Consider the following 115,343-nt stretch of genomic DNA (forward strand, 5'->3'; position numbering starts at 1 on the left):
CGAAGGTCTTAAGAGTCTTAAGGATAGGTATTTTCTTTTACGTCAAACTTAGATGAACCGCCGTATACCGAACGGTACGTACGGTGGTGTGAGAGGTCGGGGGTTAGTCACCCCCTCCTACTCGATTTGTGAGAGAGGATGAGTGCACATGAAACCAAAAGTGATTATTTATAAAAAAGTGGAGTCGGCCATTCTGGAATATATTCGGGACGCTTGCGAGGTTGTATATTATGAAAATATCGACGATCATACATCCGCTTCGTTTTATGAGGAGCTAAAGACGGCTCAGGGACTCTTTGGCGCGGGGCTAAAAGTAGATGAGGAGCTTTTGGAAAAGGCTCCTCAATTAAAAATCGTCAGCAATATTTCGGTTGGCTACGACAATTTGGATATTGCCGCGTTGAACCGCCGAGGAATCATGGCGACAAACACGCCGGATGTACTGAATGAAACAGTTGCAGATACGATGATTGGCTTAATGCTGGCGGTAGCTCGAAGAATACCAGAGCTTGATCATTATGTGAAAGCAGGGGAGTGGAAGGCAAACCTTACCCCTACCCATTTCGGGGTAGATATGCATCACAAAATGCTCGGGATTATCGGGATGGGTCGAATCGGTGCGGCAATTGCCAAGCGAGCTCATTTTGGATTCGGCATGAACATTGTCTACCATAATCGATCCCGTAATGAGGAAGTAGAGCATATGTATCGGGCGAAGTATTGCTCATTAGAGGAGCTGTGTCAGGAAGCAGATTTCATCTGTTTGATGGTTCCACTGACGCCAGAAACACAAAACCTGATTGGAGAGAAAGAATTTTCCCTCATGAAAAAGACGGCGATTTTTGTCAATGGTTCTCGGGGAGCGACCGTTGATGAAGAGGCTCTTGTGAGAGCTTTACAAAATGGCGAGATTTTGGCAGCAGGCACAGATGTGTTCGTTCAGGAACCGGTGCGACCGGATCATCCGCTGCTCTCCATGCCTAATGTAGTCACTCTGCCCCATATTGGTTCTGCGACGTCTGAGACGCGATTCGCGATGGCCCAGTTTGCTGCTGAAAATCTCGTTATGGGACTTCAGGGGAAACAACCGCCAGCCTTACTGACGTCGATCCCAACGAAGCGCTCCTAATGACGATTTCGTAACCGAAAAAGAAAAAAGCCCATTCCATTCGGATATAACCGTCAAAATGGAATGGGCTTTGCAATTTGTATATGCTGACATTTCCTTACAATCCAAACAGAATACCCATGAGAGAGTAGATAATGACCGTTGAAAAAAGAACAGTCATATGAATGAGCGAGAAAATAAACATCGATTTTGCCCATTTCTCTGAATCCATCTTTTTATAGCCAAGAATGCTAAGTGCGAGCCAAGCGATGCTCAGCAGCAGAGCAACCAGCATCAGACCGATACTGAGAGACTCAAAGAGAAAGCTGGCAGCAATTAAGACAACCAGATAAATATTCGTTTGGATATACGTGCGTTTTATTCCTTTGACAACAGGAAGCATCGGAACCTTGGCTGCCTTGTATTCGTCATGCTTGCGAATAGCGATCGTGTAGAAATGAGGCATTTGCCAAATCACCATAATGATAAAGAGACCGAGAACAGCAGGATGAGTGATATCCGGATAAACAGCTGCCCATCCGATAAGAGGAGGCATCGCTCCTGAAATACTTCCGATCTCTGTATTGTAAATCGTTCTTCGCTTGCTCCACATCGTATAGGGTACAACATAAAAAAACAATCCTAGAAACCCTAGGAAAGCTGCTAGAGTAGTCGTAAATGCGAGAGCGATTAAACCCAGAACGGTCATGATGATAGCCAGCCATAGTACCACATGAGCTTGAATTTCACCAGTCACGGTTGGTCTCTTTTTGGTTCTTTCCATGATTGCGTCAATATCGCGATCGTATAGATTGTTAAATGCACCGGCTGCACCCATAATAAGGGACGAACCCACTAAAGCAAGCAAGATTTCTGGTAGCTTCTCAAGCAGGCTATAGTGGTATGTATACATAGCCAATGTCAGACCTGCGAACATTGGAACCAAGTTCGATTTAATGATACCGGTTTTAACGGTTTGCGACAAAATAGATGGCAGACTTTGTTTCTGCGCTGCTGCGCTAGCTTCTCCCCGCATGCTGAGCCACCTCCCCTTACTAGAATATATAAAAGTCAGCTCATAATCTAGAGTGACATGATTGGTAGTTTCTTTTTCTGCGTTATCCAAGCTAGAAATTAATTACATACTTATACGAATTTATATACTATGTGGTATATTAATGCTACAGGGTACGAATGTCAAGAGAGGGAGGGGGACGAATGGTCAGACGCAGACGAACGCAAGGGGAACGAAAAATGGAAACACGGCAATTGCTTCTGGACTCCGCTGTTGAAACCTTTGCTAAATTCGGCTTTCACGGGGCTTCAGTCGATAAAATTGCCGAATATGCTGGTTTCAGTAAAGGGGCAGTTTATGCTCATTTTAATTCAAAGGAAGAGCTTTTTTTGGCTATTATGGAGCAGCAGATGCACGCTCATGTACAGAACATCCTAGCCGTCATCGACCGTCACCATTCCAACACCCATTTTATAGAAACGATGCAGGACTATGTTCATTCTATCAGGCAAAAAAACCGGGTTTGGAGCATGCTGAATATGGAGTTTTTGCTCTACGCTATGCGGGAAGAATCCGTGAGCCGCAAGTGGTCAGACATGATCCAGAATTCTATCCGGCATATTTCCGCTGCCATTGATCAGTTGCTGATAAAGCAGAAACATCAGTCTCCCTTAACTGCGGATGAAATGGCTTGGACCATCCTGTCACTAGAGAATGGCATGGCCATTTTTCATTATATCAGTAAAGAGGATGTGCCCGAGCATCTTTACGGAAAAGCATTGCAAAATATTCTTTTCCCACCGCTTCTAGAAAAGTAGCAGAACAACACCCATTGTGGGATATACATATAGAGATGCTGATCATTTCAACTATCCTATCGGAGAGGAAGCCTATGATCAACCATTTCTTTCAAGACCCATCGCCAAAAAAGAAAACGCTGCTGCAATTGTATCGGCTGATTTATAAACACGGTGCTGTTTCCAAAGCCACCCTTGTGAAGTGGTCAGGAATCAAACAGTCAACCTGTTCCAGGCTAATCGACGAGCTGCTTCAGTCAGGCTTAATAGTGGAGCATGGCTACGAAGAATCAAGCGGGGGAAGAAGGCCACTTACCTATCAAATTCAGCCAACGGTCAATTACGTTGCGGGCATCGAGATTTCGCGTACGCATTCACGAGTGATCGTCATGGATCTCAGTATGACAATTATTGAAGAAACAAAGTATCCAATGAGGCAAGATAGTACGCCTGAAAAAATAGTAGAGCTAATCCAAAATGATCTATTACGCATTCTTCAAAAGTACAATATCACGGCCTCAAAGCTCTTGGGGATTGGAGTCGGAGCGGTTGGTCCCCTGGATCGAGAAAAGGGGATCATTTTGCGTCCACAGCATTTTCCTGCAGCAGGTTGGGAACATATCGCCATTAAGGAAAAGCTAAGCCAGACGTTTCAAACAAAGGTCCTGCTTGATAATGGGGCGAATACAGCTGCACTTGGAGAATTTCGAAATGGGTTATGGAAAAAAGCAGATCATTTGGTTTATAACATAACCGGTATAGGGATTCGCTGTGGAGTATTGACCAACGGTAAGCTGGTCAGAGGACCTGTAGACATGGAGGGAGCTTTTGGACATATGGTGGTCGATGTGCAGGGCAGAACATGCATATGCGGCAATGTGGGCTGTCTGTCAGCATACGCTTCGATTTTATCCGTACAACAAGAAGTGAATCGCCGTCTGAAAAAAAGGCAAAGCTCATACCTGTCCCAAATGAAGCTAACGGAAGAAGAAGTAAGCTACACGCAAATTTGTGATGCTGTTTCCAAGAACGACCCCTTATGTACAGAGGTCGTGAAGGAAGCAGCGTATTACTATGGTGTTGGGTTAACCAATTTAATGTATCTCATCCACCCCGATCGGATCATCTTAGGTGGCGCTTTGGTAACGGACATGGACTTGTTCTATGAAATCGCAACCGAGACCGCGAGAAAACGCATGAAACACTATGCTGATTATCAGGTCGTCATTAGTCGTGGCCTGCTCGGGGAACGTGCCGTAGCTGTTGGTGCTGCTACGATGATTTTGGATTACTTCATGGAGGAAGGTGCGTAGGCGTTGCAGCTCAGCATACTTGATTTGTCACCCATCTATGAGGGAGTGTCACCTCTTGTGGCCTTGCAGCAGTCAGTGAAGCTGGCACAAACGGCGGAGTCATTAGGCTACTCACGCTTTTGGGTATCTGAACATCACGATATGCCTCAATTTGCTTCATCAAGTCCCGAAGTGCTGCTCGCTCATATTGGGGCTCAAACTACACGTATCAGACTAGGCTCAGGAGCAGTTCTTTTGCCAAACTACAAGCCGTATAAAGTCGCAGAAGCTTTTTCACTACTGGCAACACTGCATCCAGGGCGTATCGACTTAGGCATTGGGCGTGCCCCTGGAGGTTCTGCCCATGCTTCGATGGCGCTCTGTGATCGCTTCCTGGAACAGGTAAGCCGGATGCCTGAGCTGCTCAGGGATTTATCGGCACTCCTCGAAAATGAATTCACGATAGAAGGACAACCCGTTTTCGCACGTCCGATTCCACCTGCTCCTCCTGCGCTATGGCTGCTCGGGACGAATAAAAAAAGTGCGGAATTCGCAGCGATGTATGGGACGGGCTATGTGTTTGGACATTTTATGAGTGAGCACGACGGTGAAGAGGCGATTGCTTTGTACAGGCAAGCCTTTCAACCGGTGAGAATGAGACAAGAACCAGCTGTAATTGTTGCGGTCAGTGTCATCTGTGCGGATTCGATGGAAGAGGCGCAAGAACTCGCTGAAAGGGGGAGGGCACGATCCTTTCGGGAGCGGGTTATCGGAGATCCCGACCATGTATCGGCAGTATTGAAAAAAATGGCGAAGAAGTATCAAGCATGTGAGTTCATGATTCTTACCGATATTCCTGATTATCAGAAGAGAATTCGGTCTTACGAATTACTCGCGCAATCCATGATTGCCTCTGGCGCCAATGTGTTGGATCGGACATAAATTAGATAAAAGTATAGCAGTTAAACTCATGGACTTTTTTCAGTTTCTCATGTAGTATTGCTACGATATGTATAATGCAACGGGCGAAAGAAGGATAATCCATGATTCGGTCCTACATGTTATTGTTGTTTTGTGTGACGTTATGGGGCAGTAATTTTGTGTTTGGGAGTATGCTTGTCAAAGAGTTTCCACCGCTTTTTCTTGCAGATGTTCGGCTGTTATTTACCTCGATGTTTTTGCTGATTTACGCCTGGGTGACCAAAAAATTCGTGAAAATCAATTCAAAAGAGTTAGGCTTGTTGATCTTGCTCGGACTGATCGGGACGTTGGCGAATCAAACCGCTTATTTTAATGGTTTGCTGACAACAGACGCTACTACAGCTTCCTTGATTTTATCCATGGCACCAATCGTGACAGCAGTACTCGCTTCATTATTTTTGAAAGAACAATTCACTTTGCGCATGAAGATCGGTTCTGGTCTGGCACTCGTGGGCACTTTTTTTGTTGTGGGGATCGGGGCTGGATTATCTGTCTCCAAGGGCGTATTACTCATTGTGATCGCCATGGTGACATTCTCGTCTTCGATGATCATCATTCGGAAGCTGACGCAGACCTTGCACCCGTTTATTTCAACAGTCTATTCCACGACAATGGGCACGCTTTTTCTGACACCTGCGGCGCTGCTCACAATCGATCCAGCAGCGAAGATCAGCCATGAGGGATGGGCGTGGCTCCTGCTTATTTTAACCGCGATTCTGATGCAAGGGGTTTGCGGGATTGTTTGGAATTCTCAGCTGCAAATCGTAGGTACGGGAAAAGCAGCTATTTTTCTTAATCTACAGCCGTTTGTCGCTATGCTTGTTGGCTTTTTATTGCTTGGGTCGCATGTCACTGCCGTACAAGTGGGGGGCTCATTGTTGATTGTAGCAGGGGTCGTCGTAGCCTCGATACGATCAAAGAAAGCTCCGCAGGGTGCGAGCGGGAGAGTATTGGCAGAACAAACGAAATCGGTGTAATGTTGCCGAAATAGGAAAAAAGAAGAGGGCAGAGATAGCCCTCTTTTTTTGTTGTGAGCGAATGTGTGTGCATCCCTTGTTATTTCTTGTATAGTATAAATAAATATAAAATTCAGAAAAGGGTGAATGTATGGTAAAAAACGATGATTTACGATCGTTTCCTTTTCCTTTTGGAGACAGTCAAGTGTACAAGTACTCGAATAATGCCACCCCATTACATCCGCCAAATGCAATTGAACTGACCGATAAGTACGAAGATGAAATTAGACTGAAAAGAGAGCTGCTTACAAACCATCCAGAGCGATGCTATCAATCATCATCAAAAACCCTGGATGCTCAGTGGGAAATTGTTGATCTTATTTTACATAATCTCGTCGGTTGTTACCCTGAGCAATTCAAGCTGGAAAAGAAAGATGAACAGTGGATATTTACTAACGTCCAGATGAAAGAAAACATGACTTTTACGTTTGGGGATCGAACAACTCTTGAGCTAGAGCCTTTGGATTTTATTGGCCGTCATGTTCAAGAGGATTTACTTTTGATGATGCAGCGGGATGGCGACCTGTTTTTAGATGCTGGACAGCTATGTTTTCCAGCGAATTGGTCTTTGTATTTTAACGTAGGTATGACCTTCAAAGAAATTCATTCACCAATTCCGGGCTTTCAGTCAGAATCCTTAGACGATCGAATCCTGCAATTTCTCATGCGAATTGAGGCGGGTACGCCCTGGGAAAGAAAAAATTGGTCACTCATGGCTGGCAACAAGTTAGATACCTCCCTCGAAACGTTTGCAGAATGGGGTCAGGCCCGCAAACAAGTGACAAAGGAAAACGCAGGAAAACTGGTGCATCTGAGAGTAGAGGTGCAAAAGCTATTTCGGCTGCCAAAAAGCAACGGAATATTATTCACCATTCATTCACACATGCTGCCTTTGGAAAGGTTTATTCAGCATACTCCTTGGCTGGAGCAATTTTATGCCATTCTGCACGAGCTCCCGGCCTTTATTTCTGATTACAAAGGGATTTCTTTGTATCGACAACAAGTACTTGAATATCTAGTAGAGGAAATGAAAAAGAGATGAGGAGTCAAGTGAAAGAGGAGCTTTTTTTTAGCAAGGGGAAAAGGAAGTACTTATTTTGTGCGGATTCGGAAGGTGCAGAGGCTCTTTACCCTCTCGTTCGTCAGGCAATGGAAGACAAAGCCTCATTTGATTTCCACGAAATAAAGCAAGAATCTGATTCCTTCCTTGAACTTTGGTTCAGTCAGCAAAAAATGGGGACGTATTTATACTTATCCGGGAAGTGGGACTTTGTTCATCGATTAAAAAATCTAGCTTTTGAGGCAGGCTTTACGGAATATGAATTGCAAATAAAAGTCATGGGACTGATCAGAAGGAAGTTAATTTGCTGCAAATGTCATGGGGTTAATGATGTCGATGAAGAAATTCACATCACTTGTATGCATTGTGGAATATCACTGGAAGTTTCGAACCATTATTCACGTCGTCTGGAGGCATATCTAGGCTATTCATCTATCAAATAATCTTAATACTGGAGGAGCATTCGCTTGTATCGAAATTCAACCATTCAAGTACGTGTTAGTCATATTCAAGAAGAAACCTCCACAATCAAAAGATTCACCCTGCAAGCGATGGATGATTTTATACTGCCGTCCTTTAGTGGTGGTTCGCACATAACAACCTTTTTGCCGCATCCTTCGGGAACGTTGGAGAGGCATTATTCTATTTTTAACATAAGTGGGAAGACAGGGCTATTTGAAATAGCCGTCCGCTTAGCAGAAGACTCATCTGGTGGCTCTCGTTATTGGCACCAGAATGTTAAGGTCGGAGATGTTTTATCAGTTAGCTATCCAAAGAATTACTTTCCAGTAAGCTTTCAAGCGAAGCATCACGTATTTTATGCAGCAGGGATTGGGATTACACCATTTCTATCCATGATGGCAGAGCTGGATGAAAAGAATAAGTCCTTTGAGCTGCATTATGCAGCGAAGTCGAAAGAGCAGTGTGCTTTTTATGACTACTTACATAAGGTTTTTGTAAATCAATGTCACTTTTATTTTTCAAATGGAGACAGCACAGAACGTTTATCACCTACTCAACTTTTGAATCATCGAATAGGGTCACATGTTTATTTCTGTGGTCCCGAGAACATGATTCAAGATTTTACCAATGTAGCTAAAGCATATGGGTATCCTTCCTTTCATATCCATTTCGAGCGATTTGCTCCCAAGCCTATTAAGGAAAAGCAGGCGTTCCAAATAAAAATGAAAAAAAGTAATACAGAGCTTGAGGTTCCGGCGAATTCCTCTCTGTTAGAGGTACTGCTTCAAAATGGAATCAAGATTCCGTACTCCTGCCGAGTAGGTGGCTGCGGGACTTGCGAAGTAAAGGTGGCAGATGGGGAGGTTATTCACTTTGATTCGTTTCTATCAGAAGAGCAGCAACACTCCAATCAAACCATGCTTTGCTGCGTATCGCGGGGAAAAGGAAGATTGGTTTTAGATATATAACCAGTTTTCACCGATAATAAGCGGCAGACTAGAAAGTTTTCCTTTTTCTAGTTTGCCGCTGTTTTCTGATCGAATCATTTTGTTTATACCATGCTGCTATCCACAGGGGTGGGGAGTACGCGATAAATTTTGCGTGGCCTTCCCCGATTCGTGGGGGTTTCCTCGCCGATTTGCTCGATGATATTGTGTTCAGCCAAATCGCTCAGGATGCGTCTTGCATTTCTCGGGGTCATTCCCATCCACTCAGCCATGTCTGTAGCGCTAATGTAATTTTGCCCTAAAGCTTTTTGTACTGAAATGATTTTGTTTAAAGTGGTGATACTTACGCCTGCTTTTTTCAAGCTCTCGCTCATTTCTTTGTCTTCAGTCCAATAGCCATAGGTAATGCTCTTCGCCTGGCGCAGGGGCCCCTCAATAGAGCCATCCGTATCGACGAGAATCGCAGCATTTGTAAACTTTTTGGCATGGACGAGCGCCAGTTGTGCATTCCTCTCAGCAGCCAATGCAGTTACCCCAAAACCGATCCCCATGTTGGCAGTCGAATTTGTCAGCAGCATGAGCTGTTCCAGGATAATCGTAGGGTGAAAAGCAGGGTTATCGTCGAGAGACCCGCGGGTGGAAAAAATAATAAATTTATAGTTGCCCAGTGCGACGAAGCTACCTGAAATAGATTCCGTGTAATCGAGAATAATTTCCTGCAGCTTGAGATCGAGACGTCGCAAATCGTAAGCGTTTGCAGGTTCATTAATGAGTCTTTCCACATCAGAGACTTCGACCAGCTGGACAGCAATCTGCGACCGTTTAAAGTGGAGGGTTTCGCCTTCCTGCACGATTTGCTTGAAGATCTCTCGAAATGTCAGCCTCGTAAAACCCATCCTGTAAACCCTGATTCCTAGCTCCTTCAATTCCTCCGCTACGGACAGCATTCCCGTCACACAAGCGTCGACCTTTCCCGCTCTGAATAAAGACGTATGATAGTTCACCCATTGATTGGTGAGCCTGAATTCTTCATACGGATTCAAATACGGATGTTCACAAGAGAGCTCAAGCTCTTCAAGTGTTTCGCGGAAATGCATCTCTGATACGGTATCAAAGCTGACTCGCTCAAGTGAAATTCCATCACGATAAACCAATTCTAGCAAGACCTTTGAGAGTACACTTGCATTTATTTGTGGATAAAACGCTTTTTTCTTTTCAAGGTGTTCTCGTGCAATCGAGTAAGGACCGATACCCGAGAAAAACCAGATATCAACCTCTTGATTGTTTTCTGACACAAATGCGGCTGCTTCTTCTGCACGTTGATACGTATAGGGGATGAGCATGAGTTGATCTGTAAACTCTTGGCCAACACCTGACATCATTTCCACTGAATCCTTAGGACCAACTATGCCGACTCTTATGATCATTATTTCCTCCAGCCAACGATAAACTACCGAATATTCTATATCGTCATGAAAAATAGGTATCCTCTTTTCGGCATCATAGTACGTTTTTTGTTGATATGCAAATACGAAATACCTCCAATCAACTGAGACAACATGGTGAAAGAGTGAAAAAATAGCGTAAATTAAGGATTCATTAGGGAAAAATTCCGTTTGTAGCATACTAAATTAGACGTTATTTCCGAAATTCCTCTTAAAAATAGTTAGAAAAAACTAAAAATCAGAATTGACATGAAATACAGACAGCGCGTATATTGTTGAATTAAGGAATGATTTAGGCGAATTTCCGTTAAGGGGGTGCTTGTGAGGTCGTAATTCCTATTTCTTTGAAAACGTCTCGACGTTTCTCATGAGATGGATGTGATCGGTAGGCGGATATGACCGCTTTGTATGTCTGAATAGGGGGCTTGTGGATGTCGCGTTATTTACTAAAGAGAATTCTAATGATGGTACTCACCTTGTGGATTATTGTGACGCTGACGTTTTCACTCATGCATATGATTCCGGGTGACCCGTTTGCATCTGAGTCAGATCAGCTACCCGAGCAAATATTGCTGAACTTGCGTGCGAAATATCATTTGGATGAACCATTGCCGATGCAATATCTTTCTTATCTGAAAAGTTTGGCAATGCTTGACTTAGGGCCTTCGATCAAATCGGAGACACGTGGAGTCAACGACATGATCAAGGATGGATTTGGAGCTTCAGCACTTATCGGTCTACAAGCAATAGCAGTCGCCTTGTTTTTCGGACTTCTTTTCGGAACGATTGCCGCTCTAAACCGGAATACATGGATTGACTATGCTGCAATGGTCATGGCCGTACTCGGAATTGCCGTTCCCAGCTTTATCATGGCACCGATGCTGATCAACTACTTGGCAATCAAATGGCCGCTCTTTCCGGTTGCTACGCTTGCCAGCTGGAAGCACTCGGTTCTGCCATCGTTGGCACTGGCCTTCGGACCATTGGCCATCATTACACGCTACATGCGGACAAGCATGATTGACGTGATGAATCAGAATTACATAAAAACAGCGGAAGCAAAAGGAATTCCAATGTTTTTAATTGTGATCAGACACGGGATTCGCAATGCGATTTTGCCTGTAGTTACCTTTTTAGGGCCACTTGTAGCAGGCTTACTCACCGGAACCTTCGTTGTCGAAAAGATCTTCGCAGTTCCCGGTATCGGTAAATACTTCGTAGATGGCATTTTCAATCGAGATTATCCAGTTATTTTGGGAACGACTGTTTTTTACAGTGCGATCTTGGTACTCATCATTTTCTTGATTGATCTGGCTTATCTGTTTATCGATCCACGAATCAAATTGTCGAGTAGGGGGAGGTAGCCTATGGCGATGGATCAATCGGTAAATGAGTTGTTTCGACCAAAAGCACAAAAGACTGATGGACAGATCGTCCAAATGCGACCAAGCCTCACTCACTTTCAACAAGTTGCACGAAAGCTGGTAAAAAACAAATTGGCGATGCTTGGTCTCGTTCTCATTCTAGGCATGGTGCTCATGGCAGTAATTGGCCCGCATCTGGTTCCATATAGCTACTCCGATCAGAGTCTGCTTACGGCGAACCAGGAATTATCGAGCGAGCATTGGTTCGGAACGGATGAGCTGGGACGAGATATGTTTTCACGTACATGGTATGGGGCACGCATCTCGCTCATTATCGGAATTACGGCAGCATTGATCGACCTTGTGATCGGTGTAACGGTTGGCGGTATTGCCGGATACATGGCTGGAAGAGGAAAACGCGGAGACCGAATCGATACGATCATCATGCGCATCATTGAAGTTTTGTATGGTCTGCCGTATTTGCTCGTAGTCATCATGCTGATGGTCGTGATGGAGCCAGGTATTCTTACGATCATTATCGCTTTGTCCGCAACAGGCTGGACTGGTATGGCTCGCTTGGTTCGTGGACAAATCCTGCAGCTCAAAAATCAGGAGTTTATCCTGGCTGCACAAGTGCTTGGAGCCAAGTTCCCACGAATTTTATTGCGTCATCTTATCCCGAATACGATTGGAGTTATCATCGTAAACCTGACCTTTACGATTCCGTCCGCGATCTTTGCGGAATCCTTTCTAAGCTTCCTCGGCTTAGGTGTACAAGCTCCTGTAGCCAGCTGGGGCACGATGACAAACGATGCGTTAGGGGTCATTTTAACAGGGGATTGGTGGAGATTGTTCTTCCCAGCCTTGATGATCTCACTTACTATGTTCGCCTTTAACGTTTTCGGGGATGGCCTGCAGGATGCATTAGACCCACGGATTCGTGAATAATCTCACCGGGGGATAGGAGGAATCAGACATGACAGATCATTTGCTGCAAGTAGAGAACCTCCGGGTACATTTTAAAACCTACGGAGGAGAGGTTCAGGCGGTCCGAGGGGTGACCTTTCATGTGGATCGCGGCGAAACGGTTGCAGTAGTCGGCGAGAGTGGCTGTGGCAAAAGTGTTACCGCCCAAGCCATTATGGGATTGATCCCGAACCCGCCTGGGCGAATCGTCGACGGGAAGATCACTTTCGACGGAAAATCAATCACGGAGATGTCCAAAAGTGAACTTTTAGCCGTACGTGGTTCAGAGATCGGGATGGTTTTTCAGGACCCGATGACCGCTCTCAACCCAACCATGAAGGTCGGAAGGCAAATTGTGGAAGGGTTTGTGCGGACACATAACGTCAGCAAAGAGGAAGCGCGCAAAAAAGCGATCGAAATGCTGAGATTAGTCGGAATTCCTGATCCGGAGAAGCGGGTGGACCAGTATCCGCATGAATTTTCAGGCGGAATGAGGCAGCGTGTCGTAATTGCCATTGCGCTCGCGAATACACCTAAGCTCGTCATTGCCGATGAACCGACGACAGCCTTGGATGTGACCATTCAGGCACAGATTCTTGATCTGCTCAGAGAGCTGCAAGAGAAGCAGCAGCTTTCCATCGTCATCATCACACATGATCTCGGAGTCGTTGCGGAAATCGCCCATCGTGCGGTAGTCATGTATGCAGGAGTAGTAGTAGAAACAGGCACGGTTGAAGATATTTTCGCGAGTCCGAAGCACCCGTACACATGGGGCCTCATGCGCTCCTTGCCACGTATTGACGGTACAGAAAAAGAACGGCTGGTTCCGATTGTAGGATCTCCGCCTGACTTGTTTGATCCGCCAAAAGGTTGTCCGTTTGCAGCCCGTTGTCAATTTGCGATGGAAATTTGCGAACAGCAGATGCCATCGGTCACTGATTTTGAAAATGGTCATCAGGCTATATGCTGGCTGCACGATTCACGAGCACCCAAGATCGACGAACTGGTGGCAGCAGGGAGGCAGGCAGGATGAGCGAAGCGTTGGTTGAGGTAAAAAATTTAAAAAAGCATTTTGAGATTGGAAATGGGGTTACGTTGAAAGCAGTGGATGGCGTGACTTTTACCATTAACCGGGGCGAGACCTTGGGGCTGGTAGGGGAGAGCGGATGCGGTAAATCCACGCTGGGCAGGACGATGATTCGCCTCTATGAAAATACAGATGGCGAAGTCCTATTTAAAGGAAAGAATGCACACCAGATCAAAGGAAAAGACGCCGCTCAATTTCATCGAGACGTCCAAATGATCTTTCAGGACCCGCAAGCAAGTCTCAATCCGCGAATGACCGTCATGGATATTATTGCCGAGGGGCTGGATATTCACGGATTGTCCCGCGGAGCGAGAGCGGATCGGGTGAAGGAATTGCTGGAGCTTGTGGGGCTTTCCAAGGCCCATGCAAGCCGATTCCCGCATGAATTCAGTGGTGGTCAAAGACAGCGTATCGGGATTGCCCGCGCTCTCGCTGTGGAGCCGGAGTTTATCATCGCGGACGAGCCAATTTCTGCACTCGATGTGTCCATTCAAGCTCAGGTTGTCAACCTTTTGGAAGACTTGCAGCAAGATAGAGGCCTTACTTATTTGTTTATTGCTCATGATCTATCCATGGTTAAGCATATTTCGACGAGAATTGGTGTGATGTATTTAGGAAAAATGGTGGAAATGGCGAGCAGCTTTGAGCTGTATGCCGAGCCACTGCATCCCTACACACAGGCACTTTTATCGTCTATTCCGATACCAGATCCAACAGTTGCGCGGGAGCGAATTATTTTACAGGGGGATTTACCGAGCCCTGCCAATGCTCCTAGCGGCTGTGTATTTCGAACACGCTGCCCGAAGGCTACGCCGCAGTGCGCTGCGGAGGTTCCTGAGTGGAAAGAAGTAGGGTCTAACCACTGGGTAGCTTGTCATCTCTATCAGTAGTTCGATTTTATCTTAATTATACAGGGGGAAACATTGTGAAGAAATTTGCAGCCTTCGCTTTGTCGCTATCACTTGTTGTGCCAGCTCTTGCAGCTTGCGGTGGCGGCGGAAGTACAGCTCCGGCAGGTGGAGGAACATCCACGAGCACGCCTGGCGCTGCGGTTAAACAGGAAGTCGTATTTAATGCCAAATCTGAGCCACCAGACTTGAACCCGCTCACATCAACTGACACCACATCCTTCTGGATCATGGACCACTTGGGTGAAGGTCTGTACACAAAAGACAAAGACGGCAATCCAGTTCTGGGTACTGCCAAAGAAGTAAAGCTGTCTGACGACAAATTGAAATACACATTCATTTTGCGTGATGATGCCAAATGGACAAATGGCGAGCCTGTAACTGCTGAAGACTTCGCCTACACATTCATGAAGCACATCGATCCAGCTACAGCTTCTACGACTGCTTACCTGCTGTACTACATCAAAGGTGCAGAAGCGTATAACAAAGGTACAGGGAAAGCAGAAGATGTAGGTATCAAAGCAGTAGACGAAAAAACGCTGGAAATCGAATTGGTAGCTCCGACTTCCTATTTCGATAAAATGCTGGCGACACGCTACTGGCACCCAATCAATAAAAAAGCGGCAGAAGCAAACCCAAAATGGGCTGCGAATGCAGACAGCTACATCTCCAATGGCGCGTACAAGCTAGTTTCTTGGAAGCATGATTCCGAGCTGGTCATCGAAAAGAACGAAAACTTCTGGAACAAAGACGATGTGAAGATGGACAAGATCACTTGGAAAATGGTGAACGACGCGACAACTTCGTATCAAATGTATAAGAGTGGAGAGCTTGATTTTAACAAAGAAATGTCATCTGACATTCTTGCCCAGGCAAAATCGAGCCCAGACTACAAATCCGTTCCTTACTACGGTACTTACATGTACATGTTCAACGTAACAAAGGAGCCATTTACAAATAAAAAAGTACGTCGTGCATTTGCAATGTCGGTCGACCGTAAAGCCTTGACAGAAATGGTTAGCCAAGGTGGAGAAACACCTGCATACTCCATGGTACCTCGTGGAGCAATCACGCCATCTGGAAAAGACTTCCGTGAAGAAGGCGGCGACTACTTCAAAGAAGATTTTGAAGAGGCGAAGAAGCTGCTAGCAGAAGGTATGCAGGAAGAAGGCTGGTCTACACTGCCAGAAGTAACTCTCATGTACAACACGGATGAAAGCCACAAGAAAATTGCTCAGGCCATGCAAGAAATGTTCAAGAAAAACCTTGGTGTAGAAGTAAAAATGACGAACCAAGAGTGGAAAGTATATCTGGATACAACGAGACAGAAAAACTACCAAATGGGCCGTATGGGTTGGGTAGGTCAAATCAGCGACCCGGCATTCAACCTCGACTACTACCTGGGTGACAGCCCGAACAACCGCACTGGTTGGGTAAACAAAGACTATGATGCTTTGAACATGGCAGCAAAAGTAGAACAAGATCCTAATAAGCGTATGGAACTCTTGCACAAAGCGGAAGAAATTTTGATGGATGACATGCCATTTATCCCGGTATATCACTATCAACAAAACTACCTGGTGAAACCAGGCCTCGAAGGTCTGACTTACCCAGTTAACGCATTCCCAAGTGCACGTTGGGCAACAAAACAGTAATGACTGTTTTGTTTGACCGCAAGCGGTCACATCTGCTTTTATGAAAAACGTCGAGACGTTTTTCACAGAAAAAAATAAGAAAAAAGAGGAGATTCTCCTCTTTTTTCTCTTTACATACGAACACTAAACATATAAACACCGACAAGAGAGGATGATTTCCCATGATCATGGACTATCTACAAGTGAAATCAGCATATCAATTGAAGGTGGTACCGAAAAAACGAGAGCTGACTTTTTTGAGCAAATTGACAGGTATCGCGCAATTGTATCGATGGAATGAGGAGGGCCTGACAGCCGAGCAGATCACATCTTTGCCGGATCGGGTTGTCGAAGTGGATCATTCTCCATGCGGAACAAAAACGATAGTGGGCATGGATTGTAAAGGCGACGAGCGGCAGCAGTTCTTTTTGCTGACGGAAAATGGGACAAACGTAAAACCCCTCACCGAAGCTCCAGCCTACTTTCACTATTTCGGAGGCTGGTCGCCATGCAGCCAAAAAATCGCCTGGTCGAGTAACCGACGTCATCCGCGCTGCTTTGATATTTTTGTTCAGGATGTGGAGACTGGCGAATATGAGGAAGTGTTCCGCTATGACGGACGATGTGATCCAGTAGGCTGGCTTCCGGATGGCACGGGTCTGATCTTTAGTGTCCAAGAAACCAACATCGACAATTCGCTCTATCTTCTCCATTTGCAAACGAAGGCAGCTCAGAAGCTACCGATTTGTACACATAATGCCCGGTATCATTCGTTGCAGCTAACCAAAGACGGCAAGCAAGGGTATCTTGTCACGGACCGAGACGAAAATACGATGGCGTTATGTCGCTTTAGTCTCGATAATGCCGACCTGCAGCCACTAGTTCATGTGCCAAAATGGGATATTGAGGAAGTGAAGCTGTCTGCGGATGAAAAGACATTGGCGTTTTCTATTAATGAAGGCGGCAGATCGACTCTTTCTCTGCTCCAGGTAGATGACAAGCAGTGGCAAAAGATTGAAAACGTTCCACAAGGAGTCATAACTTCACTGTCATGGATAACAGAAGATCAGCTTGGATTCGTGTTGAAAAGTCCTACACTACCAGGAGACGTGTGGACGTATACGATTTCCACGAATACCAGTAAGCAAGTGACGACAATCGGACGGTCGGAAGCAATCGAGGCAACCTTGATTGAGCCAGAATTACGCTCCTTTGCTTCATTCGATGGTTTGGAGGTTCCGTATTTTCTGTATGCAAAAGAACAGAAAGAAAATAGTCCTGTCGTGATTTATGTACACGGTGGACCAGAAAGCCAAATCCGCGCTGAATACCATCCAGTGTTTCAATACTTGGCTAACCAAGGCTTTACGGTAGTAGCTCCAAATGTCCGCGGAAGCATGGGATACGGTCGAGAATACGTAAAGCTAGACGATGTACGCAAGCGGATGGATTCAGTAGCTGATTTAGCATGGCTAGTGAAGGACTTGTCCAAGCTAGAAACGGTGAATTCACATGCAATCGGGATTATGGGCAGAAGCTACGGGGGCTTTATGGTCTTGGCAGCGCTTACGCATTATCCAGATCTGTGGGCAGCTGGTGTCGACATCGTCGGGATTTCGCACTTCCGTACCTTCCTCGAAAATACGGGTGAATGGAGACGCAAGCTGCGTGAGGTAGAATATGGCTCGCTTGAGCACGACAGCGACTTCTTTGAAGAAATTGCGCCACTCAATCACTCAGAAAAAATCAAAGCGCCGCTGCTTGTGTTCCACGGACGCAACGATACTCGTGTGCCAGTGACCGAAGCAGAACAGCTGGTAGCAGACATGCAAGATAGAGGACAGCAGGTGAATTTACACATTTTCGAGGATGAGGGTCACTTCACAGAAAAGCTGGACAACCATATTACGTTGAATCAAAAGATCACCCAGTTTTTTATGCAGCAATTAATGATGTCCACAAATGAAAAGGAGTGAATGATGCATGACAGCGATCAAACGTGGTATTACGGCAGAAGATTTGTATCAAATCCGGTATACAAGTGATCCACAGCTATCTCCTGATGGAAAAGCGGTTGCTTTTGTGGAGACGATGATTGACGAAGACCGCCAGTATCGAAACCATTTGGTATTACAATCACTTGATACAAAAGACCTGACATCCTTGACCACAGGCACCGTGCGTGATACGTTTCCTCGCTGGTCACCAGATGGTGAGACTATCAGCTTTGTTTCTAACCGTTCAGGTACGCCGCAAATTTGGTTAATCGATGCAAAAGGAGGGGAAGCACGACAGCTGACCCACTGCAAAACGGGCGTATCGAACCCGGTTTGGTCCCCGGATGGCAAACATATCGTATTTTCATCCATGCTGTCCCCGGAAGACTCGTTTTCAGATGTAGAAGGGGAAGCAAAAAAAGAAGCCCAAAAGGCAATCGTAGTTAATCGGATGAAGTACAAGTCTGATGATCATGGATACATCTATGACAAATGCAAGCAGCTCGCCATCGTCAATGTAGAGAGCGGAGAAGTGAAAGCGATCAGTGAAGGCCCGTACAATCATACAGTTGGAGCATGGTCTCCAGATGGCGAGTGGCTGGCGATTACTGCAAATCGAGCTGAAAATCCAGACAAGCAGCATAGCATCGATGTCTACCTGGTTCCATTTTCAGGAGGGGATTGGAAAAAGGTACCGAAAAGTAAAGGAACATTCTTTTTTCCGACCTGGTCACCTGACGGGAAAAAGCTAGCTCTTATTGGCAGCGAATCGGATACACATCTCCATGCTGCACAGAAAAGAGTTTGGGTCTACAACCTCGAGAATGAAGAGCAAACATGCATAACAGCCGAGTGGGATGTTCAAGTGGGAGATTCGACGATTGGAGATGTACGCTCTCCGGGTCATCCGAATCCTGGAGCTGTGTGGACAGAAGATGGCAAAGGATTGTACTTCATCGCGAGTGAGCGTGGTAATTCCGGTATCTATCATACGACTCTGGACGGGCAGATCACGCAGATTGTAGGAGGAAATCGTAATGTATACGGCTTTTCCCTACATGAAAAAGCACAGAAGCTGATTTTGGTCGTAAGCGATACCGCAAGCCCGGGAGATTTGTTTGAGGTGAATCTCGGTACCAAAGAAGAACAGCGCTTGACCGATGTTAATCATGACCTGTTTGCAGAGCTGGAGCTGCCTACTGTGGAGGAAATCGAATTCGAAGCGGAGGATGGCTGGAAGCTGCACGGGTGGATGATGAAGCCAGTTGGCTATCAGCAAGGTCAGAAATATCCGATGGTTTTGCAAATTCACGGTGGTCCTCACTCGATGTACGGAAACACGTATTTTCATGAATTCCAGGTTCTGGCTGCAAAAGGCTATGCGGTTCTCTACACAAATCCACGCGGCAGCTTTGGTTATGGAGAACGTTTTGTCCAGGCGTGCTGCGGCGATTACGGCGGAAACGATTACAGCGATCTGATGAGTGCCGTAAAATACGCGTGCAACCATTTTGACTTTGTCGATGAAACCAGACTCGGAGTTACGGGAGGCAGCTACGGCGGATTAATGACCAACTGGATTGTAGGTCAAACCAATCAATTCAAAGCAGCCGTTACCGATCGCAGCATTTGCAACTGGCTAAGCTTTTACGGGGTCAGTGATATTGGCTACTACTTTACAGCGGAAGAAATTATGGCAAATCCGTTTAACAACCCGGAAAAAATGTGGCATCATTCACCGCTCCGCTTGGCTGCTAATATCGAAACTCCTTTATTGATCATGCATGGTGAACAAGATCATCGTTGCCCGATTGAGCAGGCAGAGCAATTGTATATTGCACTGCGCTACCATGATAAGGCACCCGTTTCGTTCATCCGTTTCCCTGGCGCTAGCCACGAGCTGTCGCGCAGTGGAGATCCAGAGCAGCGTGTCCTTCGCCTGCAGTATACAGCAGACTGGTTTGAAAGCTATTTGCTGGCGGCTGAGAAGGCGTCGGTATAGTAGACATTCTAATTGGAAGCGATAAGGAGGCATTCGGTTATGGAAAAAGAACAAGTGCTCGGTTATGTGAAAGAAAGCTTGCCAGAAGCAGTTGAAAAGCTGAAAGAATATTTGCGCTTCCCAACCGTCTCTGCTCAGCACAAAGCTATCCCAGAAACGGTAGAGTATGTCGTAAAAATGATTGAGGACATTGGCGGAGAAACAAAGGTGTTGAGTGGGCTCGGTGGCAATCCTGTCGTTTACGGATTTTTTTCCGCAGGAAGCAATGGTGATGCAAACAAAACATTGCTTTACTACAACCACTATGATGTTCAACCGCCAGAGCCTTTTGAAGAATGGAATACAGAGCCGTTTGAGCCAACGGTCATTGATGGCAAGCTCTTCGCACGTGGAGCAGCAGATAACAAGGGCGATCTCGTAGCCCGCCTGACTGCCATCCAGATTCTTCAGCAAGCTGAAGGGGGACTGCCGTGCAATATCAAATTCATGATCGAGGGCGAAGAAGAGATCGGAAGTCCAAATCTAGAGCCGTATATTCAGGAGTATAAAGAGCTTTTCGCCGCCGATGCATGCATTTGGGAATTCGGCGGAAAAGATGAGGCAGAGAGAATCGGCATGGTGGCCGGAATTAAAGGTATGGCCTACATGGAGCTGACATGCGTCGGAGCCGACATCGACATGCACTCTTCAGTCGGAGCTTATGTCGATAATGCGGCATGGCGACTTGTGCAAGCTTTGGGAACGATGAAAAATCAGCAAAATGAAATTCTCGTGAAAGGCTTCTATGATGGCATCGTAGAACCGACGGAAGATGAGAAAAAGGTCGTTGCCGAGCTGCCATTTAACGAAGCTGCGGTTACAGAGCTGTTTGGACTGAAGCGCCCGTTAATTACAGAGGCAAAAGGAATTGATCCCCGTGATGCGATGGTATTTCATCCGACCATGACGATTTGCGGTCTGGTTAGCGGATACATTGGCGAAGGAGCCAAAACCGTTTTGCCGAAAAGTGCAAAGGCAAAGGTGGACTGCCGCTTGGTCCCTGGGCAAGATCCCGATCACATTCTTGCGTGCATTCAGCAGCATTTGAATGATCACGGATTTACGGACATTCAGGCAACAATGATTAATGGACAAAAAGCGTATCGCTCCGATTTCCACCATCCGTTCGTAGCACACGTACTAAATACTGCCCGCCAGGTTTATGAAAACGAGCCGGTGCTTGCACCTAATGCGGCAGGTACAGGTCCGATGTTTGCATTTGGCGAAGCATTGCAGCTTCCGATCGTGAGTACAGGGGTAGGTTGGGTAGGCTGCAAGGTGCATGCTCCAAACGAGTCTATTCGCCTAAAAGATTTCGAAGAAGGCATTGCCCACATGGTATTTCTGATCTCCGGCTTTGCACAAGCACTTGATCGCACAAAATAATCAAGGAAAAGGCCTCGCACTTTTTGTCGCGGGGTCTTTTGCAATCTAACAGTTACAGAGTGGACTTTCTTTTGCAAACCATGTACAATCAATCATAATAATGATGCGTACAACCTTAGGAGGCGAAAAGCGTGAACAGTGAAAACTCCCAATTTGAGATCGCTACCTTTGCTGGTGGATGCTTTTGGTGCATGGTCAGTCCATTTGACAAAATGCCAGGTATTGTGAAGGTCGTCTCAGGCTATACGGGCGGCCATGTTGAAAATCCGACGTATGAGGAAGTCTGCTCCGATACGACAGGGCACTATGAAGCCGTGCAAATTACATATGATCCTGCTCTTATGCCTTACGAGGAGCTGCTGCAAATCTTTTGGCGCCAAATTGATCCGACAGATGCAGGTGGTCAATTTGGGGATCGCGGCCAATCATACGCTCCCGCGATTTTCTACCATACTCCAGAGCAGGAGCGTCTCGCGTTGCAGTCCAAGCAAGAGCTTGATGCGAGTGGCCGCTTTTCCAAACCGATTCAAACTCTGATTCTGCCTGCGAAGCCTTTCTATCCGGCAGAAGAATATCACCAAGACTACTATCAAAAAAATCCACTTCGTTATCAGTATTATCGCGCTGCATCAGGCAGAGCCAAATTCACCAAAGAAGCATGGCGCGACCATGCAAAGCTGGAAGAATTGAAGAAAAAGCTTACGCCTTTGCAATACGAGGTTACACAAAATAGCGGAACCGAGCGTCCTTTTTCCAATGAATTTTGGGATCATAAAGAAGAAGGCATTTATGTAGACATCGTTTCGGGTGAACCATTGTTCAGCTCGCTGGATAAATTCGATTCTGGCTGCGGCTGGCCATCCTTTACGAAGCCGATGACAGAAGAAAATGTTACAGAGCACATCGATCTTACTCACAATATGGTGAGGACAGAAGTTCGCAGCAAGGGAGCAGACTCTCATCTTGGACATGTTTTCGAGGATGGACCTGGTGAGAATGGACTGCGTTACTGCATTAACTCCGCTGCCCTTCGCTTTATCCCGAAAGACCGCCTGGATGCAGAAGGCTTCGGGGCATACAAGCGTTTATTTGAAAAGAACTAGCGATAAATCGCATTGTTCCTTGAAGTGAATACCCGGCCGCCACTCTCGCACAAGCTGAGAGAAGGCGGTCTTTTTGCACAAAATAGTAGGAGTAGCATCGGGCACAGCACGAGGAGGGGCTATGAAAGGCAAGGGGAAATATCACATCTGGCTGATCGGCATGTTATTGGTGGCAGCAGCGTCATTAACCGCCTGTACTTTCGGTCAAAAGCCATCAGAAGAACACAAGCTTCCACCAGCTAAAACGGTTGTCGAAGGCGGGACATTAGTCATCGCCCGCAAGTTCGATGCAGGAAATCTGGACCCTCATTTTATTTCTACAATTAGTGCAGCCAGCGTTGTTTATCAAAAAGTTTACGAGGGACTAGTCACGCGAGATATCAATATGGTGATTCACCCCCAGCTTGCTACGGAGTGGAAGCAATTAGACGACGTGACCTGGGAATTCAAGCTGCGTCATGGCGTTGTTTTTCACGATGGTACCGAATTTAGCGCTGATGCGGTGAAAAAAACGTTTGATCGTGTACGTGACCCACGGGTAGGGTCAACCAGAGCGGCTATGTTTGACAAAATAAAAGAAGTGAAGGTCTTGGACGACTATACCGTACAAATTCGACTTTCTGCCCCGTTTACCCCCATTCTTTCCATTTTGGCAAGTCATGAAGGAAGCATCCTGAGTCCCAAAGCAATAGCCACCTACGGAAAGGATCTTTCGCATCATCCCGTTGGCACAGGACCGTTTACGTTTTCGTCGTGGACAGCGGAGAAAGAAATAGTCTTGAAAGAGAATCAGCAGTACTGGGGCAATAAACCCAAGCTAGATCAGATCATTTTTCGCGTGATACCTGATGATGGAGAAAGAATTGAGCTAGTAGAGCAAGGAGATGCCCAGATTGCCGAATCTATTCCGGTTACAGAGATCGAGCGGATTCAGTCGTCACAACAGATGAGGATTTATCGCAGCGAGGCGCTCGGCACTGAATTTGTGGGGTTCAATGTCGCTAAAAAACCGCTAAATGATTTACGCGTTCGCCAAGCAATCAGCTATGCAATCGAAACGAGCTCCATCATAAAAGGGGTATATAACAATGTCGGCACACAAGCGAATTCCACACTTGGCCCCAAAGTATTCGGGTACTCCTCCGTACTCAAGAAATATCCATACGATTTAAATAAAGCGAGAGATTTGCTTGACCAAGCAGGTTATCCAGACGGGTTTTCTACTACGATCCTTACCTATGACAGAATGGACCGTATCAACGTTGCCGGAGTTATTCGATCTCAGCTAAAAGGGATTGGCATTGATGCCAAAATTCAGGTCGTCAGCTATGATGCCTTCGTGGATACGCTGGAAAGAACAAAGGAGCACGACATATTTGTAAGCGGCTGGGGCAATGCCACTGGTGATGCCGATTACAACCAGTACAATCTCTTCCATACGATGGGTGGAGGGAGAGGGAATAGCTTTATGTACAGCAATCGCGAGCTGGATCAATTGATTGAAGCAGGAAGAGAGGAAACAAATACACAAAAGAGATTGAGCATCTACGCGAAAGCGCAAGAGTTGGAAATGAAAGAAGCGTTGATCGTACCTTTTCGCAATCTGGAAAATCTGGCAGCCATCCATAACAGCATCGAAGGCTTTGCCATGAGTCCAGCTGGTTATCTCATGCTAGATAAGGTCATGATCAAGAAATGAGCAAAAAGACACTCTTCATTTCAAGAGTGTCTTTTCGTTTCGATGAAAAACTATAAGTACATAGTTTATAAGTATAAACAGAATAGTGATTTTTTATAGAATTGTGAAAAGTGGTGCAGTATAATGAAAAATATTTTTAATTAAAATAAAAAGTGGGAGAGAGACAAAGTGAACACCGTAGAGAGAATAAGCAAATTTGTTGGGGGCACTTTTTCCATTTGGGTAATTCTGTTTGCCATTCTTGGATTTTTTGCACCTGAAGCTTTTATTAGAGGAAAAGGGTATATATCGATTTTGCTTGGCGTGATTATGTTCGGAATGGGGCTGACTCTATCATCGGCTGATTTCCGAGAGGTTTTTCGTCGTCCGGTTGACGTTCTCATTGGAGTGGTTGGACATTATCTCATCATGCCATCGCTTGCCTATGTCTTGGCTGTCGTTCTCAATCTACCGCCAGATATTGCAGTTGGGGTAATCTTGGTAGGCTGCTGTCCAAGTGGTACCGCGTCCAATGTCATGACGTACCTTTCCAAAGGGGATGTAGCCTTAGGTGTTTCCGTTGCAGCTGTATCTACGCTGATCGCACCGATCGCCACCCCTGCACTCATTTCGCTACTGGCCGGTCATTGGATGGAGATCAATACGCAATCATTGTTCATGGATATCGTAATGGTCGTCATCGTTCCGATTGTGCTCGGCGTCATCGTCAAGGCATTATTTCATAAACAGGCGGAAGCGAGCGCAAAAGCATTACCACTCATTTCAACCATCGCAATTGTATTGATCGTGGCCATCGTGGTTGCCATTAATAAAGGTAAGATCGTGGAAACTGGCTTAATCATTTTTGCCGTTGTCATTTTGCATAACGTATTGGGCTATTTATTGGGCTACCTATTTGCTAAGCTGTTTGGCTTGAATCTTGCGAAGCGTAAGGCCATCACTTTAGAAACGGGGATGCAAAACTCCGGCCTTGGAGCTGCCTTGGCAGCGGCTCACTTTAATCCGCTTGCGGCTGTACCAAGTGCCATTTTTAGTGTATGGCACAATATTTCCGGATCAGTTCTGGCAACCTGGTTTGCCAAAAAAGAAGAGAAGTAATCATAACCCTCATGAGAATCAAGGCAAGCAATTGATTTTCATGAGGGTTTTTACATGATGGTTTACATTTTTGAAAAAATGGGAATTTACAGAAACATAGCTTGGGATTGTGTCGGGACATGAGATTTTTCCAAAAACATGTGATAGCGAGGGACGTTTTTGATCAAGGTAGCTTGGGTAATCGGTAAACTGGTAGCTGGTATTTTTCTGTCAATTTTCTATATCAAACTCCTCTTTCATCATCACGTATTTACATTTTCGTTATTTGGTACGGATAATCGAAACTTGAATTACTATTTCCCTGCTCTTGTAAGTGGACCGCTTTTGGTTTTCCTGCTTTCCAGCAGAAAATGGAGTGTGGCCGGGTTTATTGTTCTTCTGCTCATGGTTGTGCTACCTAGCATCGATGTTCATCAGCAAGCGGCAATAAAAGCAGAAGAAGAAAGAGAGTATCAGGAGCATTTGCGCAGACAAATGGCAGCGGAACAGTCAGCTCTTCCTGTCATTGCAAAAGCATATCCAGGGAAAATAACCAATCAAGAATTTGATGGTGGTCCATGGGGAGATTGTACATCCATTCTTGCTCGTGTGGAAGGAAGCCGAGGAACGATCTTGTACGATTACGATATCGTGCAAGATCGAATAGTAGGGAGCTTGACGGAGGACTTGTTTAAGCCCGCAGTTCTCAAGTACCTTCCCGACGCTAGTGAAATTCATGTTACAAAAACCAGCTTTGGCTTGATCGAATTTACGTTTAAGCATAAAGGGAAGGAAAGGGAAGCGACCGCATTTCTAGAATACGGTTGTCAACCGCTGTCATTGGTGTCCATCCTGTACGAGACAGATGAAGACTACAATGAAATTCCAACTCCGTATAGCTTTTTGGATACGCCCTAACAGATGTTTATTGGAAAGAAATAAATTTCAATGTGATAAAATGTCAGGTTCATGTGACGAAAATAGGGGGAACTATGTCATAATGAGTAGGTACTCTGCTTGCGGTAGGGATCCACAATTAGTAAAAGGGCTCTCCGCTTCACCTAGCCCAAGCGAAAGGAACGTCACGATGAACATTCTACATAACCGAAAAAAGTACCAGCTTGCACTGGTGACATCTGCCATCGTATTACTCGCTGGCTGCAGCAGTCTGGCTGCACCTGGTCAACCCGAAACGAGCACGCCTGAAACGCCTAGCGTGCAGCCGGAACCATCCCCACCAGCGGAAACTAAGCCGACAGAGTCGAATGAGTCTGGAGCTGAACCGGTAAAAGAGCAACCGGCAGAGCAAGAAAAACCAGCCGAAACTAAACCGCCCGAACAAGAACCAGCAAAAAAACCTTCTGACTCGATAGAACTGCCAGACTTAGCGGTTGTAGCTGAGCCACAAAGCATGACAGTACTGGTCAACAAACAGCAGAAGCTGCCAGAAAACTATACACCAAATGATTTGGTATTTCCCAATGTTCCGTTTTTGCTCCCGGAAAAGAGTGAGAAGCGAAAAATGCGCAAGGAAGCGGCAGAAGCACTTCAACAATTGTTCGCTGCTGCGAAAACGGATGGTGTTTCACTGGCAGGCGTATCTGCTTACCGCTCTCATGCCTACCAAAAAGCTCTGTTTAATCGCTACGTCCAAAAAGACGGGCTGGAGAAAGCACGTACGTACAGTGCAGTTCCTGGTACCAGTGAGCATGAAACAGGTCTTTCGATTGACGTCTCCGGTATTAATGGAAAGTGTGCCGCTGAAAGCTGTTTTGGCGGTACTAAGGAAGCAGAGTGGCTCGCCCAGCATTCCGCGGAGTTTGGTTACATCATCCGCTATCCTGAAGGAAAAGATGGGATTACCGGCTATATGTATGAGCCATGGCATATTCGCTACGTTGGCGTTGATGTAGCAAAAGAGATTAGTGAAAAGGGGATCACACTGGAAGAATACTTCGGTGCTGTTCCTGTCACGGCAGAAAGCAATTAAGAGGCAAATATAACGAAAACAAAGAGCTGGCTAGACCGGCTCTTTGCTTTATCGAGACCTCTCACTTCACACAGTCTGATTTTTGAAAAACTATGCTATAATGATCACGGGTGAAGATAATGAGCGAAAAATCAATCAGAGAACGAATTATTGAAACATCCATGCGCTTGTTTGAAGCGAATGGGTATCATCGGGTGACCGTTGATCAGATTGTAAAGGAAAGCGGAACATCAAAAGGGGGCTTCTACCACAACTTTAAGTCCAAGGATGAACTGCTCTACATCATTCATGATCAATTTATTACATACGTATTGGAAAAGGCAGAGGAAGCTTACGAGCAATGGGATACGCCGACAGAACGACTGCAAGCGATCGTGAAATCCTTCGTAATGATGATCGATTTGTACCGCTCACAGGTAACCATTTTTTACCAGGAGAGCTTATTCCTCTCTCCAGAGTACTTCAAGGATATCGAGGTAAAAAGGGATCGCTACAAACAAATCATGTTTACTGTGATTCAGGACGGTATCGCATCAGGTGAATTCCGCCCCGAGCTGCCTGTCCCGATTGTATCCATGGCGATTTTTGGAATGGTCAACTGGATTTACAAGTGGTATCAAAAGTCAGGTACGTATTCAATCGAACAGATTGCTGATATTTACGCGGATATGGTGCTGCATTCGGTATTAAAGCGTGATGCGATGGAAAACCCGGATTTTAATCGCTTTTTCTTACAACATCCGGAATTTCCGTATAAGCCATTGTAAGGAAAAAGGTGGATGGCCAAGGAAACAGCGGCTATGCTCAGCTAGTGTAGAACAGCAGGGTCCTAGTCGCTTGGCAGCCTTATTTTAAAAAATGAACTCTACAGACCAACTGGTTGGTCTGTACTATTATTCAGACATTTGGTATAATGATCGTGAGACCAACTGGTCGGTCCTGCGCGATAGTACAAAACCAACCAGTCGGTTTGTATCGAATTACAAGCTGACATGGATAACAGGAGGAATCATTGTGCTTACCATTTATGAACTGAGAGAACTTGTAAAGCTATTGGAACAAACCGATGTAGAATCATTCGAAGTGAAAAATGAAGATTCTCGTTTATCGATAAAAAGAAGACTTGGCGAGCAGCCTGTAGTGGTTCAAGCTCCTGTAACTCCGGCAAAGCTCGCTGTTGTTACCCCAATCGCCCCACCAAAGGCAGAGAAACCTGTGCAAGCCGCTCCATCTGCCACTCCTGTGCAACCACCTGCTTCGCAAGTTGAAGACACAGAAAACCTGTACAAAATTACGTCTCCCATGGTCGGTACTTTTTATGCAGCTCCAGCAGTAGATGCAGCTCCATACGTCTCTGTACATGATCAAGTTCAACCGACTACAATTGTATGTATCGTGGAAGCCATGAAGCTGTTTAATGAAATTGAAGCTGAAGTCAAGGGCGAAATCGTCCAAATATTAGTGGAAAACGGCCAATTAGTCGATCAGGGACAGCCATTGTTCTTGGTAAAGCGGGTATAATAGCGATAGCATTGAGTGAACCGGGGGAGGTCAGGTTTCGTGAATAAAGACACATTGTTTACAGAATTCTCTGTGCCAACGTATGAACAATGGAGAGCAGCTGCAGAGAAATCACTGAAAGGTGCTTCATTTGACGCAAAGCTCTTGACCAAGACTGTTGAGGGGATTACGTTACAGCCGATTTATCGCAAAGAAGATACGGAGAAAATACCTCACTCAGCTGACTTGCCAGGAGTGGCACCCTTTGTGCGCGGGACCAAAGCAATTGAAGAACGGCAGACGCAAAGCTGGCATGTCAGCCAGGAAATTGTGGCGAATACAGCGGAAGCATTTAACCTAGCCGCGCTTCACGATTTAGCGCGCGGACAAACAATGGTAAACATAGTTTTGGACCGGGCAACTGCTATCGGTCTGGACCCGAGCGAAGCAAATGCGGAACAGGTTGGAGATAGAGGATTATCCCTTTTTCGCAAAGAAGATGTAGAGGTGGCTCTTCATGGGATTGACCTGGAGAAGGTTCCTCTTTATGTAGAGGCAGGGGCACTAGGTTTACCAATACTTGCGCTATTTATTGCTCATGTCGAAGCTGCTGGCAAGGATACAATGAAGCTTTGTGGATGTATTGGTCAAGATCCCTTCAACGAATTACTTACAGCTGGAAAACTGCCTTTCTCAATAAATACCGCATTCGATGCGATGACGCATTCTACCCGATGGGCGAGCAAGCATGCACCCCGACTGAAAACGATCCTCGTTGGGGCTCACCCGTATCACCAAGCGGGTGGGAATGCAGTCACAGAGCTTGCCTTTTCATTGGCGACCGGTGTTGAGTATATTCAGGCATTGCTTGAACGTGGGTTGTCAATTGATGAGATTGCACCACGCATTCAGTTTTCATACGCCATTGGATCTGACGTTTTTATGGAAATTGCCAAGCTCAGAGCAGCAAGAATGCTTTGGTCAAACATCATATCTTCCTATGGCGGTTCTACTGAATCACAAAAGATGACGATACATGCGAGAACCTCTGCTTGGACAAAAACGGTACTCGATCCTTATGTAAACCTACTTCGTTCTACTACGGAAGCGTTTTCAGCGGTTGTTGGCGGAGTAGACAGTCTGCACGTCTCTGCTTTTGATGAAGCGTTTCGCCCAGCGAATGAGTTTTCAAGGCGGATCGCGAGAAATACCCAAATTATTTTAGAACAGGAAGCGCATTTGTCCAAAGTGGTTGACCCTGCGGGCGGTTCCTGGTACGTAGAATGGCTGACGGATGCGCTGGCCAAAAAGGCGTGGGAGCTTTTTTTGCAAACAGAGGAAAAGGGCGGAATGCTAGACTCCCTGAAAGCAGCAGCCCCGCAAACTGTGATCGAACAGTTAGCTAAAACCAAGTCCTCCAGTATCGAGCAGCGGAAGGCAAGAATCGTAGGTACAAACATGTACGCAAATGTTCAGGAGCAATCGCTTCAGAAAGAAACACTGCCAGCTATCTTCGATGAGCGGAAAGAAGCGTTAGCATCTCATCGAGCTGAGAAGGAGCAAAGCATTTTTGCCAAACAGCTGGAACAACTGGCTGGAACAAACGACAATCCGGTAGAACTAGCGGTAAAGGCAGCTCTCGCAGGAGCAACCATCGGAGATTTATCCAAAGCAGTGAGAAAGTCGGATCAGGTAGAAACAGTCATTCAGCCATTGCGCTTGCATCGGGCATCAGAGGCATTTGAAGCATTGCGCAAGCATTCAGATATCTTTTTGGAAAAGACAGGAAAAAGGCCGGGAGTCTTTTTGGCCAACATGGGTCCTGTCTCTAAACATAAGGCAAGAGCAGACTTTTCTGCAGAGTTTTTTGCCGTTGGCGGTTTTAATGTCATTCGCGAGCACCAGTTTTCAACACCAGAGGATGCAGCGCAATCCGCTGTACAGTCAGGGGCAGCAATAACGGTAATTTGCTCCGATGATGCGAGCTACCCGGAGCTGGTACCTTCTTTGGCACAAGCGATCAAAAAGTCGAATCCGCAAATGATCGTGATGATCGCCGGAATACCTGACGCAGAACAGCTGGCGAGCTATCAGTCACATGGAGTCGATGATTGTATTCATGTCCGAACAAACTGCTACCAAATGCTGCGCCAACTCCAGGAACGGATAGGAGTGATCTCATGAAGCTGAGGCCTGATTTTTCAAAGGTGCCATATCGTGCAAAACGGGACATATCCGATTTGTTCCCGAGCCAAGCATTAAGTGACGAAGCCAAGAAAGTATTGGATGAGCAAATATGGCAAACGATGGAGAAAATTCCCGTTAAGCCTCTTTATACAAAAGAAGATATTGAAGGAATGGAGCATCTAGGCTATATGCCTGGTCTGCCACCTTATTTCCGTGGACCGTATCCGACGATGTACGTGGCACAGCCATGGACGGTTCGTCAGTACGCCGGATTTTCAACAGCTGAGGAAAGCAACGCCTTCTACCGCCGCAATTTGGCTGCTGGGCAAAAGGGGCTTTCCATCGCATTTGACCTGGCAACACACAGAGGCTATGATTCCGATCACCCGAGAGTCGTGGGGGACGTAGGAAAAGCAGGCGTAGCTGTTGATTCGATTCTGGACATGAAAATTTTGTTCGACGGTATCCCGCTGGATAAAATGTCGGTTTCCATGACGATGAACGGTGCTGTGCTCCCAATCATGGCGTTTTACATTGTGGCAGCCGAGGAGCAGGGCGTTTCCCAGGCTGAGCTGACCGGAACGATTCAAAACGACATTCTCAAAGAATACATGGTGCGCAATACGTACATTTATCCACCAGAAGCATCGATGAAAATTATTTCCGATATATTTGCGTACACCTCCAAGCATATGCCCAAATTCAACAGCATCAGTATTTCCGGGTACCACATGCAAGAAGCAGGGGCAACTGCTGATATCGAGCTCGCGTACACATTAGCGGATGGGCTGGAGTATGTACGAACTGGTTTAAAAGCAGGAATCGATATTGATGCCTTTGCACCGCGGTTGTCCTTTTTCTGGGCGATCGGAATGAACTACTTTATGGAGATCGCAAAGATGAGAGCTGGACGCCTGATTTGGGCGAATCTCATCAAGCAATTCAATCCGAAGAACGAAAAGTCGATGGCACTGCGAACACACTCGCAGACTTCCGGCTGGAGCTTGACTGAACAGGACCCATTTAATAATGTTGTCCGTACGTGCGTGGAGGCGATGGCGGCTGCCCTCGGGCATACTCAGTCATTGCATACCAACGCACTCGATGAAGCGATTGCCTTGCCGACAGATTTTTCCGCACGCATCGCCCGCAACACACAATTATTTTTGCAAGACGAGACGCAAATCACCAAAGTCGTCGATCCGTGGGCTGGTTCCTACTATGTCGAATCACTGACCAAGCAATTGGTCGAGCGAGCCTGGGAGCATATTGAAGAAATTGAGGCACTTGGCGGCATGGCAAAAGCGATCGAAACCGGATTGCCCAAAATGAAGATCGAAGAGGCAGCAGCACGCCGACAAGCGCATATTGATTCAGCTAAAGAAGCCATTATCGGTGTGAATAAATATCGCCTCGATAAGGAAGATCCGCTGGAGATTCTCGAAGTCGATAACACAGCTGTACGTGAAGCACAGCTGAAGCGATTGCAGGAGCTGCGGGCAAATAGGGACGAAGCGAGAGTTCAGACAGCATTACAAGCAATTACGAGATGTGCCGAGACTGGAGAAGGCAATTTGCTGGAACTAGCGATCGAAGCGGCTCGCGCGCGAGCATCTTTAGGTGAGATCTCGGATGCTTATGAAAAGGTTGTCGGTCGCCACAAGGCTGTCATCCGTTCCATCAACGGTGTGTACAGCTCAGAATATGCGGATGCTGACGAGGTAGCTGCGGTTCGCAGGATGGCTGACGAGTTTGAGCAATGGGAAGGTAGACGCCCTCGTATTATGATCGCAAAAATGGGTCAGGATGGACATGACAGAGGTGCCAAGGTCATTGCTACTGCATTTGCAGATTTAGGCTTTGACGTTGATATCGGACCGCTGTTCCAAACGCCAGAGGAAACGGCTAAGCAAGCGGTAGAGAACGATGTTCACGTCATTGGTTTTAGCTCGCTGGCAGCAGGACACAAAACATTATTGCCTCAGCTCGTTGACGAACTGAAAAAGCTTGGTCGCGAGGATATTGTTGTCGTCATCGGTGGTGTCATTCCGCCACAAGACTACACATTCTTGAAAGAACACGGTGCGGCGGCCATTTTTGGACCGGGAACAGTGATTCCGATCGCGGCTCAAAATGTACTGCAAGAGGTTGTGCGCCGCCTGGAGGCTGGGAGTCTATGAGTGATGGTGCAAGCGATAAAACTTCCTTGACCTTTTCTTCGAAAGTCCGTCTACCCAAACTCAGCGTTGATCAGTTTGTACAAGGTGTTCTCGAAAACAATCGGACGATCCTTGCTCAAGCGATCACGCTCGTAGAAAGTAATTCACCGGTTCATATGGATATGGCGCAGGAAGTGATCAAAAAGCTTCTAGCCCATACCGGCAATTCGATTCGAATCGGGATTACGGGGGTTCCCGGTGCTGGAAAGAGTACGTTCATTGAAGAGTTCGGCACCATGCTTTGCGAAAAAGGACATCGCGTAGCCGTTTTAGCCGTCGATCCGAGCAGTACCGTGACACGCGGCAGTATATTAGGAGACAAGACGCGGATGGAGCTGCTGTCGCGAAATCCGCATGCCTTTATTAGACCGTCTGCAACAGGTGGCACATTGGGTGGGGTCAATCGGAAAACGCGAGAAACCATGCTCATCTGTGAAGCTGCAGGCTACGATGTGATTTTAATAGAGACAGTCGGTGTCGGGCAAAGTGAAACGACAGTCAGGTCCATGGTCGATTTCTTTTTGCTACTCATGCTGACAGGAGCTGGAGATGAGCTGCAAGGGATCAAGAAGGGTGTCATTGAAATCGCGGATGCCCTCTTAATCAACAAGGCAGATGGAGAGAACCGCACACGGGCACTGATTGCAAAGGGCGAGTATAATCGTGCTCTGCACTATTTGCAGCCAGCAACGGTAGGTTGGGAAACAAAAGCATATATGTGTTCGGCTCTGACCGGTGAAGGGATCGAGGATATATGGCATGTCGTGACAGATTTTCGCGATAAGACGACACAGACAGGTGGCTTTGCTGCCCGCCGCAAAGCACAGTCGCTCGATTGGATGCACAGCATGACGCAGGAATATTTACGAAGCATGTTTTTCAACCATCCACAGATTGCACACCTTCTGCCGCAAATGGAGGGGGCAGTCACGAGTGGTCAGCTGTCTCCTACGAGTGCCGTACAGCAGCTAATTGCTGTCTTTGAAAATGCAATCTCGAAAAAGGAATAGAGAGAAGGTCGGACGTGTGAGCAATATGTATGAAAAAATCGATGAGCTGATGGAGCGAAAGTATAAAATCCAGCTGGGTGGTGGCGATGCAAGAATCGACGCACAGCACAACCGTGGCAAGTTGACTGCACGTGAACGTATCGAGCTGTTGCTTGACCCGGACACCTTTATGGAGCTGAATCCGTTTGTAGAGCACCGTGCTACCCATTTTGGGCTGGATCAAACGGAAGCGCCAGGAGAAGGCGTGGTGACAGGCTACGGAAAAATTAATGGTCGCCCTGTCTATTTGTTCGCCCAGGACTTTACAGTATTTGGCGGTGCGCTTGGCGAGATGCATGCCATGAAAATTGCCAAAGTGATGGACCTTGCGGCGAAAAATGGGGCTCCTTTCATCGGGCTAAATGATTCTGGCGGTGCGCGCATCCAGGAAGGAGTCAGCTCACTGGATGGCTACGGGACGATTTTTTACCGGAACGCGATTTACTCGGGCGTCATCCCGCAAATTTCTGTGATCCTAGGACCGTGTGCAGGTGGCGCCGTATATTCACCAGCAATTACAGATTTTGTGTTCATGGTTGAAAAGACAAGTCAGATGTTTATTACAGGACCAAAGGTAATTGAAACGGTAACAGGTGAGAAAATCTCTGCTGAAGATTTGGGCGGAGCCAAGGTTCATTCATCGGTGAGTGGAAACGCGCACTTTACAGCTGAATCCGAGCAAGAGGTATTGGAAGGTGTGCGCAGACTGCTGAGCTTCTTGCCACAAAACAACCAGGATCGTGCACCAGTGGTAGAGCCAGGGGCTCGCGAGGATTGGCAAGAGGAACTCATCGAGCTTGTCCCTGCCGAGAGCACCAAGGTGTACGATGTACGCAAGGTCATCGAAAAAATCGTAGATCATGGCGATTTCATGGAGGTTCAGCCCAATTTTGCCCGTAACATCGTGATTGGATTGGCACGTATTGATGGACATAGTGTAGGAATCATCGCCAACCAGCCAAAGGTCATGGCAGGTGGACTCGATATTCATTCGTCCGATAAACTGGCTCGTTTCATTCGCTTCTGCGATTGCTTCAATATCCCGCTGTTGACGTTTGAGGATGTTTCTGGCTTCTTCCCGGGTGTCAATCAGGAGCACGGCGGCATCATCCGCCACGGTGCCAAAATTTTGTATGCCTATTCTGAAGCGACTGTGCCGAAAATTACCGTGATTTTACGCAAGGCTTACGGCGGAGCTTATGTTGCCCTCAACTCCAAATCGATCGGTGCCGATGTCGTTTACGCATGGCCGAATGCAGAGATTGCTGTAATGGGTCCAGAGGGTGCAGCGAACATTATTTTTGCAAAGGAAATTGAGCAAAGCGCTGATCCTGTGGCGACAAGAGCTGAGAAAATCGCCCTTTACCGTGATAAGTTTGCGAATCCATATGTGGCGGCGAGTCTCGGCATGGTCGATGATGTCATTGATCCACGCGAAACACGGAAAAAGGTTGCAGAAGCACTGGAAATGCTGCGAAACAAAAAAGAGGAGCGTCCCTATAAAAAGCATGGGAACATCCCATTGTAAGAAATATAATTGCTTATACGTAGAAAAGGGGAGAATCGGGAATGAAGCTTCATGACCTACGGGAATTTATCAAGCTGGTGAACCAGTCTTCCATTGAAGAGCTGGAGTGGCAAAATGGCAAAACCAGCATCGTAATTAAAAAGGGAGCGCCTGTAATTATTGCTTCCTCTGAACAAACTTTGCAGGTGAAGGAAGCAGAAAGCGGCTACCAGGAGGCGGCCGCTACTGCAGAAGCAGCTGTGGAACCACAAGAACAACCAGCTTCGGTTGAAGAGACACAACTGGTTGTCTCACCTGGCGTTGGACTTTTTCATGCTGATGTGACTCTGGGACAAGCGGTTACAGCCGGTGAACGGGTCGGGCGTTGTACAGTTGATGCTTTGCAGCTAACCTCCGACATCCTTTCTCCCGTTAACGGAGAAATTACAGAAATACTCGTGATGGATGGCCAGTTTGTAGACTTTGGTAAAGCATTACTGGCGATCAAACCATACTAGGGAGGGGCACCGAAATGTTTACAAAAGTCTTAGTTGCCAACCGCGGTGAAATCGCCGTCAGAATTATTCGTGCTTGCAGAGAATTAGGAATTGCTACCGTTGCCGTTTACTCCGAGGCAGATCGTGAGGCACTGCACGTGGAGCTGGCAGACGAAGCGTATTGCATCGGTCCGACAGCCTCCAAAGACAGCTATTTGAATATGGCTCGCATCATGACGGTCGCTTTGCATACAAAAGCAGACGCAATCCATCCTGGATACGGCTTTTTAGCTGAGAATGCGTCATTTGCGCAGCTGTGCCAAGATTGCTCGATTACGTTCATCGGGCCTGACCCAGAAGCGATTTCCAAAATGGGAGATAAGTCGGTAGCGAAAACGACGATGAGCTTGGCAAACGTTCCTTTGGTCCCTGGTACAGACGGATTGATTGACGATATCGAGGAAGCACTCGAGGTAGCAAAAGAAATCGGGTACCCCGTCATTGTAAAAGCGACTGCTGGTGGCGGCGGTAGAGGAATGCGCGTGGCACATGACGTGGAGGAGCTGGAAAAATCCATCCGTCAGGCGCAAAAAGAAGCAGAAACGGCATTTGGCAATGCCGGTGTTTATTTGGAGAAATACGTGGAGGAGCCTCGCCATGTAGAAATTCAGATCATGGGCGATAAACACGGCAATGCCGTTTACTTGGGTGAGCGTGATTGTTCCATCCAGAGACGTCATCAAAAGTTGGTCGAGGAAGCACCATCTCCAGCATTGGACGAATCGCTTCGAGAAAAAATGGGGCAAGCCGCTGTAGCTGCAGCAAAAGCTGTAAACTACCATGGTGCTGGAACGGTCGAATTTTTGCTGGATAAGCATGGACAATTTTATTTTATGGAAATGAATACACGTATTCAGGTTGAGCATCCCGTAACAGAGATGATTACCGGAATTGATCTCATTAAAGAACAAATTGCCGTAGCAGCAGGCAACCCGCTTTCCTTTTCACAGGAGGATGTACACATTGATGGTTGGGCGATTGAATGCAGGATTAATGCGGAGAATCCAGCCAAAAACTTTATGCCTTCCCCAGGGAAAGTAGCAAACTATTTGCCGCCAGGCGGGTATGGAGTGCGTGTAGACAGCGCGGTATATCCGGGTTATGAAATCTCTCCGTTCTACGATTCCATGGTAGCCAAGCTGATCGTTTGGGGCAAAGATCGCAATGAAGCGATTGCCCGTATGAAGCGAGCGCTCGGCGAATTTGTGATCGAAGGTGTCCACACGACGATTCCTTTCCATGAAAAGCTGTTGGAGCATCCTGATTTTGTAGAAGGCAATTTCGCTACTAACTTTTTGGAGAAGCATACGTTGGAGCTGTAAATGGCGCCTGTAACGATTAAAAGCTTTGTAATGGCAATTTCCTTGCTGTTACAGAGCTTTTTTCCATCTGGTACTTCCCGAGGTCGTTATTTTGCTGACTCTTTCAAAAGTTACCTCGGGGATCATCTTTGTCGCGAGGGGCTATTGCTTCGACGAACGAAAGAAGAAGTGTTAAACGAATTGCTTCCTAAACGTCGAATTGTCCACGAAATAAATGATGACGAAAAGATATGACTTACCACTACGGTAATTTGGAAAAGTACTAGTTGGGCCTGCAAAAATCGGAGAAAAAATACCTCACCAACACAGGTGAGGTAAAAAAGTAATTTTAATATTCTCAATATCCTATTGGAAAATTACTGTGTAACTGATCCTACTTGTCACTCCTTTGCTATCGGTATGACATATGAAAATTGTGGTTCGGACTACATTTTGAAATATTTGTGCAGCAACACATCACTCGATTGGTTAAATACGGTGAGCAACGGATAAGAAAAAAATTTACAACGGGCAACTTTAGCATATGTCAATCTTTCAATACTGTCTTCTAAACGAATATAGTTGCAGCTTTAGATATGAACCAAGTTAAACAAAGCAATCAATTTGCTATTAATTTTGGTGGTTTGGAATAAGTAAAATGGCTGCACCTACTGTGCTGGGCAGCCATTTTGCTCGTATGATCTGGTTTTTAGATGTCGTGCCGCAGTGGACTATACGTTATTAGGACGATCGCTCAGCAATCGAAGCAGCGCTTCAGGCAACTGAAATTGCTGGTTGCTTATACTGATCTGCTTCAAATCTTCTCCCCATTCCTCTGCCTGCGCATCCTTTACTTCACTGATCTCATTATGCAGGCGTTCCATTTTTCGATCGAGAGCAGCGGCAGAGTCGGATGCTTCCTTTAATTCCTGAAGAAGAGTAGGGGGGACTGTCCGATTGTATTTGTAATAGATTTTATGCTCCAGACTTGCCCAGAAATCCATCGCGATTGTGCGAATCTGTACTTCGACGCATACGTTTTCCTGTCTGTCAGACATGTAAATCGGGATCTCAACCAGCATGTGCAGACTGCGGTACCCGTTTTGCTTCGGATGGGAGATGTAGTCCTCGATTTCGATAATTTTCAAATCACTCTGGTTTTGCAGCATATCGCTGATCCGATAGATATCGGCGATAAAGGAGCAGGTAATTCTGATTCCTGCGATGTCGGTAATATTGGCTTTGATACTTGGCAGCGAAATGTCGAGCCCTTTTTTATACAGCTTCTTCAAAATGCTTTCAGGCGATTTTAACCTGGATTTCGTATGTTCGATTGGATTGTAATCGTGAAAAAGCTGAAATTCCTCGGTTAGGATGTCTATTTTTGTTTCGAATGCATCTAGGGCAAATTTATATGCCATCAAAAATCGAGTAATGTCGTTCTTGAATTTGCGAAATTGTTCCACTGGTAATGTGTTCATCGTATGTATCCTTTCAATAGGGGATAGCGTCCAAAAAAACGGCTAAGCTCTACGGTAAGCTGTACGTGTCGTAGAGCGAGATATGTTTTTGGCAAAGGACTGCTTCGAAGTATTTACCTAGCTATAGATAATACGGCTGTGCGTGGAGGTTAGTTACTCCTCTCATAGTATAACGTCTCGGCTCATGCAAAAGCCAGTTCGTGGGTCATCGATTCCTTGCGCAAAGTGTTTCTAGTATTTTAAATGGACGGCATACTAGTTGTCCTGTTTTGTCTGCAGTGGTCATATCCTTTAGAGAGGTAAATATACTACGGGGTGGTATCATGGACGCTACAGCACAAGTGTTGTTCTATCTGATTTTCACATACGTATGCTTCACTTGGTTTGTTTGGCGCAAGCGAAATAAGCTCGAACCGATGATCTGCATGGTAAGTGGAATGACTCTCGGGATGATGGTTGGACTGATCGCTGGACTGGTACTGGGGGTCTTGTTCAAAGGCGAGCTTGCCTATTCGACGATGCTGTCCATTGCGATAGGTACTTTTTCCGGATTGATTTTCGGAATTCCTCTATCCATTCTGACCATGATCGAAGGAGCACTTGCAGGGTTAATGGCTGGAATGATGGGGGCGATGCTCGGGGAAATGGTTCCTTACGAACAGGTAGAGCCTCTCTTATTTTTGTTCATCATGCTCTACACGTTTTGCATCATGCTCCTGACCAGACAGATCGCGATTTCTACAGATGAGAAGGGTCATCCACAAAAACGCTTTGGCTTGCAGCATCCTCTAGTTGGGGCAATGCTACTAATTGGCGTGTTTCTATGGTTTCAATCCTTTCCGGTGTCATCCCATCCTCCTAGGCAGGAAGCAAAACAAAGCGTCGAGCTCGTGGCATCTGATTATTTCTATCATCCCCAGCAAATTGTGCTGAAAAAGGGGGAGGAAGTAAAGGTGACGTACCATAATCAAGGAAAGCTCGAGCATGTCGTAGAAATCGTCTCTAAAGGAAATATCGTCGTGGTACCAGACGCAGACTCTTCCGCGCATGTGCATATGCATGACGCCAAGTCGACAGGTGAGCTGCATTTGTATGCGCAGCCTGGAGAGAGTGTATCGTATATGATTCGAGCTACGGCTGAGGGCGTGTACCCTTTTTACTGCACGATACCGGGTCACAAAGAAAAGGGAATGGTAGGGAGCCTGATTGTAAAATAGACGGATTGTCTTTTCCGGACCAGATAGCCGTTCGAATATGCCTTTTTCATGTTTATAAAATAAAGCCTTATACCAAGGGAACTTTTTCATTTCGAGAAAGGTCTAATGCGGTGAAAGGAGGTCTTATATGAAGGAGCATCAAGATTTTTCCCGATTAGAAAAATCTCAGCTGGTAGAAACCATGACTGCGCATCAACAGGATGTCTGGAATTACGCTTACTTTATCACGGGGAAACAAGACTGGGCTGATGAAATCACGCAGGAGGTTTTCTTAAAGGCATGGAAAGCATTGTTTTCATTCCGCCAAGAATCCTCGCTTAGAACATGGCTGTTTACCATTACCCGAAACGTATCCCATGATTACAGACGCAAATGCTTAGACAAGCGAATAGGGCTGGAAACCACGACTCTCCGATATATCGAAGCAAGTCCTTCCGCTGAAAACGATTTTTTAAGAATAATGACAAAAAGACAATCTGCGAGCTAGTAGGTACGCTGCCTTCAAGCTTTCAGGACGTATTTGTGCTGGATGCAAAATATGAGAGGAGTATGGAAGAAATCGCCCATATTCTGCAAATTTCTATTGGTACTGTTAAATCGAGGCTACACAGAGCGCGGCGACAACTATCTAAACTGCTTATGAGTGAAGGTATTCAGGTTAGAGCAGAGGACTTGATTATTCAAAACGGAGTAACGAGGGGCGTATAGGATGGATTTTTTGTGGAAAGAAAAAGTCATCGTCATTATTGGGGGAACCTCAGGCATCGGATTCGCCACCGCACAGGCAGCATACACGAAAGGCGCTCATGTAGTCATTGCCGGGCGTTCAGTGTCTAAGCTAGCGGAAGCTAGAAAAGCAATTGGGCATCGTTTACAAACCTTCGTGGTACAAATGACAGATGAATCCTCCGTTCAAAATATGTTTGCACAGTTAGAGCATGTAGACCACTTATTTATATCCGCAGCCGATGTTGTCATGGGCCCAATCCTGGAAACAGATAGTGACGTATTGAAAATAGCGATGGAGAGCAGATTCTGGGGCTCCTATTACGCGGCCAAATACGCGGCACCAAAAATGAGTGAGAATGGTTCCATTACCTTTATGTCCGGTACGTCAACGTGGAAACCAACATCTGGGGGTGCAGTTGCTGCAGCGTCAGGGGCTGCAGTTGAAGCATTGTGCCGAAGCTTAGCGGTAGAGCTTTCTCCGATCCGTGTAAACACGATCAGTGCTGGAGCGGTCAATACCCCTTTGCTAGACTCTATTTTCGGTGAGAAACGAGATGAAATGGTGGAGCATTTAGAAAAAACGTTACCAGTAAAACGCATAGGGAGGCCAGAGGATATTGCAGATGCCGCTCTGTACCTGATGCAGAACCGTTACACTACAGGCACGGTACTGTCAGTCGATGGAGGGTCTCTCCTTACTTAGTAACAGAGCAGCCCATCATTCCAATTAAAAATTGGGCTCATGCAATAGGAACGAACACCCATAGTCGCTTCATAAATGTAGAGTAGCAACACGAAGTGGCGGAGGTGAAAGGGATGGATGATTTTAAAAAAGAGGTAAAAAAGCTCAAAGCAGCTGAATTCAAGTCAGATAAAGTAACACCTTGGGATAAGCAAAGTATAAACGAAGGCACTATGGTACGACATGGTTGTAGTCATGGAAGATGTGGTGGATTTGGACGCTGTGGTCGCTGTAGTTGCAGTTGCTCGTGCAGTTGTTCATGCAGCTGCTCGTGCAGTTGTTCTTGCAGTTGTTCATGCAGCTGCTTCTGTACCTGCTCATGCAGTTGCTTTGTAGTCATTCCGATATCCAACCGTTGTAATACGAATTATTGAAAAGGTTAGCCTCCAGTACAAAGCTCCTGTCAAGCGTTACAAAAGCGACAGGAGCTTTGCCTTTTTCTGTTGGAATGATGGACAAAGAGCGAATCATAGAATGAGCGTGACACACACATGACGCAAGTGGTAGAAGATTCGAGGTAAGGAGGGATAATATGGCGAATTTGAATCCATCGATGCGTCTAAAAGTGAAGCGTGACACGTTTTATTTGCCGAATCCGGATGGAAGCGTGTATTTTCGCAATAACATCGGAACCTTTCAGATGGAAGGTGAAATGATTGACCAGTGGGTCGAGCAGCTGCTTCCTGTGTTCAATGGGGAGCACACCCTCGAAGAATTAACGGACGATCTGCCGGAAGAATACCAGAAGCATATATACCAAATAGCAAGCAGTCTGTTTCAGAATGGATTTGTTCAGGACAAGAGCGAAGATATACCTCATCAGTTGCCCAATCATGTACAAGAGGTATATGGAGCGCAAATCGCGTTTTTAGACGAGCTGAAGGGTTCTGGGGGGTATCGCTTTCAGTCGTATCGTAGCGAAAAAGCTTTGGCTGTCGGTTCTGGACCGTTTTTTCTTGCCTTGATATCGGCATTGCTGGAGTCTGGGAAGGCACAATTTCACTATTGGATCACAGACAACGATCACACCAATCGAAAGCGTTTGGAGGAGCTGATTGCCTATGCGCGACAAAATGATCCCGATGTAGAGGTGACCGAGCTATACATGGGCGAGCAGACACAAGCTACGTGGCGGGAGGCGATATCCCCCTTTTCAGCTGTCTTATACGTATCGGAGAAGGGAGAGCTAGATGAGCTTGCAGCCCTCCAGTCGCTCTGCAGAGAGAATGGTAAAGTATTTATCCCGGCAACGTTTTCTTGCCAGAGAGGGATAGCAGGTCCATTGGTTCACTCATCCTCCGAGGCATGCTTTGAAACGGGATGGCGTCGCTTGCATCAAGGCTCGCATAACGAGGATACCAAGCAGCATTCTTTTTCAATGACGGCTGCTGCGCTTTTGGCAAATGTGATTGTTTTTGAATGGTTCAAGTACACAACAGGAGTATCTACCTCCGAAACAACTAACCAGCTGTATTTATTGAATCTGGAGACATTAGAAGGGGGATGGAAATCCTTTTTCCCCCATCCGCTGGTAAAAGGACCGGAAAAGCTGCAAGAGGTTAATCCAAGCGAGCTGCTTTTGCAGGCTAGTGAAAAACAACAAGCGTCGGGGAGCTACCATTCCGTTTTTCAGTCGTGGACGTGTGGGGAAACAGGAATTTTTCATACCTGGGAAGAGGGAGAGTTAAAGCAGCTGCCCCTCGCTCAATGCCAGGTTCAGTCAGTGGATCCACTTTCGGCTGGGCCCGCTGAGCTTTTGCCAGTTGTTGTGTGTGCCGGTCTCACCCATGACGAAGCGCGCAAAGAAGCGGGCCTGACTGGTGTAGAGATGTATGTGTCGCGGATAGTTCAACAGCTACTGCATGAGCAAAAGGATCTGCCTCTCGCATTCCAAGAAGCTGTTGGCATCGGGGCGGGAGAAACGGTGGAGGAGGGGCTTTGCAGGGCGCTTCGTCACTGCTTGACAGAGGTATATGGGAAACAACAGGGGAGAAAAATCACGAGAGCTACACGGGTGCAAATCACGTCGCTGGATGATGAAAGGTCTCAATTTTATTTGCGTTCACTAGCTACCTTGGGAGAAAAGCCGCTCATCGGGATAGGTGAGAAGGTACTGGGATTTCCTGTGTATTGGGTTTGCACGAAAAAAGGCTGGCATGGCAGTGTCGGTTTGGATGATACACAGGCTTTGCGCAGTGCCTTGCTATATGCACTGACGGAGGTACAGAATCAACTGATGTACAACAAAGAGATGTATTCCTTGTCAAGACATGCGATTAATTTGACCGAGTCAGAAATAGAGTGGGCATTCTCTTCCCAAAATGGTGTGACGGAAAGCGATAGATGGAAAGAGGCGCAAATCATTCTGAAGCGACATAACAAGTACCCAGTTGTATGTTCTGCGGCAGTTGAACCATTCTTGAAAGAAGGACTCGGTGGGGTGTTCGCTCTGTTGCTTAGAGAGGAGGGGACACCGTGAAAAACACGAAAATCACAGTGATTGGTGAAGGTTTACTGGCAAAAATGGTATCTGAGCATTTAGAAATGGAGTACGATATCATTCGCCAATCAGTCTGGAACCCGGATATGCCTCATGTGACTCTCGTACTTGACATGCATGATGCTTGGCATCCTACCGAAAGTCTTGAGATGGAAAAATGGCTGCAGTCCGCAGGCATTACATGGTTACGTACCTTCGTTTCGTTCGGAGAGGCAATCGTCGGTCCCGTGGTACGTCCCGGTATTCCTGGGTGCTCTACGTGCGCGGATATGCGGCGCCTCATGGCAGGCAGAGATCGCAAGGAGATGTGGGGGATTCAGTCCAGGCTCAGCACAACCGGTGGGTTTCAAAGAGATGCTTGGATTTCTCATAATGGTCTCATACAGGTTACCGAATATGTAAAAGCAGAAGTACACCGGCTTGTAAAGGGGGAGAAACTACAGCTTCATGAACATGTCCAGATCATTGATTTGCAGTCGATGACGAGTACGCGGCACTTTTTTCTCGCTGATCCCTTATGTCCCGTATGCAGTCCATTGCCAGAAGACACACCGGAACAAGCGCGGATTACCTTACATGCGAATCCAAAGCCAAATCCGGACAGCTATCGAACAAAATCGATGCATGACTTGAAAAAGGCATTGGAATCAGAGTATTTGGATTCGCGAATCGGCTTTATAAATAGAAAAATGCGTGATCTTACCTCCGTGTTTGCAGATGTCAGCGTCAATTTGCCTTTGTTCACGCAGGATGAAGGCACGGCTGGCAGAACGAATTCGTATGCAGACAGCGAGTTGACGGCCATTTTGGAAGGGGTGGAGCGATATTGTGGTCTTGCTCCGCGTGGCAAACGCACGGTCGTTCATGACTGCTACGAAAATTTGGCAGAGCATGCCCTTGATCCGAGATTGGTTGGCTTGCATTCAGAGGAGCAGTATGCCCAGCAAGGCTTTCCTTTCCGCCCTTTTGAACCCAAGCGACCGATGAACTGGGTTTGGGCTTACTCTTTTTTACAGGAGCGCCCTATTTTAGTGCCGGAATTGATCGCTTACTACAGTCTGGGCTACGGGGAAGGAATTGTTTTTGAGACATCCAATGGCTGTGCACTCGGCGGGAGTCTAGAGGAAGCGATTTTTTACGGAATCCTTGAAGTCGTCGAACGTGATGCGTTTTTATTAACTTGGTATGCACAATTGCGCTTGCCGAGACTTGATCCGTCTTCTGCAGAAGATCGAGAGCTCCAATTGATGATCGATCGACTGCAGACTGTTACTGACTACGACTTTTTCATCTACAATGCGACGATGGAAAACGGTATCCCGAGCGTCTGGACAATCGCGAAGAACCGTACGCAAAAAGGGCTCAATTTGATTTGCGCTGGTGGAGCACATCCAGATCCGATCCGTGCGGTGAAAAGCTCGCTTCATGAGTCAGCAGCCATGTTGATTGGATTGTCTGACAAATTCGAGGCGAATCGGGAAAAATACCTCCGCATGCTCCACGACTCTTCTCTTGTGAAGAAAATGGATGATCATGCGATGCTCTATAGCTTGCCAGAGTCAGAGGAACGTCTTCATTTTTTACTCGATGACACCAGACCGATGCAGACATTCGCTGAAGCGTTCACAGCAAGGAAGAAGCATGAAGACCTCACAGATGATTTGCGTGACTTGCTCCAAATTTTTCGGAACCTGGATATGGATGTGATTGTTGTTGACCAAACTACCCCTGACGTTCGGAGAAATGGACTGACTTGCGTACGTGTGCTCATTCCAGGGATGCTTCCTATGACATTTGGACATCATCTCACACGTATAGATGGCTTGAAAAGAGTGCGACAGGTTCCTGTTACACTGGGGTATGTAAAGGAACCACTTCGCGATGACCAATTAAATCCGCATCCCCATCCATTTCCATAAAGATCAGCTGGGAGGAAGCAGGATGAGTCTGGATTCCTTTATCCACCACCTTCATTTTGACATTGAAAAGGTCAATCCTCCTGACATAGATGTTGACTGGGAGGATGCTCCGCTCCCATACAAGCTGTATCGGGGTTTGCCCACTCTATCGCTTCCTACGGAAATTCCGTTGACGCTCATGAAGCAAAAATTGCTGAGTGATTGCAATGAGCCAAGCTTTTCACAGCTAGGTGCTATTTTGTGGTATACGTATGGTGTTACGCAGCTGAGCCAAGATGTGATGCCAATAGCTTCCGAAGAGGATGAAGTTCTATATTTCCAGTCTAAACGGCGGTTTCTTCCTTCGGGTGGGGCGTTGTATCCTAGCGAATTGTATGTATATTTGAAGCTGAATGACCTTGGTCATGGTATCTATCACTACGATGCAGCGCACCATCGCTTGGTACTCTTGCGAGAGGGTAATTTTGATTCGTACCTCACCAGGGCAGTAGGAGGGAATTGTGACCTGAACGCTTGTTTTGGAGCTATATTTATATCTGCCTTTTTTTGGAAAAATTTCTTTAAGTACCATCATTTTTCGTACCGACTGCAGGGACTGGATGCGGGCGTGCTGCTCGGGCAATTGTTGTCTGTGACGAAGGAGGTTGGTATTTCATCTGGGATTTGCTTTCAATTTTTGGACCGTGCGGTTAATCATCTGCTTGGGTTATCGGAACAGGAAGAGAGCGTCTACGCCATAGTCCATCTTAGTGTACATGATTTGGCTTGGGATTCATTAAAGAGGCAGGAGAAAGCTGTAACTGCGTCAGAGCTAATCAAAGAGCTGCCACAGCTTTTTCATGCTCATTACGTGAAATCGAAGAATAGAAAAGATCCGCTGCTGCCCCGCAGGATGAATGAGGCCGCGATGCTCGAATCCACCGGCTCTTTTTCCAGTGTTGTTGTCACCAATCCGTCAAGAGTAAATGGTTCACGAATTTCTTTGCCTGTTGAGGATTGGCCGGAGATCAATTTTGCACAATATTGTCGGAATCGATTATCGCCTGAAATAGACTTTATGAAGGGAACGATCCAGCTTTCACAACTCTCGAGATTGCTGCATGAAGCCATAGGCTCCTTCTCGTACCGGAATGATCTGGGAGACGGACAGGAGATGATAGCGAAGCGTTTAGCGTTATCTGTTTGTCTTCATCAGGTTGAGGGACTTGTGGATGGGGCGTACCATTTTGATTACCAGGGTAACTCGCTTGCTCTCATTCAACACGGTGATCATCGACTAAAGCTACAGCTGGGATTGTCGATGGATAACGTGAATTTGTATCAGGTTCCGTTGTGCTTTCATGTGATTGGCGACATTGATCATCAGATGAGTCAGAGCGGGCCACGGGGTTATCGTATTCAACAGATGGAGGCAGGCATAGTTGTCCAGCGCTTGCTGATGTCTGCCTATTCGTGCGGTATGGGAGGGCATCCTTTGCTCGGATATGATGCGCGTCTATGCGACGAAATTTATCAAATCCGATCCAAACAGAAAACAAGCCTGATTCAAATACCAGTAGGTCCTTATCGCCATCGTCCGCGGTTGCAAGGAGGCTTGCATGGATAAAAGACAGATCAGATACAAAGCTGCCCATTTCCAGTAGAACTGTACTGGAGGTGGGTATCTTTTTTTCAAAATGATGTGAAAAAGAAGTATACTAGATATGTAGCCATGAACATAGAAAAGCGGTCATTCGTTTTTCATAAGCAAAGGAGAAATGTATATGGAAAAGGGAAAAGCCCAACAAACTGTATATGTGAATACCTTTATTAATGGCATTTTAGATCCTTCTCTGCCGATGCTCGGTCCCGTAAAGGATGGGGGCTACATCGTAGCAAATACGACACCTGGATGCTGGGGTCCTATGATTACGCCAGCTCTTCGTGGCGGTCATGAAGTCACGCAGCCCGTCTTTGTGGAAGGAGCCAAGGTGGGCGATGCGATCGCAATCCGCATAAAATCAATTGAAGTGACATCCATGGTGACTGCTTCTGGTAATGAGAGAACCATCGAGGGCAGATTTCTCGGTGACCCGTTTGTTGCTGCAAAATGTCCTGGATGCGGAGCTCTATACCCTGCAACGCGAATTGAAGGAATCGGCCCTGAAGCAATTCGTTGCGCTGAATGCGGCTCGGATACAACACCATTTACGTTTACGAATGGATATACGATCGGCTTTGACGAGACCAAGGAGCTGGGTGTAACTTTGCCAAAGGAAGCGGCTGAGAACATTGCTCAGAATGGTCGCTATTATATGAATACACCGGAGAATTCGGTGCAAAATCCGATTGTGACCTTTGCTCCTCATGATCTGGTTGGGGTGGTGGCTCGGGTACGTCCTTTCTTGGGTCAATTGGGGACAACTCCATCACAGCCGATGCCAGACTCGCATAATGCGGGAGATTTCGGTTCGTTCCTGATCGGGGCACCACATGAATACGCATTAACCAAAGAACAACTGAATGAGTATAAGACGGATGGGCACATGGATATTAACCGCGTGAGAGAGGATGCCATTTTGATCTGCCCGGTGAAGGTACCTGGTGGCGGCGTTTACCTAGGTGATATGCACGCCATGCAAGGTGATGGAGAAATTGCCGGGCATACAACAGATGTTTCTGGAATCGTGACGTTGCAGGTTCATGTCATCCCTGATTTAAAAATCGACGGTCCCATCCTGCTGCCAGTGGAAGAAGATCTGCCGTATTTGGCAAAACCATTTACACAAGCGGAAAAAGAAAAAGCGTTGAAGTACGCAAATAAGTGGCAGCTAAATGAAATCGAGGATTCCTTGCCTGTATCCTTTATCGGGACAGGGGCAAATCTGAACGAAGCAACTGAAAACGGATTGAATCGCGCTGCCGAAGTCCTTGGTGTTACGGTGCCAGAAGTATTGAACCGGGCTACGATCACAGGCTCGATTCAAATCGGCAGACATCCGGGAGTAGTGACCGTAACCTTCCTCGCACCGACAGAACTGCTGCATAAAATCGGGATTCTGGATTTGGTCAAAGAACAGTACAATCAGAAATAAGAAATCAATAAGCGCAAGTCATTTTGCAGGAAACACACGAAAGACCCGAGACAAATGCATCTCGGGTCTTATTCGTTGTCAGGTACAGGTAGGTGATCAATTCGCCACTATCTCCTGTAATCCACGGATTAATCGTTCTACTTCTTCCTCTGTATTATAAGGAGCGAGTCCCGCGCGAATCCAACCGCCATTCTCATTAATACCGAGCTTTTCTGCCAGTGTTGACGCGTAAAAATCACCGTATGCAATAAAAATGCTATGTTCCTCGCAAAGTCTCGTGCAAATATCATGTGGTTCAAAGCCATCTATTCGAAATGCGATGGTTGGTGTCTTTGGAACATGGTCCTCCGCTTGATACAGTGTGAGACCATCGATTTTCTTCAGACCGCTACGCAGCTTCTCTGCAAGCTGATTTTCATAGTCTTCCAGGAGAGCAAAGCCAGACCGAATTTTCTCGCTAAGCGCATCACCAGTTCCAAAGCTTGCTACGAATTCAATTGCTGGTCTGATTCCGGCGATCCCTTCATGGTTTTGAGTACCTGTTTCCAGCTTATCAGGGATGAAGGCAGGGGCAGGTGCCAGTTTATACACGTCAAGTGCTTCGAAAAGCGGCTTTCGTATAACAGCGATTCCGACGTGAGGCCCGAAAAATTTGTAGGCAGAGCAAAGCAGTAGATCGGCACCGATCTCATCTCGATCGATCGCAATATGAGGAGTGGCATGAACAGCGTCTACCGCAACGAGAATGCCTTTTTCCCGAGCTTTTTGGGAAAGCAGCGGGAGATTGTTAATTGTCCCCACCGCGTTAGAAGCGAGACCGACAGCGATCAGCTTTGTTTTGGAGGTGAGAATCGTGTCCAGCTCATCTAGCTGCAGCGTCAGTGTGTGAGGATCGACTTTCAGCCAGCGAACGGTCATACCGCGATCCTTTGCAATGGCGAGCCACGGGTCCACATTCGCGCGATGATCCAGCTCGGAGACAACAATTTCGTCGCCGGCCTGCCACTTTCGGCCAAGTGCACGCGCAATCGCATATGTAAGAGTCGTCATGTTTGCGCCAAAGGCAACTTCCTCAGGATCAGCGCGAAACATTTGTGCGACAGCTTCCTTCGCGCTTGCGATTAGCTGCTCGGTTTCGCGACTGGAAGGGAAAGGACCGTGTAGATTCGCCCCGCCATTTGCCATATAGGCGTAAATTGCATCCATCGATGACTTCACAACTTGAGAGCCGCCGGGTCCATCCAAATAAGCGACAGGCTTTCCGTTATATATTCTTTTCATTGCAGGGAATTGCTCGCGAACAGCCTCGATAGGGAATCGTTCGGTCGTCTTTGTCATACGCCACGTCTCCTTTATTCATCAATGGGAATAGCTGTCTATCTGCCTTTATTATTATCCGTCAATTCAGAATTATCAACGTATTTGTCAAAGATTACTCATCCGTTAGAAGTGTATGAGATACGCGTTTACTGTATAAAATGAAGTTATACGAGAAATAATTATTGTATTACAGTAAGTTTGTGTAGTAATATCGTAACAGATGAAGAATATATGGAATTGTCATGCTACTGCCTCAATTCTGTAAGTAAATGAACGGAAGGTGAATCCATTGGACGACATTCACAAGAAAATCAAGGAAATCCGTCTGGAGCAGGGACTGACACTTAAGGATTTAAGTGAGAAGACAAGCCTCTCCGTAAGCTTTTTGTCCCAAATTGAACGAGGAGCGTCATCTGTTGCCATTACGTCGTTGAAAAAAATCGCAGATGCCTTTGGGGTGACGATGACGTTTTTCTTCGAAGAGCAAGTGCATTCCAATTACCACGTGAAAGCCGAACAACAAAAGCCGTTTCAGGTTGAAGGCTCCGCTACTTCTTTTGTTCGACTAGGCGGAGAATTCCCCAAGCGTTCGCTGGAGCCGATGATCGTCAAGCTCGCACCTAATCAGAAAAAAGAACAAACCTTTAGCCATCCTGGTGAAGAGTTTTACTTCGTACTGAAAGGTTCTGCGTTATTTGAAATTGCAGGCGAGGAATACTTTGTTCGTCAAGGAGAGTCAATTCATTTTCCATCTCACATCGAGCATGAATACGAAAATCCTCTGAATGAAGAGACGATGTTGCTTTGCGTATTGACTCCGGTCATTTTTTAATGCTGAGTTGCACTACCCAATCAGACATGATCTTGCATCGGTATAAAAGGGAGGATTCCTATGAGAGTGGCAACAGATATTGGCGGCACGTTTACTGATCTCGTATACGTCGACGAGCAAGGGGATATCGGGGTTGCAAAAAGCCCCACGACCCCGCCAAATTTTGAAAAGGGTGTCATGGATGTTATTGAAGTGAGTTGTATTGACAAAGAGGCGATTCATACATTTATCCACGGCTCCACTGTCATCATCAATGCGTTGACAGAGCGAAAAGGGGTAAAAACAGGGCTGATCACCACAAAAGGCTTTCGAGATGTGCTGGAGATTGCCCGCGGAAATCGCCCCGATCTGTTTAACATTCGCTACGACAAGCCTGAGCCGTTTGTTCCGCGTCATTTGCGAATGGAAGTGGAAGAACGCTTGAATTATCAGGGGGAAGTCGTAACACCGCTTCAGCACGGGCAAATAAAAGAGCTGGTAGCCTACTTTCAAAAGCAAGATGTGAAAGCGATTGCAATTGCTTATTTGCACGCCTACGTAAACCCAGTATACGAGCAGGAGACAGCTGCCCTAATCAAGGAAATGTGGCCAGACGTTTTTGTAACCGCTTCCCACGAAGTAACAAAAGAATGGCGCGAATATGAGCGTACAAATACAGCAGTATTGAACTCGTATGTGAAACCGACTGCTGCTTCCTACATCGACAAGCTCCAAGGAAAGCTGAAAGAAAATGAGATAAACAGCTTTAACTTCATCATGCAATCCAACGGTGGAACAACAACCTTTGAGCAAGCGAAAGAGACACCGATTAACATGGTTGAATCTGGTCCTGTAGCTGGAGTATATGGAGCGGCAGTCCTGGGAGAGCTGATTGGAGAGACGAACCTGATCGCATTTGATATCGGCGGAACGACTGCCAAATGCTCCCTGATTGACAAAGGCGAAGTAAAGGTTTCCACGGATTATTACATCGAGCGCTCTGAGAGAAGTGCAGGCTATCCGATGAAAGTACCTGTCGTAGATATTATCGAAATTGGCAACGGTGGTGGTTCCATTGCGTGGATTGATGATGCAGGCTCGCTAAAAGTTGGTCCAGAGTCCGCGGGCGCTCTGCCTGGACCTGTAGCCTACGGGTTAGGTGGTACAGCACCAACGACAACAGACGCTAACCTCATCGTTGGCCGATTGTCGGCACGCAATTTTGGATATAACGTCGATCTGGAAAGGGTAAAGGCGGCGATAAAAGAGACCGTGGCAGACCATTTCGAGCTTTCTGTCGAAGAAGCGGCGCTCGGAATGATTCGAATTGCCGACTCCAACATGCTGAATGCTCTGAAGCTCGTTTCTGTACGAAAAGGATATGATCCACGAGACTTTACTCTGGTAGCGTTTGGCGGTGGAGGTCCGATGCACGCCCCGATTCTGGCAAAAGAGCTGGGTGTAAAAAAGGTCGTCGTTCCAACAGCATCCTCCGTTTTTTCTGCATGGGGTATGCTCATGACGGACTTGCGCCGCGATTACATCCAAACCTACATCAAACGCTTGGGACAACTAGACCCAGCGGAAATCAATCAGGCCTGGGGGGCACTGGAGGCTGAAGCGTGGCTCCAGTTCGAAAGAGATGGGCTTGCGCGTGAAGCTGTTGTATTCTCCCGTTTTGCAGATATGCGCTATGTTGGCCAGGAGCACACGGTAAAAGTACAGGTGCCGAATAGCGAATGGACAACTGAGAGCTTTAAAGAGGTAGTGAAGAGATTTCATCAGCTCCACGAGAAAACCTATACGTATAAGCTGGAGCAAGCCGAGGCAGAAATTGTGTCCTTGCACGTAACAGCGTTTGGCAAAGTGAACAAGCCAACTCTCAAAAAGCTCGAGCAAACTGGGTTCACAGTCGAAGAAGCCATCATCGAACAGCGTGATGTTTACTTCCAGGATGCTGGTTGGGTGAAAACAAATGTGTATGACAGGACCAAATTGTCAGCAGGAACAAGCTTTATGGGGCCTGCTATTGTCGAAGAGCGTTCTTCGTCAACGGTGATGCACCCTGGGCAGTCACTTGTTGTGGATGAGTACGGCAACCTGATTATCCATACGGGAGTGAACTAAGATGATAGCGAAGAAAGTAGACCCATTTAGCCTTGAAATTGTAAAGGATTCCTTGATTGCCATTGGTGACGAAATGTTTTACACACTAGGGCGCACTTCCATGAGTCCCATCATCTATGAGGTTCTGGATTATGCGTGCGGATTGACGGATTCTCGTGGTCAGTTGTTGACTCAGGGACATGGGATTGCTGGATTTATCGGTAACCTCAGCTTCATGGTGCGGGATACAGTGAAGAAATTTGCCATGAGCAATCAACTGATGCCAGGTGACATTATCATCATCAATGATCCGTACAGCGGTGGTGGCTCCCACTTGTCTGACGTAGGACTTGTCATGCCGATCTTCTATGACGGCGAGGTCGTTGCTTTTTCGGCGAACAAAGCCCACTGGACGGAAGTGGGTGGAAAAGACCCAGGTTCCTTTACCAATGATGCCACAGATATATATCAGGAAGGGCTGCAATTCCCGTGCGTGAAGCTGTTTAATGCGGGAACCGTCAACCAGGCGCTGGTGGATATGATTCAAGCAAACGTGCGCTTTCCAGATCTTTCACTCGGCGATATGTGGGCACAAGTAGCGGCATTACGTACGGGAGAAAGACGCTTCCAGGAGCTGTGCGAGAAGCATGGCAAAGAAGTGGTGCTGGCTTCCATCGATCATTTGCTAGATCACGGTGAACAAATGGCACGTAAAGAACTGGGAACCCTGAAAAAAGGTGTTTACGAAGCAGTTGATTACATCGATTCAGATGGCATGGGCAACGGTCCATTCCGTGTACAGGTAAAGGTTACCGTGACGGATGACGAGTTCATTTGTGACTTCAGAGGCAGCCACCCACAAGTAATGGGACCAGTCAATTGCTCCTTTACGACACTCGTATCGGATGTGCGTACGATCTTTTTGGCCATCACCAATCCTTCCCAAGATATTAATGACGGTGTATTCCGTCCGCTTACAATTATTACTGATCCCGGTTCCATTTTCTCGGCTGAGCGTCCTGCGCCAGTATCCGTTTATTGGGAGAGTGGCTCTGCAGGCGGAGATTTGGTGTGGAAGGCACTGGCTCCGATATTACCGGATCGCTTAAGTGCAGGCCATTTTCTCTCCGTTTGTGCCGTTACCCTTTCCGGGAAGCACCATGTAACAGATGAACCATTCCTGATTGTAGAGCCATCCGTAGGGGGATGGGGTGCAGGGGACGGACAAGACGGTGTTCGTGGACAATTTTGCATCGGTGATGGGGAAACGTACAACATGCCTGTAGAGATTGCAGAGACGAGATATGGCGTGATGGTTGACGAGTACAGTTTGCGTTGCGACGGCATGGGTGCAGGTGAGTACATCGGAGGTTCCGGTGTTATCCGGTCCTATCGTGCTATGACAGACAAGCAGGCCGTTACGGTTACCTTTGGGCGCAATAAATTTTTGCCATGGGGAGTTAACGGGGGAGAATCTGGCTCACCGAACGAGTTTTATGTAGAAAAAGCCAATGGTGAAATTGATGGACCTTTTGGGATTTATGCCCGCTATCCGCTGAACAAAGGTGACGTCGTGAAACTGGTAACTGGCACAGGGGGAGGATATGGTCATCCGTTAAAACGTCCGGCAGAAAAAGTCGCAAGTGACACGAAAAATGGCTACATCACGGTCAAACAGGCTGAGGAAAAATACGGTGTCGTGCTCGACCCTGATACGTATAGCATTCGTAGGGTAACCACTGAGCGCCAAGAGTTTCATCCATAATACAAAAATGAACGTGCTATTCATCCACATCACGAGTTCACTTCTTTGATAAAGCAGCAAGCTGCGGGAGTGAAGACAGGAGACCCGTTAATCTCCCGCACATGCTTGATATCGATCCAAACTGAGGAGGAACGGGAATGAGTACTAAGCTTCTGTATATTGATCCCATTTACAGTGATGTGGATGTGGAGCTGTTTGAGTCACATTTTCGAAAAATCGTGGAGCATGACACTAAAGTCGATGTCATTTCCTTGGGCAACAAAAAAGGACCACTTCATCTGGAGTACAACTGTTATGAAGTTTTGGCTATGCCAGATTTGATACGCAAAGTCATAAAGGCAGAACAGGATGGATACGATGGCGCCATCATCGGCTGCTTCTACGATCCTGCGCTACGAGCTTGCCGTGAGGTGTCTCGCAAAATGATAATCAGCGCACCTGCAGAAGCCTCGCTACACCTGGCAGCAACAGTGGGAGAGAGCATATCGATCATCGTTGGACGGCAAAAATGGATTCCGCAAATCAGAGAAAATGTGCACAAATATGGATTTTTCCATAAACTCGCATCGATCAGACCTCTAGAAATGGGCGTCCTCGATTTCCAAAAGGATCATGTATATACGATGAACCGAATTCACAAAGCTGCCAAGGAAGCAATCGAACAGGATGGGGCTGACGTCCTTGTTTTAGGATGCACGGCAGAGCTAGGCTTTTATGAGCAATTGCAGGAGGAGTTCGGAATTCCCGTTATTGATGTGAGCTTGGCTGCTGTGAAATATGCGGAATTTTTGGTGAATGTCGGAAGAAGGTTAGGGTGGAGTCAAAGCAAACGCGTGGGTTTTCAATCGCCTCCTATGGTAGAGGCAATTGGCTTTGGTCTGTTTTCTTCCTGATGTCTATTATAAGAATGCGTCTACTTAGAAGGAGTGACAGCAATGGAAGTCTCCCAAAACAACAAGTCCACTACAAAAGTAGGGGAATTGTTTGAGCGTATGCCGTTTACAAAAAAGCACTTATTTGTAGGAATGGTTTTGTTTATTGTCTCCGTCATTGAAGCATGGGAAATGATGTTGATCATCTTTTTAAGCAGTTCGATAGCGGCAGACTTCCAGCTTACCCCTCTCCAAGAGGGCTCGTTAATCGGTTCGATTTACTTGGGGATGATTCCGGGGACGTACATCTGGGCTATTATTGCAGACCGGATCGGTCGACGCAAGACGCTCATGTTCAGTTTATTAAGCTTTAGCGTGATATCCTTGTTAACCCCGTTTTCCACGAGCTTTCTCATGCTGTATACGGTTCGCCTAGTCGCAGGGATAGCACTCGGAGGCGTAATGGTTTCTGGTTATCCGTATTTTGAAGAAATGCTGCCGGTTAAGCAGCGGGGAAAAGGTGTCGTTTACTTATCCGCAGGGTGGCCTCTGGGAATGCTTTTAGCACTCGGCATGACTGCCTTTTTTATGCAAGGAGATGGTATTCTCGGCGGATGGAGAGGCGTCATAATCCTTAGCTCTTTAGTCGGTCTATGGGCGCTGATGATTCGCAAAATTCCTGAATCTCCTTATTGGCTCGCTAGCAAAGGCAGACAGGAAGAAGCAAAAGCGGCGATTCGTTATCTCAGCGAGGGCAAGCTTGAGATAGGCGAGCATGAACAGTTGTGGGTAGAGCCAATGACAAAAGCGAACTACTTTACGATTTTCTCCAAGCGCTTCCGCAGACTGACCACGCTGCAATCGGTAGTTAACTTTGCTTTCGCCTTTGGCTATTGGGGATTGTACACCTGGATTCCGACCTTGCTTGAACAAAAAGGATTGTCCATGTCCCAGAGTTTGACGTTTTTGGCCCTGTCTACACTTTGTCAGATCCCAAGCTACATGGTTGCGGCATGGTTAACTGGCAAATACGGACGGAAACGGGTCATGGTTAGCTTTGTTGCTTTAGCTGTTGCGTGTGGCTTCGGCTTTGCTTATTCCTCGAATATGGTGGAGCTGTACGCTTATAACTTTGCCCTTGCATTTTTCAGTTTGGGAGCATGGGGCGTATGGAACACCTGGTTCGGTGAAATTTATCCAACAAATGGTCGAGTAGCAGGATACAGCTTTGGTGCCGGGGCACAACGGTGGGCGAATACACTCGCACCCTCAATCATCGGGATGGTTATCGGTTGGGGCTGGGCATTCAATTCGACGGTTTCCTTTATTCAAGTATTTATGGTCATTACTTTGCTCATCATTTTGTTTTTGCCGGAAACAGAAGGACATATTTTGGAGTAGGGAATAAATGAGAAAAACCTACAGCTAGAGTTGGGAGAAGGGAGAACAAGCATTGCGGATTTTATCGTTACAAGAAGTGGAAGACATGCTTTATGGAGCTTGTATTTTTGGGACAGGTGGAGGAGGCAGCCTGACTGAAGGCTTGCAGCTAGTTCGCAAACTGTATGCGGAAGGCCAGACGGTTTCGATGATCGCGCTGGATGAAGTGGAGGATGATTGGCTGGTTGCTTCTCCGTATTACGTCGGCTCCGTCGCTCCGCCATCAGATGAAGTGAAGCAGCGGCTGGCAGGACTACCGATTTTACCAGATGAAGTATCGACACTTGCTGCCAGAGCACTACAAGACTATTTAGGCAAAAAAATCATGGCAGTTGTGGCAACTGAGCTTGGTGGAAATACGGCATGTGCGATTGAGACAGCCATCAATCTGCAAGTTCCGCTGGTTGATGCTGATCCGGCAGGTAGAGCAGTTCCGGATTTGGCTCACACTACTTTCCATATTCATGACGTATCCATCTCTCCATTTGCGCTGGCGAATCGCTTTGGTGATACCTTGATCGTCCAGCACGCTGTAAATCACGATCGTGCTGAGCAAATTGCTCGCTCATTTGCAGGTATTTCGGGCAATCTCGCTGGGGTCTGTGATCATCCAGTGTCTGGTGAAAGATTGAAGGGCTCGGTTATCAAAGGGACGCTTTCCAAATCCCAGCAGGTAGGGCAGGCAAGGCGGGAGGCGAGAGAGCGAGGAGTCATCCCGGCAGAGGCAATAGTTGCAGCAGGAGGCGGAAAGCATTTGTGCCACGGAATCATCCGCGAAGCGAGCTGGAATGATGTTGGTGGCTTCATCGAAGGCGAAGTCTCGATTGAGTCGAAAGAAAAAGATGAGCTTCCACTTACCATCTGGTTCAGAAATGAATTTATGATCGCCAAAAGAGGGGAGGAGCTTCTGTCCGTTATCCCTGAGCTGATCTCCATTCTCGACCACAAGACAGGGGAGCCTATCTTAAATCCGTCTTGTCAGGCTGGCATGATCATTGATGTCGTGACATTCCCGGCACCACCTGACTGGGAGACGGACAAAGGGTTATCGATTTTCGGACCTGAGTATGTCGGGCTGGATCGAAAGACTTATGAAAAAGTGAAAGGCAGGAAGTGAACTATTTTAGGAAGTCGATTGTAGGAGAAGAAGAGACGGGGAATGCAGCACGCTTTTATGGTGCTGTGTTGCTCGTTTTTTTGTTAAAGGATCATCATGAGTCTGCATTTCTACTAATTAAAAATGGATAGAGGTTCAGAGGTTCATCTGAAGACCCTATCCATTCTTATTACCTAGACACCCTGCTTTCGCAAGTAGTAATCATACCACCAAAGAGGAAGTGACGCGACAGGAATATCCATATACAATGAACGGTATCACGGTCCTCTATCGAAAAGGACCAGCTAACCCCATTATTTGCTTAATCAGACCTGTTGTTTTTCTGTGTTCGGTTTTGGAGATTTTTGTGCATTTTTACCGAGCACGATTCGATCCAAAGGCAGTACCTTATTTAGCACATTGTGAATGTGCTTCGATTCCTTGGTTAACACTGGGCCTAAAATGGCGAGAATTAACACGTACAACGCTGTAAAGGGCTGCAAAATGTCCAGTAGACCGCCAGCTTTTCCCATGTTCGCGATCAGAATGGAGAATTCGCCACGCGCTGTTATCGTCAAACCAATGTTAGAAGAGGCACGAGGTGAGAGTCCTGCACTGCGCCCTGCCAAAAGTCCAGCAGAGTAGTTACCAATTAATGTAATAGCAACTGCACCGAGCGAGAGCCAAACGGCACCGCCTAATGCCAACGGATCAATCGATAAACCGAAACTGAAGAAGAACATCGCGCCAAAAAAGTCGCGGAAAGGAAGAATCATGTGCTCAATGCGTTTCATGTGAACTGTTTCAGCCAGAACCAAGCCGACGAGCAAAGCACCAATTGCTTCCGCTACGTGAATGGTTTCAGAAAAACCGGCAACCAAAAACAATCCGGCGAACACGGTAAGCATGAACAATTCATTAGATTTGATGTTAAGCGCACGATTTAAGAATGGTACGAGCTTGCGGCCGATGATGATAAACAGCAGCATATAGCCAAGTGCTATGAGAGCCGATGTGACGACACCCATAACCGAGGTAGCTCCGCTGAGCACAAGACCAGACATGATGGAGAGATAGACGGCGAGGAACAGATCGTCGAACATGATCATACCGAGGATCATTTCGGTTTCCGGATTTGCCGTACGTTTGAGGTCAACCAATACTTTTGCCACGATGGCTGTGGAGGAGATAGTAGTGATTCCTCCGATAATCAGGATTTCTTTGAAAGGAACACCTGCAAAATAACCGAAGAGGAGCCCCATCGTGAAGTTGATGGCGATGTAAATGGAACCACCAATTGCAATGGAACGACCCGCTTTGATCAAACGGCCTACAGAAAATTCAAGTCCTACATAGAAGAGGAGGAATAGGACACCCATTCTTCCCATGAAATTAATGAGTGGTTCACTTTCGATAAAACGAAAATCAATTAAGCCAAGTGAGGCTGCATGCGGCCCCACAGCCATCCCGATGAGGATGTAGAATGGCACAATCGAAAATTTGAGTTTCGTCGAGATGAAGCCTGCTAGTGCAATCAAACCAATGGCTAGACCAACTTCGAATACGATGTGCTCCAAATCAAGCCCCCCCTTTTATGAGCGTCGCTTTTAACGCTTTCACCTGCTTTCTCTCTCCTGCAACCACAAGTGTTACCCCTGCTGCAATTACACTATCCGGTCCAGGACTCACCTTTTGCTTTTGATCTTTTTCAATGATGGCAATCACCGTTGCCCCTGTTTTTTGACGAATATCAAGCTCCCCGATGGTTTTGCCGATGCAATCAGACCCTGGTTCTATCTTGTACCATTCAATCACTAATTCATCCAAAGCCATCTCGATTGTTTCCAGTGCTTTTGGCATGTAGGTCATCCCACCAACGATTCCAGCCATTTGCCTGGCTTCTTCGTCATCGAGTGTGATCATGGAGATACTCTCATCCCAATCGTCTTTGTCGAAGTGGTAGATCTCCCGCCGCCCGTCATCATGAATGACGATGATCAGTTTATCGCCTGCCCTGGTTTCGATCTGGTACTTTCGTCCAATCCCTGGCAAGTCAGATTCCCTGATATTGAACATGTAAACGCCTCCTTCTGATCTCATAATTTTTTGTAAATAAGCAAACGAAACTAAATAAGCATTCGTTTATATATAATTTTACACGTAACTGTGTCAAAAAGTCTACCTAATGAAACAGTTTGAAAAATAAATTGACACGTAAATTAATAAAATTGACTTATTTTCTTTGCAGGAGAGCGAAAAAGGACTACCTGTTACTTTTTGCTAATCGCATCGTAATTATTCTCAGAAGGAAAATGAGGAAATACTTCTTTCCCTGATCTATCTGTTTTCATTGTGCTATGAATCATACAACTCTATACTTATAGGATAAGCATCGGATTCTAACTGTGAGGGATAACATGCAAAACTGGATGACCGATTTTATTGAACAATACAGCTACTTGGGCATCTTTTTGATGATGGCCCTTGAAAATATTTTTCCGCCTATCCCATCAGAGGTGATTCTGACTTTCGGAGGATTTATTACAACACAGTCCTCTTTGACGATAACGGGTGTTGTCTTATCTGCTACGGCTGGTGCTGTCATCGGGGCAATTCTGCTGTATGGCATCGGCTATTATGTTGACATTAATAAAATAGAAAAGATAGTAGAACGCTGGGGGCATTTTTTGCGAATCAAAAAGGCGGATATACATAAAGCAAATCGCTGGTTTGAAAAATACGGCTATTGGACGATTTTAATATGCCGGATGATTCCGTTGGTTAGAAGCTTGATCTCCATTCCCGCGGGGATGACGAAAATGAACATATGGTTGTTCCTGCTTTTCTCCACGATCGGTACGTTTATTTGGAATATTGCCCTTGTCTGGCTTGGAGCGATTTTGGGCCATTCCTGGGAGGATATTTTGTATTACATGGATGTGTATTCTACGATTGCGTATGTAGGCATTGGTTTGGGGGCAGCCATTTTCTTGACTGTGTTTATTACAAAAAGAAAAGCGAACTCCTAAGTAAACAAAGTGTTAAAATCATGGCCATCCTTTCTTTAAGAGAGGGTGGTCTTTTTAGATGGCATTGTCATAGGACGGTTGTGCCAGCGACTACATTCGGTGTCATGAAAATAAGTAAAAATATTATAAAAAGTAGTAATTTTCTTGCAAATAAGAGTAACCCATTTCCTTTATCTTGTAAGAGAAAGGGTGTCTCGTGAATCCGAAATACCCTCACTTCTTGGCGTGGAGGCGATGAAAGTTGATCGATTTATTACTTGTAAACGGGGTTATCGTCACGATGGACAAGGAACGGCGCGTTCTGCAGGATGGTGCTGTGGCCATTCATGAAGGAAGGATTCTGGATGTAGGGCCGTCAGCGGTTTTGCAGGAAAGATATCAGGCAAGTAAAGTGATTGATTGCGTGCATCATTGTGTTCTGCCAGGCTTTATTGATGCGCATGGCCACGGTGGGCACTCCTTGTTCAAGACCATTGCCACTGAAAATATCAACGACTGGATGCCGATCATCACCAATACGTACAAGCATTTTGTGACAGATGAGTTCTGGTATTATGAAGGCAAGCTTTCCGCTCTGGAGCGGCTAAAAGCCGGTGTGACGACCGGGGTCAGTGTGATGGGGTCGATGCCTCGATCTGATGATCCGATTTTTGCATTAAACCATGCCAAGGCGTACAACGAGGTCGGTGTAAGGGAAATTGTCTGTACTGGCCCGTGTAATCCTCCCTGGCCACATTCCTTTAGTCGCTGGATTGAGGGGGAGAGGGTGACGCGGGAAGTTACGTATGAGGAAGTGCTTGCAGGGGCGGAGGCAGTCATCGAGGCATTGAATCATGCGAATGGTGATAAAACTAGAGCCTATATCACACCCTTTGTCATTGTTACCTCTGTCAATCCTTCGGCACCGACGCCAGTTGATCAATTATTTGGCTTGACCGAATTCGACCGTTATCAGGCGAGAAAGATTCGTGAAATCGCGAAAAAATATAAGACACGTATTCATTCGGATGCATTTGGCGGTATGATTCATATGGCGATCCAGGATAAAGAGTATGCGCTGCTGGGACCTGATGTCCATCTCCAGCATTGCCGCGGTATCTCCTTTGATGAAGCCAAAATTCTGGCAGAGACGGGAACAAACGTCAGTGTATCACCGGGATTTGGACAGATTAATGCTCGCACGCCAGTGACCGAGCTGATTGAAATGGGAGCCACAGTCGCGATAACAACGGACGGGACTTCCCCAATGACGCCATTTGATATGTTTCAAGCGATGCGGAGGATGCTGCTTTTGCAGCAAGCCGCTCTCCGTGACTATTTTTATTTGCCTCCCGGGAAGCTATTAGAAATGGTGACGATAGATGCAGCGAAGTGTGTGGGCTGGGATGATGAGCTTGGATCATTGGAGATTGGCAAAAAGGCAGATGTCATCACAGTAAACATGGCTCAGCCACATCTGAATCCGGAAAACATGTATGTCCATCGGTTAGTTTACCAGGCTGTAGGTGGTGATGTGAATCATGTCATCGTAGACGGTCAATTAGTCATGGACGAGCGCAAAGTCCTCACTGTGGATGAAAAACAGATTTTGCAGGAAGCGAACGAAGAAGCAAATCGCACGATCGAAAGGGCCGGTCTCGACATTTACATGCAGCCGAGCAAGTACTTTTGGGGTCATGCCCGTGCTTATTTGGATGAAAGACGTTTTGTTCCTAGCGAAGGTTAATCTGCCTGTCCACTTTTGCATGACATAAGGAGGATTTATGATGAAGAAACACCGTTTGTGGGGTACCGTTTTGGCTATCGCATTGATGATGACTTCACCATTACTTGGCTGTTCAGCTCCCAAGCAAGAGACAGCTGCACCGAGCGCAGCCAGTGAGACCAAAAGTGGCAAAGAGTTGGTTGTCGCTCGAAAAGTGGACGCTGGAAACATTGACCCTCATTTTATCTCCAGCACACAAACCTCCAATTATGTTTATGGAAAAGTGTACGAAGGACTTGTTATGCGTGACAAGAATACGCAATATCAACCCGCTTTAGCGACAGAATGGAAGCAATTAGATGATATCACCTGGGAATTCAAGCTACGGCAAGGCGTTACGTTTCACGATGGAGAGCCGTTTACAGCAAACGCCGTAAAAGCCACATTTGATCGCTTATTGGATAAAGACACTGCTTCGCCACGTGCGACGGTCTTTTCCATGGTTCAGGAAACAAAGGTGATCGACGATGCCACGGTTCATATCGTCCTCAAGTATCCTTTTGCGGCGCTTCTCTCCATCTTGGATAGCAGTGAAGGCAGTATAATCAGCCCCAAGGCGATCAAGGAGCTAGGGAAGGACCTCGCTAAAAAAGCAGTAGGTACCGGGCCTTATCGCTTTGAATCCTGGGTGCAAGGACAACAGATGGTTCTTATACGAAATGATTCTTATTGGGGTAATGCAGGAGAAATCGAAAAAGTCATTTACAAATCAGTGCCAGAGGATTTGATACGCGTAGCGATGGTGGAGTCAGGGGAAGCGCAGGTTGCTGATCAGGTTCCTGTCACAGAGCTTGAGCGGATCGAAAAGTCGGCCAATTTGAACCTGCTGCGAACAGAAGGGTATGGAGTGGAATACATCGGATTTAATTTTCAGAAGAAGCCTTTTGACGATATCCGCGTTCGCCAAGCCATTGCCTCTGCAATTGAAAAGGACTCGATTATTTCTGGTGTTTACAACAACGTTGGCAAGAGAGCGAATTCGACTTTGTCGACCAAAGTATTCGGATATAATCCCGACCAAAAAGAGTTTCCATATGACTTGAACCATGCGAAAGAGCTGCTCAAACAAGCGGGATATGAAAATGGATTTACCGCTACAATCATTACAGATGAGCGCAAGGAAAGAATTAATTTGGCCGAAGTACTTCAGTCTCAGCTAAAAGGAATTGGTATTGATATCAAAATTACAACGATGGAATACGGTGCTTATCTCGATACACTCGCAAATGGGAAGCATGAGATGTACATTGGCGGATGGGGGAATGCGACCGGGGATGCAGACTACAATCAATTCAACGTATTCCATAGCAGCGCGATAGGAGAGATAGGGAATTATTCGTTCTATGGCAATCCGGAAACTGACAAGCTGATTGAAGAAGGGCGTCGGGAAAAGGATCAGCAAAAGCGCAAAGAGATCTATGCCAAAGCGCAGGCTAAGGAGCTGGAGGAGGTTGTGCTTATACCGATACGGTCGATTAGTCACCTCGCCATCACGACGAAAAATACGGAAGGACTGTGGATGAATCCGGTTGGCTTTTTCATTTTTAATGAAGTGACCGTCAAATAGGAGCTGAATAGAATCAACGGCACCTCGGTTGTTAGCTCACCTAATAAGTGGAGGTGCCGTTCGTGTTGGATTAAACCTGCTTCACGCGCTGTACGATTATCCTTGCTGAATTCTTGAATCCGTCTTTTTCCCGATCCGGAGAGCCGTCAGAGTCATCAGGATGATGATGACGAGCATTCCCGCTAGGGCAGGTGTGAAGCTGTGAAACAAATCAGCAGTGAACCCGACAAGCAGAGGACCAAGTGAGCCTAGCAAATAACCTACGAATTGCGTTATGGCGGCCCAAGCGGTTGCTTCTTCGGCATTTTTGGATTCCTGTATTGGCAAAAGCAAGGCTAGGGGAAAGAGTCCGCCTGCGCCAATCCCTAAAAATACTGTTGCTACGACTGGGGAAGCTTCCACTAACAGTAAGGTAACGCCAATGAATTCGGAAGCGGAGCAGATCAGCAGCCACATCTTTTTTTGCTGATATTTACCAGCCAGGAACGGAATTAGAAAGCTCACAGGAATCTGTATTAGCGTGAACATGGTAAGGATGTAGCCTGATTCTGAGCGTGGAAAGCCCATTGTCTGGACAATCGGAGCCAGCCAGGCGGTAATGGAGTAAAACATCGCTGCCATGCACCCGAAAAAGATCATGAGCACACGTACTCGTCTATCACGCAAACTTACTTTTTGCCGATGCCCGGATGGGAGTCCTCTCTGTTCACTTTTCACAAGTGGCACTAGCAGCAAAGAAGCGATGAGTGCTAAAATACTCCAGAAGCTCAACGATTTTTGCCACGAATCATTCAGCTTGTGGAGAAGCGGTACCGAGAGACTCGATGCGACCGCTGCGCCGATTACCATAGAGACAGAATATACGCTTGCCATAAACGGGCGCTGTGGGAAGTGCTTTCGAATAAAGCCAGACACCAATGGACCTGCGATCCCAATGCCAATCCCGGCAAATAATGCGGTAGATACGAGCAAGATCGGCTCCGATACATAAATGCGTAGGAAGGTAGCAATGAGAATACAGAGCATCGCGATCAGCAATGACCATTCAATACCGATCCGTCGATTAAAACGAATGGCCAATACGGAAAATAGGCCCATACAAAAAACGGGTAGAGTGGTTAACATACTAGACGCGACGCCATTCATACCCAAATCTTTTTGGATAAGATCAAGCAGCGGACCAACCGAAGTGATGGATGGTCGCAAATTGAGCGAAACCAAGAATAACACGACAACAAGATAAGCAAACTTCATTTGTAGTACCCCCATTTCGTCTTGCTGGGTGTAGTGTAACTCCCGCAAGCACGATAGGACAATTCTATTTTTTCTATATAAATGATAGTTTGAAGCTATTGTTTTGAGGTGATCATATGGAAATCAGGCAAATCCAATACTTTTTGATGCTATGTAATGAACTTCACTTTACAGGAGCTGCTGAAAAATTGGGAATTTCCCAGCCAACCCTGAGTCAGCAAATTCGCGTGATCGAAAATGAACTCGGTACGCCGCTATTTGATCGAATTGGGAAAAAGACCGTAATGACTGAGGCAGGGCAGCTTTTTCGGCAATACGCATTGCAGATGGTTCAACAGCTAGAAAATGCAAAGACGGCGGTAACAGAGCTAACCAGCCAAAATTCAGGGCAGCTGCGAGTAGCTGTCCTGCCTTCAGATCTGGATTATCGGTTAACGCCGCTGCTTATCGACTTTCATCGCGATTTTCCCAAAACAAGGGTCCAGGTCATTCCATCGATGGATATCACAAATATGGTCCTGGACAATGATGTAGATATCGGTGTCGGGTTAGCTATCCAACCAGATAGCCGTTTGGAGCGAATCCCTTTTTATGCGGAATCATACAGCCTGTTTGTAAATGAGCAGCATGAATTTGCAAAGAAGGAGATCATTTTAGCCGAGGATTTGTCGAAAATACCGCTCGTGATGTATCCCCAAGGGTTTTACGGACGAGATTTGATAGACTCGTGGTGTGCGGAACATGGTATATCTATCAGCACCATCCTGGAGACCGGTACGGCTACCTCCTTATTTCAATTTGTCAAAGAAAATATTGGAGCTACCATCCAACCGAGTCAATTGATTCATCATTTTCAATCGATGGGGATTCGTGCTCTTCCCATAAAAGATTCGCCAACCAGAAAACTGGAGATGTTTTATCGAAATGATAAGTATTTGAATCTTGCTGCGAAAACTTTCATGGAAAGAATGCAAGCCTTTTTCGGTACGTAAAAAGATCAAGACTGCTTGTCTAGCTGCGAAACCAAACGTTTTTGTATTGTATACAGCCGGTTGAATCAAACGATATCCCATCTACAGAAGCATCATAGTGTACTTGCAAATTTTCTTGATATAAAAAAAGCAGGCAGCAGGTTTCGATTAGTTGTTCATTTATTTTTTCTACATACTTTTGCCGTGTTAGCTGATTCTCTTCTTGCCATAATTTTGCGATTTTTGAATGTATGCTCTGAGCGAGCAGGTTATTCGCCAGCTGACTGATAAAGCTATTATCGGCGATGTAGGACTCGATGAAAGAGACTTCCCAATTATCTATGAGCGCTTTCTGACTTAAAAGCATGTCCGCACCAAGTATTTTGTCTGACTGAAGAAGCTCCTGGAGCAGCATCACGGTGACATCAATGTGGATACCAATTTCTGCAAAGTGTTTTTTCAACCAGAGAGCATCCTCTTCCAATGGAGCATAAGTGAACAGATGGAGCGGCTCGCCTTGATACCCGAGCTGAGACAATATGCTTTTTGCTGCTGCAGGGTCGTAGCTGAATGGATCGTCACTGGGATAATGATTGGCAAAACAGTTTGTAATTGGAAGACATTCGTGCTTTCTTGTTTCCTCTAGCATTCTCGAACGATCCATCCCGAGAAATAATGCTTGACGAAACTGTTTGTCTGCGAGTGGACCTCCTATTGCTGTGTTGAGAGTGAGAAATGTATAAGAGGTGCCTGCAAAAGCTCGTTTCCAGATGGAAGGGGCTTTTTCCTTTAGAATCGTATTCTCGGTCTTTTTGCCGTGCAAACTCGTATCGGTATACTGAACGAAATGGGAACCTGTTCCGAGCCAATCGGGACCCTCTTGTTGCTTCGCCATGTGCCTTATTTCTACGTGGTCAACGAGAGCGCGCTCTTTAAAGTACGACTGATTCGCTTTCAATAGAAAGCTTTCCTTTTGTCTGACCAATTGAAAGGGTCCTGTTCCTATAGGGAAAGTATCCATTCCAGAAATTTCCGAATGATATCTGTCTTCTGGTACGATTGACGCCTGAACTCTACTCAAAAAGGGTAAAAACAGAAAGTTTGGTTCTGTGAGAAGTACTTGCAGGGATAGATCGCTTAAAATGTTCATTTCTTTTATGCAAGCATACATCGCATAGTAGGGTGGGCGAAGAGGTTGGTTTTGCTTGAGACGATTGAGTGTAAATCGCACGTCATGAGCAGTCAGCTCTTTGCCATGATGAAAATAAATCCCTCTGCGCAGGAAGAAAGTATAGCTTGTACCTGCTTCATCGGCCTCCCAGGCGTGGGCGAGGTGAGGGACGATGCTCTTGGTCTGCTCATCAAACAGCACCAAAGGGTCGAATATGTGCTGTAGCAGATGTCTTTCCGAGGATAAGGACATGAAAGCAGGATCAAGTGTGAGTACCGTTTCATCGAACAGAACGACCAGGCTGTCCGTTTCGGGCTTTGCATCCTTATTTTCGGAGCCCCGGCTATGCATAAACCAATGCAAAAATTGCTCATTCACGCGATTATTGGCGCATTTATCAATAAAGCGAAAAGCCTCTTCTACTTTCCTTTCCTCTGCCAGTTGTACGGCAATCTGCACGGCTAACTCTTCTTCGCTAATATGAAATGTCAGCTTCGAGCTATTTCCTCTACCTTGACCAGAAACCCAACTGATCCACTGGTATTCCTCCATTTTTTTCAGGAGATTACGTGTATTGCGATCCGAGCTGTACAATACGTCACTTAACTGATCGAGCAAGACTGGGATCTGTTGATCAATCGCGACGGTAGAAAAATGTTTGCGAAGGATCTGATAGTATTCGAACAACAGCATAGGTCAAGCCCCTCCAGAGTTGGAAAAGGGGAAAGATTTGGCCGAACCCCTTCCGTCTTTAATCCAGAATATTCTTATATAATCATTCTAGTCAAACAGGCGAAATTTGTAAGGGGGACTGCACATGAAATTATTTAAGCGTAAAGGAAGGACGATAAGTGCCCTCGTTCTAACCGTTGGTATGGTCATGCTTGTAGCTTCAGGCTGTACGAACTCGCCAGCACCTAACAGTGAAAAAGAAAGCGCTTCAATACCTACAGTGGGTGGGACGATCAGAATAGCCATCCCAGAAGAGCCGGATACGCTGGATGTACAGCAATCCGCGATGAGCATGACAGACAAGATTTCCAGATTTTTCGGGAGTAATCTCATATCGATGGACCCGGATACGAAAGAGTTAAAGCCGACATTGGCGGAAAAATACACCGTTTCCGAGGATGGGAAGTTGATAACGTTTAAACTCCGCCCCGGCATCACCTTTCACGACGGAACACCATTAACCGCAATGGCTTACAAGTACACGTTCGACAGACTATTGGACCCAAAAACGATGGCAAAAGGGATTGCACAGCAATTAAATATGATAGAGTCCGTTTCCGTTACAGATGACCAGACATTTGTTGTGCACCTAAAGGAGCCTTTTGCCCCTTTTCTATACTACCTCAGTACCAATGCTGGACAAGCTCTCTCCATGGAGACAGTGAATAAATACGGAGCAGAATACGGCAGAAACCCAGTCGGGGTGGGGCCATGGAAGTTTGAAGACTGGAAGAGTGGTGAAGCGATTACGTTTGTCAGAAATGACGGCTTTCAATGGGCAGACCCTTTCTATGAAAATCAAGGCCCAGCACGAGCAGACAAGCTACAATTCAAAATCATCAAAGATAAGCAAACAACAATTGCTGCCCTAGAGAGTGGCTCAGTCGATATTGCCCCTTTTGTCGAGGCTAAGGATGTGAAGAAATTACGGAATCATCCGGATTATTACGTCGTGGAGGAAGTGAAGAGTGGACTTGGCTTATTTGTTTCCTTGAATACAGAAAGTGAGCTTCTCGTGGACTTGCAGGTGCGAAAAGCACTGAATCTGGCTATCAATAAAGAGGCGATTATTCAGGCGCAGCTACAAGGAGAGGGAGTCGTTGCAGATGGTCCCCTGTCACCGTCCGTATTTGGGTATGATCAGGCTGTAGAAACCTATGGCTATACTTACAATTTGGAAGAAGCCAAGGAGCTCTTGGCCGCGGCTGGATGGACCAAAAACGCTAGTGGTCACTTGGAAAAAGGGGGAAAAGAGCTGACACTGCGACTATTGACGGACAACACCTACAGCAAAGCGGCACAGCTCATACAAGCGATGCTTGGAGAGGTCGGAATTGAAGCCCAGATTGTAACGATGGATTTTGCAACATTGTTGGAAAAGGGAGCAAATGGTGACTTTGATCTGGCATTGATGGGATATACGTACGAAGATCCGGATATTCTGTACCTACTTCTGCACTCCAGTCAAATAAACGGTTTAAATTTGAGCAGGGTCCAAGATAGTCAATTGGATGCTCTCCTAACAAAAGGCAGGAAAACGATAGATTCGAGCGAGCGAAAAAAAATATATGCAGATGCCCAGAAGCGAATTGTCGAACAGGCCTATTGGATTCCAGTGTACGCGGATAAGCAATTTCACATCGTAAACAAAAAAGTACAGGGTGTAAAGGTATCTGCAGGGCTGTGGTTTTTGCATGACAGCTGGGTAGCAGACAAGTAGTGCCTTTGGGGGAATAGGAGGCGTTCCTTAGTGAGTGAAGCTATCGTACAAAAGCAGGTTGAGGCTTACAACAGCCGCGATGTGAATCAATTTTTATCTTACTACAGCCAAACCATAACCATTTATCAGCACCCCGACGAGCTTCTTGTGTCAGGACTTGCCCAAATGAAGCAGCGCTATGGACGCTTCTTTGAACAAAATCCAGAGCTGCACTGCGAGATCGTAAACAGAATCGTATTTGGCCCTTATGTGATTGATTTTGAAAAAGTGACAGGAACCACTGAAAAATGCGTCTTGGAAGCTGTCGCAATCTACAGAGTAGAAGCGGGGTTGATTCAGCAGGTGTATTTTCTTTAGACATCATCGAGATGAAAAGGAGTACACAATGAAAGCAGTCTGTGTCAAAGAAAGGAGGAGCATGTATGAAAGTATCACTGTTTGTTACCTGCTTGGTGGATGTTTTTTATCCCGAAGTAGGCAAGAGTGTGGTCGATATATTGGAGGAAAGCGGCGTCGATGTTGATTTTCCCATGAGCCAAACCTGCTGTGGCCAACCGGCTTTCAATAGTGGATACCAGAAGCAATCGAGGGAGACAGCTAAGCAGTTGATTCGTTCATTTGCTGGAAGTGAATACGTGGTGGCACCGTCTGGCTCGTGTGTATCTATGATCAAGCATTATTACCCAAAACTATTTGAGGATGACCCAAGTTGGAGGAGAGAAGCTGAGGCTCTCGCCAAAAAGACGTTTGAGTTAACTGATTTTTTAGTCAATGTGCTCAAGATGACGGACCTAGGCACTGCCTTGCAAGATAGTGCGACCTACCATCATTCCTGTCATATGAACCGGGAGCTTGGGGTCAAGGAGGAACCGCTACAACTGCTTTCGCTAGTGGAGGGCTTGAAGCTTGAAGAATTGTCGTACTGTCAGGATTGCTGCGGTTTTGGCGGAACCTTCGCCGTTAAAATGAACGAAATCTCAACGGCGATGGCGGATGAAAAAATAAAGCAGATCGAATCTACTGGAGCCAATCTAGTAGTTGGCGCTGACATGGGTTGCCTCATGCATTTATCTGGACGAATGCGCAGGACAGGGAAAAGTATGCGAGTCATGCATATTGCAGAAGTTTTGGCAAAGGGAGGAAAGTCATGAACCTGTCTGCTGATTTTTTTCGCAGAGTTGAGTCGGCATTGACCGACGAGCAGCTGCAGAAGGCGTTGCCATTTACCCAAGATCGGTTGCGGACAGCGCGAATACAGGCAGCGAAAGAGATAGATCATTTTGAAAGCATGAGAGATATGGCATCGGAAATGCGTATGCATACGCTTGAGAATTTGGACAGTTATTTAGAACAATTGGCAACCAATGTTCGTAATCATGGGGGACAAGCTCATTTTGCACGAAGAGACCGTGATGCGGTTGCCTGTATTCAAGACATCATCAGAAAAACAGGGGCTAGCTCAGTCATCAAGTCAAAATCAATGATGACCGAGGAAATACATCTGAACAAGCATTTGGAGAACGCGGGAGTCAAAGTGATCGAGTCAGATTTGGGCGAATATATTATCCAGCTTGCGGGTGAGTCTCCCTCCCATTTAATAGCACCTGCCATACACAAATCCCGAAAGCAAGTATCCGAGCTTTTTTCCAAGGTAGCTAACCGTGAGCTGTCGGATCGGACGGAAGAATTATGTCAGTTTGCTCGTGAACAGCTCCGCAGTGAGTTTCTCCAGGCGGATATAGGAATTACTGGCTGTAACTTCGCTGTGGCGGAGTCAGGAACAATTGTACTCATTAGCAACGAAGGAAATGCTCGCCTGACTACGACAATGCCCAAGGTGCACATCGCCTTAATGGGTATCGAGCGGATTGTTCCTACTTGGAATGACCTCGGGATGATTGTACCTATGCTAACGTGGAGTGCCACTGGGCAGAAAATCAGTGTATATATGACAGCGATAACAGGTCCCCGTCACCAAGAAGATATTGACGGTCCTGTCGAGTTTCACTTGATAATTCTCGATAACGGTCGATCAGATATTCTCGGAACGGCCTACCAAGAGGTATTGAAATGCATTCGTTGCGGGGCTTGCTTGAATGTTTGTCCGGTATACCGTCAAATCGGTGGGCACGCGTACGGCGGGGTTTACAGCGGGCCAATTGGTTCCGTATTAACTCCACTTCTTGGCGGTTATGAGGAGTGGGGTGAGCTACCTTACTCATCCAGTCTGTGTGGCGCTTGTACCGAGGTGTGCCCGGTGAAAATCCCTTTGCACGATCTGCTCCTGGAACATCGAAAGGATGAGGTAGAACAAGGACATAGCCCTTTCTTGGAAAAGGTAGCGTTTCAAACCTTTCAACAAGTAACCAGGCACCCTGCTTTGTATCAGGCAGCGGTAAGTATGGCTCAGGTTGGATCACGACTGTTCGGCTCTGAGCAGCATATCACCGATGCTCCTGGTCCGCTGGCGAATTGGACAGAGACACGGGATTTACCTCAACCAGCCAAACAATCCTTTCACAGCTGGTGGAAGAAGGAAAGGGAGAAGAAGCATGAATGAGCTCGGCGAGCAAGAAGCTTATCAAATATGAATACTAGCAAGGTATCTACTTTCATAAAAAAGCTGGAGGAAGATCAGAATGACTGAATTAGCTGTGAAACTCAAAGAACTCACAGAGGCTTCGGGAGTTCCCGGCCAAGAACAGGAAGTACGAGAGCTGATGCACACGTATTTACAGACGCTTACCGAGAACATTTGTTCAGATCAGCTCGGAAGTATCATCGGCCGCAAAACTGGATTGGCAAGTGGGCCCAAAATTATGATGATGGCTCATATGGATGAGGTTGGTTTCATGGTGTCCAATTTGAGCGAGGGAGGATATATTTCCTTTCAGCCATTAGGCGGGTGGTGGTCTCAGGTGATGCTAGCCCAGCGTGTGATCATCAAAACACGTAAAGGGGATATAATAGGGGTCATCGGCTCTAAGCCACCTCATTTATTGTCTGACGAGGAAAGGGATAAGGTAGTGAAAATCAAGGACATGTTCATTGATGTTGGCGCAACGAGCAGGGCTCACGCAAAAGAAATGGGGATCAGATTAGGCGACCCGATTGTGCCGATATGCCCCTTTACCGTGATGACCAATGAGAAAATGTACATGGGTAAAGCATTGGATAATCGGGCTGGCTGCCTGGTAGCTGTCGAAGTATTAAAAGAATTGCAAGGACAAGATCATCCGAATGTCGTGTTTAGCGGTGCCACTGTCCAGGAAGAGGTAGGCTTTCGCGGCGCTCAAACAAGCACGGCCACGGTTCAGCCTGATGTATTTATCGCCTTGGATGTAAGTATTTCATGGGATAGTCCGGGATTAGCTGACGGCAATACGGAAAAATCCAAAAGCGGTAGTGGTCCGATTCTGTTTCTCTATGACGGACATCTCATTCCGAATACAAGATTGCGAGATTTGATTATTGATACGGCAGAAGAAAAAGGAATCCCGTTGCAATGTGAAGTGTTTTCCGATAGTGGGGCGACTGATGCCGGACGTGCGCATCTGACTGGACAGGGAGTTCCGTCTATCGCGATTTGCATGCCAGCACGCTACATTCACAGTCATGCGTCAATCATGAATCATGATGACCTGGAGAATACGATTCAATTACTAGTTGCTATCACTAAAAAGCTAGATCAAAAAACCGTCGATTGGATCAAGGATGGGAGAGTGCGACCATGAAGCTGTTTATTTCTGTCGACATGGAAGGAATTTCGGGAATCCATGATTGGGACGATACGCTGCCAGGAAGAAGGTCATATGAATTAGGTCGCAAGCTGCTCACCGAGGACGTCAATGCAGCCATTGAAGGCGCCCTGCAGGGTGGTGTAACAGAGATTCTCGTAAACGATTCACACGGTCCAATGAAAAACGTGCTTGTCCATGAGCTCCATCCAAAGGCTCGTCTCATTCGCGGATTTTATAAGCCGATGTGCATGATGCAGGGAATCGATGAGAGCTTTGACATGATTTTTTTCATTGGCTATCATGGGATGGCTGGAGCCGCTAATGCAGTATTAAATCACACCTTGATGGGCAGCTGCATTCAGCGTTTTCGGTTAAATGGCAAGGAAGTAGGGGAAGCGGGGCTCAATGCTGCGATCGCTGGCGCATACGGGGTTCCGGTGGTACTCGTTACAGGGGACAACCACACAGTACAAGAAGTGGAAGCGGGTATTCCTGGGGTATATACGGTTGCGGTCAAAGAGGGGATTAATGCGTTTACGGCAAACTCGCTTCATCCAACTGTCGCCCATGAAATGATAAGAAAAGAAGCGAAAAAAGCGGTAGAAAACTACCAGCAAGTACGACCACTACGCGTTTCTTCATCAAATACGATTGAGATTGAATTCAAATCGACCAACATGGCCTTCGTCGTCAGCTGGCTTCCAGGCATGGAGCTAGTCGATGGGCGTACGGTACGATATCAGTCAGATGATATTCGAAAAATGATACCCGTGCTACAAGCGATACTGCTGCTGGCCCTTCAAGCTTCTCAGCCACTTGAATAGTATTGGAACGCTTATAAATGGAATAAATTCTATACACATAGCCATTACTATATTCAGGAAAAATCAGTGAATATCAGTTCAAAACAACTGCTGCCTTGTATAGGCAGCTTATTTTTAATCAAAGAGGAAAGTAACTGCGCTTTTCGCTGGTAAAAGTAGTTAAAGAGGCATTTCATCATGTAGATGGAGTGTCTAATTTTTGAAAATATAAGTAGGTTTCACAATATTTAGGAATTATGGCACTATCAAATAGCAATGAGATGTAAATACAATAGTACGGGATCAAAGAAAGTGAATATAGTCGATTACTTTTTCAGCGCATTGGTACTCATATACTGAGAAAAAAGGAGAAATGTAGCATGGGAGTTTCTGTTTATTACACTTGTAGGAGAAACCATAACCTTACTGACAGTGAGGAGCAAGAGATAAAAGCCATTATTGATAAATACAATGCGGGTTTTGAAATGAAGGATATTGGAGAAACATTTTGTGTCTATGACTATGAGCAGGATGAACCAACAGTGATCTTTGCGGGTTCAACAAAGCTGCCCTTTTCAGATGATTTTGAAGATACATTGCATGCGCTATTTTATTGGTTGACCTGTTTGACAGATATTAGAAGAAGTATTTCTAATGGGGATTGGCATGTGCATCTAGATGATACGGATGCCATTTGGGATGAGGAAACGGGTTGGCAAATGCCAGGTGGGGTCTGATAGTACAATGACAACAGGCTACCGTCACGAAAGGTAGCTTTTTTATCGTTTGGAGGATAACAGCAGACAGAAGCAATTCGAGGGTGCCCGCCAAAGGACCGTCTGACAAACGAACAGCAGAACCTGGACAAAGAGGATGCCGGTCAACGAAATGGCATCGTAGGCAAATTTGAAGAAGGCTAGCGCAAGTACGGGTTTGACCGTATTCAAGCGCGCCTTCTCTTTTGTTTCATTTTTGCCCTACTGCACCGCCGCGCCCGGACCTGAAATTCTGATAAACAACCGTTCAGCAAGCCCTAATTAGAAAAATCTAATAGAACCTGGCTTTGTAAACAGCCTAATGACAAGATTAGTGCACTTTATTCTGCGTTACAGAGACAACTAAAGAAAGACCCTGAATTAAAAAGTGGACTAAAAATTGGCAACCAATTTGACAAAAAGCTATTCTACTTTCCAATGACATAAAAAATGCTGAATACATTTCAAGAAGACGGATTGGAATATTATAAAGAATAAGGAAATGCTGCAGCTAACAAGGTAGTGCCAAAACCTGCTAAATATAAGGGTGGTAAATAGGAAAATGGTGAGAATAGAACAATATGGACACTAAAAAAAATATTGAAAATATCAGCCTATTAAAAGAGAAAATATCTGATTGGCATAAATTGAGTGATGAAGAGCTGTTTCTTGCTGTAAAAGAGTTTGAGAAAACACCCAGGTTAGAGGTTTCCATTTATTATCAAGATTTATTTAATGATCCGAAGTTTTCTAAAACCCTTCTTGATATTTATAAAAAGCATAAGGATAATACTAAACTTGTAGTTCTTCTTGTTTCAGCAATTGGGAATATGATTCAGAGATATGATCTTCCGGAAACTAAGGAAATTTACGAATTCATGCTGGAAAATTCGGATAAAAGTAACATAGGTCCTTATGTCGCAATATTTCTGCCAAAATTAAGAAATTTTGAAAATTATGATAAAAAGTGGAATTACTTTATGAATATTAAAAAAATGTCACCCAAAAAAGTAGCCGAAAGTTCTTTTGAGACGATAATGGATTTGTATTTAGAAAAAATTCCGGAACAATATAAAAATGAGGCCGTAGAATATTTTAATAAAAAAGTAGAAGAGTCTAAAAATGAATACGGTAAACAATATTATCAGGATATCATTAATAAAATTAGGTTTTCTGAATGCTCGAAAAATCGCTAACAGCCGCGTTACAACAAGGGTCTGACAGGTTTTAAATTAAATAGAGACGCTCAGTTTTTTAACTCCGATGAGGAAGTGTTTTAACATGAAAATATTTAGAACGGCATCAGAAGGAAATGATTTGGCACAATATGTTGGAGTAGATTATATTAAGTTTTCTATTTCGACAATTGAGAGCGTAGCTGAATGGATGAAAAACAATGATGATATTGCACAACCACTTCTGGCAAATATCGAGTTATTGTTAGTGATTTCTCATAAATATACGACGGATGCTAACTTGTTGTTAGAAAAAAGAAAAATACAAGAATGGAAGCAGGTTTTTTATGATTGGTTTGCGCGCTGTGAAAGCAAAATACCTGCTAAATTTAGAGCTGGATTAAAAGAAAATGGTGATGAGCTTTTCAAAGAATTAGAACAATACGGACACTGATAATTTTGAAGAAACGATTAACCCCTTTTTCTGGGTAGCCCATGAAAGGACTATCGATATGGATATGATGATCGCTTTGGTGGATGATTATCTAGATCCAGCAGAAGCGCATTTGCTTGGATCAAGTTTGAAAATATGGGATGCGGTCGGAATGCGTAATTAGAGGAACATACATAATGATGTCGAATTTCCTAAAAAATGAAAACAAAATTGTTTGCAGAGATAACATTGTCAAAAAGTAATGAAATTAAGATTGTCATCGTTGAAGAGCATTAGTAACTGTTCTGAGGGTAGTAGAAACGAAACAAGAGGAGGGTTCACATGCCGTCAACCGCATTGGAAAAACAAGTAGGCGCTTTTCGCGAATTAGCCAAAAAAATTGTCAGCTATGGTCATACACTAGCCGTTCTCGATTGGGATATGCGCGTGAATGGACCGAGCAAGGGTATGGAGTCCCGCGCAGAAATGATCGGTGTCATATCTGGGGAACATTTTAAACTCTTAACTTCTAAAGAAATGGAAAGCTTTCTTGCCGAACTAAGCGAGCCTGATACCTTGGCCTCCCTTGATCCGGTCACGCGTGGAAGCGTTCTGGAGTACAAGAAAGAATTTGAGAAAAATCAAAAGATCCCCTTAGACCGTTATCAGGAGAATGTTGTACTAACCTCGCAATCTTCAACCGTGTGGGAGCAAGCGCGTGCTAAAAACGACTTCGCCATGTTCCGTCCTTATCTGGAGAAGGTAGTTGCCATGCAGATCGAGTTTATCGACTACTGGGGCAAAAAGGGCGACAATGTCTACGATACCTTGCTAGGCCATTACGAATCAGGAATGACTGTTTCCCAGCTGGATAAAATGTTTGGGCTTCTCCGCGAGAAAACCGTGCCTTTACTGCAGGCTATTTCAAATTCTGCTCATCAACCGGATGCCTCTTTCCTGACCAAGTACTTTGATGAAAAACAACAGGAAGAGTTTGGACGCAGGATCATCGCGAAGCTTGGTTACGATTTTCAGGCTGGCCGTCTCGATCGTAGTATCCATCCGTTTTGTACCATGTTTGGCTCCAGAGATGTTCGCATAACCACTCGTTTTGATCCTCACTTCTTTAACATGGCGCTGTTTGGGACGATCCATGAAGCAGGGCATGCAATATATGAGCAAAATATTTCTCCTGACCTGTTTGGTACGCCTTTGGGTACAGGAACATCTATGGGTATCCACGAGTCCCAATCTCGTTTCTGGGAGAATGTGGTTGGCCGCAGCCTGCCGTTCTGGAAGCATTTTTACAAGGATCTGACAACTGAATTCCCTACTCAATTTGCAGGTGTGGATGAAGGGCAGTTCTATCGTGGAATCAATCAGGTAAAACCTTCGCTTATCCGTGTAGAAGCTGACGAACTTACATACAACCTGCACATTATGATTCGATATGAAATAGAAAAGGGTCTGATCAACAAGACCTATGAGGTTGCTGATCTTCCAGAGATTTGGAAGCAAAAAATGAGTGATTATCTGGGGATTGATGTACCAACGGATAAGGAAGGAGTACTTCAGGACGTACACTGGTCAAGCGGGTTGTTTGGCTATTTCCCTACGTACTCGCTGGGCAATGTATATTCAGCCCAATTCTTGCATTCGTTGAAGAAAGAGATCACCAATTTTGATGAACTCATTGAAAACGGCGAGTTTACACCTATTCGCACGTGGCTCGTTGACAAGATTTATCAGTATGGCAAGCTGAAAAGTCCGAATGAGTTGCTGCAGGATATTACAGGAGAGCTTACAAACGCGTCCTATTTAGTGGATTATTTAGAGAATAAATATAAACAGATATACCAACTGTAAATTTCCCGGTATTCGCAACCTTCAGGCAAGGTGGAGGTACTGTTTGACCCTCTGTCAGAATGGCTGAATGGCTGGTGAATAATAAAATCTATTGGACAGACAGGAACTTTTACAGCGTATCAGGAATAGTAAAAGTGGTGACAAAAGAGGGATCGTGCAAACCGGATCTGAGCGTCCGTTCATTTTTTGCTACCATTCACATGCCGAGTAAGGGGAGGTCAACATTAGATGACGCACTCACAAGAGAACAAAGGAGAGTCCACAGCCGCATTGGAAAAAGACATTCATACGGACTTTAAAAAGGAAATGACCTACGGTGATTACTTGCAGCTGGATAAGATCTTGTCCAGTCAGGTCATGCAATCTACACATCATGATGAAATGCTGTTTATCATCATCCACCAGGTCAGTGAGCTTTGGATGAAACAAATTAGGCATGAGCTCGGTGCCGCTATGGAGAGTATTCGCAATCAGGAATTGGAGCCAGCTTTCAAAATGTTCTCACGAGTTTCACGAATTCAGCAGCAGCTCATCAAATCATGGGATGTCCTCTCGACTCTGACTCCTGCTGATTACATGCAGTTCAGAGACAAATTAGGCCACTCCTCTGGGTTCCAATCGTATCAAAACAGGCTAATTGAATTTATGCTTGGCTACAAAAACAGCCATGTTCTCGCTGTGTATCAGCATGATTCAGAATTGTATGCTCAAATGAACAGCGCGTTGCAAGCGCCAAGCATTTACGATGCTTCTATCATGGCGATGGCAGAGCGCGGCTTGCCAATCGACCCCAAATGTCTGAATCGCGATTGGTCTGAGCCATATCAGCCAAATGAGAGTGTCGAGCAGGCGTGGCTTACTGTATATCGGAATGTCAATCAGTACTGGGATCTATATGAGCTGGCTGAAAAGCTGGTAGACATCGCAAGTCAGCAGCAGCAGTGGCGCTTTAACCATATGACAACGGTGGAGCGGATTATTGGTCAAAAGCCGGGAACAGGCGGCTCCTCAGGGGTAAACTATTTGCGAAGAGCTTTGGATCATCGTTTTTTCCCGGAGCTATGGAGCTTGCGCACACAGCTGTAATAAGCAATGGAATACAGAAGACCGGTCTAAAACATTCTCACGCATGTTTTAGACCGGTCTTTTTGTGTTGTTATCACGAAAGACTATCTTGTACGCGAATGTGACATTGGGTGTTATATCGATCAGCTCTATACTTGGGAAGAAAGAGAGCTTGCAACTAGTACTCAATCCTCATGTTTTCACATACTTTACCTATTATTGGGACCAAATACCCTTTATTTCCCAAAGTCTGTATGGTTATTATTTTTTGAGATAGCCTATTATTTAGAAAAAGCGGAAATGGAGTGACAATTGGATGGAGACAATGAAGCCGCCAATGGAAGAATTATACGCAGCACAGCTTAGTGCGCTCAGATCCAATGATACTGGTGCCAAACCACCGAACTGGCTGATGTCACCGAAAGCGGTTCGTGACTTTATACTTGGGACGGATAAGCCACTTACATACGAAGGTGAAAAGATCGAAATCACAAAGAAATTTTACGGGGATGACGTCCTCATCGAACGAGCTATCGTTACACTGGCAGGAAATCGCGGCTTGATGCTGGTAGGTGAGCCAGGTACTGCCAAAACGATGCTGAGTGAGCTGTTGTCAGCAGCAATATCCGGAACGAGTACGAATACGATTCAAGGTACAGCGGGTACAACCGAGGATATGATCAAATACTCCTGGAATTATGCAATGCTACTGGACAAAGGACCTTCGCTGCAAGCGCTAGTGCCGTCGCCGCTTTATACGGGCATGAACAAGGGGATCATTACCCGTTTTGAAGAGATTACGCGATGCCCATTTGAGGTTCAGGACGTTTTGATCAGTATTTTGAGTGATAAAGTTATGAACATACCAGAAATGGAAGATGGCATTATATTTGCGAAGCCTGGCTTCAATATTATTGCCACAGCCAATCTGCGAGACAAAGGCGTGAATGAAATGAGCAGCGCCTTAAAGCGTCGATTTAATTTCGAGACGATCTCGCCGATTAATCATGTCAAAATGGAAGCGCAAATCATTGAATCCCAAGCAAAAATGCTTCTTAAGCAAAGTGGTGTCGATATCGAAATCGATCGTGATGTGGTTGAAATTTTGGCAACGACCTTTATGGAGCTGCGCACTGGCGAAACAAAGGAAGGCTACAAAATTGATTCCCCGCAGTCAGTCATGAGTACAGCCGAGGCAGTATCAGTCTACGTCCAGAGTGCAATGACGTCCCATTACTACGAAAACAAACCCATTTCCTTGGAGCGTCTCGTACAAAACATGCTGGGCGCAGTGGTGAAAGAAAACCAAAAGGACGCAAGCATCCTAAAAACGTACTTTACCAAAGTGGTTAAAGAACGGGCAAAGGAAGAGGGACTATGGGGAGCATATTACAACGAGAAGAAATGGATCAGATAAACAAGCTGGCAGCAGAAGAGGTTTATAACCTGAACAAGCAAGTCGTTTATTTTCCAATCAGGCATCATAGTCCAGCTTGTTCCTTCCATTTAAAGAAAACGATTGAAGCCTATCAACCTACGATCATATTGATTGAAGGACCGGATAATAGTAATCACTTGATCCCGATATTAGCGAATGACCAGACACAGCCCCCGGTGAGTATTTATTACGCATACACCACAGAAGAACGTAAATATGTCTGCTATTTCCCTTTCCTGTCGTATTCACCAGAGTACGTGGCATTACTAGAAGCGAAGCGCCTGCAAATTCCAGCTGCTTTCATTGATCTTGGATACGGGAGCAGGCTGGAGAGCCTAGAAGACGGTCACGATTTGAAAAAGCACAATGAGAAACAGTCGTATCACGATGAGCGCATGCTGTCGGGGTCCTCGTTTATTCAGCAGCTATGTGCGACGCTGAAATGTCGCAATTTCGACGAGCTGTGGGAAAAGGTATTTGAAATCGAAGGCATCCGCAAAACAACAGCCGATTTCGTCAAGGAAGTGTTTGCTTACTGCTACTTGTCACGCAAATGCTATGACGATGCTGCATTAGAGGCAGAGGGTGACCTGATCCGTGAAGCACACATGCGAAAAAAGATTGAAGAAGCCAAACAAAAGCATGACAGAATCCTCGTCGTAACCGGGGGTTTTCATACATACGGATTGATCGAGAACCGCTCCACTACCTACACGGTGAAAAAAGCAAAGGAAGAAAAGGTGTATCCGATGGTATACACCTATCAGGAAGCCGATCAATTAAACGGCTACGCCAGTGGGATGCCGTTCGTCCATTACTACGAAAATGTATGGCGTGCGCTGGAGAAGAAGGAGAGCGCCCCATTTACGAAGAGTGCACTCACCTATTTGCCCCATCTGCTAAAAAAGCTGCGCGATAAAGATGAAAGCAACTCCACAGCAGATGCCATCGAAGCTTACAGCTTGATGAGTGGCTTAGCTGTGATGCGTGAGAAATCAGAGGGTGGCGCATACGAGCTGCTTGATTCCGTACTGTCGGCTTTTACAAAAGGGGAAAGATCTATTGCTACGATTCAGCCGATAGAGGCCCTCAGAGAGCTCATGACGGGCGATGGGATCGGTCAGGTAGCCAAAAACGATCTGGATGTGCCGATTGTTCGCGATTGCAAGGAAAAGTGCAAGACGCACAAGCTGCAAATATCGACCACTGGTCGTAACCAAAAAATATTGGAGCTGTATGCGAAAAAGACGCATCGTCAGGCAAGTCATTTTTTTCATTGCATGCAGTTTTTAGGAACCGAATTTTGTCAAAAGGAAGCCGGTCCCGACTGGATGAACTACAAGCATGTCAATCTCGTGCGGGAAACGTGGCGTTATGGGTATTCCTCGTACGTGGAGGCACGCTTGATCGAGGCTTCTATCTACGGAGGAACGGTGCAGGAAGCAGCTGCCCAAAAGCTGGAGGATATGGTGAAGGAGCTGCCGCAGCATCAAAGTCATGAGCTGGCAAAGTGGCTGCTGCAAGCCATTGTCATGGGTCTGGAAGATCTCGGTGAACGGTTGTTCGAGCTGGTGGGGCAATCGGTCAAGCAGGACGGACATTTTTTATCCTTGTGTCAAACGCTCAAGGTGCTCACGATTCTGCATGAGCAAAAGCGCTTATTTGGTCTAAAGGAAACGGCCCGACTGGAGCGGCTCGTTGATGATGTCTACTATGAGGCAGTAACGAAAATTGCCTTGCAATCCAATCCCCATCCAGACGAATGGAGTCAGGTTGCAGAGCAGCTCAAGTTCCTTTATACGATAACTGAACAGAAGCAAGCGGAAGGCTCGCGGGAAATTTTTAGCGATCAGCTACAGGAACTACTGCACAGTGACCAGCTGCCAGCAAATCTCGTGGGAGTCGTGACAGCGATCTTGTGCAATTTGGCAGTGCTTGCGCGCGAAGAGGTCTCTCGCCGTGCCCGAGCGTATATGCTAGGAACTCCTGATCAGATTTTGCATACGGCTCCTTATCTCCAAGGGGTGTTTCTCGTCGCTCGCGACTATCTTTTTTACGAGGATGCGCTGCTGAACGATCTGAACCAAATGATTAGCTCCATCAGCTACGATGATTTTGTTCAGGTCGTCCCTGAGCTGCGCCTTGCTTTCACTTATTTTAGTCCCATGGAAATTATCATGCTCTCCGAGAAAGTAGCCGCACTGTTCGAGACTCCTGTTGAAGACGTATTGAGTCCGTTTGTCGATGAGAAAACCATGCGAGAGGCACGTCGGCTGGACCTGGGAATCAAGGAGGAATTTGCCAAATGGAACCTCATCTAAGCCGGGAAGCTCTCAACCGATGGCGCTTGCTGCTCGGATCGCATGCCGAAGATTCGCTACAAAGCTCGGAGCATTTTTCAGCCCAAGATTTTTCGTATCAGGAATTGGATTCGATCCTGGATTTTCTATACAGCAGAGAGTATGGAGAGGATCAGGGCTATCGCAAAGAGGGCGGGAGGGGCGATTCACAGCTGACCGTCCCGACTTGGCTCGGCAAGGTCAGGAAGCTCTTTCCGAAAAAAACAGTGGAAATCCTCGAGAAGCAGGCACTCGACAGATACGGCATGACCGAGCTGTTAACCGATAAAAAGGTATTGGAAAAGCTTGAACCCAACATGACGCTGTTAAAAAACATTTTGCAATTCAAGGGCAGGATGAAAGGCGAGGTCGTAAAAAGCGCCAAGGAAATCGTTCGTCAGGTCGTTGAGGATTTGCGGCGAAAGCTGGAATCGGAGGTACAGACGAGTATTGTCGGAAAGCGCAATCGTCACAGGCGCGGGTATACCAAAACAATGCGAAATTTGGATGTGCATAAAACGATTCGCAAAAACCTGAAAAACTATGACCGCAAAAAGAATCGCTTCGTCATCGATGATCTCTATTTTCACAGCAACATCCAGCATCACAACAAGTGGAACGTCGTCATTGTCGTGGATGAAAGCGGCAGTATGATGGATTCGGTCATTTACAGTGCGGTTATGGCGAGCATTTTTTACAAGCTAGCGGCGTTGAAGACGCATCTCGTCATCTTTGATACAAAGGTAGTCGATTTAAGCAATCGCCTGGATGATCCGGTAGATGTGCTGATGAGCGTGCAGCTGGGTGGGGGGACTCATATTGCACAAGCTCTCAAATACGGAAAATCCTTGCTTGAAAATCCTGCCAAGACCATCTTCATCCTGGTCAGCGATCTGGAGGAAGGCTATCCGATCAAAGAAATGTATCGCCAGAGCAAGGAAATCATCGACTCAGGTTGTAAATTTTTAGTGCTCACCGCGCTTGATTTTGAAGGGAACGCCACGTACAACAGACATGCCGCACGCGTCCTGGCTGATATGGGAGCGAATGTGGCTGCGATTACACCGAACGAGCTGTCACAATGGATTGGGAAGATCATTAAATAAGCGAGGGAAGATAGAGGAGGAGATTGAATTGGTACTGCGTAAAACAGTCGCTGATCCACTTACGAAACGATTTGTAGAAGAGTATATAAACATTGGGCACGTTAACAGCCAGCTGCATGATCAGATCGCTGACTACGTGACTGGTGAAACCGATGTATGCCCGCCTATCGAGGCCAATCAGCGGTTTTATGGCTATTCAGTTATGACCCAGCTCGACAGGCTGAAAAAAAGCGGAGATGAGCGGGCTTTTTTCCGTGCGGCAGAGCTGGTGTACCGGGCAAGCCATCGTTTTTATGAAAAGCAAGACGTCATGGAGAAATGCTTCTGGGATGCGATTAAACTGCGAAAGCTAAACGACGCTTCCAAAAGGCGCGCTTCCAAAGAGGAAGAAGCTTTCGAAGCTATGAAAAAAACGGTCGAGCATTTCGGACTCCCTATTTTCAGTGAGTTTATGGTGAAGGCTGCTGAGGATTATCGCGCCAGTATCAACCGTGACTATAATTCCGTATTCGAGCGGGCGAACCACTTGCTGCTCATTGCGTACGCTTATGAAATTTCGCCTACACTGCTGGAAGAAGCGAAGCAAAAGCTGGAGCCGATCTACTATCATCTCGTTACTGGAGACGAGAAAGCGTACATCAACCAATTATGGAATCTGGCAAAAAACATCACGATGCTGCAAATCAACAGCAATCATTCGGTCACAATTGAAGTGTTGCCCCCGGCATTTTTAAAAGAGAAAAGAGCGCAGATTCGGGAAACCTATTTCCCTGACGAGATCGTAAACGAAGGCTCTGTCTTGAACGACAAGCACAAGAAGCGTTATATGGAGATGATACTTAGCCTGGTGTACTACCGCGTGCACGTCGCGGGAGGGATTGAAGCTTTCCTTGCACAGTCAGATAAAAAGGATCGCGAGCTGCTTTCTGTCTTGACCATTCTCATGGAGCTTTTCCCACTAGATGTATTGGCGCAGGATGTACAATTGGCTGAGCTCGTACAGATTGACGAGCCGTACTTATTGCTACTGCAGCTGCGAAATCACCTTACTTCCGCGCCAGTTTCTTGGCGAGAGCTGGATGAATTGACGGTGGCGAACATCGACAAGACAAGACGGGCTTTCGAACTGACCACGCTTCCGATCATTAAGGGCTATCTGTTCAAAATAATGCAAGCCGAAGGTATCGATCTATCGGATCAGGAGCATTCCCTGGAGACGATCATTTTAGACTCGCTTCGCCGGTTGAAAGGGACAACCAAGCTCGCCAGCTTCCTGCAAGGTACTTGCACGCTTGAAGAGGTGTTGGGTTCATCCCATCTAGAGGACATGCAGCGAGTAGGACGGCAGATGTATTTGCTTAGTTTTTTGTCTATCGAGCACCCATTTATTCAGCGATTGCTCCAATTTTTTAGCAATTATGTCGATAAGTCTTCTCGTAAGGTCGGTCTTTTCTGCTTTGCTCATGCGTTTCAGGACCAACTGGGCAGTCTCGTTGATTTTTTCCGGAGTGACGAGGACATAGACCTGCAAAAGCTTGTCGTTCAGATATTGGAAAGCAAGGGCTCGTATTATTACTACACACAGGTCAACGAAGAGAACTATGCGACTCTGATTAAAAAGTGCCCAGAAATCTGCCTGGCCTCTTTTGGACAGTTTGATACGGAAGTCCGGATGTTCGTATTGGAGACCATGCTAGCGCAAAAGGAATCCTTGCCAGTTGATCTAAGAAATCAAGCCATATTGCTCGGAATGGGAGATACCTCGAAGAAGGTGTCGGCGATTGCGAACGCAGAATTCCTCCTGCAAAAGGATAAGGAGCTGTACGTGCACGTCTACACCACGGAGAAAAAAGCAAAAGTGAAAGAGCTGGCATTGGATGCTATCCGTGGGCTGGAAGATAGCAAAGAAATTTTCCAGGAGCTGCTTGCAAAAGAGAAAAACAACAAATTCAAAACGCTGCTGCAAGCCTTTGTGGATTCAGAGGAAAGCGGACCTGACGCAAGCCTGTCTAATCTCGGGAATCTGGTCGATAAGCGGAAATTGGTACGAATCAAATGGCTTCCTCTCGATCTGCTTCCTGCTCTTTGCGACATGGAAGGCAACGAGCTCGGCAGAGAAGTGATGGAGTACATTTTGACGAGCTCTATCGAAGCGCAAACAGCGCCGAATCCTCGCGTCCTTGAACTGAAGGAGCACTTGTCTGCGGCGTCACTGGCTGATTTTACAGCAGAGGTTCTGCGCGCATGGCTGGATAATGGAGCTGTCGCAAAAGAAAAATGGGTCATGCCGCTTTGCATCGCATTTGGCGACCGACGCAGTGTCGATACGATTGGACAGATGATCAAAGACTGGACCGATCATTCACGCGGAGCATTGGCTTCGGATGGCGTTCGCGCGCTGTCGTTTTCCGACGACCTGGCTGCCTTGCGCATCATTGACCACACGAAGAGATCCATCAAGAACAAACAAGTGAAAAATGCAGCAGAGGAAGCATTGAACATGGCTGCCACGAACCAGAACATCTCGACAGAAGAGCTTGAGGACCGATTGGTAACACAGCTTGGCTTTGATGCTTCCGGCAAGCAGGTATTTGACTACGGGGATCGCACCTTCACGGTCAAAGTAAACAATGAGCTGGAGCTAGAGGTTATCAACGATAGTACAGGAAAAGCTGTGAAAAATTTGCCTGCACCGTCTGCGAAAGACGATCAGCAAAAGGCGGAAGAGGCACGGGCTACATTTGCTCTGTTGAAAAAGGATTTGAAAAATCTGGTCAAAATTCAATCGCTTCGCCTCGAGGAATTCCTGTCCAAGGCGCGCTTCTGGTCTACTGTAGCGTGGAAGCAGCTTTTTGTAGAAAACGTGCTCATGCAAAAGTTTGCGATCGGACTCGTCTGGGGTGTTTACCAGGATGGAAAGCTCGTCGATACGTTCCGTTACATGGACGATGGCACGTTTAACACTGTGGATGAAGACGAATATGAGCTTGCAGATGGCCAGCTTATCGGCTTGATTCACCCGCTGGAGCTGGAGTCAGATACACTTGCTGGCTGGCGCACGCAGCTGGAAGATTACGAAATTACGCAACCATTTGATCAATTGAATCGTGAAGCGTTTCTGCCGACAGAGGAAGAGCTGAAGGTCCATGCCATCCTGCGTTTGCCTCAGGATTCGTACACGCCTACGACCTTTGCTAAAACGATGGAAAAATTCGGTTGGACAAAAGGAATCCCACAAGATGCCGGATTCTATTATGAGTTCCACAAAGTGTACGGGGATATTGTGGCAGAGCTTAAAATTAGCGGTGCGAGCATTTCGTACTATGACGGCATGGAGGATATCCAGCTGGAGGAGCTCGCCTTTTATTCAGCGAAAGACAATCAGTACCGCTATCATTACTACCAACCGACAGAGCGGATCAAGCTCACGGAGATACCTGCCCGCGTTTTCAGTGAAACCGTTTATGATGTGACACGGGCAGCAGGCAAGTAGTCATGGCCGATTTCAAGACGGATTTCCATCGATTTATTGCTCTTTGTAATGAAGAGTATTTGATTCAATACGCAAACAAAGGCATTTACAATCGTTCGCTCAAAGACATGGAAAAAGGGATATCGGTTTCCTACGAATTTGCGGATGATTTCGTCGAGTGTGCGCTGTCGGATGACAGCGTATGCCGACTTCATGCAGATATCTCACGGTTTTCCTGCTCATGCCCCTCCGATAAAATTTGCAAGCATGTGCTGATCGCCATCGTCTACTATAGAGAGAATATGCTCTCTGCGGATATACCCTCTCAGGAGGGAGAGAGCTATCAGCCCGACTTTGAATGGTTATTGCGTGTAACCCCAGAGCAAATAGCCAAAGCGTTCTCGGCCGCTCAGATTGAAGAAGTTCTTTTTCGACTGGAATATGATGATGACATCCAAATAGCTGTCACGTCCTTTCTTACAGTGACGATGACCGCGCAAAAAGTAATTGTCACATTTGAGCCTGATTCAGAAATCGCGAAGACGATGTGCAGCTGCAAGTCAAAAGGTAACTGCATCCACAAGTTGGAAGCCTTGCTGCGCTATCGGCACGCTAATCAGATTGATGACAGTGCGTCATTACAAGCAACCACCATGGAAGTAAGCTATGACGAGGAAGTAGTCAGGGAAACAAGAGAGCTGATACAGGAAGTGCTTGGCATTGGACTCGCGAAGCTGCCAAACACGATCTGCACACGGCTAGAACTGTTAGCTATAGCAGCTCATAACGGCAATCTGCCGAATGTGGAAACGGATATACGCGGACTTAATGGCGACCTGTCTCTTTTCTTTCAGCGGCATGTGCAGTTTTCAAAGGAAGGGCTGCTTGAAAGGCTGACACGGGTTTATCTGGGACTGGTTGCTCTGGAAAAAGCAGAGCACCATGATCAGAAGAAGCAACTGCTTGGAAGCTTTAAAAGCAAGTACTATACGATCCCGCAGCTGCAATTGTATTCGTTGGGAGCGAATCCTTGGGAAACACGTTCAGGATACAAGGGAGTTACGTACTACTTTTTCTCGCTAGACGACAAGCGCATATATACGTACACAGAAGCACGTCCGGTTTATTATGAAGGAAATTCCTTCTCCTATATGAACAGCTATAAAGGAAAATCTCCCTGGAGCGATTTGGTGACGATGGAGGAGCTGTCGAGATCACAGGTTGTCTTGGCGCACCCCAAAACCAATCGGGAGCAACGTCTTTCCTCCAGTGAGGAAACTGAGCTCACGCTTCAACCAAGGCTGCACATAGAGGATATCGACCTGGGAGAAACGCTCCTTCGTGACTGGACGAACATCTCGAGTCTTCGGAGGAGAGATTTGTTTGAACAGTCAACCGATACCATTTTCTTAGTCCTGGCAAAAAAAGTAAGTCATGTCGAGTTTGATGATGCTACCCAGCAGCTGTCTATCACGATTGAAGATGATCACGGCTATTCATTGGAATTGGTAATTACGTATCAAGAGAAATTTGCTCGCTCGCTCAATTCTCTGGAACGAAATAAGCGATTGCTGGAACTGTGTGATGTGTTTGTGCTGGTCCAGAATCTAGGGGACAGCTATGTTCCGATCAGCTTCTTGCAAGGAAGCTCGCTCACCAGTATCAAGCTGGATTTATAAGAAATGAGGGGCGTGCACCAGATGGAACAGATGCAAATGTTTATGGATAAATTGACAGACTGGCTGGAGCGACTCCTGCTCAAGGGCATCTATAAAATAGATGGACGTGACATCGATGAGCTGCTTCATTTTCAAGAAACGGCACAAACATACGAGATGAGCTTTCTGGCTGGCTTGCTGGAAGAATTGGCTAGTGAAGGAAGAAGCTACACCCGTTCCATTCAGACGGACGCCGAGCCACTAGTTACTCGTTTTTTGTACGTTACACAATATTTATCCATGCTGAAAAGAACTGCATAATGAATGTAAAATGGAGTCTTATCCCGTTAAGCTAGCTCGGGGTAAGGCTCTTTTGCATGTGCGTGGGAAAGGATTCAAAGATGCGAGGATGTCTTTCAAAAATGAAACAAATAATTTCAAAATTGAAATAATGGGTCGTATTTCCTAGCGAAAACCTGACAAGAATAGCATGGCACAGAAGTTGCTATTTATGAGTGTAACAGCAAGTCTATGACTTCAGCAGGGAAACAAGACAATAGACAGCGGGGAGTGAGATTTGTGAAACTCGAGCATACATACACTTTTGACATTCCAAGAGATGTCGTTTGGAAGCTTATCCAGAACGAAGAAGTCTTGAAAAAATCGATTCCAGGCTGCAAATCCTTTGCCCAGACGGACGCTGGCATTTATCAAGCCGAAATGGGGGTGAGTGTTGGTCCGGTAAAAGGAGTATTTACAGGGCAGGTGCAGCAGGTGGACCAGAGGGAACCTTCCTCCTATCGCTTGCTCGTTCGAGGAAAAGGCTTGCCCGGCGAGATTGACGCCGTGGCAGACATGCAGCTCGACGAGGTGGGGCAGGGCACACAGCTCACTTGCTCCACAGAAGTACAGGTAACAGGTGTTCTCGCCTCAGTCGGCCAGCGAGTCATGGGCGGTGTCGCCAAAATGGTGCTGGGTCAATTTTTCAAATCGGTGGATAAAGAAATGAAGCAACTGGCAACGCATTCAGAGTAAGAATCAATAAGGAGGTGCCGGAGATGACATGTAAAAAGAACATTTCCCTATCAGTAAATGGGGTCACACGCCAGGCTGAAATCGAACCAAGACTGCTCCTTGCTCATTTGCTGCGCGATGAGCTGAATCTTACAGGTACGCATATCGGTTGTGATACCAGTCAGTGTGGAGCCTGTACCGTCATGGTAGATGGTGATGTCGTAAAATCCTGTACGGTCCTCGCAGTGCAAGCTGATGGAAAAGAGGTTACCACAGTAGAGGGCTTAGGCGATATGGAGCAGCTGCATCCGATTCAACAAGGATTTTGGGAAAAGCACGGCCTGCAATGCGGTTTCTGTACGCCAGGTGTGATGATTTCCATGGTTGGTCTCCTCAAAGAAAATCAAAATCCATCCGAAGAAGAAATTCGCGATGCACTGGAGGGGGTCATCTGTCGCTGTACCGGATACCAGTTTATTGTAAGCGCAGTACAGCATGCAGCACAACTGATCGCAGAGGGCAATGCTGTGAAAGAGACGACCTTGAGTACAGGGGAGGGACGTTAAACGATGGCAAAGCTAATCGGAACTCCACAGAAACGAAAGGAAGATCCCAAGCTTATCACTGGCAATGGCAATTTCACGGATGATATCAAGCTGCCCGGTATGCTTCATGGGGCTTTTGTGCGCAGTCCTCATGCGCATGCGAAAATAGTAAGGATAGATGTGTCCAAAGCACTCGCACTGCCCGGTGTGGTAGCCGTTTATACCGGAGATGATCTCGTCGGGAAGGTAAAGTCTGTGCCGACCATGTGGCTGTTGCCAGGAGCAGACCTGAAGCCCAAGGATCGCAGTGCACTGGCACAGGGCAAGACCCGATACGCTGGAGAGTGTGTGGCACTCGTTGTAGCAGAAAACCGCTACATAGCGCGGGATGCCCTTGATTTGGTCGAGGTAGACTACGAGGATTTGCCGGCGGTCGTTCATCAGGAAGCGGCATTGCTCGAAGGCGCACCACTTGTACATGACGATGTTGCAAACAACCTCGCTCTCTTATGGAAAGCAGGCGAGGTTCCCGAGGAAGAATTTCAAAACGCGGAGGTCGTCGTCAAGCAGCGCTTGTACAACCAGCGTGTGATTCCCAACCCGATTGAGACACGCGGTGCAGTCGCTCAGTACAATCCCGGCAGTGGCGAATTAACAATTTGGTGTACCTCGCAAAATCCACATATTCATCGCATGGTTTACGCAGGTGTACTGGATATTCCCGAATCGAGATTGCAGATTGTGGCCCCTGACGTCGGTGGAGGATTCGGCTCCAAGATCGCTACCTATAATGAGGAAGCAGTCATTGGACACGCAGCCAGGGACCTGAAGCGACCAGTGAAATGGATCGAGGATCGAAAAGAACATTTCATGGCGACCACACATGCGAGAGACGAGGTTATCGAAGTAGAGCTGGCGGGAAAACGGGATGGTACTTTCACGGCCATTCGTGTCAAAAATACGGCAAATCTAGGTGCCTACCTGTCTACGTTTGGAGCAGGCTGTCCAACGATTGACTTTGGATTGATGGTGACAGGAGCCTATACAATTCCCAAAGCATCTGTGGTCACGTATGGGGTTTACACAAATACGACCCCGACAGATGCGTATCGAGGTGCAGGCAAGCCGGAAGCAGCGTTCCAAATCGAGAGAATCGTTGACCTGTTTGCTCAAGAAATCGGGATGGACCCGGTGGAAATCAGGCAAAAGAACTTGATTCCAGCAGAAGCATTCCCGTATGGAACGGCAATGGGCGTAAGCTACGACAGTGGAAACTATCATTATACGCTGGATCGTGCTCTTGATATTGCGGACTATGCATCGCTTCGGGCGGAACAAGAAAGACTCAGAGAGCAGGGAAAATTGCTCGGGATTGGAGTGTCAACGTATGTGGAGCTTTGTGGATTCGGTCCGTCCAAGGTAGCTGGCGCAATCGGATTCCAGGGTGGGGTTTGGGAAAACAGCACGGTTCGTGTCCATCCAACTGGAAAGGTAGCCGTGTTTACAGGCACATCTCCACATGGTCAAGGAACAGCGACCACATTTGCCCAGGTCGTTGCCGAGAAATTGGGTATCCCGATCGACGATATCGAGCTTATCTCTGGTGACACGCGTAGCGTATCAATGGGCTGGGGCACCTACGGCTCAAGAAATACGGCAGTGGGCGGAGCTGCGGTAGCAATTGCCACTGACCGTGTCATCGAAAAAGCAAAGACGATCGCTGCCCATGAATTAGAAGTGTCTTTGGAAGATTTGGAATTTTCAAACGGTACATTTTCTGTAAAAGGTGTCCCGACTCAATCGCGCTCGTTTCAGGAGATTGCGAAATCCGCCAACTTTGCATGGAATTTACCAGATGGGGTAGAGCCATCCTTGGAAGGTCAATCGTTCTTCGATCCGCCGAACTTTGTCTATCCGTTCGGTGCGCATATATGTGTGGTCGAGGTAGACGTGCAAACGGGTGAAGTTGAGCTGAAACGCTATATTGCTGTGGACGATGTTGGACGTGTCATTAACCCTCTTTTGGCAGAAGGACAGGTTCACGGTGGAGTGGCGCAAGGGATTGGGCAAGCACTGTGGGAAGGTGCGGTCTATAGCGACAATGGACAGCTTCTGTCTGGCACGTTCATGGACTATACGATGCCAAAAGCTCGTTTCTTCCCAACGATCGAGTCGCATTTTACTGAGACGCCGTCACCCGTAAACCCTCTTGGCGCAAAAGGTGTGGGAGAGACCGGTACTACTGGAGCACCACCAGCAGTTGTGAATGCAGTCATGGATGCGCTGCGACCATTCGGCATCAAGGATCTGGATATGCCGCTGACACCGGAAAAAGTATGGAGAGCCATGCAGACTAGGGGGGAAAACGCATGATACCTAACGCATTTGATTACGTCAAAGCAGGTTCAATCGAGGAAGCCATCCAGCTCATGCAGGAGAGTGACGGAGAAGGCAAATTTCTAGCAGGTGGGCATAGTCTCGTTCCGCTGATGAAATTCCGTTTAACCAATCCTGGCAAGCTGATTGACATCAGCAGCATTCAGGAGCTGAAAGGGATTCGACAGGAAGGAAATAGACTCATTGTAGGAGCATTGACCACACATAAGCAGCTGTATTCAGATGCTCTGGTAAAAGAGAACATTGCTGTTTTGGCAGATACAGCCAGGACGATTGGCGACATGCAGATTCGCAATCGCGGTACTGTTGGCGGAAATCTGGCTCATGCTGACTCTGCTGCGGATTTGCCTGGTGTCGCACTGGCGCTGGAGGCCCTCCTGGAAGTCCAAGGAGAAGAAGGTAAAGAAGTCATCGACATTGACGGATTTTTTCTCGGACCACTGGTGACAGCACTTCCTGAGACAAGCGTGCTAACGTCTATTTCCTTCCTCATCCCACCGGATCATACAAAAAGTGTTTATTTGAAATACGCTCATCCGGCCTCTGGATACGCTGTAGTCGGCGTTTGTGCCATCGCAGGAGTCGGAGAGGATGGACGGATCGATTTCGTTCGGATCGGCATAAATGGAGTTGCAGATGTCGCTTACCGGGCTACCTCCGTCGAGCAAGCACTGTTGGGAGAGCTGCCGACAGTGGAAACGATCCAGAAGGCAGCAGCCCTGGCTTCAGAAGAGGGAGAGATTGGGAATGATCTCTTTGCTTCTGAGCAATATCGACGTAACCTTGCCACCGTTTATACCGAGCGAGCGCTGTCCCGCATTCTTTTGTGATGACTGGGATCAAAGAGCATTTGATTAGTCTGACTGCCATTGAAGCTGCCTTTGCCAAGAACGGATATGTGACAGACAGCTCTACGGCAACTGCACTCAAGCTGATGATTTCCTTGCAAAAGCCACTTTTGATCGAGGGTCCAGCAGGTGTAGGAAAAACGGAGATTGCCAAAGCGCTCGCACAGGTCCTGCAAACACGCCTCATACGCTTGCAGTGCTATGAAGGATTGGATGTCCACTCGGCCTTGTATGAATGGAATTATCAAAAGCAATTGCTTCACCTCAAGCTAAGTGAAAACGACGGGCGGAGTCTTCGGCAAAAAGAAGCGGAGCTGTTTGATCAAGCATTTTTGCTGCGCAGGCCATTATTGGAGGCATTGACAGACCCAGTGTCCTCGCCCGTCCTGCTTATTGACGAGATCGATCGGGCAGACGAAGCATTTGAAGCATACCTGCTGGAGACGCTAGCGGAATTTCAGGTAACGATACCCGAGCTGGGGACGGTTGTGGCACAGCATCGCCCATACATCGTTTTGACCTCCAATCGAACGCGAGAATTGAGCGATGCCCTCCGCCGCAGGTGCTTGTACCAGTGGATTTCCTACCCGGACATCGAAAAAGAGATGCAGATTTTGCAAGCAAAGATACCCGACATAAATAAGGCTTTGGCTGAGCAAATCTCTCAGATGATGGAGCAAATACGCCGCTTGCCGCTGGTCAAAACACCGGGAATTGCAGAGAGCCTGGATTGGGCAATCGCTTTAATGACCTTACATCAAGGGGTTTTGGATAAAGAAACGATGCGAGAAACGCTAGGCTGCATTTTGAAAGACAGAGATGATTGGGAGCTCGTTCTTCACGAGATGAAGCATGGCGAATTCCTAAAAAAAACGCTGTCTGCAGGAAATGTGGAGCGATGAGTCTTGGCAGAGTAAGCTGTCCACCAACGAGCAGCCTGGCCAGGCATGTCACAATCTTTTGCCAAAAACTGCGTCAGCTGGGCTTTCTCATCGGTCCAGAGCAGACAATAGACTCGCTTCGTGCCATGGAGATCACAGGCGCGGCAAACGTAACGGATGTGAAGGAAGCACTTCGCCTCGTGCTTTGCTCAAGCCCTGATGAGCAGAAGCTTTTTGATGAGTTGTTTGAGGTACATTTTCGGAGCAATTCCTGGAGCTCACTCGACCCCATTAGCATTGAGCCGCCTTCTGAGGATAATCTCCTGGCTATGGGCAGGAAGCAGAAGCCAGTCGATTCAGCCTCTCAAGCTGAGAAAAGAAAGAGCCCAACTGTGAAGTCGCCTTTTAGTCAGGAGTTATACGGCATCGATACAGGCATTCCCAGTGAAATGGATTTACTGGAAGCAAGAGATGCAGGAAGCTCGTTTCTGACTTCCATACTGCACAGAGACGCCGCTACCCATGCACGCATTCCGGTTGATGATTTAGAAATGGCGATGGAAGCTGCAAAATTGCTCCTAAATCGAGCGAAGCGGGAAACAAGCCGCAGGCTGGAGATGGGCATGAGGGGAAGCCAGCTCGATTTTCGCAGAACGCTACGAATGAATAGGCAGGGAGGCAGTGAGATCTTTAAGCTGGCTTGGAAAAGTCCGAAGCCAAAACCGATACGATTTGTGCTCTTCTGCGACGGCAGCCGTTCGATGAGTGGTTTTGCAGAACGATTTTTGCAATTTGCCTACGCCTTGACCTGCTGCTCTGCCCATGTCGAAGTCTTCCTCTTTTCCACGCACGTGAAAAGAGTGACTGCAAAGCTGTATCGGACAAAACGGCATGAGCTTCAGGCATTGTCCGTTCAAGGGGCAGAATGGGGAGGCGGTACGCGTATCGGAGAATCACTGGCAACCTTTATACAGCTAGAGGGACGCCGCATACTCGGAAAAAACACAGTGGTCATGATTGGCAGTGATGGGCTTGAAACAGGATCAGTCGAAGTGCTGCAGCAATCGATGAAGATCATTCATTCTCGCAGTGCGAGCGTCATTTGGCTGAATCCGCTACTCGCGATGCCGGGCTATGAACCAACAGCTCGAGGGATGCAAGCGGCACTCCCCTATGTTGACACGTTTTCGCATGCCCATGACGCTCGTTCATACAAAAAAATGGCTGCTGCCTTTAGATGTCGGAGGTGATCATATGCGGGAGAATGAGGCAGTCCTGCACACGCTGAATGAAGCGATACGGGCAGGGAAAAAAGGAGCTCTGGCAACGGTCGTAAAGGTAAAAGGATCGGCATATCGTCGCGAAGGTGCAAAAATGTTTATCGATGACACGGGTCACTACGTTGGCTTAATATCCGGAGGCTGTTTGGAAGCTGATGTAGCTGAGGTCGCCAAAGGTGTCATTCGGGACAACAAAGCAATCCTGAAGCGCTACGAGCTGGATGAGGATCTGGTTTGGGGGCTTGGGCTGGGATGTCCGGGGACGGTAGACATTTTTATCGAGCCAATAGCTGGACAGGAAAAGCTGCAACCTGCATTTTCTGTCTGGTCTGAAGCGATTCAAAAAGGGGAAGCCGCAGCTTTATGTACGGTAATCGGGATGAACGAGACCGCTTGCGAGTCAGCGAGTAAACGGCTGGTTCTCACAGAGAAAGGAAATGTTACAGGGAATCTGGGGAATACAGGGATAAACCGCTACGTGGAAAAATGGGCCAAGGAGCTTTTCCATAAACAAAATCCCCGATCGTCCAGCCAATCTGTCGTTCTCGAAGACGGGACCTCACTGAGCCTGTTTCTTGATGTTGTCGTTCCGCTTCCGACTGTCTTTGTTTTCGGTGCAGGAAACGATGCCATACCGGTTGCTAGACTCAGTGCAACGCTCGGATTTCCTACAACTGTCGTAGATCCTCGACCGGGCTACAATACCGCGGAGCGCTTTCCACTCGCGACTCGCTTGCTCATTGATTCAGAAAAGTATGCGGAGCAGCTCGCTGTTGGGAAAAGGTCTTATGTCGTGATCATGAATCATCACATGGAGAGAGATCAGGAAGCACTAAAATTCGCTTTGCCATCTGAGGCACCGTATATTGGGCTCTTAGGACCGAGATCTCGACGCGAGCGAATCATGGATTCACTGGAAAAAGCGGGATCGCCCTTTACCGCGCGGCAACTGGCACGACTTTGCAATCCGATAGGGCTGGATATTGGTGCAGACAATGCAGAGGAGATCGCCGTAAGCATTTTGGCTGAAATCATTGCGAAACGGACAGGACATGAGGGTGGATTGCTCCGCGACAAAGCGCAAATCCATCAAAATACAGTCATTGCTGGCTAGCGTGAAAAGAAGGTGAGGGTCTTTTTATGCATCAGGGGTGTGCAGTCATATTGGCTGCGGGTACAGCGTCCAGAATGGGCAGTGCGAAACAGCTCCTTACACTGCACGGATGTCCGATGCTGGAGCAGGTGATCAGACTGGCGATTTCCATCGATTTTTCCCAGGTCGTCGCAGTTATTGGTCATGAAGAGAATCGTATCCAGCAGAGCATCCATGTTGCCGATCCGCGTTTTCGGTGGGTGGTTAATCCTCATTACCAATCAGGACAAAGCACCTCGTTTCGGATGGGCATCGAGCAAGCGTTGCCGAACCATCGATCTGTCACAGTATTTCTGGGGGATCAGCCCTTTATCAAACGCGAAACCGTGCATCGACTTTGGGAGCGGGGGCAAGAGAGCTTGCTCGAGCTTCAAATGCCTTTTGCCATTCAACCCATGTACCTGGAGAAGCCCGGTCACCCCGTTTTTTTGGGCAACGTGTACCAAGGCCAATTTGATTGTGTAGAGGGGGATCAGGGGGCTAGATCGGTGCTGGCTGCGATGGAGCAACGCTTCTTTTTACCTGTTGATGATCCGGGCATTCACGTGGACATCGATACGCCAGAAGATTTTGAACAAGCATTGCACATATCATGAGCCCTTGATGAGTATGCATTCTTTGGAGACACAAAGCTATGGAGGTGACGGATCATGAGTACGATGAAAACCTTATACGAATACGGCGGTGACGAATTTATTTTCGTCCAGCTTTCCGAAGAGATGAGCCTGGAATCCAATTTTACCGGCATGGCGATTACGAGAAAAGTGAAGGAGAGACAGATTGATGGAATATTGGATATTTGTCCGTCCAATGCTTCTTACATGATCCGCTTTAATCCTGATATAGTCGATCCAGCCGCTCTGATGGACGAATTAAAGGAAATTGAAAGGACGACGGACCCGTTCGACGTGACGATTTCCTCTCGGCTGGTCGATGTCCCTGTTTTGTTTGAAGATCCGTGGACACATGAGGCCTTGATGCGTTTTCGCGACAGACATCAAGATCCTGAGGCTACCGACCTGCAATATTCTGCACGTATTAATGGATATGACAATACAGAGGATTTCATAGCAGCAATCACAAGCGCACCGTTTCTCGTATCCATGATCGGATTTGTTCCAGGTCTGCCCTGGTGCTTTCAGATGGTTCAGCGTGAAAAGCAGATCGAGGTCCCTAAATACGTTCGCCCAAGAACCTTTACGCCAGAGAGGGCTTTTGGTTTCGGCGGTGCCTTTTCCGTCATCTATCCGGTACAAGGGGCTGGTGGATACCAGCTCTACGGGATTGCCCCAGCGCCGATTTATCAAAAAGAACAAACGCTGCCTGATTTTAAAGATTCGATGGTGTTTCCGCAGCAGGGCGATATTTTCCGCTACCGCAGCATTAACCGTGATGAATATGACGACATTCGTAAGCAAGTCGAGAACGGTACGTTTACGTATCAAAAGAAAGACTTCACCTTTACCCCGAAAGAGGTACTTGCCGATCTGGAGTCATTTTCGGAGAACGTCATGAGGAGGTTATACCATGATTAAAGTCATCAAAGCAGGTCTGCAAACAACTGTGCAGGACAGGGGCAGAATCGGCTTTTACGAAATCGGTATGCCTCCCTCAGGAGCGATGGATCAGTATTCATACACAGTAGCCAATCTGTTGGTGGGCAATGCACCGCATGCTGCTGCGCTGGAGATCACGTATCTCGGACCCGAGCTGGAATTCGGTTCGGATACACGGATCAGTCTGACAGGTGGCTACCTTCCCCCAAAAATCAACGGGCAAGCCGTACCGATGTGGGAAACGCTGGAGGTCAAAGCTGGGGATGTGCTGTCCTTTGATTTCGTCAAGTCAGGGGCGAGGGTTTACTTGGCTGTAGAAGGCGGCATTGACGTACCTGTCATCATGAATTCTCGCTCGACCTATACACTGATTGGTATCGGCGGCTTCCAGGGAAGACCGTTGGCAGCGGGGGATATCGTGCATACAGCAGACATGAAGGAAAAGGATGTGCCAGTCGGCAGCAAAATTGCGGATACGGATATTCCCGTTTTCAGCAAATCGCATGAAATCAGGGTGATTGTCGGTCTTTGTAGCTATCGCTTGACAGATGAGAGCAAAGCAACGTTCCTACATACCGAATGGACGGTAACACCGGAAGCCAATCGGATCGGTTATCGGCATCGCGGTGAGCGGCTGCAATTCGTCGAGCGGGAGCAGCCATTTGGGGCGGGAAGCAATCCGTCCAACGTAACCGATCTCGGGTATCCCATCGGTTCGATACAAGTACCAGATGGCGTCGAGCCAATTGTCCTGCTACATGACGCTGTTACAGGCGGGGGATATGCGACGATCGCTACCGTCATCAGCACGGATTTGAATCGGATGGGTCAAATCAAGACGAATGATAAAGTCCGTTTTGTGGCGGTTTCCTTGGAGGAAGCACTGCAAGCGAGACGTGAAACGCAGGAAAAGCTCTCGCGAATTGCCGCCTCATTATGACAAAACAGGAGGAATCAATATGAGTGAGAAAAAAGTAATTCTTTCGCCGCTTCCCGGCATTTTCTACCGCAAGCCAAGCCCTGATCAGCCGGACTACGCGCGGGAAGGTGACACAGTCAAATCAGGTGATATCGTCGGTTTGATTGAAGTCATGAAAAACTTTTACGAGGTAAAGGTCGAGGAAGATGGCGTGATTGACCGTTTTTCGGTTGAGAACGAAACCATTGTCGATGTCGATCAGGAGCTTGTCGTCCTGAAATAGGCGACCACATTGTCCGCGAAAACAGCTTGGATAAATGGAGGACTTCATGAGTCATTTCAAAAAAGTGCTGATTGCCAACAGAGGTGAAATTGCCCGCCGCCTTATTCGGACGTGCAAGCGTTTGTCGATTTCTACTGTCGCTGTTTATTCGGAGGCTGATGCAGCTAGCCTGTTTGTGAAAGAAGCTGATGAGGCAGTTCTTATCGGTCCTGCACCCGTGAAAAAAAGCTATCTCGATCTGGAAGCCATTATTCAGGCTGCCAAACAAACGGGGGCGGATGCAGTTCATCCGGGATACGGCTTTTTAGCTGAGAATAGTACCTTCGCTGAACGCTGTGCGGAGGAGGGAATTATGTTCATCGGTCCCTCCGCCTCTGTCATACGGTTGATGGGCGATAAAATAGCGGCACGCAAACAGATGAAAGCGGCAGGAATCCAAATCGTTCCCGGTGTAGATGGGGTACTCCGTTCTATTGATGAGGCCAAGCAGGTGGCAAATGAAATCGGGTATCCGGTCATGCTCAAAGCAAGTGCTGGTGGCGGTGGCATCGGAATGCAGATCGTACACAGCGACCAGGAGCTGGAAAAAGCGTTTGAGAGTACAGCGCAGCGAGCCGGATCGTATTTTGGTGATGATACCCTCTTTTTGGAAAAGTATATTTCTTCTCCACGTCATATCGAGGTACAAATTGCGGGAGATGTTCATGGAAACGTCGTGCATCTATGGGAGCGGGAGTGCTCGATCCAGCGGCGCAACCAAAAAATCATCGAGGAAGCACCATCACCATTTCTTGATCCCGTTGCACGAGAAGCATTGTGTGCCGCAGCAGTAAAAGGGGCAGAGAGTATCGGCTATACGAATGTCGGCACCATGGAATTTATTGTAGATGAACAAGGCCAGTATTACTTTTTGGAAATGAACACCCGTATTCAAGTGGAGCATCCTGTCACAGAAGAAATCAGTGGCATCGATTTGGTCGAGTGGCAGCTAAAGATTGCGGCAAATCTTCCGATTGATCGAGGGGCTATACCGTCCAATCCGTTAGGCCATGCCATCGAGTGCCGGGTATATGCAGAGGATGCTCGGACGTTTATGCCTTCACCTGGCAAGATCGACGCGTTGGTAGTGCCAGTAGAGGCTCGACTGGAATTTGCGGTGACAGAAGGAGATCAGGTGACTCCTTTTTACGATCCTATGATTGGTAAGATTATTACGCATGGAGCAAGCAGAGCGGAAGCGATTGAAAAAATGAAGCAGGCATTGCAGCAATGCATCGTTGGCGGGATAAAAAGCAATCTGCCCTTATTAGCATCCATCATGGATGATTCAGCTTTTCAGGCGGGTACCTACAATACCAAATTTGAAGAGACGCTTTTAAAAGGATGACATCAGGGGGGATAACATGAAGGTCGATTTGAATTGTGATATGGGGGAGAGCTTTGGCTTATACCAGATGGGCAATGATGAGGAAATGATCAAATATATTTCCTCAGCCAACATTGCGTGTGGCTATCATGCGGGGGATCCTCATGTGATGCACAAAACCGTTCAAATGGCAAAAGAGTACGATGTCGCGATCGGCGCTCACCCGGGCTTTCCCGATTCGATCGGCTTCGGAAGGCGATACATGTCCTGCACGCCAGATGAAATTCGAGATTATATTATGTATCAGGTAGGAGCTTTGCGAGAGTTCGCTTCCTACTATCATATGGAGCTTCAACATTGCAAACCGCATGGTGCCTTGTACATGATGGCCATGGATGATGAAAAGCTTGCCCGAGCCATATTGGAAGCGTTGGGCCGGGTATCAAATAGAATGATCGTATTCGCCTTGCAAAACTCGGCAGTTGAAGAAGTCGGTAAGCAAATGGGAATCCCGATTGCACGGGAAGTATACGCGGACAGGGAGCATACAAAGAATGGCTCGATTGTCCTGACGAGGACGGGACCCACGATTGAAAATTACGAGATGATGGCTGCACGTGTAGTAAGGATGGTAAAAGAGGGGATCGTGCTGACGCCAGACGGGGAAGAAGCAAGTGTTCATGCCGAGACTGTTTGTATTCACGGTGACACTCCAGGAGCCCCTATCCTTATCAAGCATATTTACGAGGCTCTGCGCGCCGCAGAAATAACGGTAGCACCGATTCAAGCAAGCTGATCGCATTTTTTGCGGTCAGCTTCTTCTTTTTCGTAATAATGCTCCCATACATATGAAAAGATTGGTATGCTAGAGAGGGTGGAGTTTTCTAAAAATTCATGCTTTCGGAGGGGATAGCTTGCTGGTATGGAACGATATCTTGCATCCGGTTTCAATCCATTTACCGATAGAAAGTACATTACAGGAAGCTCTCGATTTCATGCAGGAAAGTAAATTGACGAGGCTGCTGATAGGAAATGAGCAACAAGGAATTGTGGGGTACATCGATCGCAGCTCTCTGTTAAAGCAAATACAGGCGTCAGGCAATCTCCTGGAACAGGTTGAATTCCAAAAAGATATCGTGAAGGTTCCGGTCGATAGCCCGATCACTTTTTATCACAACATTTCTGTAGTACTAGGTGTTGACCAGACTGGAAATATCGTTGGCTACACCAGTGCGCGAGATGCGCGGGATCGGCTGGGACAGTACAAGCTAGAACAATTAAACCACATTTTCAACAGCTCAGGAATCGGAATCATTACGACGGACTCTCATTTTGAAGTCTCCTTCATGAATGAAACGGCTGAGCAAATTCTCGGTTTGCCCAAAAGCGTGCTTCTATACCGAAATTACAAGACACTACTCACCATCGACAAAGACCTGGATGAGGTATTGTCTGGAAAGCAATTATTGAGTGTGGAAAGCTCGATTAATTTTAAACGGACGAGCGGTAACTTCTCTCCTTTATACGAGCATGGCAAAATTATTGGAATCGTACATATTTTTTCTCATCGTGAGCGGTTGGGAGAAGCTGTGAACGAGCTGGAATTCGTGCGAAATATTACGGATGATTTGCAGGCAATCTATTCTTCGGAGAACGAACAGATCGTGGTTGTGAATCATGCAGGTAAAATTGTCAGGATCGCTGGCACGTTCCTACAGGAATTTTGGCAGGTGAAGCACCCTGAGGAGCTGATCGAAAGTGATGTGTACCAATTAGAAAAAGCAGGCATTTTTTACCCGAACATCGCTGATTTATGTATGACGCAAAAGAAAAAGCTGTCACTGATACAAGAATCAAATAGTGGCCGAATGGTATGGTCTGTGGCAACACCAGTCTTTCATGGAGACAAGCTGGAAAAAGTCGTCATCCTGTCGCGTGATATTACAGGCATTCATATGCTGCGTTCGGATTTGGAAGTGACGCCTGCATCAGATGCCTCTGAGCTGGCGACGAAGCAAGTAAATCACAAGAAGCTCGTCTATCGGTCGCAAATCATGGAGAGCTTGGTGGATGAGCTGAAGCATATCGCCAAAGTCGATTCGACGGTTTTACTCGTGGGGGAATCAGGAGTAGGAAAAGAAGTTTTTGCGCAGGCCATCCACGAGTTCAGCCTGAGAAAAAACGAGCCTTTCATCCGCGTAAACTGTGGAGCTCTCCCGGAAAGCTTGATCGAAAGCGAGCTGTTCGGTTACGAAAAAGGAGCTTTTACGGGAGCGGACCAAAAAGGCAAGCCAGGCATGTTCGAAATGGCGCACAAAGGAAGCATATTTCTTGATGAGGTCACGGAGCTGCCTTATAACATGCAAGTGAAGCTGCTTCGTGTCTTGCAGGAAAAAGAGATTATGAGAGTGGGCGGGACACGTACGATTCCCGTGGACGTCAGGATCATTGTGGCGACAAATCAAAATATGAAAGAATTGGTAAAAAATCAGAAATTTCGGGAAGATCTCTATTACCGACTGTATGTGGTTCCGATTGAAATTCCGCCGCTGCGCAAGCGTATCGCAGACATCATACCGCTCGCCATTCATTTTTTAAAGGAGTTCAACAGGATGTACGGCTTGGAAAAGAGCATCAATCGGGATGCACTACATATGCTGGAGGGATATTCGTGGCCAGGCAATGTACGCGAGCTGCAGAACGTCATTGAGCGACTCGTAGTAAAGACACGTGCAGATAGCATCGGTACACAGGATGTCATTCCGAATTTGTTCAAGGAAGAGTCGATCGTTCGGGAAAATAAAGCAGTCGTGCTCGATATCATGCCGTTGAAAGAAGCGGTGGAGGAAGTGGAAAACCAATTAATCTCCCTGGCGCTAAAAAAATACGGCACAGCTGCTAGAGTCGCCAAAATTTTAGGAGTCAGTCCCGCAACGGTAAGCAGACGCATGCAACGACGACTTCAATAGAGAGGAGCAAACCGTATGTTTACCTTGCCAGAAACCCGCTTCGACTTTGGCGGCGACGAATATATTTACGCGGAAATCTCCGGGGATATGAGTGAGGAAAGCAATTTCAAGGCGCTTGCGGTTACAAATGAACTGCGCAAACGGAATATTCCAGGCGTGCATGACATTTGTCCTTCGAATTCTTCGTACATTATTCGCTTTGATCCGGAAGTCATTTCTCCAGTTGATTTACTCGAGTACTTGAAAGAAATCGATATCACGAAAAGCAATCCCTCTGAACTGAACATGCAGGTGCGAATCGTAGAAATTCCGATCTGGTACGATGATCCGCTGACACAGGAGTACAGCCGCAGATTTTCCGAGCGCAATATTTCGCATGACGCCATCAGTGATTTTGAACTGGTCAGGAAGCTGAACGGCTTTTCGACTAAAGAGGAATTCATCGAGGCGCATTCGTCCAGTCCTTATTTGATCACCATGATGGGATTCATTCCAGGTACAGCGTGGGAGTATCCGTTAGGTCTTGAGAAAAAGCAAATCATCCAAACACCTAAATACAGTAGTCCACGAACGGATACACCCAGTCGGGCCGTTGGGCTTGGCGGTGCATTTACCGTGATCTATCCACTGAATGCTCCTGGCAGCTATCAATTAATTGGGATGTGTGCTGTGCCCATCTTTGACCAGTCGCAAAAACTATATGATCTGCGAGATACTTTCTTTTTGGCAAGACCTGGCGACATATGGAAGCATCGTCCGGTCGATGAGTCGGAATACAACGAGATCGTCCGGCAGGTAAAGGAAGGGGAGTATCGTTACCGCATCAAAAATGTCGATTTCTCCACAGAGGAGTATTTTGCAAACAAGAAAGAATACTTGACGCACTTGATGGAGGGATTTTAATGCTGTACATCCTGGACGGTGGACTGCAGACATTGGTGCAAGACATGGGACGCAAAGATTACTATCATCTGGGAGTCCCTCCTTCGGGTGCTGCTGATCGATACTCCTACGTTCTAGGAAATATTTTATTGGGAAACCCAGCCGATTACGCGGCTTTGGAAATTACACTGCTCGGTCCTAAAATCGAGGTTCGGAAAAAAACAGTCATTGCGATAACCGGTGCGCCACTGGATGTCAAGCTGAACGGGACAGCTGTGCCCATGTGGGAGACCATTTGTGTACAGGAAGGTGATATTTTATCGCTTCGTACCGCTCAAAAAGGAGTAAAATCCTACCTCTGTGTTTCTGGAGGTATACAGGTGCCTCACGTACTCGGCTCTCGTTCCACCTACACAATAAGTCAGCTCGGGGGCTTTCAAGGCAGAAAGCTTTTGGCAGGAGATGAAATCACGATCGGAGAACCGCTGCCAGGTGTTTTTCATCATGTAGGCACGCGAATACCAGAGGAGTATTTGCCCAAGTTCTCATCGGCTGTTGATATTCGCATGGTTATGGGTATCTCCAGCTACCGCTTAAGCGATGAAGGTGTCAGAGCTTTTTTGAATTCCGAGTGGCAGGTGGGACTTGAGTCCAACAATATCGCATATCGGTATTCCGGTGCATCCGCGTCATTCAAGCTGATTGATCCGCCATTTGGTGCCGGCAATAACCTGTCCAATACGGTTGACATTGTTTATCCGATCGGAGCGATTATGGTTCCGAATGAAAAAGAGCTGATTCTGCTCTTACGTGATGCAACGACGGGCGGGGGATTTGTCACACTCGGAACGACGATCAGTACCGACCTGGACCTAGTCGCACAGTCGAGGCCGCAGACGAAAACACGTTTTATTGCCGTTACGATGGAACAAGCTATCGAGGCACGGATGAGCAAGAAAAAGAAAATTTTAACACTGCAGAGCCTATTGAAGTAAGTAAAGTGCCACACTTGACCACCAGCGTTTATCGCATGATACAATACCTTACAGTCGCTGGATCGATTCGGCGGGAAAGGTAGACGAGAATGGAACTCCAATTGCAGATTTCGGATATACATGATTACTATCCGCTCTTTTTGAAATCCATGCAAGGGACGATGCGAGACCAGAAGTGGGAGCAACAGGCTGTTATCCCGTCACATATCGGCTCTGGAGAGATCACTCGTATACGCATACGACCGGGCATGGAAATCGTCATCACCGATGTTTGTTTGGTTGAGGACCTAAAGATAACGATACAGGAAAGCTGTCGCCTGCTTGAACTTAATTACAGTCTTAATGGTGATACGTATTGTGCGTGGAACGGACGGGAACGACATATTAGCCGTCAACAAGGCAATGTCGTGTTTCTGGAAGACAGCCAAATCTATGTTGAAAGAAAGGCACTTGTCCGCAATCAATTTTTAGAAATACGCATGAGTCCTGAGCATTTGTTCGGCTATACCGATGGGGTAGAGGACAGGGGCTCTATGGAAGCTTTTTTACAGCGGCATACGGACAGCATCGACGCGTTTGACGTGACCCCAGCTATTGAAAAATGCGTCCACGACATGTACTTTTGCACATATCAGGGACCGCTGAAGAAGCTTTATCTGGAAAGCAAAGCGATGGAAATCATTGCGCTGGTCAATCAGGATCACAGCTTTGTGCAGCCCTCATCGAAAGCCAAGACCAAGTGGCGAAAGCAGGACCGGGAAGTGATAGAGCAGGCTCGTGAGCTCATCCTCACGCATTTGGAAAATCCGTTTTCGATTCGTCAGCTGTCACGACAGGTTGGAATGAATGAGTTCAAGCTAAAACAGGGCTTTCGTGAATTGTACGATATGACGATCTTCGAGCAGGTGAGAAAGGCGCGTCTGGAAAAAGCACTGTTGCTGATGGAAACAGAACAGGTAAACATCGGACAGGCGGCAATAGCTGTTGGTTATAGCAATGCCAGTAACTTTACGACAGCCTTCCGAAAACAGTACGGCTGTAATCCGAGTGAATACGTGAAAAGGCACTTTGATTATTGAAAACAACCTTGCTGCGGCACGGTTGTTTTTTTGTATGATGACCGCCGCTCACTCTTGTTACGAGATAGCGTAGTCCGATTTACGAAATTGCTCCCGCTGTAGGGATAAATAATCCTGATGCAAGTAGAGGCAGTGTTTCCTAATCGTTGATAATCGTTATCAGAAAGGAGAGGAACACGGTGAACAAAAACTTTCTGATGATTTTTATCACAGTACTTGTCGCTATGACTTCCATCGCCACCTTCAATCCGATCTTGGGATTACTGGCGCGCAAATTGGGCTTTACAGAGATTCAAACGGGTAGTCTGGTGACAATTACTGGCTTGTTCTGGATCATGGGCAGCTTTTTATGGGGGAAATGGGCACGCACCAAGCGAAAAAGGGTCATGGTGATTGCGATCACTGGCTATCTTTTGACACTCGCGAGCTTTGCTTATTTATCCGATCAGGCACAGCATGTCACGGCAAATCCCATCGTTCTTTACTGGCAGTTGTTTATTTTGCGGGCAGTCGGTGGATTTTTCTTTGGAGCGATTCCAACGCTGGCTCAGGGCTATCTCATGGAGTGGACAACTGCTCAAAACCGGGCATCCGGGATAGCGTTGTTCGGGGGAGCGAGCGGCATGGGATTTGTACTTGGGCCAGCTTTGGGGGCGGCATTGACCTCCGTTGGCTTCACAGCACCTATGTATGCATCGGCTGCGTTGCTTATTTTGGTGGCGATTTGCTTTGGGTGGATCATTCCTCCCCAGCAAAAGCAGTGGGAAAAGGCAGTGGGTGGTAAGCTGTCGGCTACTGATCCGCGCATCAGTCTCTATGTAGCGATTGGCCTGTTGCTGTCGACTGTCATGATCATTCTGCAGGTGACGTGCGGGATTTATATGGAGGATCAGCTGGCGTTAACCGCGATCGATGCAGCTATCAAGATCGGCGTTGGACTTTCCTTGGCAGGGATCATTGTTGTGGTCGTACAGCTGATGGTAGGACGCTACCTCAGATGGAAGCCAGCTCGTTTGCTTAAAATCGGCATGACATCATTATTTGCCGCCTTTGCGCTATTTTTGTTGGCTCCGACGTTGTACCTAATCGTGTTCATTTTGTTCGGAATCGGAATCGGGTTTACACTGCCTGGCTATATTACGGCGGCATCACTTGCAGTTCAGGCGAGTGAGCAATCAACCGTTGCCTCCTATACAGCAGCGGTTCAAGGGGTGGGCTCGTTTATCGGACCTTTGACTGGAACCTTTTTATACTCGCTTCATTTGACGATTCCGTATGCGGTTTGCGCCGTATTGCTCTTCCTGTTTTGTATTCGTATTTTTACAAAGAGAAGAGTGGATACAGTGGTAGCTAATTCGTAACTGAATTGGAAAATCAAAGAGATATTCAGGAGGTAAACTTACATTCCTGGATACCTCTTTTTATGAAACAATCGTATCCGATTGCGCTTTTGGATCTCGTGCTACCACCCGAGTTTGCCAAAATGTCAAAAGATATCTGTGAAAGAACGCTTTATTTGCTTTTCTTATTGTAGTATTTTCATAATATTAGGGAAATAGTAGTACATGATAAAGGCGTCGAATATAACGAAGGGGGAATTAAATGAGGATAGGTGTACTTTCAGCTCTCTTTCTTGCATGTACTTTATTTATTGGTTCTGTCAGTGCGAATTGGGCGTATATGTTCGTTGTCAATGACGGAAGTATATATGTGATTTCAGAGGAGCATGTAGATCCAAAACAAATCGGTTCGAGAATCGGAAAGGTTACTACCTATTCGGATCAGGAAGGTACGTACTCAGGGAATTTTTCGAACCGATACCCAAAAGGAACTGAATATTACGAAATTATTGGACTTGATATAAAGGATGCAATCGCTGTGAAAGAAAATAAAGGGCTTTTTATAAAGGCAGCTTATGAGGGTCAATATGCGGGCGGTAGGTATGGCTGGTCAGACTTTTTACTGTACGTTTTCGTAGTGCTGTTCGTATTAGTTGCTTTTTACTTCGTTAAAAAGAGAATGATTCGGTAGCTTTTCGAATGGATCGAGCTTGAGAACCTCTCAAATGAAATGGGCATAAGCTGACCATATATGTTTGAGAGGATGTCTTTCACATGTTTCCTTATCGCCCAGAATTTTACCAATTTACCTATCCCGAGTATAGATATTTGCCAATCAGGTATTATTCCTCCCCTTATTCAGAAGGATGGTTGCCTTGGACCAAGGGTGTACATGGTTCGGATGTAGGCCACCAATCACCTGCACAAAAGCAGCTAACCTTCGTGCTCGTGCATGGATCTTGGGCAGACGCCCACTTCTGGGACGGTGTAGCAGCGGTACTGCGGAATCAAGGTCATGTGGTCTATACACCAGAATACGCCGGTCACGGCAACGATCCAAACAAAGATGTCACACATGCGATGATTACGCAGTCAGTCGTTGATTTTATAACGAAGCGGGACCTGCGTGACTTTGTGCTCGTCGGGCACAGCTTCGGCGGATCTGTCATCCAAAAGGTTGCAGAACAAGTGCCGGATCGCATCAGGCGTCTAGTCTTCTGGGACGCTTTTGTACTCAAGGACGGTGAATCAGTTTCTGACGAGTTTCCACCCGAAATGAGGCAAGGCTTTGAACAGCTCAGAGCCAGCTCAACGGACGATACGATCATGCTCCCTTATCCGTTGTTTCGAGATGCATTTGTCAATACAGCCACTTTTGAGGAAGCCAAGCACCTGTATGCAAGCGTCGCACCGGAACCAGCTAAGCCACTTTTCGAGAAGCTGGATCTTAAAGCGTTTTACGCGCTGTCTACGCCAAAAAGCTATATCTTTTTCTACCAAGACAACACATTGCCACAAGGAGAAGGCTATGGCTGGCATCCGCATATGTCCAGACGACTTGGACAGTTCCGGTTGATCGTCGGCGACGGGGACCATTTTACGGACACGCTTACGAGACCAGCGATGTTGGCGCAGAAGCTATACGAGGCGGGGCGGGACTGACGCGAAAATTAGTGCACATAATAAATATTATGTAAACAATAATGATAATGATGCGTGCGTAACATCAATTAAAAACATTTCAATGTCCAAGGGCTGGTATGCGCCGGTAATGGTTAAAAAACGGAGTAGCTGCTTTCGTATCGTTTACGTTGAATAGTTTCTTTATTTGATCAGCGAAATCACGGCACAATATCCCAGATTCCGCATAGAAAAAGCCTTGCCGCTATAAAGAGCGCAAGGCTTCTTCATTGTTCATGACGGTAGAAACAGCTTCGAGCTTAGGCAATTGATCAATAAATGCCTGAAGCGCACTCGTCACATAGGTATCTTTTCGTGTAATGAACTCCGTTTTAATAAGACGCATGGATTCAGGGATTTGATGCGTGGCGATCATGCCTTCCTCTTCATGCTTGCTAATTACCTTTCTGGGTAACAAGGAAATTCCGAGACCAGCGGCTACCCCACCAATAATGGCCTCCAATGTTCCCAGCTCCATAATAACAGGCTGATCGAGTCCCATCATTTTCATCCATTGCTCCAATACAGCACGATAAGAGCAGCCCTGAGTAAAAACGAGAATCGGCTTTTGGGAAGCCTGCTCGATGTCGATTACGGATGCAGCAGAAGCGATGATCAACTCTTCTTCAAAGGCTGGAACAGACGTGAGCTCGGGATGATTGCATTCACAGCCGATAAAGGCCCCGTCGAGTTCATAGTGAAGCACCTGATTCATTAAAAACTGGGTATGCCCCGTTGCCAAAGAAAGACGGACATTAGGGTACTTTGCATAATAGGAGGCAAGCAGCTTAGGGAGCCGTACCGCAGCAGCCGTCTGTGTCGAGCCGATCGCGAGCGGCCCGCTTGGTTCACTGGATGAAGAGAGTGCGCGCGTAGCCTCATCAAGCAAACCGACGATTTTGCTTGCGTAGTCGAGAAGCATTTTCCCACTGGAGGAAAGCGTCATTCCCCGATTATGGCGATGAAAAAGCACCGTACCGAGCTCAGCCTCCAATTGTTTTATTTTTGCTGTAACATTAGATTGAACATAGCCTAAACGAGCGGCTGCCTTTGTAATCGAGCCCTCTCTTGCCACCATTTGAAATACCCGCAAATCGGAACTCTCCACAAAGAACCCCTCCTGATTCGTTACTCCATCGACACTCTCGCGAACGAAAAGTCTTGCTATCAGAATTGGAGATAACAAGTATCTTTTCTAATCATTATGCATGATAACAATCCTCCTTTACAATAAAAAACATCTCAAGCAAAGTGGAGGAGAGCAGCAATGAATAAATGGAGTTACTACGGGTTAATCCTTCTCACGACTTTTATGATGGGGATTGCGTTTCCAATTGGGAAAATGGGGCTGGACTATGCGCCGCCATTCTTGCTTGTCGCTATCCGTTACTTATTAGCAGGCGGAATTCTCGCAGTGATCGTGTCCAAGAGACCAAAGCCTCGAGGCAGCAAACAGTGGCTCCAGGTTGGTACCATTGGGCTCTTTCAATCAGCGGGAGTTATGGGCTGTGGCTTTTATAGCCTGCATTGGATCACGTCGAGCGAATCCGCCATTATTACCTTTGTCAATCCATTGATTGTGATCATACTGGGGACTTTCGTGCTTGGCAAAGTATACCGCGCGTATCAATGGTTAGGAGTGGCCATAGGCTTTATCGGTGTCGTCTTTACCTTTGGCTTCCATCTGAATTTGCAGCCTGGTACCTGGCTTGCTTTTGCCGCAGCTGTTAGCTTTGCGGTAGCGACCCTGCTCATTAAAAAGTGGGGAGGAGCTTTTGATACGATGGTGCTCACTGCTTATCAAATGCTTGCTGGCGGGCTGATCATTTTGCTTCTGAGTATGTTTACAGAGGAACCTGTTTTCATCATCAATCCAGTATCACTCTTCATTCTGCTCATGCTCGTAGTTGTTTGTTCAATCTTACAGTTTTCGGTATGGTTCTATTTATTGAAAAAAGGGGACGCGACCAAAACGAGTGCCTTTTTGTTCCTCGTGCCATTTTTCGGAGTTCTCAGCAGCTGGTGGCTACTGGGTGAGCAGGTGCAATGGTACGTCATCGCAGGTGGTGCACTTATCTGCGTGGGTATTTTTCTCGTCAATTGGGAGAAAAAAAGCTTGGCGCCCCAAACTGTGAGCAGACTTTTGACAAGATAAAAGACCAGCTTTATGCAGCAGGGACAAGTACTGAAAAACAGCAGGAGGGGAGGTGGAACGTTTTCAAAAAATCTTGTTGACAAGAAAAAAGACGTCTTTTATATTTGTTGTACATACAATAATTCGGAGTTGAGGATTCATGGCTGATGAAAGCTTTTTGCATGACTGCCTGTTTTTTACAACGAATCGGTTGAGCCGTGCGATTACCAAGATGGCAGAGGAAGAATTTGCGATGACAGGACTGACCCCGATGTACGGATATGTCATTCGTCTCGTAATCGGAAATCCGGGAATTCCTCACAAAGAGGTAGCAGAAAAACTATATATCTCTCCTTCCACATTGACGCGATTTGTTGACAAATTGCAGAGCAGGCAGCTGGTGGAGCGACAGGTACAGGGCAAGCATGTTTTTCTTTATCCAACTGAAAAAGGGCTGGAGCTTGAAGAGACGATCCGTGCTGCGTCGAGGAATTTGTGCAGACGCTATCAAGCAATCCTTGGGGTGGAACCTACTGATTTAATGGCAGCACAAATGGAATTGATGAGTGAGAAACTAGAGAACGAGTAATTTTTTTGAAAATATAGTTGTATGTACACACAACAATAAATAGGAGAGTGGAGGAGTCTTTTCATGCAGTTGAAAGAAAAAGCCCCAGGTATTTATTATGGTTGGATCGTAGTCTTTCTTACGTTTCTCACGTTGCTAGTATCAGCTGGCATCAGATCTATGCCAAGTATCCTGATGCTGCCGTTTTCAAATGAATTTGGCTGGAGTCGAGGGAGCATCTCTGGTGTTATTTCTGTCGGAATATTCTTATATGGATTGACTGGACCTTTTGCGGCAGCGTTATTGCAAAAATTCGGGATACGCAGGGTGATTGTGATATCCCTCGCCGTATTGGCAGGCAGCTTGGCTGTTACGCCACTGATGACTTCACTTTGGCAATTTGAGCTTCTTTGGGGCTTGGTATCTGGGCTTGCCACCGGGATGATGGCCAATGTGCTGGGTGTCACAGTCAGTAATCAATGGTTTGTGCATCGCCGAGGCTTAGTGGTCGGTCTGCTTACTGCGAGTGCTGCTACGGGACAGCTGCTGTTTTTGCCCTTGCTTGCAAAAATTACGGTGGAGTTTGGTTGGCGCTATGCGATTTTTACCTCAGTTGCAGCACTGGTGA

General features: G+C 46.7%; 97 protein-coding genes (1 of these 97 running past the window's edge). 88 read left to right on the plus strand and 9 right to left on the minus strand.

Annotation, left to right across the window (positions count from 1 at the left end):
* Positions 1-148: 148 nt before the first annotated feature.
* Positions 149-1,129, plus strand: a complete 981-nt coding sequence (locus C3B52_RS11375) for a 2-hydroxyacid dehydrogenase (protein ID WP_103106204.1) — start codon at positions 149-151, stop codon at positions 1,127-1,129.
* A 97-nt stretch (positions 1,130-1,226) separates the two neighbouring features.
* Here the strand turns inward: C3B52_RS11375 and cyoE are convergent, their stop codons facing one another.
* Positions 1,227-2,144 carry a heme o synthase gene (gene cyoE / locus C3B52_RS11380; RefSeq protein ID WP_103106205.1) on the minus strand — a complete coding sequence of 306 codons (918 nt, stop codon included), beginning with the start codon at positions 2,142-2,144 and terminating at the stop codon, positions 1,227-1,229.
* A 182-nt stretch (positions 2,145-2,326) separates the two neighbouring features.
* On the opposite strand from cyoE, the gene C3B52_RS11385 reads away from it, so the two are divergent.
* From C3B52_RS11385 to C3B52_RS11415, 7 genes are all read left to right on the plus strand, one after another.
* Positions 2,327-2,941, plus strand: a complete 615-nt coding sequence (locus C3B52_RS11385) for a TetR/AcrR family transcriptional regulator (protein ID WP_103106206.1) — start codon at positions 2,327-2,329, stop codon at positions 2,939-2,941.
* Between the two features lie 74 nt (positions 2,942-3,015).
* Positions 3,016-4,233 (plus strand): ROK family transcriptional regulator, encoded by a 1,218-nt coding sequence (locus tag C3B52_RS11390; protein ID WP_164684756.1) that lies wholly within the window; start codon positions 3,016-3,018, stop codon positions 4,231-4,233.
* A 3-nt stretch (positions 4,234-4,236) separates the two neighbouring features.
* The gene (locus C3B52_RS11395; RefSeq protein ID WP_103106208.1) at positions 4,237-5,154 is read left to right on the plus strand and encodes an LLM class flavin-dependent oxidoreductase; all 918 of its coding nucleotides are present in this window, start codon (positions 4,237-4,239) and stop codon (positions 5,152-5,154) included.
* Positions 5,155-5,255: 101 nt separating this feature from the next.
* Complete coding sequence (locus C3B52_RS11400; RefSeq protein ID WP_103106209.1) at positions 5,256-6,170, plus strand: DMT family transporter; 915 nt, start codon at positions 5,256-5,258, stop codon at positions 6,168-6,170.
* 184 nt (positions 6,171-6,354) lie between these two features.
* Complete coding sequence (locus C3B52_RS11405; RefSeq protein ID WP_235615675.1) at positions 6,355-7,251, plus strand: heme-dependent oxidative N-demethylase family protein; 897 nt, start codon at positions 6,355-6,357, stop codon at positions 7,249-7,251.
* 8 nt (positions 7,252-7,259) lie between these two features.
* A complete protein-coding gene (locus C3B52_RS11410; protein WP_164684757.1) occupies positions 7,260-7,712 on the plus strand; it encodes a dimethylamine monooxygenase subunit DmmA family protein in 453 nt (150 codons plus the stop codon).
* A 24-nt stretch (positions 7,713-7,736) separates the two neighbouring features.
* The gene (locus C3B52_RS11415) at positions 7,737-8,699 is read left to right on the plus strand and encodes a PDR/VanB family oxidoreductase (RefSeq protein ID WP_276527238.1); all 963 of its coding nucleotides are present in this window, start codon (positions 7,737-7,739) and stop codon (positions 8,697-8,699) included.
* 83 nt (positions 8,700-8,782) lie between these two features.
* Here the strand turns inward: C3B52_RS11415 and C3B52_RS11420 are convergent, their stop codons facing one another.
* Positions 8,783-10,102, minus strand: a complete 1,320-nt coding sequence (locus C3B52_RS11420) for a hypothetical protein (protein ID WP_103106471.1) — start codon at positions 10,100-10,102, stop codon at positions 8,783-8,785.
* Between the two features lie 452 nt (positions 10,103-10,554).
* On the opposite strand from C3B52_RS11420, the gene C3B52_RS11425 reads away from it, so the two are divergent.
* From C3B52_RS11425 to accC, 21 genes are all read left to right on the plus strand, one after another.
* Positions 10,555-11,487, plus strand: coding sequence for an ABC transporter permease (locus C3B52_RS11425; protein ID WP_103106212.1), 933 nt, complete (start codon positions 10,555-10,557; stop codon positions 11,485-11,487).
* A 3-nt stretch (positions 11,488-11,490) separates the two neighbouring features.
* Positions 11,491-12,435, plus strand: a complete 945-nt coding sequence (locus C3B52_RS11430; RefSeq protein ID WP_103106213.1) for an ABC transporter permease — start codon at positions 11,491-11,493, stop codon at positions 12,433-12,435.
* A 28-nt stretch (positions 12,436-12,463) separates the two neighbouring features.
* Positions 12,464-13,486, plus strand: coding sequence for an ABC transporter ATP-binding protein (locus C3B52_RS11435; RefSeq protein WP_103106214.1), 1,023 nt, complete (start codon positions 12,464-12,466; stop codon positions 13,484-13,486).
* Entirely contained in the window at positions 13,483-14,430 is a 948-nt protein-coding gene (locus C3B52_RS11440) for an ABC transporter ATP-binding protein (RefSeq protein WP_103106215.1), read from the plus strand. Before C3B52_RS11435 ends, C3B52_RS11440 begins: the two co-directional genes overlap by 4 nt.
* A 35-nt stretch (positions 14,431-14,465) precedes the next feature.
* Positions 14,466-16,103, plus strand: a complete 1,638-nt coding sequence (locus tag C3B52_RS11445; RefSeq protein WP_103106216.1) for a peptide ABC transporter substrate-binding protein — start codon at positions 14,466-14,468, stop codon at positions 16,101-16,103.
* Between the two features lie 161 nt (positions 16,104-16,264).
* Entirely contained in the window at positions 16,265-18,058 is a 1,794-nt protein-coding gene (locus C3B52_RS11450) for a S9 family peptidase (protein ID WP_103106217.1), read from the plus strand.
* 7 nt (positions 18,059-18,065) lie between these two features.
* On the plus strand, positions 18,066-20,081 hold the full coding sequence (locus C3B52_RS11455; RefSeq protein ID WP_103106218.1) for a S9 family peptidase: 2,016 nt from the start codon (positions 18,066-18,068) through the stop codon (positions 20,079-20,081).
* Positions 20,082-20,120: 39 nt separating this feature from the next.
* Entirely contained in the window at positions 20,121-21,506 is a 1,386-nt protein-coding gene (locus C3B52_RS11460; protein WP_103106219.1) for a M20/M25/M40 family metallo-hydrolase, read from the plus strand.
* 131 nt (positions 21,507-21,637) lie between these two features.
* Complete coding sequence (gene msrA, locus C3B52_RS11465; protein ID WP_103106220.1) at positions 21,638-22,609, plus strand: peptide-methionine (S)-S-oxide reductase MsrA; 972 nt, start codon at positions 21,638-21,640, stop codon at positions 22,607-22,609.
* A 121-nt stretch (positions 22,610-22,730) separates the two neighbouring features.
* Positions 22,731-24,308, plus strand: a complete 1,578-nt coding sequence (locus C3B52_RS11470; protein WP_103106221.1) for a glutathione ABC transporter substrate-binding protein — start codon at positions 22,731-22,733, stop codon at positions 24,306-24,308.
* 168 nt (positions 24,309-24,476) lie between these two features.
* Positions 24,477-25,406 (plus strand): bile acid:sodium symporter family protein, encoded by a 930-nt coding sequence (locus tag C3B52_RS11475; RefSeq protein WP_103106222.1) that lies wholly within the window; start codon positions 24,477-24,479, stop codon positions 25,404-25,406.
* A 159-nt stretch (positions 25,407-25,565) separates the two neighbouring features.
* Entirely contained in the window at positions 25,566-26,303 is a 738-nt protein-coding gene (locus C3B52_RS11480; protein WP_103106223.1) for a hypothetical protein, read from the plus strand.
* Between the two features lie 169 nt (positions 26,304-26,472).
* On the plus strand, positions 26,473-27,375 hold the full coding sequence (locus tag C3B52_RS11485) for a M15 family metallopeptidase (RefSeq protein WP_103106224.1): 903 nt from the start codon (positions 26,473-26,475) through the stop codon (positions 27,373-27,375).
* A gap of 119 nt (positions 27,376-27,494) precedes the next feature.
* Positions 27,495-28,142 carry a TetR/AcrR family transcriptional regulator gene (locus tag C3B52_RS11490; protein ID WP_164684758.1) on the plus strand — a complete coding sequence of 216 codons (648 nt, stop codon included), beginning with the start codon at positions 27,495-27,497 and terminating at the stop codon, positions 28,140-28,142.
* Between the two features lie 247 nt (positions 28,143-28,389).
* Positions 28,390-28,896 (plus strand): acetyl-CoA carboxylase biotin carboxyl carrier protein, encoded by a 507-nt coding sequence (gene accB, locus C3B52_RS11495; RefSeq protein WP_103106226.1) that lies wholly within the window; start codon positions 28,390-28,392, stop codon positions 28,894-28,896.
* Between the two features lie 39 nt (positions 28,897-28,935).
* Positions 28,936-31,059 carry a methylmalonyl-CoA mutase family protein gene (locus tag C3B52_RS11500; RefSeq protein WP_103106227.1) on the plus strand — a complete coding sequence of 708 codons (2,124 nt, stop codon included), beginning with the start codon at positions 28,936-28,938 and terminating at the stop codon, positions 31,057-31,059.
* The gene (gene scpA, locus C3B52_RS11505) at positions 31,056-33,242 is read left to right on the plus strand and encodes a methylmalonyl-CoA mutase (protein ID WP_103106228.1); all 2,187 of its coding nucleotides are present in this window, start codon (positions 31,056-31,058) and stop codon (positions 33,240-33,242) included. The genes C3B52_RS11500 and scpA overlap by 4 nt, the downstream gene beginning before the upstream one ends.
* On the plus strand, positions 33,239-34,291 hold the full coding sequence (gene meaB / locus C3B52_RS11510) for a methylmalonyl Co-A mutase-associated GTPase MeaB (protein WP_103106229.1): 1,053 nt from the start codon (positions 33,239-33,241) through the stop codon (positions 34,289-34,291). Before scpA ends, meaB begins: the two co-directional genes overlap by 4 nt.
* 25 nt (positions 34,292-34,316) lie before the next feature.
* Positions 34,317-35,858 (plus strand): acyl-CoA carboxylase subunit beta, encoded by a 1,542-nt coding sequence (locus C3B52_RS11515; protein WP_201264879.1) that lies wholly within the window; start codon positions 34,317-34,319, stop codon positions 35,856-35,858.
* A gap of 41 nt (positions 35,859-35,899) precedes the next feature.
* Positions 35,900-36,355, plus strand: coding sequence for an acetyl-CoA carboxylase biotin carboxyl carrier protein (locus C3B52_RS11520; protein ID WP_103106231.1), 456 nt, complete (start codon positions 35,900-35,902; stop codon positions 36,353-36,355).
* 14 nt (positions 36,356-36,369) lie between these two features.
* A complete protein-coding gene (accC, locus tag C3B52_RS11525; protein WP_103106232.1) occupies positions 36,370-37,716 on the plus strand; it encodes an acetyl-CoA carboxylase biotin carboxylase subunit in 1,347 nt (448 codons plus the stop codon).
* A gap of 710 nt (positions 37,717-38,426) precedes the next feature.
* Here accC and C3B52_RS11535 read toward each other — a convergent pair.
* Positions 38,427-39,176, minus strand: coding sequence for a GTP pyrophosphokinase (locus C3B52_RS11535; protein ID WP_103106234.1), 750 nt, complete (start codon positions 39,174-39,176; stop codon positions 38,427-38,429).
* 323 nt (positions 39,177-39,499) lie between these two features.
* On the opposite strand from C3B52_RS11535, the gene C3B52_RS11540 reads away from it, so the two are divergent.
* From C3B52_RS11540 to C3B52_RS11580, 9 genes are all read left to right on the plus strand, one after another.
* Positions 39,500-40,393 (plus strand): cupredoxin domain-containing protein, encoded by an 894-nt coding sequence (locus C3B52_RS11540; protein WP_103106235.1) that lies wholly within the window; start codon positions 39,500-39,502, stop codon positions 40,391-40,393.
* 127 nt (positions 40,394-40,520) lie between these two features.
* Positions 40,521-40,880 carry an RNA polymerase sigma factor gene (locus tag C3B52_RS11545; protein WP_103106236.1) on the plus strand — a complete coding sequence of 120 codons (360 nt, stop codon included), beginning with the start codon at positions 40,521-40,523 and terminating at the stop codon, positions 40,878-40,880.
* An 8-nt stretch (positions 40,881-40,888) separates the two neighbouring features.
* On the plus strand, positions 40,889-41,101 hold the full coding sequence (locus C3B52_RS38170; protein WP_373419720.1) for an RNA polymerase sigma factor: 213 nt from the start codon (positions 40,889-40,891) through the stop codon (positions 41,099-41,101).
* Position 41,102: 1 nt separating this feature from the next.
* Positions 41,103-41,825, plus strand: coding sequence for an SDR family oxidoreductase (locus C3B52_RS11555; protein ID WP_103106238.1), 723 nt, complete (start codon positions 41,103-41,105; stop codon positions 41,823-41,825).
* A gap of 113 nt (positions 41,826-41,938) precedes the next feature.
* Entirely contained in the window at positions 41,939-42,238 is a 300-nt protein-coding gene (locus C3B52_RS38175; RefSeq protein ID WP_103106239.1) for a heterocycloanthracin/sonorensin family bacteriocin, read from the plus strand.
* A gap of 158 nt (positions 42,239-42,396) precedes the next feature.
* Entirely contained in the window at positions 42,397-44,343 is a 1,947-nt protein-coding gene (locus C3B52_RS11565) for a putative thiazole-containing bacteriocin maturation protein (RefSeq protein ID WP_103106240.1), read from the plus strand.
* Positions 44,344-44,387: 44 nt separating this feature from the next.
* The gene (locus C3B52_RS11570; protein WP_103106472.1) at positions 44,388-46,283 is read left to right on the plus strand and encodes a TOMM precursor leader peptide-binding protein; all 1,896 of its coding nucleotides are present in this window, start codon (positions 44,388-44,390) and stop codon (positions 46,281-46,283) included.
* 22 nt (positions 46,284-46,305) lie between these two features.
* On the plus strand, positions 46,306-47,889 hold the full coding sequence (locus tag C3B52_RS11575; protein ID WP_103106241.1) for a SagB family peptide dehydrogenase: 1,584 nt from the start codon (positions 46,306-46,308) through the stop codon (positions 47,887-47,889).
* A gap of 157 nt (positions 47,890-48,046) precedes the next feature.
* On the plus strand, positions 48,047-49,357 hold the full coding sequence (locus tag C3B52_RS11580; protein WP_103106242.1) for an acetamidase/formamidase family protein: 1,311 nt from the start codon (positions 48,047-48,049) through the stop codon (positions 49,355-49,357).
* Between the two features lie 96 nt (positions 49,358-49,453).
* On the opposite strand, the gene C3B52_RS11585 is transcribed toward C3B52_RS11580, so the two are convergent.
* Positions 49,454-50,695, minus strand: a complete 1,242-nt coding sequence (locus tag C3B52_RS11585) for a cysteine desulfurase-like protein (protein WP_103106243.1) — start codon at positions 50,693-50,695, stop codon at positions 49,454-49,456.
* A 271-nt stretch (positions 50,696-50,966) separates the two neighbouring features.
* Here C3B52_RS11585 and C3B52_RS11590 point away from each other — a divergent pair, with 271 nt between their 5' ends.
* From C3B52_RS11590 to C3B52_RS11615, 6 genes are all read left to right on the plus strand, one after another.
* The gene (locus C3B52_RS11590) at positions 50,967-51,509 is read left to right on the plus strand and encodes a helix-turn-helix domain-containing protein (RefSeq protein WP_103106244.1); all 543 of its coding nucleotides are present in this window, start codon (positions 50,967-50,969) and stop codon (positions 51,507-51,509) included.
* A gap of 60 nt (positions 51,510-51,569) precedes the next feature.
* Positions 51,570-53,615: a hydantoinase/oxoprolinase family protein gene (locus C3B52_RS11595; protein WP_103106245.1), complete on the plus strand. Its 2,046-nt coding sequence runs from the start codon at positions 51,570-51,572 to the stop codon at positions 53,613-53,615.
* A gap of 1 nt (position 53,616) precedes the next feature.
* Complete coding sequence (locus tag C3B52_RS11600) at positions 53,617-55,359, plus strand: hydantoinase B/oxoprolinase family protein (protein ID WP_103106246.1); 1,743 nt, start codon at positions 53,617-53,619, stop codon at positions 55,357-55,359.
* Positions 55,360-55,496: 137 nt separating this feature from the next.
* Positions 55,497-56,252 carry an aspartate/glutamate racemase family protein gene (locus C3B52_RS11605; RefSeq protein ID WP_103106247.1) on the plus strand — a complete coding sequence of 252 codons (756 nt, stop codon included), beginning with the start codon at positions 55,497-55,499 and terminating at the stop codon, positions 56,250-56,252.
* A gap of 42 nt (positions 56,253-56,294) precedes the next feature.
* Positions 56,295-57,632 (plus strand): MFS transporter, encoded by a 1,338-nt coding sequence (locus C3B52_RS11610; RefSeq protein ID WP_103106248.1) that lies wholly within the window; start codon positions 56,295-56,297, stop codon positions 57,630-57,632.
* A 52-nt stretch (positions 57,633-57,684) separates the two neighbouring features.
* The gene (locus C3B52_RS11615) at positions 57,685-58,788 is read left to right on the plus strand and encodes a DUF917 domain-containing protein (protein ID WP_103106249.1); all 1,104 of its coding nucleotides are present in this window, start codon (positions 57,685-57,687) and stop codon (positions 58,786-58,788) included.
* A 305-nt stretch (positions 58,789-59,093) separates the two neighbouring features.
* Here C3B52_RS11615 and C3B52_RS11620 read toward each other — a convergent pair whose 3' ends face one another.
* Together C3B52_RS11620 and C3B52_RS11625 are read right to left on the minus strand one after the other, a co-directional pair.
* Complete coding sequence (locus tag C3B52_RS11620; RefSeq protein ID WP_103106250.1) at positions 59,094-60,344, minus strand: cation:proton antiporter; 1,251 nt, start codon at positions 60,342-60,344, stop codon at positions 59,094-59,096.
* A 1-nt stretch (position 60,345) separates the two neighbouring features.
* Entirely contained in the window at positions 60,346-60,843 is a 498-nt protein-coding gene (locus C3B52_RS11625) for a cation:proton antiporter regulatory subunit (protein ID WP_049739896.1), read from the minus strand.
* A gap of 341 nt (positions 60,844-61,184) precedes the next feature.
* Between C3B52_RS11625 and C3B52_RS11630 the strand changes: the two genes are divergently transcribed.
* From C3B52_RS11630 to C3B52_RS11640, 3 genes are all read left to right on the plus strand, one after another.
* The gene (locus C3B52_RS11630) at positions 61,185-61,796 is read left to right on the plus strand and encodes a DedA family protein (protein ID WP_103106251.1); all 612 of its coding nucleotides are present in this window, start codon (positions 61,185-61,187) and stop codon (positions 61,794-61,796) included.
* 241 nt (positions 61,797-62,037) lie between these two features.
* Complete coding sequence (locus C3B52_RS11635; RefSeq protein ID WP_235615677.1) at positions 62,038-63,522, plus strand: amidohydrolase family protein; 1,485 nt, start codon at positions 62,038-62,040, stop codon at positions 63,520-63,522.
* A gap of 40 nt (positions 63,523-63,562) precedes the next feature.
* A complete protein-coding gene (locus tag C3B52_RS11640; protein WP_103106252.1) occupies positions 63,563-65,128 on the plus strand; it encodes a glutathione ABC transporter substrate-binding protein in 1,566 nt (521 codons plus the stop codon).
* Between the two features lie 96 nt (positions 65,129-65,224).
* Here C3B52_RS11640 and C3B52_RS11645 read toward each other — a convergent pair whose 3' ends face one another.
* Positions 65,225-66,382 (minus strand): MFS transporter, encoded by a 1,158-nt coding sequence (locus C3B52_RS11645; protein WP_103106253.1) that lies wholly within the window; start codon positions 66,380-66,382, stop codon positions 65,225-65,227.
* A gap of 116 nt (positions 66,383-66,498) precedes the next feature.
* Between C3B52_RS11645 and C3B52_RS11650 the strand changes: the two genes are divergently transcribed.
* On the plus strand, positions 66,499-67,374 hold the full coding sequence (locus C3B52_RS11650) for a LysR family transcriptional regulator (protein WP_103106254.1): 876 nt from the start codon (positions 66,499-66,501) through the stop codon (positions 67,372-67,374).
* Positions 67,375-67,393: 19 nt separating this feature from the next.
* On the opposite strand, the gene C3B52_RS11655 is transcribed toward C3B52_RS11650, so the two are convergent.
* Complete coding sequence (locus C3B52_RS11655) at positions 67,394-69,217, minus strand: ABC transporter substrate-binding protein (protein ID WP_103106255.1); 1,824 nt, start codon at positions 69,215-69,217, stop codon at positions 67,394-67,396.
* 124 nt (positions 69,218-69,341) lie between these two features.
* Between C3B52_RS11655 and C3B52_RS11660 the strand changes: the two genes are divergently transcribed.
* The 37 genes from C3B52_RS11660 (at position 69,342) to C3B52_RS11840 (ending at position 111,995) form a co-directional block, all read left to right on the plus strand.
* A complete protein-coding gene (locus C3B52_RS11660; RefSeq protein ID WP_103106256.1) occupies positions 69,342-70,976 on the plus strand; it encodes an ABC transporter substrate-binding protein in 1,635 nt (544 codons plus the stop codon).
* A gap of 30 nt (positions 70,977-71,006) precedes the next feature.
* On the plus strand, positions 71,007-71,333 hold the full coding sequence (locus tag C3B52_RS11665) for a nuclear transport factor 2 family protein (protein WP_103106257.1): 327 nt from the start codon (positions 71,007-71,009) through the stop codon (positions 71,331-71,333).
* 65 nt (positions 71,334-71,398) lie between these two features.
* Positions 71,399-72,127, plus strand: a complete 729-nt coding sequence (locus C3B52_RS11670) for a (Fe-S)-binding protein (protein ID WP_103106258.1) — start codon at positions 71,399-71,401, stop codon at positions 72,125-72,127.
* The gene (locus C3B52_RS11675; protein WP_103106259.1) at positions 72,124-73,536 is read left to right on the plus strand and encodes a LutB/LldF family L-lactate oxidation iron-sulfur protein; all 1,413 of its coding nucleotides are present in this window, start codon (positions 72,124-72,126) and stop codon (positions 73,534-73,536) included. The genes C3B52_RS11670 and C3B52_RS11675 overlap by 4 nt, the downstream gene beginning before the upstream one ends.
* A 79-nt stretch (positions 73,537-73,615) precedes the next feature.
* Positions 73,616-74,710 (plus strand): M42 family metallopeptidase, encoded by a 1,095-nt coding sequence (locus C3B52_RS11680; RefSeq protein WP_103106260.1) that lies wholly within the window; start codon positions 73,616-73,618, stop codon positions 74,708-74,710.
* On the plus strand, positions 74,707-75,540 hold the full coding sequence (locus C3B52_RS11685; RefSeq protein ID WP_103106261.1) for a M55 family metallopeptidase: 834 nt from the start codon (positions 74,707-74,709) through the stop codon (positions 75,538-75,540). The genes C3B52_RS11680 and C3B52_RS11685 overlap by 4 nt, the downstream gene beginning before the upstream one ends.
* A gap of 359 nt (positions 75,541-75,899) precedes the next feature.
* Entirely contained in the window at positions 75,900-76,256 is a 357-nt protein-coding gene (locus tag C3B52_RS11690) for a hypothetical protein (RefSeq protein WP_103106262.1), read from the plus strand.
* A 599-nt stretch (positions 76,257-76,855) separates the two neighbouring features.
* Positions 76,856-77,470, plus strand: coding sequence for a hypothetical protein (locus C3B52_RS11695; protein WP_103106263.1), 615 nt, complete (start codon positions 76,856-76,858; stop codon positions 77,468-77,470).
* An 85-nt stretch (positions 77,471-77,555) separates the two neighbouring features.
* On the plus strand, positions 77,556-77,903 hold the full coding sequence (locus C3B52_RS11700) for a hypothetical protein (protein WP_103106264.1): 348 nt from the start codon (positions 77,556-77,558) through the stop codon (positions 77,901-77,903).
* Between the two features lie 321 nt (positions 77,904-78,224).
* Entirely contained in the window at positions 78,225-79,748 is a 1,524-nt protein-coding gene (locus tag C3B52_RS11705) for a carboxypeptidase M32 (protein WP_103106265.1), read from the plus strand.
* Between the two features lie 228 nt (positions 79,749-79,976).
* Positions 79,977-80,834, plus strand: a complete 858-nt coding sequence (gene kynA / locus C3B52_RS11710) for a tryptophan 2,3-dioxygenase (RefSeq protein ID WP_103106266.1) — start codon at positions 79,977-79,979, stop codon at positions 80,832-80,834.
* Between the two features lie 295 nt (positions 80,835-81,129).
* Entirely contained in the window at positions 81,130-82,230 is a 1,101-nt protein-coding gene (locus C3B52_RS11715; protein ID WP_103106267.1) for an ATP-binding protein, read from the plus strand.
* Positions 82,191-84,572 carry a DUF5682 family protein gene (locus C3B52_RS11720; RefSeq protein ID WP_103106268.1) on the plus strand — a complete coding sequence of 794 codons (2,382 nt, stop codon included), beginning with the start codon at positions 82,191-82,193 and terminating at the stop codon, positions 84,570-84,572. Before C3B52_RS11715 ends, C3B52_RS11720 begins: the two co-directional genes overlap by 40 nt.
* Positions 84,557-85,696 carry a VWA domain-containing protein gene (locus C3B52_RS11725; protein ID WP_103106269.1) on the plus strand — a complete coding sequence of 380 codons (1,140 nt, stop codon included), beginning with the start codon at positions 84,557-84,559 and terminating at the stop codon, positions 85,694-85,696. The genes C3B52_RS11720 and C3B52_RS11725 overlap by 16 nt, the downstream gene beginning before the upstream one ends.
* 28 nt (positions 85,697-85,724) lie before the next feature.
* The gene (locus C3B52_RS11730) at positions 85,725-89,189 is read left to right on the plus strand and encodes a DUF4132 domain-containing protein (RefSeq protein ID WP_103106270.1); all 3,465 of its coding nucleotides are present in this window, start codon (positions 85,725-85,727) and stop codon (positions 89,187-89,189) included.
* 2 nt (positions 89,190-89,191) lie between these two features.
* On the plus strand, positions 89,192-90,847 hold the full coding sequence (locus tag C3B52_RS11735; RefSeq protein WP_103106271.1) for an SWIM zinc finger family protein: 1,656 nt from the start codon (positions 89,192-89,194) through the stop codon (positions 90,845-90,847).
* A 21-nt stretch (positions 90,848-90,868) separates the two neighbouring features.
* On the plus strand, positions 90,869-91,147 hold the full coding sequence (locus C3B52_RS11740) for a hypothetical protein (RefSeq protein ID WP_103106272.1): 279 nt from the start codon (positions 90,869-90,871) through the stop codon (positions 91,145-91,147).
* 258 nt (positions 91,148-91,405) lie between these two features.
* Positions 91,406-91,861, plus strand: coding sequence for a CoxG family protein (locus C3B52_RS11745; protein ID WP_103106273.1), 456 nt, complete (start codon positions 91,406-91,408; stop codon positions 91,859-91,861).
* Between the two features lie 23 nt (positions 91,862-91,884).
* Positions 91,885-92,406 carry a (2Fe-2S)-binding protein gene (locus C3B52_RS11750; protein ID WP_103106274.1) on the plus strand — a complete coding sequence of 174 codons (522 nt, stop codon included), beginning with the start codon at positions 91,885-91,887 and terminating at the stop codon, positions 92,404-92,406.
* Positions 92,407-92,409: 3 nt separating this feature from the next.
* Positions 92,410-94,758, plus strand: a complete 2,349-nt coding sequence (locus C3B52_RS11755) for a xanthine dehydrogenase family protein molybdopterin-binding subunit (protein ID WP_103106275.1) — start codon at positions 92,410-92,412, stop codon at positions 94,756-94,758.
* Entirely contained in the window at positions 94,755-95,612 is an 858-nt protein-coding gene (locus C3B52_RS11760; protein ID WP_103106276.1) for an FAD binding domain-containing protein, read from the plus strand. The genes C3B52_RS11755 and C3B52_RS11760 overlap by 4 nt, the downstream gene beginning before the upstream one ends.
* Complete coding sequence (locus C3B52_RS11765) at positions 95,612-96,532, plus strand: AAA family ATPase (protein WP_103106277.1); 921 nt, start codon at positions 95,612-95,614, stop codon at positions 96,530-96,532. The genes C3B52_RS11760 and C3B52_RS11765 overlap by 1 nt, the downstream gene beginning before the upstream one ends.
* Complete coding sequence (locus C3B52_RS11770; RefSeq protein WP_103106278.1) at positions 96,529-97,761, plus strand: vWA domain-containing protein; 1,233 nt, start codon at positions 96,529-96,531, stop codon at positions 97,759-97,761. The genes C3B52_RS11765 and C3B52_RS11770 overlap by 4 nt, the downstream gene beginning before the upstream one ends.
* 4 nt (positions 97,762-97,765) lie before the next feature.
* On the plus strand, positions 97,766-98,905 hold the full coding sequence (locus tag C3B52_RS11775; RefSeq protein WP_103106279.1) for an XdhC family protein: 1,140 nt from the start codon (positions 97,766-97,768) through the stop codon (positions 98,903-98,905).
* 26 nt (positions 98,906-98,931) lie between these two features.
* Complete coding sequence (locus tag C3B52_RS11780; protein ID WP_103106280.1) at positions 98,932-99,540, plus strand: nucleotidyltransferase family protein; 609 nt, start codon at positions 98,932-98,934, stop codon at positions 99,538-99,540.
* A 54-nt stretch (positions 99,541-99,594) separates the two neighbouring features.
* On the plus strand, positions 99,595-100,479 hold the full coding sequence (locus C3B52_RS11785; protein WP_103106281.1) for a 5-oxoprolinase subunit B family protein: 885 nt from the start codon (positions 99,595-99,597) through the stop codon (positions 100,477-100,479).
* Complete coding sequence (locus C3B52_RS11790; protein ID WP_103106282.1) at positions 100,472-101,440, plus strand: biotin-dependent carboxyltransferase family protein; 969 nt, start codon at positions 100,472-100,474, stop codon at positions 101,438-101,440. The genes C3B52_RS11785 and C3B52_RS11790 overlap by 8 nt, the downstream gene beginning before the upstream one ends.
* 19 nt (positions 101,441-101,459) lie before the next feature.
* Positions 101,460-101,702 (plus strand): acetyl-CoA carboxylase, encoded by a 243-nt coding sequence (locus tag C3B52_RS11795; RefSeq protein WP_103106283.1) that lies wholly within the window; start codon positions 101,460-101,462, stop codon positions 101,700-101,702.
* Between the two features lie 46 nt (positions 101,703-101,748).
* A complete protein-coding gene (locus C3B52_RS11800; RefSeq protein ID WP_103106284.1) occupies positions 101,749-103,089 on the plus strand; it encodes an acetyl-CoA carboxylase biotin carboxylase subunit in 1,341 nt (446 codons plus the stop codon).
* Positions 103,090-103,105: 16 nt separating this feature from the next.
* Positions 103,106-103,864 carry a LamB/YcsF family protein gene (locus tag C3B52_RS11805; RefSeq protein WP_103106285.1) on the plus strand — a complete coding sequence of 253 codons (759 nt, stop codon included), beginning with the start codon at positions 103,106-103,108 and terminating at the stop codon, positions 103,862-103,864.
* Between the two features lie 118 nt (positions 103,865-103,982).
* On the plus strand, positions 103,983-106,037 hold the full coding sequence (locus C3B52_RS11810; RefSeq protein WP_123058855.1) for a sigma 54-interacting transcriptional regulator: 2,055 nt from the start codon (positions 103,983-103,985) through the stop codon (positions 106,035-106,037).
* Positions 106,038-106,052: 15 nt separating this feature from the next.
* Positions 106,053-106,940 carry a 5-oxoprolinase subunit B family protein gene (locus C3B52_RS11815; RefSeq protein ID WP_103106286.1) on the plus strand — a complete coding sequence of 296 codons (888 nt, stop codon included), beginning with the start codon at positions 106,053-106,055 and terminating at the stop codon, positions 106,938-106,940.
* Positions 106,940-107,914, plus strand: a complete 975-nt coding sequence (locus C3B52_RS11820; RefSeq protein ID WP_103106287.1) for a biotin-dependent carboxyltransferase family protein — start codon at positions 106,940-106,942, stop codon at positions 107,912-107,914. The genes C3B52_RS11815 and C3B52_RS11820 overlap by 1 nt, the downstream gene beginning before the upstream one ends.
* A gap of 89 nt (positions 107,915-108,003) precedes the next feature.
* Entirely contained in the window at positions 108,004-108,993 is a 990-nt protein-coding gene (locus C3B52_RS11825) for a helix-turn-helix transcriptional regulator (RefSeq protein ID WP_103106288.1), read from the plus strand.
* 179 nt (positions 108,994-109,172) lie between these two features.
* Positions 109,173-110,354: an MFS transporter gene (locus tag C3B52_RS11830; protein ID WP_103106289.1), complete on the plus strand. Its 1,182-nt coding sequence runs from the start codon at positions 109,173-109,175 to the stop codon at positions 110,352-110,354.
* Between the two features lie 241 nt (positions 110,355-110,595).
* Complete coding sequence (locus tag C3B52_RS11835) at positions 110,596-111,024, plus strand: hypothetical protein (protein WP_103106290.1); 429 nt, start codon at positions 110,596-110,598, stop codon at positions 111,022-111,024.
* A gap of 83 nt (positions 111,025-111,107) precedes the next feature.
* A complete protein-coding gene (locus tag C3B52_RS11840; RefSeq protein WP_103106291.1) occupies positions 111,108-111,995 on the plus strand; it encodes an alpha/beta fold hydrolase in 888 nt (295 codons plus the stop codon).
* Positions 111,996-112,218: 223 nt separating this feature from the next.
* Here C3B52_RS11840 and C3B52_RS11845 read toward each other — a convergent pair whose 3' ends face one another.
* Positions 112,219-113,121, minus strand: a complete 903-nt coding sequence (locus tag C3B52_RS11845) for a LysR family transcriptional regulator (RefSeq protein ID WP_103106292.1) — start codon at positions 113,119-113,121, stop codon at positions 112,219-112,221.
* A 159-nt stretch (positions 113,122-113,280) separates the two neighbouring features.
* Here C3B52_RS11845 and C3B52_RS11850 point away from each other — a divergent pair, with 159 nt between their 5' ends.
* The 3 genes from C3B52_RS11850 to C3B52_RS11860 all read left to right on the plus strand — a co-directional run.
* Positions 113,281-114,168 carry a DMT family transporter gene (locus tag C3B52_RS11850; protein ID WP_103106293.1) on the plus strand — a complete coding sequence of 296 codons (888 nt, stop codon included), beginning with the start codon at positions 113,281-113,283 and terminating at the stop codon, positions 114,166-114,168.
* A gap of 139 nt (positions 114,169-114,307) precedes the next feature.
* Positions 114,308-114,736 (plus strand): MarR family winged helix-turn-helix transcriptional regulator, encoded by a 429-nt coding sequence (locus tag C3B52_RS11855; RefSeq protein ID WP_103106294.1) that lies wholly within the window; start codon positions 114,308-114,310, stop codon positions 114,734-114,736.
* A gap of 63 nt (positions 114,737-114,799) precedes the next feature.
* Positions 114,800-115,343, plus strand: partial view of an MFS transporter gene (locus C3B52_RS11860; protein ID WP_103106295.1) — the beginning only. It continues 734 nt past the right edge of the window; the window shows 544 of its 1,278 coding nt (coding positions 1-544); its start codon is at positions 114,800-114,802; the stop codon falls past the right edge of the window.

This window comes from Brevibacillus reuszeri, assembly GCF_002897295.1.
Classification (GTDB): Bacteria; Bacillota; Bacilli; order Brevibacillales; family Brevibacillaceae; genus Brevibacillus; species Brevibacillus reuszeri_A.

Coding starts and splice junctions, on each gene's coding strand:
- C3B52_RS11375 (WP_103106204.1), top strand. CDS start 149: ATGAAACCAAAAGTGATTATTTATAAAAAAGTGGAGTCGGCCATTCTG.
- cyoE (WP_103106205.1), bottom strand. CDS start 2,144: ATGCGGGGAGAAGCTAGCGCAGCAGCGCAGAAACAAAGTCTGCCATCT.
- C3B52_RS11385 (WP_103106206.1), top strand. CDS start 2,327: ATGGTCAGACGCAGACGAACGCAAGGGGAACGAAAAATGGAAACACGG.
- C3B52_RS11390 (WP_164684756.1), top strand. CDS start 3,016: ATGATCAACCATTTCTTTCAAGACCCATCGCCAAAAAAGAAAACGCTG.
- C3B52_RS11400 (WP_103106209.1), top strand. CDS start 5,256: ATGATTCGGTCCTACATGTTATTGTTGTTTTGTGTGACGTTATGGGGC.
- C3B52_RS11425 (WP_103106212.1), top strand. CDS start 10,555: ATGTCGCGTTATTTACTAAAGAGAATTCTAATGATGGTACTCACCTTG.
- C3B52_RS11430 (WP_103106213.1), top strand. CDS start 11,491: ATGGCGATGGATCAATCGGTAAATGAGTTGTTTCGACCAAAAGCACAA.
- C3B52_RS11435 (WP_103106214.1), top strand. CDS start 12,464: ATGACAGATCATTTGCTGCAAGTAGAGAACCTCCGGGTACATTTTAAA.
- C3B52_RS11440 (WP_103106215.1), top strand. CDS start 13,483: ATGAGCGAAGCGTTGGTTGAGGTAAAAAATTTAAAAAAGCATTTTGAG.
- C3B52_RS11450 (WP_103106217.1), top strand. CDS start 16,265: ATGATCATGGACTATCTACAAGTGAAATCAGCATATCAATTGAAGGTG.
- C3B52_RS11455 (WP_103106218.1), top strand. CDS start 18,066: ATGACAGCGATCAAACGTGGTATTACGGCAGAAGATTTGTATCAAATC.
- C3B52_RS11460 (WP_103106219.1), top strand. CDS start 20,121: ATGGAAAAAGAACAAGTGCTCGGTTATGTGAAAGAAAGCTTGCCAGAA.
- C3B52_RS11470 (WP_103106221.1), top strand. CDS start 22,731: ATGAAAGGCAAGGGGAAATATCACATCTGGCTGATCGGCATGTTATTG.
- C3B52_RS11485 (WP_103106224.1), top strand. CDS start 26,473: ATGAACATTCTACATAACCGAAAAAAGTACCAGCTTGCACTGGTGACA.
- C3B52_RS11490 (WP_164684758.1), top strand. CDS start 27,495: ATGAGCGAAAAATCAATCAGAGAACGAATTATTGAAACATCCATGCGC.
- scpA (WP_103106228.1), top strand. CDS start 31,056: ATGAAGCTGAGGCCTGATTTTTCAAAGGTGCCATATCGTGCAAAACGG.
- meaB (WP_103106229.1), top strand. CDS start 33,239: ATGAGTGATGGTGCAAGCGATAAAACTTCCTTGACCTTTTCTTCGAAA.
- C3B52_RS11515 (WP_201264879.1), top strand. CDS start 34,317: ATGTATGAAAAAATCGATGAGCTGATGGAGCGAAAGTATAAAATCCAG.
- C3B52_RS11520 (WP_103106231.1), top strand. CDS start 35,900: ATGAAGCTTCATGACCTACGGGAATTTATCAAGCTGGTGAACCAGTCT.
- accC (WP_103106232.1), top strand. CDS start 36,370: ATGTTTACAAAAGTCTTAGTTGCCAACCGCGGTGAAATCGCCGTCAGA.
- C3B52_RS11535 (WP_103106234.1), bottom strand. CDS start 39,176: ATGAACACATTACCAGTGGAACAATTTCGCAAATTCAAGAACGACATT.
- C3B52_RS11540 (WP_103106235.1), top strand. CDS start 39,500: ATGGACGCTACAGCACAAGTGTTGTTCTATCTGATTTTCACATACGTA.
- C3B52_RS11545 (WP_103106236.1), top strand. CDS start 40,521: ATGAAGGAGCATCAAGATTTTTCCCGATTAGAAAAATCTCAGCTGGTA.
- C3B52_RS11555 (WP_103106238.1), top strand. CDS start 41,103: ATGGATTTTTTGTGGAAAGAAAAAGTCATCGTCATTATTGGGGGAACC.
- C3B52_RS38175 (WP_103106239.1), top strand. CDS start 41,939: ATGGATGATTTTAAAAAAGAGGTAAAAAAGCTCAAAGCAGCTGAATTC.
- C3B52_RS11565 (WP_103106240.1), top strand. CDS start 42,397: ATGGCGAATTTGAATCCATCGATGCGTCTAAAAGTGAAGCGTGACACG.
- C3B52_RS11570 (WP_103106472.1), top strand. CDS start 44,388: ATGGTATCTGAGCATTTAGAAATGGAGTACGATATCATTCGCCAATCA.
- C3B52_RS11575 (WP_103106241.1), top strand. CDS start 46,306: ATGAGTCTGGATTCCTTTATCCACCACCTTCATTTTGACATTGAAAAG.
- C3B52_RS11580 (WP_103106242.1), top strand. CDS start 48,047: ATGGAAAAGGGAAAAGCCCAACAAACTGTATATGTGAATACCTTTATT.
- C3B52_RS11585 (WP_103106243.1), bottom strand. CDS start 50,695: ATGACAAAGACGACCGAACGATTCCCTATCGAGGCTGTTCGCGAGCAA.
- C3B52_RS11595 (WP_103106245.1), top strand. CDS start 51,570: ATGAGAGTGGCAACAGATATTGGCGGCACGTTTACTGATCTCGTATAC.
- C3B52_RS11600 (WP_103106246.1), top strand. CDS start 53,617: ATGATAGCGAAGAAAGTAGACCCATTTAGCCTTGAAATTGTAAAGGAT.
- C3B52_RS11605 (WP_103106247.1), top strand. CDS start 55,497: ATGAGTACTAAGCTTCTGTATATTGATCCCATTTACAGTGATGTGGAT.
- C3B52_RS11610 (WP_103106248.1), top strand. CDS start 56,295: ATGGAAGTCTCCCAAAACAACAAGTCCACTACAAAAGTAGGGGAATTG.
- C3B52_RS11625 (WP_049739896.1), bottom strand. CDS start 60,843: ATGTTCAATATCAGGGAATCTGACTTGCCAGGGATTGGACGAAAGTAC.
- C3B52_RS11630 (WP_103106251.1), top strand. CDS start 61,185: ATGCAAAACTGGATGACCGATTTTATTGAACAATACAGCTACTTGGGC.
- C3B52_RS11640 (WP_103106252.1), top strand. CDS start 63,563: ATGAAGAAACACCGTTTGTGGGGTACCGTTTTGGCTATCGCATTGATG.
- C3B52_RS11645 (WP_103106253.1), bottom strand. CDS start 66,382: ATGAAGTTTGCTTATCTTGTTGTCGTGTTATTCTTGGTTTCGCTCAAT.
- C3B52_RS11650 (WP_103106254.1), top strand. CDS start 66,499: ATGGAAATCAGGCAAATCCAATACTTTTTGATGCTATGTAATGAACTT.
- C3B52_RS11655 (WP_103106255.1), bottom strand. CDS start 69,217: ATGCTGTTGTTCGAATACTATCAGATCCTTCGCAAACATTTTTCTACC.
- C3B52_RS11660 (WP_103106256.1), top strand. CDS start 69,342: ATGAAATTATTTAAGCGTAAAGGAAGGACGATAAGTGCCCTCGTTCTA.
- C3B52_RS11670 (WP_103106258.1), top strand. CDS start 71,399: ATGAAAGTATCACTGTTTGTTACCTGCTTGGTGGATGTTTTTTATCCC.
- C3B52_RS11675 (WP_103106259.1), top strand. CDS start 72,124: ATGAACCTGTCTGCTGATTTTTTTCGCAGAGTTGAGTCGGCATTGACC.
- C3B52_RS11680 (WP_103106260.1), top strand. CDS start 73,616: ATGACTGAATTAGCTGTGAAACTCAAAGAACTCACAGAGGCTTCGGGA.
- C3B52_RS11685 (WP_103106261.1), top strand. CDS start 74,707: ATGAAGCTGTTTATTTCTGTCGACATGGAAGGAATTTCGGGAATCCAT.
- C3B52_RS11690 (WP_103106262.1), top strand. CDS start 75,900: ATGGGAGTTTCTGTTTATTACACTTGTAGGAGAAACCATAACCTTACT.
- C3B52_RS11695 (WP_103106263.1), top strand. CDS start 76,856: ATGGACACTAAAAAAAATATTGAAAATATCAGCCTATTAAAAGAGAAA.
- C3B52_RS11700 (WP_103106264.1), top strand. CDS start 77,556: ATGAAAATATTTAGAACGGCATCAGAAGGAAATGATTTGGCACAATAT.
- C3B52_RS11705 (WP_103106265.1), top strand. CDS start 78,225: ATGCCGTCAACCGCATTGGAAAAACAAGTAGGCGCTTTTCGCGAATTA.
- kynA (WP_103106266.1), top strand. CDS start 79,977: ATGACGCACTCACAAGAGAACAAAGGAGAGTCCACAGCCGCATTGGAA.
- C3B52_RS11715 (WP_103106267.1), top strand. CDS start 81,130: ATGGAGACAATGAAGCCGCCAATGGAAGAATTATACGCAGCACAGCTT.
- C3B52_RS11720 (WP_103106268.1), top strand. CDS start 82,191: ATGGGGAGCATATTACAACGAGAAGAAATGGATCAGATAAACAAGCTG.
- C3B52_RS11725 (WP_103106269.1), top strand. CDS start 84,557: ATGGAACCTCATCTAAGCCGGGAAGCTCTCAACCGATGGCGCTTGCTG.
- C3B52_RS11735 (WP_103106271.1), top strand. CDS start 89,192: ATGGCCGATTTCAAGACGGATTTCCATCGATTTATTGCTCTTTGTAAT.
- C3B52_RS11740 (WP_103106272.1), top strand. CDS start 90,869: ATGGAACAGATGCAAATGTTTATGGATAAATTGACAGACTGGCTGGAG.
- C3B52_RS11750 (WP_103106274.1), top strand. CDS start 91,885: ATGACATGTAAAAAGAACATTTCCCTATCAGTAAATGGGGTCACACGC.
- C3B52_RS11755 (WP_103106275.1), top strand. CDS start 92,410: ATGGCAAAGCTAATCGGAACTCCACAGAAACGAAAGGAAGATCCCAAG.
- C3B52_RS11760 (WP_103106276.1), top strand. CDS start 94,755: ATGATACCTAACGCATTTGATTACGTCAAAGCAGGTTCAATCGAGGAA.
- C3B52_RS11765 (WP_103106277.1), top strand. CDS start 95,612: ATGACTGGGATCAAAGAGCATTTGATTAGTCTGACTGCCATTGAAGCT.
- C3B52_RS11770 (WP_103106278.1), top strand. CDS start 96,529: ATGAGTCTTGGCAGAGTAAGCTGTCCACCAACGAGCAGCCTGGCCAGG.
- C3B52_RS11775 (WP_103106279.1), top strand. CDS start 97,766: ATGCGGGAGAATGAGGCAGTCCTGCACACGCTGAATGAAGCGATACGG.
- C3B52_RS11780 (WP_103106280.1), top strand. CDS start 98,932: ATGCATCAGGGGTGTGCAGTCATATTGGCTGCGGGTACAGCGTCCAGA.
- C3B52_RS11785 (WP_103106281.1), top strand. CDS start 99,595: ATGAGTACGATGAAAACCTTATACGAATACGGCGGTGACGAATTTATT.
- C3B52_RS11790 (WP_103106282.1), top strand. CDS start 100,472: ATGATTAAAGTCATCAAAGCAGGTCTGCAAACAACTGTGCAGGACAGG.
- C3B52_RS11795 (WP_103106283.1), top strand. CDS start 101,460: ATGAGTGAGAAAAAAGTAATTCTTTCGCCGCTTCCCGGCATTTTCTAC.
- C3B52_RS11800 (WP_103106284.1), top strand. CDS start 101,749: ATGAGTCATTTCAAAAAAGTGCTGATTGCCAACAGAGGTGAAATTGCC.
- C3B52_RS11805 (WP_103106285.1), top strand. CDS start 103,106: ATGAAGGTCGATTTGAATTGTGATATGGGGGAGAGCTTTGGCTTATAC.
- C3B52_RS11815 (WP_103106286.1), top strand. CDS start 106,053: ATGTTTACCTTGCCAGAAACCCGCTTCGACTTTGGCGGCGACGAATAT.
- C3B52_RS11820 (WP_103106287.1), top strand. CDS start 106,940: ATGCTGTACATCCTGGACGGTGGACTGCAGACATTGGTGCAAGACATG.
- C3B52_RS11825 (WP_103106288.1), top strand. CDS start 108,004: ATGGAACTCCAATTGCAGATTTCGGATATACATGATTACTATCCGCTC.
- C3B52_RS11835 (WP_103106290.1), top strand. CDS start 110,596: ATGAGGATAGGTGTACTTTCAGCTCTCTTTCTTGCATGTACTTTATTT.
- C3B52_RS11840 (WP_103106291.1), top strand. CDS start 111,108: ATGTTTCCTTATCGCCCAGAATTTTACCAATTTACCTATCCCGAGTAT.
- C3B52_RS11850 (WP_103106293.1), top strand. CDS start 113,281: ATGAATAAATGGAGTTACTACGGGTTAATCCTTCTCACGACTTTTATG.
- C3B52_RS11855 (WP_103106294.1), top strand. CDS start 114,308: ATGGCTGATGAAAGCTTTTTGCATGACTGCCTGTTTTTTACAACGAAT.